The organism is Thermococcus pacificus (assembly GCF_002214485.1).
In the GTDB taxonomy this organism is placed as follows: Archaea; Methanobacteriota_B; Thermococci; order Thermococcales; family Thermococcaceae; genus Thermococcus; species Thermococcus pacificus.
In genome coordinates this window covers 1487701-1599524 of sequence record NZ_CP015102.1, presented here as the reverse complement: position 1 = coordinate 1599524, position 111824 = coordinate 1487701, and the positions used below count along the sequence as shown (strand labels likewise).

Below are 111824 nucleotides of genomic sequence, written 5' to 3'. Positions count from 1 at the left end.
TCGAGCGGGATGACATACTCGTCCTCGGCAACGGAGAGTATCTCGGCCAGAGTCCTCTCGAAGTCCTGCTTCTCGGGCACCTCAAGGAGGTAAATTAGCCCGCCGTCGGCGAAGCGCACGTAGGCCGGCCTTATCCTCGCCCCCGTGATTTTGCCCCCCTCCAGTATCAGGGCCTCTTTGAGGTTCTGGAGCTTTCCGCGCATCATGACGTCAACGATCAGCCTCGGAAGGCCGCCCTTCGGCTCCTTCAGGTAGCTGAACTCCAGGTAGCCCTTCTCCTCAGAGAGTGAAGCGACAACTGGGGTATCGACTATCATGGGGGTGCCCTTGAGCTTGTCCCCCTCACGCGCCTTTACGGTCTTTACCACGTCGGATTTATAGAAGGTCTTGGCTATCGCCGCTATCCTTCCGCCGAGGAGCCTGTCGAGGGCGTGGAGGTACTCGAGGTATTCAAACAGGACTATGAGGTCTTCCCTGTCGTTGACCCACCAGAAGCTTTCCCTTATACTCTTCGCCCCGCGCTTCATGAGGATCGAAAATATCTCCTCACCGCCCCACCCCCTCGACGGGAGGGAGAACCCGTTTAAAACGCCGCCTTCCTCGAGCTTCTCCCTCCAATCAACCCACTGCTCGTCGAGGAAGTCGAGGAACTCCAGTGCGGCGTTGAGCAGCTGCTCCCCGTGCCTCTCGTAGAGCTCCCTTGTCGTTGAAGTCACGTAAGTTGGTGGCGTGATTATGGCGCTGCTTATCGTCCCGTCCATCAGCACCAGGTCCGCTCCGAGTTCGAGCATCATCGCGCCCATTCTCTTCTCGAGGATGTCCATGTGAATTCTAACCCTCTCGTCAACGCTCTTGTAGGGGAAGACCATGCCGATGTCGTTCCAGTAGTATAGCCTCTCCCCGATGGCTGAAGCTGAAACGGCGTATATTATGGCCCCGCTGAGGCGCTTCATCATCCTGCTGCCGTCGATCGCGTAGATACTAGCCTCCTTCGGCTCGGGAAGGGGCCTCCACTCAAAGTGCCTCCCAACGGCATCCCTGAGTCTCTCAACGTCCCGCAGGCTCTTCAGGAGAAACTCCCTAATCTCCCTGACGTGAACGTCGCTAATACGCTCCAAGGCTCTCGACCTCCACCCTGCTCTTTCCGCCGACGTTCTCCACCCTTATCACGTAATCCGCCGCGTCTTTGAGTTCCTCGTCGTGCGAGACTATGATAACCTGCGGTATCTTCCTGAGCTGGCTTGAGATTATCTCCACGAGCTTCTTCCTCCTTTCTTCGTCTAAGAAAGGCGTCGGCTCGTCCAGGATGAGAAGCTCAAGGTTCCCCACCTTGTAGAGCGAGAGAGCTAAGCGGAACGCCAATCCGAGCGCTATTCTCTCGCCGCCGCTCAGGAACTCTAGGCCAACCTCGTTGCCCGCGTAGAGCACCTTCAGCTCTATCCTCTCCTTCCCGTACTTCTTCTCCCGCTTGAGTTTTATCCCCTGGTACTTGCCCTCTGTCATCTCGGAGAAGGTCTCCCCTGCCAATTTCTGGACCTCCTCCAGTCCCCGAAGCTCTTCCTCCGCCTTGAGCCTCGCTACTTTCTCCTTGAAGGCTGTCATATCCGCTATGGCCTTCTCGACGGTCTCTATCTCCTTCTCCGCGTCCTCGATCTCCTTCCTCTTGGCCCTAAGCTCATCCAGGAGCTTCATGACTTCATTCCTCAGTTCTTCGGCACCCTTAAGCTCCGCTTTGGCTTTCTCAAGCTCCCTCGCGCTCTCTATGTACCTCTTTTCAGCTTCCCTGTAAGCTTCTTCGGAGAACTCCCTTGAACGCTTCTCTATTTCCGCCTTCAGTCCTTTTAACTCTCCTTCCAGCTCTCCGAGGGTCTTGATACTCTCATCGCGTCTTTTCTCGAGGAGGGTGAGCTTCTTCCTGGCCCTCTCGAGCTGTGCGGGAACGCCCTTTAGAGACAGATACTCGCGGTAGGCCGGTTCGAGTTCCTTTAAACGGCCCTCGACTTCATCAAAGGAGTCAAAGCCTTCGCCCCCCAACTTTTCTGTAATCTTCCCCTTTTCTACCTCAATCTCAGCGAGCCGTGTTTCTATCCTCTCAAGCTCTTTCCTGGCATTCTCAAGCTCCTCAAGCTCCTCCCGTAGGTGCCTCAGCTCCTTCTTTATCTCTATGAGCCTTGCCTTGGTATTTTCAAACTCCTCCGCGGCTTTCTCAAGCTCCTCCAGGTCGTACTTGGAAAGCTTCTCCTCGACTTCCCTCAGTAGATCAGCCGTCTTCTTCAGCCTTATGAGCTTTGGCTCCTTCCGAATAGTCTCTTTAAGCTCGGGCTCCCTCTCCCTGAGCGTTTCTAACTTCTTCTCCAGCCCCTTCAGCTTCTTCTCGATGGAGGCTATCTCAGCGTCGTATTCCCTCTTTATCTCTTCCTCATCGTGCTCCTCAATGGGCCTCTTACACAGCGGGCAGACCTTTGCCCCCTCGAGCTTCGAAAGGTTCTCGATGAGGCTCTCCTTCAGCCCGGTGAGGCTTGCCATCTCCTCCCTTGTCCTCGCCACCTCCTCGCGGAGCTTCTCCAGCTCTTCCTTGGCTTTCTCAATGCTCTTTAGCCCTTCCTCGATTTCCTCAGGAGTGGTTCCGGCTTTCTCAAGCTCACTCCTGTACCTCTCCGCCTCGGCCTTCAACTGGAGGGCGCGCTGGTGGAGGGAGTTCTTCCGCTTCAGCTCCTCGTAGGTTTCCCTGAGGGCAGTCTCCTCCTTCTCCAGCTCTGCTATCTTAGAAGAGACCTCGTTTATCCTGGAGGTTTTCTCCTCGAGCGTCTTTTTCTTCTCCGCTAAACGCGCCGTGGAGAGTTCAAGCTTCGCAAGCTCGTCCTTGAGCGAGAGGAGCGACTTCAGTTTGAGGTACTCCTTCTCCAGCGGCTCGAGCTCCTTTAGGCGGGAGAACTTCTCCTCAAGCTCCTCTATCTCCCTCTCCACCTCGAAGATCTGGCCCTCGTAGTCCTCTATCCTATCCTTCTCGGCCCTTATCCTCTGTTCAACGATGGCCTTCCTCTTCTCCAGCCCTTCAAGCTCTTCCTTCAGGGCCTTGAGCCGGGAGTATTCTTTCTCCGCTTCCTCGAACTCTCCTTCGAGCTTCCTCGCCCTCTCCCTGAGCTCACTTATCCTCCTCAGCGTCTCGGAGAAGCGCTTCTCAGCATCGCGGAGGCTCTCCTCAACCTCGGCCTTCCTTTCGACGAGCTTCCTGAGGTAGTCTCTCTTCCTCCTGAGCTCCCTTATCACCTCGGCGGCGTTCTTCTCGGCGTTCTCGTAGTCCTCTATGCCGAGAACCTTTCTCAGGACCTTTTCCATGATCTCGCGGTTCGTGATTATACCCTCTATCTCGCCCTGCCGTATGTAGAGGGCGTTGGTGAAGACCTGTATTGGGTAGACGTTCCGCTCCACCCAGCGGGCTATGTCCGAGCTCTTCTCCGCTATCAGGGCGCCATCTTCAAGCAGCTCGCTCTTCTTGGTGTCTCTGGTTATCCTGTATGTCTTCCCATCGTGTTCGAACTCTAAAGCAAGCACTATGCCCCCCTTCGCGTTAACGCGCGTGTTGGCCTGGAGGTAGCCCCTGGGGAAGCTAGGGTGCCCCATATAGAGGGCCGCGAAGATTGCTTCGAGGATCGAGCTTTTTCCAGCGCCGTTCTGGCCTATCAGCAGGTTTATGCCGTCGCTGAACTCAACCTCGCTCTTCTCGTGTGCCCTGAAGTTTTTGATTTTAATCCGCCTTATCCTCACGGCTTACCCCTCCCCAGCCAGGCGTCGAGGCTCGATGGGTTTTTGGGTTTGGAGACGGGCTTATTTTGGGGTTTTTTCTCTTCTTTCTCGGGCTTCTTTGTCTCTGATGGTTTCTTTTCCTTCGGCGCTTTTTCCGGGACTTTGGCCTTCTTGGGCGCCTTTTCCCCGGGTTCCGCTTTCTTCTCCGGGGTCTTCTTCGGAACCATGGCCTTTTGAGGAATCCCCTTCTCGTACCTTTCCATCAACCAGGAAACGAACTCTGTGAGCCCCTCCGAGAACTCCTTAGGTTCAACGCGGAGATGCAGAAGAAGCTCCCTCTCCCACTCCGTGAACAGTTCCTCCTCGCTCAGCCGCTCCTTCGAGAGAACCGCCTCCCCAACGACCCTGCTCCTGAAGGTGTAATACCTCACTCCCGAATCCTTGAGCAGGTCGTTGAACTCCGCCAGGGCAATCCCGCCCTTAACAGTCCCTTCGAGCGTTATCACGGCTATCGCGTCCTTCGGGATGAGATTCGCGACCTCTTCAACCTTCCTCCTCAGCTCGGACTTGCTCTCGCCCTTGACCCTGACCGAATAGAACGGCCTCGCGTCGACCCCTACAAACTCAGGAACAAAGTCCTCAACGATGTAGAAGCCCTTCGGCCCCTCGCGGTTCTCGATTACCTTTGGCTTTTTATCTCTGGTGGAGTAGCGGATTATGTGGCTCGCCTCTCTAACCTCAGTTCTCTCTAAGGAGCCGGGATACGCTAAAGGCCCGCTCAGACCTGTCTGCGAAGGCTCGGCTATCCTCCTGACGTGGATGTGCCCGAGGGCGTAGTAGGAAAAGCCATCCGGCAGCTCGCTCAGCCTTAAATCAAAGGCATCCTGGTAGGGCGTGTCCTTAGCTAGGTAGTCAATCGCCTGGTGGAGCATCAGAATACCCTTCTTCCCCTTGAAGAGTGCCTTGAGGACGTTGATTGCCCCGTCGTTCCTTATGAGCTGCCAGCGGGTGTGGTGCCTCAGCCCATGTATCTCAAGGTCACCGACCTTTCCCCACACCAAATAGCGGTTTTCGGAGAGCTTTTTACTCTCCTGGAACTCGCCCTTCCTAGGCTCCCTCTTGAGGCCGACGGTGTGAATCAGCCCGAGGTGCTCAAGGAGGTCGAAGACGGAAGTTTCCCTTATCGTCTTGTCGTGGTTGCCCTCTATCGCGAAGACGGGGATGCCCTTCCTTCTCGGCAGTTCGAGGACCTCAACGGCATCGCGTATCGTCCTCGGGGACGGCCTGCTCACGTGGAAGAGGTCTCCTGCTATGAGTATGAAGTCAACGTCGGCCTTCACGGCCTTCTCTATGGATTCGCGGAAGGCCTTGAGGTAGTCGTCGTAGCGGAAGGGCTGGTTGAACTGCTCCCTGCCGAGGTGGACGTCGGCTATATGGGCGAACTTCATAGCGACACCTCACAGCGGGAGGGCGTTGATGGCCTCCTCTTCCGTCACGTTCTCTTCCTCGTCCTTCCCCTCAAGCCACTCTGCGACTATATCTATGTCCCCGCCGCCGTAGTGGCCCTTCATGTCCCTCTCGAAGCTGTATATCTTCACCATTGCTGGAATCGTTATCGCGTAGCCGACTATCACCGCCTCACCGACTCCGAGGGAAGCTATGTCACTCAGCAGGTCCTCGCTTATCTGCTCGCTCGCCTGCTGGACATAGCGCTGGTCGTTAGGCTCGACGAGCTTGAGGATGATCTTTGTGTTCGTCTGGCTCAGAATGTCGTCGTCGAGCTTCTTCGGCCGCTGGGAGACTATACCGAGGCCGACTCCGAACTTCCTTCCTTCCCTCGCTATCTTGCCGAGCCAGAGCGTCGCCGGGTTCTTCTCGCCCCTCGGCGCGAATATGTGCGCCTCCTCGACGATGACCAGCAGGGGCTTCCTGACAGCCGGGTAGTTCTCGATTATCTCCCTTGCGGTGGGCCTGTCGTTCGTTCTGAGGGCTTTTATGTACTCGATGCGGTTCTTGAGGATCCCGCGCAGGACAAAGCTCGCCAAAGTTATCATCTGCTCCTCTTCCATGCCGCTCAGATCGATGACGTTCACCATCCCCGGCCTTATCTCGCTGAGAACGTTAACCGGGCTTATGAACTCGCCGAAGTTGGCGCGAAGCTCGCTTAAATAATCCTTCAGCCTTATCAGGGAGTCGAGGTCCTTCGCCTGTATCTTCCTCGGCGTCTCGATGCCCTTCTCGTCGTAGTAGTAGATGATTTTGTCGTCGGTATTCTCGTAAACGCGTATCCATTCCTCTATCTTGTCCTCCATTGCGTGGATGAAGTCCATTCCGCCAACGACGCGCCCGTTCCTGCGCATCTCCTCTCTAACCGTCCTGTAGACCAGCCCGAGGAAGCGCCTCTGCAGACTGGCGTTCTCCGCTATGCCGAGGAGCGTGGCGAACTCGCTGAGCCTTATCCTCCCCGGATCTATCGTGGCCTTTATCGGGTTCACTCTTGCTCCAGGCCAGCTCAAATGCCGGTATTCCCCGTGCGGGTCGAGGATAACGACGGTGGCGTTGATGTTGCTCACCAGCTCCTTCGTTAGAACCGCTATGGTGTTGGACTTTCCGGCACCCGTGACTGCCAAAACCGCGAAGTGCCTCGAAACGAGCCTGTTGGCGTCGAGGTTGACCTCAACCTTCTCCCTCGCTATGAGCCTCCCGAGCCTTATGTGCCCCTGCGAGAAAATCCTCTCCAGGTCTTCATCCCTTGCGAGGTAGACCTTTTCGCCGGGCTTTATCGGGACGCGGTTGGGGGCTGGTTTGGGGAGAAAATCTCCATCTGCAGTCCTCAACACCCCTAAAACTTTAGCCGTCGCGAGTATCTCCTCACTCTTATCCAGAACGCCCTTCGAGAAAACGTTCACGGTCTTCTCGACGTAGTCATAGCTTCCTCTACCGGCGTCCATCAGCCAGTTGACGTTCCGTATTGACTTCAAAAGTGCTAAAACCTCGTCGCCATCCCTGTTTCTCGCTATCAGGAACTCTCCGAAGCGGGGAAGCTCGTTCCTCGGGTTCACTATGAACGTGAAGTGGTCGGTGGTCGATTCACCGAACACGATTCCAACGGGGCTATCACGCTCCATATTACCACCTTTAGTTGATTTCTCCCGGCGGAACAAAAACCTTTCGCCCGAAACCGCAACCCCTAAAAGCCATTCGGCGGAAGTTCTTCCATGGAGAACGCCGGAAGAATCCTCCTCGTCACCGGCAGGCTGGCCGAGCCGCTCGTCAGGAAGTACGGTAAAGGGTGCGACGTCTTCGTTACACCGGTTAGCGTCGCGGCCTTCCTTACGCCAGAGCTCATCGCCCGCTACCTGAAAAAGGCAGGAATCAAGAGCGAGGACTACGGCCTGGTTTTAATCCCAGGCCTCATCCGCGGTTCCGCCCAAATCATTGAAGATGAGCTCGGAATCCCTGCCTTCAAAGGGCCGAGGAACGCTATGGATTTGCCCCAGGTCCTCAAGGCCCTGAGCGAAGGTTTCAGGCTGAGCAGGGAAAAGCCCGCCGAGGACCTCTTCTCCGTTGACGCGCTCAAGAAGGTTGAGGACATAAGGAACAAAACGCGGAACAGGCGTTACATCGAGGATGTCCTGAAGAAGTCGTGGAACATCCTCATAGGGGACCTCCCGGCGGGGAGGGACTTTCCTGCTAGGATTCTTGGTGAAGTTGTTGATGCCCCAAGGCTCGGCGTGGAGAAGACGGTCGAGAAGGCCCTCTACTACCTCCGTGAGGGGGCTGATATAATCGACATCGGCATGGTTGCCGGAGAGACTAACCTTGACTTCATCGAGGAAATACCGGAAATCCGAGAGCAACTCAAAGATAACGGCTTCGACGTTCCCATAAGCTTCGACTCGCTCAACACTGCTGAGATTGAGAAAGCCTTAGACTACGCCGACCTCTTCTTAAGTGTCGATGAGGGCAACCTTGAGGCACTCGTGACTGAAAAGCCCGTTGTCCTGATCCCGACGAACCAGAAAGAGGGCTTCTTTCCGACAAAACCGAGCGAGCGCGTCGAATTCCTCGAAAGGCTAAAAGAGAGGGCTTTTGATTTAGGTTACAAAACGGTCATCCCCGATCTCATCCTTGAGCACGTGCCTCACCTGGCGCGTTCTATCACAGCATTCCAGCTCTACCGCGAGAGGAATCCGGATGACGTTCTGCTCGCGGGTGTCGGGAACGTGGTTGAACTCTACGACGCGGACAGCGTTGGAATGAACGCTCTCCTCGCTGGAATCGCGAAAGAACTTTCCATAAGCCTGCTCCTCACGACTGAAGTCAGCGCGAAGGCAAAGGGCTCGGTGAGGGAGCTTAGGCGGGCGGTGGATATGAACCTCTTCGATATGCCAAAAGACCTCGGCTTTGACCTTTTGCTCCTCAAGGAGAAGAGAGCAAGCGAGTGGAGGTTCGAGCCAGCCGAGAAAATCATCGAGGCCGGGGAAAGGCCCGTTCAGCTTGAGCCGGTTTACTTCCGGGTCTGGGTTGAAAACGGAAAAATCTGGGTCAATGCACACCGCGGGACCGAGGCGGTGCTCACCATAACCGGAGATGAGCCCAACGCGATAATAGACACGATTTTGGAGCACTTCGAGATAAGCCCAAGGCATGCCTTCTACCTCGGGAGGGAGCTTGAGAGGGCGAAGACTGCCTTGAAGTTAAGGCGGAGCTACGTCCAGGAGGTCGAGCTGTTCGGGGAGTTCTACGTGGGGCAGACCCTTTAGTGTATGCGAATGCGTGTATACACTTTTTCCGCTCTTCACCTATACCTTCAGATATGCCTTCAGAAAGCACTGGGAAGGTGAAGATATAGCAGACGCATGGGAAGCCCGGTGCTGAGCGGTTTTACTCTTCCTCCAGGTACGGAATCCTCGGCTTCCGGAACTGTTCGTCCAGCTCCTCTCTTCTGCCCTTAACCTTTCTGTAGAGCGCCTCCACATCCTCTTTTCCAGGGTACTTGCCCCTGAGAACCGTCAGGATACCCTCAAGGAAGCCCAGTATTGAGACCTCTATGAACTCCTTCCCTTTCTTGCTTTCCAAGCCTTCGTTCAGCCTCACGAACGACTCGAGCCTCGCCAGGAGTGCTTCCTCCTCAAGCTCTTCGAGCAATTTCTTGACCTCTTCAACTTCCGGAGCCTCAACGGCCATTTTGTCACCACCTCCTTCGTTAGAGTTTGAGTCCGAAAAACCTGACCGCGTTTCTCTCCGTTGTCTTTTCAATTTCCTCAAATTCCAGCCCCTTAATCTCTGCTATCCTCCTAACCGCGTACTCAACGTTCCAGGGGTAGTTCTTCTCACCCTTATACGGACTCATGTATGGTGAATCCGTCTCCACAACGATGCTTTCAAGCGGAAGAACCTCGGCTGCCTCCCTAACTTCTGGAATGAAGTCTATCCCCGTGTTTATGCCAATTATATGTCCGTTCTCCGCTATCTCAAGGGCTAACTCCTTAGGCCCGCTGTAGGAGTGGAAGTAGGCTCTAACTCCCGCTCTCTGAATGGCTTCAAAGACCTCCCGTTCGGCATCGCGCGCGTGGAGAACGACAGGGAGGTCGAGCTCGACCGCAATGCCTAGAAAGTGGTGGAAAATCTCCCTCTGGTTCCTCCTTTCCTCCTCGGTCTTCGCGTAGTAGAAGTCCAGCCCAATCTCTCCGAGGGCGACTATCTCGCCGGCGTGCTCACGGATAAAGGCTTCAACCTTCCCGACCTTCTCCCAGTTGCCCCTCCTTGCTTCGTTCGGCGCGTAGCCGAGGGTTGGCTGGATGAAGCCGAAGTAAGGCCTCAGAATCTCCCAGCTCTTCCAGACGTGGAATTTCCGGTATTCCGTGATGGAATCGACGACAGCTTTAAGGCGCTTCCTGCTCTCCTCTACGATTTCCGGTGCTTTCCCCTTGAACATCTCAACGTGGGCGTGGGCGTCTATCATAGTGGCCAGTTTGGACGATGATAGAAAAGCTTTTCCGTTGTTTTTCGTAACAACTATTGGGGATGTAACATGGAAAACAACACCGGTGCCACCCAGGCGCTGGAGGAAATTGTTGAGGCCCTCCGGAACAAGTCCCCCAAGGAGCTCCTGAGCTACGCGATATTCAACGAGGAGGATGAAGCCGAATATTACGCGGAGCTTGCTCGTAGGGTTAGTATGGTGAGCGTGAAAGTCCTGTTCTTGAAGATGAGCGAGGAAAGCAACAACCACCGCGAATGGCTGTACCACCTCTTCAAGAAGCTTTACCCGAACGAGGAGCCCGTGAAGGTGGAGGCTCCTCCCGTTGAGGTTGCCCCCTTTCTGCAGGAGTTCGAGACGGTTGATGACTACGTCTCGGCCCTCGAGTACTGCATGGAGAGCGAGCTCTTCGCGAAGAAAACCTACGAGATCCTAGCAAAGGTGGCGGAAGATGAGGACACCCGTGCTCTGGCCCTCCACCTCGCCACGATGGAGGAGGAGCACTACCATGAGATACGCAGGCTGTACGAGCTGATAACCCTAATGAAGGAGAGGGATATCAACCCCCCGCACCTGGACCCCGGGGGATATCTCTTCACGGACGACACCAAGGCCAAGTACTTCCTCCTCGACATGCTCGACAGTAACAGGGTTCTGAAGGCCCTCGTGAGGGAGAACCCGGAGCAGTTCATGAAGCTCTTTGAGGGGAAGGATGCCTCGGCGGTCTGGGTCACCAAGACCGGCGCAGAGAACTCTATCCCCCCGAGTGGAGTCCCGACCCTCAGGAAGGACCTGTTCAGGTTCTTTGAGAAAGCATCCCGCGACGGAAAGCAGGGCATCGTTTTCATCCAGAACTTTGGCTACCTGGTCTTGGAGCTCGGCTTCAAGGACGCTATAGACTTTGCCCTGTACCTCAAGGACAGTGCTCTCCATTATAATGGCTACGTCGTCATGACGGCCGTCCCAACGGCCTTTGAAAAGAAGGAGTGGTCGCTTCTGACCTCGGAGTTCGTGGAGATATCGTGATTAGAGCTTCCTTGTCTCCCAGATTACCCTTCCATCTTTCCGCACAACCTTTAGAATGCGGTGGTAGGGTATCTGGGCGTCGCCGACGAAGAAGTAGCCGTGTCCGAGCTCTATCACCTCAACTGGAATCCTCTTGACGTCCCCGTAAGCTCCCCTGTGCTCAATGACGACATAGTAATCGCCCTCATTCTCCCGTGGGTCATACTTGATTTTTGCTAGGACTTCCTTGACGAAGCCTTTCCTCATCAGAGCCACCCCAATATCTCTCTGAGGTTTCTCTTCCAGTCGTCTATGTACCTTCCGTGGCCTGGGAGGCCAAAGTCCACCTCAAACTCCAAAAGTTTCTCAAGACTCTCCCTCAGCTCCCAGCCGTTCCCTGTCGGAAGGTCGGTTCTCCCGACGGTGCCTCTGAAGAGCGTATCGCCGGTGAACATGAGCCTCGTCTCCCCATCGTCCAGATAAAGACACGAGCTTCCGGCTGTGTGACCCGGCGTGTGGACCAACTCAAGCTCCAGCGAGCCGATTCTGAGCCTGTCTCCATCTTTGAGCTTTAAATCCACCTTCTGCGGCTCAAACTTTCGCCCGTAGGAGTAGGCGAGGATAACGTAGTCATTGCCTTTCTCCAGCGTTTTTGCGGTTACCTCGTGGGCGGCGAAGAGGACTTCGATGCCTTTTCCTTCAAGCCACTCCCTCAGCGGCCGGTTTCCCCCGACGTGGTCGAAGTGCTCGTGGGTGTTGAAGATGATTGCCTTCTTTATTCCGTTAAGGTAACCCTCTCTCTCCCAGATTCCAGTGTGTACGTGCCAATTTACCCCTGTGCCGGTGTCGATTATTAGTGTCTCCTTGCCATCTCGCACGAGGTAGACATTGGAGTCCCACGCGATTCCGCGAAGCATTACAGTATGAGGAGGAACCTCAACAGGCACTAACTCTCGCGGGAACTCCTCAATCTGGCTTATCCTCACGATTTCACCTCCTAAAAGGGCTCGAGGGAGGACCGCCTCTTCATCTCGGGGGAGCAGTCCCGTCAGGAGGGATGAATCTCTTCATCGCCCAGGAAATCTAAAAGCCCGGAACGGGCTTTATTTTCCGAATACGGCCTTTTGATGGGAGTGAGACTCATCGCCTCACTCATCGATTCATCGCCTCAATTCCGATTAACTCTCTCAAACATGCCTTAAAAAGGTTTTATCCCCTAAAATTTTCAAACAGGTTAAAATTCATCGCCTCACATAACTCAGTGAATCATAAGAAAAACTCAAGTCATTACCAAAACCATCCCCAAAATCCTAAACTAATTTTTTATTCCAAACACTAATATTACTCGTGAAGTGAGGTTCAATGTCGCGTAGAATAATAGTCTGGTATGAGTATGCGGAGGGCACAGTAAAACTTGCACTCCAAGAACATGCACTAGCCTTGAACAAAAACGGATATGAACTGATAATTCCCGTAAACTCAAAGACAATACTTGAAGGACTGAATGATAACATTGAGAAAAAGCTCGAAGAATTCTACCTCGAGGGACACGGCGAGATAGTACTAATTGTATCCCCCCAAGGAGACATGATAGGCTACATGTTCTTAGAGGAAGAACTCCAACAATTAACCCAGAGAGTATCAGCGTCACATAGTTTCAAAAAGCCTCTTCAAGATGTTCTATCAGTCACAGAGGATGTGGAGAATCCTCTCCCAGCTTTGTGAGCCCCTCTTTTTTCTTTTTACCATTTACCAAAGGAATCACAGGTGGAAAAATACTAAAGAGAGACTTGTTGAAGATTTGCTACCGAAAGACAGGTCTGAAAATCATCGGTGTCCATTAAACTGTGCAAATAAAGATTTTGTTACACCGTGACAAAATCTCTATTTTTAAACCCTTCGGACAAACATGCGATTAAAAGTTATGGAAAACATGATTTTAGTGACATAAATTGTAAAAAATGGAGATAATAATGACAAGTTTAACTTTGTTACATTACGGTATCTTTTTAGTTTAAAAAGTTTAAAAGCAAGTGGGGATCTTACCCAAGAACCTCTATCATAAGAAGTGGGTGCATTCTACGTAAGATAGCAGAGTGGCCCCGTCGTGCACGGTTATTTTCATAGCGGTTCCTTCAGGAGCATTGATACTAATTTAGTATGGTAATGATGCATTTAAAAGGTCTTTTAATAGTCTAAAGAATAATATGGCCTAAACCGAGCGTGCTAAGGACTGTTAAAGTTATCCGGGCTTCGCTTCTTTTCTTCCCCTTTATCAATTTTTATGCCCCTAAATCTATCCCTTTAGAAGTTGGAAACACATCACCCCAAACTGGTAAGTTCGCCGTTCGCGTATTTAAACATGCTCCCTCGGGCTTTATTCGGGTACCACTGCGATTAAATATGAGTTTTTAGCAATTCTTAATCGGTGGGAGCATATGTAGTTTCGAGAGAGGTTTTAGATAGATACGTAAGAGCACTGGTTAATTCCGGATATTCGAGTTCATCAATAACGAAGAGACTTCAGGTTATTGAAATGGTCTTGAGAAACTTTGGAATGCCGGAATCATTGATTGATGTACTCAAACGCCCTAAAAGGGAAGCAAATATTGCAAGAAGGATAGAACAGGAGGGGAATACACCATCTTTAGATATTGAAGACGCAAGAGAGTTCTTTAAGAGGCTTGAGATGCCCTTTCAGCTTGGAGAGTTAAATGAAACACAGTACATCAAAGCTGTAGCATTTGCATTGCTCTTATTCGCCACTGGAAGACGTGTGAGTGAAATAGTCCAAGTGAGAGCACAAGATATTGACTTTAAAACTCATACAATCCGAATACTGGTATCACAAACAAAAGAAGGAAAAATTCAAAAAATAACCTCTGGTGAAAGGATAGTTTTCGTGACAAAGGAAACAGAAGCAGTTCTCAGATTCTATTTAGAAATCAACAAAAAAGAAATAGAGGGGCAGGACGGCTATTTATTTATGACTCCCGGAAAACGAAGCCTGAAAGACACTTGCTTTTAGGCTTTTAACGGAAAAAAGATGGTTAAGAATCTTTTAGATGCATATCATCGTACACATCCATCTAATACATCACCATGGCAAGATTTTTATTTTCTTGGGATTCTACTCAGGTCTATTTCGGAAAGAACCTCTAAAAAATTGTTCATGAACTCCAGAAACTCGGATTCAGGAGGTCTTGTGAGAACCAATTCAAGTTCGTTTTCCACAAGCTCAGGTGCAATATTGAACCTGCCACTCTGAATAGATTTCAGATTTGTCCGGAGGTTTTCGCTAGTCCTTTCAGGACTGAACCTCATGCTAAACTTTATCTTTTCAACGGCATCATCAATAACGTCCGAGTAATCATAACCAGCCTTGTAAAGCATAAAAACGTCGTAGAAATCCCTCAACTTTTGAATCCTTCGTGTTAAAATAGCTCTAATCTTCTCGGCCAAAATTTCCTCAGGAGAATACGCTGTGACTGGAAGCGTTGAGTACTTCTCAAGCTCCTCAAAGAAGTATGCCTTCTCTTCATTTTCAAGTTTAACCCCTTCAAGAAGCGTTCTAGCTTGCACTCTCCTTTCTTCGAACAGTACTGGCTCGAAAAAGTTGACCTCAATCTTCACGACTTCACCCATTGGCATAAACAGGTGGAAAAATACTATCTTCCTGTTCTCGTTCCCCTCAAAGTGGACGAAGTTTCGATCGTAGGATTCTCCTTCAAAAGGCCTGAAGTTCAGGCCAAACCCTTTGGCAATGTACTCAAGCTTTTCCGAGAGCCATCTCACTTCAGAGCTTATCAACTTTCTCCTTTCCGAGCGGGAGAGCTTGTCCCGTAGTGGGAACGTGAAGTCGAGGTCAACACTGAAGCGATAATAGCCCAGATAGCATTTAACCAGACATGTTCCGCCCTTGAACAAGTACCGCTCGTGGAACCTCTCTTCTCCGTAGAGTTCTCGTAAGATTGCGTGCAGGAGGGCGTCTCTTCTCACAAGTAGCGGTTTTTCAATGCCAGTCTTCCTGATTAGGAAGCCAGTGAATTCATCACTTGGAAACAATGGCCTCAACCTCCCTTTGAACTGATTTTGGGTAGGCTTTAGAATATTCTATTAGTTTTTCTTTTCTGGCCTTTGCAAAGTATTCCCGTACAACGGCATCTGCATTAAGGCGTTTGTTGTACCGTTTTAGATAAATGAAGTCTAGCAGGGTTTTTTCTAGGTCTGAATACTGAATTTCCCTGCGTTTAACTACTCCAAAGCCTAGGAGAGATCCCTTCAGCTTGACAAACTGGACCCTCTCGCCGAGAATTGTAACCGGTTTTGGCCTGGTTATCACCGGTGTTATCAGGAAAATCCGGGAGTAGTACTCGTAGGTTGCTCCGTTCAACTTCAAAGCCGTGTACAGGCCGAAGTACCACTTCAGTGTCAGCTTATTCATGGCCTTTGAGATTAAAGTCAGTGGATCTGGAGTCTTCCCGAACTTGTATTCTTCCAGTGTTTTTACATAATAAACCCCGCGCAGGATTCTAATGAGATAGCCCCTGCTTATGTAATAATTCACAATGTACTCAAGGCTCTCTCCAAATCTTCTGCAGATTTCCTCCAGCTCGTCCCTAGTGATTACCTTTCCCCCATACCTCGAAAGAATGAACTGGGTTATGAGCTTCATGCTCGGAGTTATCAACTAATCCTTAAAAAAGTTAAGGGTTAATTTATAACAAGAAAAAGGAGAGACGTGTCATGTGAACTTGAAACTCTAGTCTCCACTTCTTCTCGAAGGGTGAGAGAATATCAGATATGAAAAAGTTAGGTTTTAACTCTCCGAAGACTTCATCGGTTAATATCGCCATCTCGGGAACTTTAACAAAAACTATTTTAGCATTTGATTGAATGTTACTGTGGGGTGAAACCTTTTGGTGAGTCCACTCCTTATGCTTTACACCAAACGCAAGGAGGATATTGAGAAAGCGCTTGAATGGCTCAGATCTTCTGAAGTATGCTTTGACGATGGGAGTTTCGCCTCAATACGGAGAGGCCCCATGATCACTACGGTTATCTATTATCTTCAGCATCACCTGGGTTACAAGGATGGAGTTTCACTAGAGGAATTGAAAGCCTTCCTCTACTGTATGCTGCTATCTGAAATCAACAAATGGGAGAAAACCGTCAAAGCGATAGCTTGGTGCCCCATTGAGCAGACTCTTGAGGAAATTAGTGGGCATGTCATAAAAGTACATAATGGGAAATTTATCGTGGATCCTGAAAAAGTAGTTGGAAATAGCGGAATTCCTCCATATTGGCGCGCACTCGAACCGGTAGTGCTCTCAGCTAAAAAAATTTGTAATGACATTTTGAACCCTCCAAATGAACGAATTGAGAAACTTTTATCCCAGCCTCCCCAGTCACTTCAAAAGGATCCAGAAATGGAAGAGTATCTCTCCAGAATAAGATATGAGATAAATCATGAAACTCCAAGCCGCTTGGAGAAAAATAGGAAGGATCAACCCTCGTTTGAAAACAAACCCATGCCCAAGGTCTGGTCCCGACAAAATGACCTTAAGAAGTTTGTTAAGCCCGAGGGAATTACTGCCCAAGAAGTACTACGTGAGTACTCCGATCCCGATATTTTACGGGATATTGAGAAAGCTTACGAAATAGCCTGGCAGAAGGAGAAACTTCTGTACGGAGAAGGATACATAAAGTTCTTGGTCAGCATGGCGGAATATTACTTGGAAGAACACTCGATGAGACTCCGATCAGAGCTCGCTAGACTTTTGGATGAAATTTTTGGTTCGAACACTAGGAAAAAAGCCGCAGAATACTACATCAAAGCTGCTCGTATTGCAACCGAAATTTCTCTGATTTACTTCCCCAAACTGAATTATCCTGAAGAAGCAGAGAAATACCTCAAATTAGCTGTGGATCTTGAAGAAAAGGCTATTGAGCTTGGGTTTACCCCCGAATACCATTCAATAACACTAAACAATCTTGGAACGCACTATTATGAGACCAACCGTCCCAGAGAAGCCCTCAGGGTTCTCAAAAAGGCCCTCAAATACGCAAGCACTCCCGACGAAAAGGGATTAATCCTCCATAACCTTGCTCTGACCTATGCGGATTTAGGAATGAAAACAGAGGCTGTGGAGAGCATGGTAAAGTCAATATGCATCCATTACGCTGCCCAGCACGATTTTGGGGATGTTTCCCTGTACGACGATGGAATCAACAGGATAATTGAAATGACCGGGGATCCTAATACTGACATCCAAGCTCTGAGAATTGCACTAGATTTCATTGGAGGGAACCTGAATGCAACTGAAGCGGTAGAGTACCTCCAGAGAATTAACACCAGTAAATGGCCTCTTTCCAAAGCGCTTCTTCGTGCATTGACTGATGGGGATGTTTCCCTGCCAGATAGCGTTTCAGAATGTAAGAAACTTTTGGAGAATGTAACTAAAGCCAGAGAACACACAGCAAGACGTTCGATGGGGGTGAAGGATTAACTTGCTCATCCTGTGGATGAGAACGCCAAATTGGGGATGGAAATGCCTCATAGTCCAAACAAAGTTGGAAGAAAACTCTCAGAGTGCGAAAATACTTCCTGCATAATGGACGTCCTCTTTGAAGAGGACCTCATCAACGCCGAGCAATCCAAACTCCTTTACAGCAAACCAAAACTCATTGATCGCGTTCAGTTGAGTAAAGTTAGGGGGATGCTACTCGGAGTTCCCATCGGAGATGCCCTCGGTTCGCCGTTTGAGGGAAGGCCACCCAGTGAAGAAAATTTCAGGATGATAAACGACTACCTGCCGGAAGCGCACATCACGGATGACACCCAGCTGACTTTCTGGACCCTCGAGGTGTTCTCGGAGAGGGGATGGTTCGACCCCAAGGCCCTGGCAGACAGGTTCAGCTCTGAATGGATAATTGGAATCGGGGGCAGTGTTAGAAGGTTCATCCGAAACTACAAGGATCTCGGAAAACCATGGTATCTCTCAGGCGTTGAGAGTGCGGGAAACGGCGCTTTAATGAGACTCTCCCCCGTTGTGATACCCCATCTGCTAAACCCCACCAGAGAACTGTGGAGCGATGCAGTAATTACCATCTATCTAACCCACAACGATAGGCTGGCGATTTCGTCCTCGGTAGCGTTCACCAATATTCTCTGGGAGTTGTTCATGAAGGATAAACCCCCTGAACCGGAATGGTGGGTTGAAGAGTACGTAAGTGTGGCCAGGGAAGTTGAGGGCGATTTCTCCCGATACAGCCCGAGGTTCGGAAAATTCAAATCCTACTCTGGGCCGGCTTGGGAGTTTGTTGAGAAGACCTTGGAAAAAGCTCTCTCCAGTGGATGGAGCCTTCTTGACTTGAACACCGCCGTTGGCTCGGGTGCATATCTCCTCGAGACCGTGCCTATGGTTCTCTACACGATGATGCTCTATGCTGATGACCCGACGAAAGCAATTACTATGGCCGTTTCCAGCAGTAAAGACAGCGATACTGTCGGGGCGATAGTTGGCTATCTGGTTGGGGCCCTTCACGGGGTTAAAGCGTTTCCTGAGCATTTACTTGCCCCGGTACTTAATGGGAACCTCATGCCACGCACCTTTGTAGACTTGGTCGTTAAAGTAGAGACTTTCCTCATGAACCCGGCAAAGGGAAACGTTTTGAATGGCCATATCTGGAGGTGAAAGTCGTGAATATGGGTAATGAGCCTGATTTGGAGTCTAGACTTAAGGGCGGGCTCTGGGGAGTCGTTGTGGGAGACGCCTTTGGCTTTCCGTTCCAGTTCTGGAGCAGAGAACGGATGAGAGAGGAATACCCCAACCCTGAGGATATTCCAATGCTCGATGGGCTTTGGAGCGATGACTCATCTCTAACTCTGGCGACCGCCCACGCGCTAAAAGACGGTTACAGTCTAGAAAGAATTGCCCAGAATTTCATCAGCTGGTACTATGATGGGGAGTTCACTCCAAGGGGGCACGCTTTCGATGAGGGCATCACGACGTCACGCGCGATAGAACGCTTGGCCAAAGGGGTCTTCCCATTGAACGCCGGCGGGAGGGGTGAACGGGACAACGGCAACGGCTCACTGATGAGGATCCTTCCGGTCGCTTACTACGCATACTTCAAGATGAAGAACCTCGAGGAGCGACTTCAGATGATCCATGAAGTTTCAATGTTGACTCATGCCCATCCTCGCTCCCTCGTGGGTTGCGGCATTTATTCGATGGTGGTCTGGAACATTCTAAGCGGGCTTGACAAGTTTGATGCGTATTCAGAGGCAGTTGAACTTGCCCGGGAAGTTTATTCAATGGAACCCTTCTCGCGGGAGCTTGAGCACTATGAACGAGTACTAAGCGGAAAGATTCACAAGTTTGCTGAATCGGAAATTCGCGGGAGTGGTTACGTTGTTCACACACTCGAAGCGGCTCTCTGGGCCTTTTTGAGAAACAACAGTTTTGAGGATGCTATTAGGGAGGTTGTGTCACTGGCGGAGGACACCGACACGACAGGCGCAGTGGTTGGAGGCCTGGCAGGAACGTATTATGGCTTTGAGGCCATTCCTGGAGAGTGGCTTGGAAAGATAGAGGCCAGAGAACTAATTGAGGAGATAATCAATGATTTTGTGTTTTCCCTTATTGAAGCGAGGAGGTGAGCAGTATGGGGGTTACCGCGTTCATAGTTGTGGGGAACAGGCCAGGCTTTACACCCGGAATACCCAATCCGGGTTACCTGCTGTTGCTCTACGAAAACGATAGACCTGCATGGGAGCTTATCCCACTTTACCCCGAGTTGCGGAAGGATCTAGGAAATTCTAAGATATTGATACCCTCAATAGAGAACATGCTTGAGGATGCCCTGCTCATGATCGGAATCTACGTTGTTAAAGATGAAGAGCTAATAGAGAAGGCAAGAAGGATTTTCAGAGATTCTTTGGAGAGGAGGATTGAAATCTATGCCTTTGACAGGAGAGAAGTTGAGGATTTAAGGAGTATTGCCCGGAGGAAACTTCAGAGATACGATATTGGCCTCATTATCGCACCCGGGGAAGACAGCACGATACTCGGACAGCTTGAAGTCCTAAGGGAATACGGGGATCTTTGGTATCAAGTTAACCTTCCTGACAAAAAGCTCTCCAATACTCCTGGATTTTTTGACGAAATCCCGCTTCAGGAACATAGTGACTCCCCCCGCTGGGAATACACAGAAGCCTTCTGGAAAATCCTTAATAAATTAGAAGAGAAGAGCATTGATAAGAAGAAATTTAGGAGGGGTATTGAGGATTTTAACAGTTACAGAGAAAGATTTAGAAAGATGAGTGACGATGAGATCTACTCCACGCTTGTCCAGGTGGTCTTCTACTCTGGAATGAATGCTAAAACTGTCTCAAAAAAGATGCCCACCATCTTAAAGTACCTTGGAGACTTCAGAAAGGTCGCAGAGTACACAGAGGAAGACATTAGGAGAATTATGGACGATAGAGACATGATCAAGAATCTCAAAAAAATACAAGCGTGTATTCATAATGCCAAAGAGTTCCAAAGGATAGTCGAGTCCCATGGTTCGTTTGTGAACTACCTTGAATCCTTTGAGGTCGATCCAACTAACTACCGGGACATTAAAACAAAACTAGTTCCGGAGTTAATGAAGAGATTCAAGGGTATTGGTAAGGTTACAGTTTATCACTTCCTCATGGACTTGGGCTTTGGAGTTATGAAACCCGACAGGACGATACTGAGATTATTCCACAGGCTCGGCTGGCTCCCTACTTCGGACCCAACTGCAGAAAACATCGAAAGAACAATCAAAATCTGCTCGGAGATATCTAGTGAAACGGGATTCTGGATACGGGCAGTTGACATAACCCTTGTGGCTTTTTGTCAGGAGGGAGGCAACCAAGGGCTGGGTATCCCCGCAGGGATATGCACGAGGAATCCCAAGTGTCTGGAGTGTCCTCTAAGAGAGCGCTGTGTACTCCATAAATAATGATTTCTCTGGATTTCGGGTTTTATCCCCCCCTCCCCCTCTGAATTTACAAAAAGAGAGGGAACTTAGTTAGTACTTACTCCTCTACAATCAACCTGACGATAGCTCTTCTGTGGTCGTTTATCTCAACTCCATTTCCAGTAGTTTTCAGGAGTTTTATGTCCACGAGTCTCCTAACGGTCTCATCAATCTCAACGCTCTCTCCGTTCAGGATCGCCATGAGGACCTCAATGGAGTCTTCATCAAGCATCGGTTCAATTCTATCGCGAATTGTAAGTAGTAGCGCGCCATCTCTGAATATGTGGAGGGTTTTCGGGCGCATTCTTTTCCACTTCTCGTCGGTTAGCTTTCTGGTCGCCGCAAGATACGCGTATTCATCCGGGGCCTTCATCTCCCCAACGTTAACCTCAAAGTCCTCGTCAAGCAGTCTCGCCCTCCCCCTGTGTGGTGGATGGCGCTTCAAAAGCCACATCCCCTTGCCGGGATAGTGCGAGTAAGCGAATAGGTACCGCCCATTGCTCATCAGAACGTTTAACGTCCCGTAATCACTGAGCTCGTCCAGGAGGTCTAAAAGTTTTAGAAACAACTCGCGGATTGTTGGAGTCCCCTCGAGATTCTCCATTATGTAGCAGAACGCGGCTTCAGAATCGGTGGTTCCAAGGGGCTGGAGTCTCGTGGGCAGTTCCTCCACGCCATTAAGAACACCGTTGTGTGCAAAGATCCACTCGTCGTACTGGCCAACGCTGTAGACCCTCCTCACGAAGGGGTGAGTGTTCACGTAATTTATTTCGCTTGTGGCGTACCTAACGTGGCTTACCAGGATATGGCTTTTCACGTTAAGCCGGGGGAGTGAAGGTGCAATCCTGCTCCTGCAAGCGGGAATAGGTTGTTTTATGAGTGATGCCGCTCTTTTTCCATTGGTGGCAGTCACGTACCATCCAATGCCCCAGCCGTCCGGGTTGTACTCGCCTTTCCTCACGAAACCCTTCCAGGTGAAGCTGATGCCGACCCTTTTGTTCGCGTTAACACTAAAGAGCTCACACATTCACCAACGCCTCCTGTTCTCCATACTCCAATTGCTGTCTCTTCTCACCGAGTATCTCTCCCATAAGGTTCCTAAATTCTTCCAAGAACTTCTCCCACTCTCCCTCATCAAGAAAGTTTGATCCTAGGTCCAAACTCTTAATAAGGAGGGGTACCTTCTTTTCTGTCCCCTTAGTTTTGATGTTGAAGTGCCATTTCCTGTTAATCACGCTGGAAATGGACGGATAGAGCAGGACGACGGCATCTGCATTCCAGTGAGATGCATAAGCGTACATCTGGTACAAGTCAGACTGAGAAACCCCCAGCTTTTGGTCTTCTTTATCGAGAAGCTTGTACTTGGTGTCGATTATTATTTTCATCCCATCCGTCGTCTGTATTGTGATGTCGGGGATCAGCCAGAACTTACCCTCGGCAAGTAGGTTTCCAATGTGGTGTTGTGTTTTGATAATGCTTCCCTCGAACTCCTTGGGTAATGCTTCATACTCGCTGTTTGTTATCAGTCCGGCTACAAAACTCTCGAACACCTTCTCCATAGGCACTAAGAACGTGAAAGTCTCTATTCTTCCTGTTTGAAGTCGAAGTGTTGTTCCTGAGATGAACATCCTCGCAATCTCCACCAGCGGTTTGAAGACGGCGTTGAGCCTGTTAAAGTGAATCCGGTACGTTTCATAAACGCTTACCGGAACCAACGGAACACCATCGAGGATTTCCATGGCACTCCTTAATCTCAGGTAATTCTCGTGGGACTGCGTGAGGCGGGCCATTAGGTAGGCTCCGTACTTGAGGGTTCTGTTCAGTAGGCTATCCATTGTCCTGTCGTTGTACCTGACGGGGATAACGTGCCTCCTGTGCCACCTCGATGCATAGGCCCCAAAGTCTATCTGCCCCTTAACATGATTTAACTCCTCCTCAACACGTCTGTAAGTGTAATGTCTGTGGTAGCGCAGTGTTTCAAGGAGCTTCTGGGAATAAATTGAGATAAGGATCTCGAGGAACGGGGCTTTCTCCGAAAGAACTCCCGCTACTTCGGAGGGCTTTACTGGGATCTCCCCGCCTACAGCAAGCATTTTCAGCAGGTTTCCCATTATGAGTGTCTTGTGGGACTCAAGGTCATCATAGGAGCTCGTTCTCAGCAATTTCGGGAAAATCTGGAGGGTTAGATCATCGATCTGAACCACTCCAACGAAGTTCCTGGGCTTGATGGTCTTTCGGCCAATTTCGAGGAACTTGATTTCCTCGTTAAGCTTTTCGAGCTTGCTGAGCTGGTTTTCAAGGAGGACCAGAGTTTTTGAGTCCTCATCGAACTCTGCCTTTTTCCCGGTAGTGTAGTTGATCGGGGTAAACTCAAAGAGGTCAACTACCGTCACTTTCACTCACGCTCGGCCTCGATGAGTGCCTTTAGCGCCTCGAGGAAGCTATCGTCTGTGAATTCGTCCTCGCTCTTCAGCTCAATTCCATCCTCAGAGCTCCTGATGAAAGAATTCTCGGAATTCTTTGACTTTAGCACTCTCTCGAGTTTTTCAGGAGAATCATAGAAGTACTCTTGGAGCAGCGGTAGTATCTCGTGGAACCAGATCATCTTCAGCTCTTTCAGGAACTCTTCTCTGCTGTTGAGGTGATCATTGAGCCGGAAGTAGTAACTGTGCCCGATCTGGTGGTCTCTATCGTATTCCCTTTTGATCCTTTTGTTCAGGGCTTTCAGGGCACTCACCGCAATACCTGCCAGAGGTTTCACCTCTTCGCTAGCGTTGTCTATTATGTGTTCATTGAGGACAGTGTAGTCCGGCATCATTTCAATGAAACCGAACCTTCTCCTGAGGGCAACGTCCATCAGGGCAATGCTCCGGTCAGAGGTGTTCATGGTCCCTATGATGTGGAGGTTGGGTGGGACTCCAAAGCGCTTCTTTGAATAGGGTAGGGTTGTCACCGTTTCGTTGTCCATGAACAACCGCTTGTCGGTCTCGAGAAGGGTTATCAGTTCACCGAATATCTTTGGGATATCGCCGCGGTTTATCTCGTCGATTATCAAGTAGAACTTCGGCATGCCCTCGGCTTCATTCTTTATCTTCCTCTTTATCCGCTCTATTTCGTCCTTGCTTAAACTTGGAAGTCCAGTGTTTTCCGTCCATTCTTTCTCGACTCCAGCCCAGGCTAAAAGGGCATTGTAGGCGTTTCTGGAAATCCTCTTGAACACTCCCTCCTCAACCTTGAACAGGAGTTCCTTCTTGCCAGTTTCGGGATCCTCGTACGTTTCAGGTTTTATCCCCTCCACAAAATCCTCATACGAGAAGGCTGGATGGAAGGTAACGAATTCGAAGGCTCTGAACTCTCTTTTTGTGCCTTCATCCAAGACACCGAGAGGTTTGAGGGTATCAAATCCGATCTTTGAGGCTATCCACTGCGCCTCTTCATGGGACAACGGGAATAATGTGCCCCTGAGCATCGTCCTTACGGCGGGTGAATCGCTTATTGGTTCCTCTCTTTTCATTTCTTCGTACGTCGGGCCGTTCACAAGTTTGATAATTTTGAATTTGGCTCCTTCCTCTGTCTTCCCGGTGCATCTCGCGATGGCGGTGATTCTCTTGTAAGGATGCGTTAGATAAACAAAAGCTATGTCTCCTTCTTCCACGTCCTCGAAAGCGTGGCGGAGTTTACCGGAAAATACCTCCTCAAGACCTTCCTTAATCTGGCTGGGGTCGTACTTTGCGGTACTCATAACGAGGAGGTAATATTTGATGTCTTCCCTTAGAGAGGAATCTTTTCCAAGGCGATGGATCCCATTAGGCACTTTGTGCCTGATGTATTTGCTCGCCAACCATGTTTTTCCGGTTCCCGGCGGACCGTAGAGGATGAGCTGGCCCTTTCTCGATAAGATACTATCGATTTTCTCTTCGATTTTTTTCATCATATTATCACCACTATCCAAACCCTCTAAAATCCGAACTAGGCCTGATGAACCCCTTACAAGATACTTGGGGGTAGGAGTGAATACCCCACCAACCTTCTCCAGCGGAACTGGGGGCTTAAACTCCTGGAAATCCTCGAGTTCAGTCACGTAAAGCTCTCTAGCTTTTCCCCATCTCTCCTGGGCAAACTTCTTGAACTTTTCGTCCCAGTTAACGTACTCCTTGAGTCGAGCAAGTGCTTCCTCCTTAGGTACCTTCCGGAATCCCTCTTTTACACGGGATTTTCCAATGAAGGTCTTTTTGTAGGGCTCCGGTCCGCTGTCAGTAATGTAATGATAGACAACATCCCCAGGTTTTATTTGGTATTTATTGGGGGTTATCAAGATCTTGCCAACGTACCCCTCCTCTGGAGGTCCAGAAATCTCGACCCAGTGTTGAACAGAGGAAATTTCAGAGTCTGCACGAGAGAGATAAAATGCGAGTTCAAGCATATCACTAATACCAATTTCATTCTTTATTTTCCACAGTGCCCCCAATATGACAAGGTACGTGCTGACGTTTGATCTGCTCCCAAAGAAAATATCCACGCCTATTTCTTGTCTTACAGGATACCCAAAAACCTGTCTGTTGGCAGGGATGAAAATGCTTGGATTCACAATGCATAACCAGCTACTGATCGTAGATAGCTTTGTGTGGGGTTTTTTCATTATGGACTCCAAACGTGGCCGTAGAGAAGTTACCTGTTCAAACTCGTTAATGGCGTTCCCGATGGCAAGAAGTTCTCTGAAGTCTTGTCTGTTAAGGAATTTGAGGGCACCCTCCTCACCAGCATTAACACTCCCCCAGACCCACAAAACAGTCTTACCAAATGCCCTGTTTATTTCTGAGATTGTTTTGTCTATCTCTCTGTAGTCTTCCTTTGTTATCTCTTTGTTGGAGAGGATTGTTTTTCTGACCTTTTCTATTTTCTCGTTGATTTCTTCTTTGATTGAGTTCCAGTCGTCTTGGTACTTCTCTTTGAGAGCAAGTACAATACCCTTCAGTTTCTTTTCTAAGACCTCATCTTCCCTCAGCACCATTGGCAAAACCTCCCTTAACGCTGGCAGAAACGTCTTGTAGAATTCCAGCATTGAAGTAACCAACCACTCTACTATTTCTTCCTCAGTATCGGCGGGGGATTCATACGTCTTATTTGCTGTAAACCAGGTAAATACTACTTTATCCTCCCGTACTACAGGGGCACCAACTCTTTTCCCAAGTTCATCTAAATCCACATATTCTACGAGCAGATCTGCAAGTTTTTTGTTTAACTCCCTCTGCTCCCTCGGGAATTCTAAGTGAAGCCCTACCATAAACTGAGCGCCTTCCTCCTCAGGCCGTGCCAGCCATTCAAAATGGACTAGTTTTGAACTCACGTTGAGTTCGGGAGGGAGTTTAAGTTGATAGTAAATAGTGTGACCCTTTTTGGAGAAATATCCTAACTGGTTTCTTGAAACGTTAAACCCTTCTTCAGAAGCCCGTTTGATAAACCCCTCACCGGCCTTGCTAAGGATCCTAATTCCAAGTTCCCATTCTTCCCTGCCGATGTTAAATCCGAGTCGTTTGAGGTAGTTTTTGGCCTCTATGGTCGTGAACTCATTTATTGAAATGTCAACACCGGCCACTTTGGCAGCCTTAAGCACTACATATTTGACTGGATATTTCTTTCCCTCCACTACAAGGAATGTGTTTTGTGCTTGGTGTTTTGGAGGTACCCCTTCACGATTTATTTCATCAATCGCTTTCAGCACGTGCTCTCTTGTTATCCCATCAGGAGGAATCGGCATAGCTTACACCTCAAAACTTTCTCCATCCTTCAGGAGAACGACTTTTTCACTCCATCTCTCTTCAAACCAATATGGGCTTTCCGTGTGCACTGGGATTAAAACGTCCGGGTCAATATCATTGATGACCTCTTCCAGCTCTTCCTTAGAGATGTGACCAGACGCATGGAGCCCCTTCTCAAAGGTGGGCTTTCCGTCGGCATCAACGCTGAACCCGTGAACCTCGAAACGGAAGTACTGGAGCCAGTTCCAGAGCCTCAGAAAGCTGAAGGTCTGCTCCTCCGTAAAAGCCTCGCTCGAGGAGTAGATGTAAACCCCTCCATCGGGCATTACATCCAGAAGGTGCGGCATGTCGTAGAACGAGAAGCAGAGGATGTAGTTTTCCTGTTCCCTACGAAGCTCTTCGGGTGTTATCCCGATCTCGGGGTAGTTTATGAAAACCCATTCCTCCCACTTCTCAACCTTTGCCTTGGAGTTCCTGTAAACTCTCAGACCTTTTAGGTGGTTCTGCCCGTCTATCAAGCCCAGAGCGTGGAGGAAGTATGCGTCCTTCGTGGTCACTACCAGCTGCCTGCCAGTTTCCTCGGCAATCCTCTTGAAGCTCTCTAGCCGCTCGAAGTTTCTAGCCGAGAAATCGGCCACTACAAGCCCTTTGGCATCATCCACGATGGCTTTTGCATTCTGATAAACTTCTTCTTCCGAAACGTTCACGTCATCTCCTCTTCCGGCCCTCGTGCCCTCGGTTATCAGAACCTGAGCGCTTTTCGCAGCCCTGATGAACTCCTTTGTTTTATCCGCGTTCTTTCCATGAAGACGGAAGTCTCCGGTGTACGCAACGCTAATGTCTCCCTCAACGATGTAAGCGATGGCGCCGAAGATTGAATGATCCACAGGATAAGCGCGGATTTCAAAACCGAGATCTTGGTCCTCAACTAGGGAAACGTTACTCCCCCGTATGTAGTTCACCCTGTTGGGGTTTTCTGCCAGTTCAACATTGGCCCTCCATGTGAGGAATGACATCCCCTCCTCCGGGAGCTTTTCGGTTAGAAAAATGTCTCTGCTGGCATAGTACTTTAGCTTCCTGTTGGCTTCGAGAACATAGGGGTTCGAGTCGCTGGGCTTCCTTAGAGCATAGTAAGACAACTCCATCCCCATGTGACTCCCCCGGCTTGTGTCCCTCAAAGCCTTGAGGATTATCATTGTGGTTGGAGAGCCAACGATCGGGACTTTCTCATCAAGGAACGCGATGTTTCCAACGTGATCAAGGTGGGCATGACTTATCAGAACTGCGCTGACAGACACCTTTGGGGATTGCCGGACCTCTTCCAAGATATCAGCCGGAATAAGGTCTCTCCGGTAAACGTTGAGCCTTGGTATCAGGCCGAGTCTCCAGAGGTCGTGTATTCCGCGGGAGGGCCTCTCGCTTATGAACTCTTCATAATAACGGGCATATTTTGCGAAGTTCATGCCAAAGTCCAAAAAGATGCCATTGTTGTCTTCTTCCAAGTGGATTTTTGAACCTCCAATGGTGGTGGCCCCATCATAGACGGTTATTTTCATGGCGGTTCCCTCGCCTGCGAGAAATAATCTAAAAAACAAAAGGGTCAAATCCCCTTTTCTAACATCGTTACGAGCTTCATCGGGGCGGATCTAAGATACATTGGAGTGGGTCTGAAGACTCCTTTTAGGATCTTCAGTGGGATTGGTGGGCTGAATCTCTGGAAATTCTCCAGTTCGACTATGTAAAATGTCTCATAGTCACCCCACCGGTTCTTCGCGAATTCTTCCCACCGGCTGTCCCAGTTCTCGCCTATTATTGACTGTACATAATCTAGCATTCCATCAAGGTCGTATTGTACCGCAGGTTCTTTGACCGTGGATTTCCCTATGAAGCTTCGTCTCACAGGCTCTGGGCCCTTTGAGGTTATGTAGTGGTAAACAATATCTCCTTTGGAAACCTTCTCCATGTTCTTCCAGTATCCCTTATCCGCGGGGGATACGAGAATCTTCCCGATGTAATCAATTGTGGGAGGTCCAGAAGTTTCGATCCAGTATTTAGCCAGGCTTCCCATTGGGCAACACCCTTGGTAATAACAACTAGAAGGTATTTAAATTTTGTCAGCTCTAGGAGAAATCTGCATAACATTGATTTTGAATTTCACGGCATACTATGGGGATACGAAGAGGAGGTGCTTTAACACTAGAAGATGAGTCTTGTCAGGCTATGCCACGTGAGCTTTTCCATAGATGAGCTCGATTAGCGATTATGGGAATTGTATTCCACAAAAATTACACACTTTAACCTTAAAAGCATAGGTATCGATTCAACAAAGTGGGCGATGACTCTACAAATGATAAATGAGAAGTCAATAAAAGTATGTATTTACAACCTGGTACTTAAATTTAAGTAGGTAAAATCTCACCGATAAGGAATCTCTTCATCGCCCTCTCAAATTATTCGGAGGGGTTTATAAACTCAACCGCGAAGAGTGATTAGGTGACCCAAATGAAGACCGAACGCGCGAAGGAGATACTCCTTCAGCTTTTGAGAATACCCTCCCCCTCTGGCAGAGAAGACAGGATAATGCTCCACATCATGGAGTTCCTCCACAGGCTCGATTACGACGTCCACATCGAGAGCGACGGCGAGATAATCGATCTAGTTGTAAACCCCGATGCCGACCTCTTCTACGAGGTTCACGTCGATACAATTCCAATCCGTGCAGAACCCTTCGTCAGGGGCAACATAATCTACGGAACCGGCTCGAGCGACATAAAGGGCGGCGCTGCCGCGATACTCCTTATGATGGAGAGCCTGAAGAAGGAAGGAAAAGACCTCAACGTTGGCGTTGTTTTCGTCAGCGACGAGGAGCTTGGGGGAAGAGGAAGTGCACTCTTCATGGAGCGTTACAGGCCAAAGATGGCCGTCGTTCTGGAGCCGACCGACTTAGAGGTTCATATCGCCCACGCGGGCAACATCGAGGCCTACTTCGAGGTCGACGGAAAAGAGGCCCACGGCGCCTGCCCTGAAAGCGGAGTAAACGCGATCGAGGAAACTTACAAGATGCTCGAGGAGATGAAGAAGCTCGAACCCTTCAAGCAGAAGGGCAAGTACTTCGACCCGCACATTGGAATACAGGAGCTCGTCTGCGAGAACCCCGTATATCTTATCCCGGCGCTCTGCAAAGGCCGTCTGGAGGCGCGCCTTCTCCCGGACCAGGAGGTGGAGGACATACTCGACCTTCTCGACCCCATCCTTGACGAGTACACGCTGAAGTACGAGTACACAGAGATATGGGACGGCTACGAGCTTGATGAGAGTGAGGAAATAGTCCAGCTTGCCAAAAAGGCGATGGAGAAGACGGAGGTAGACGAGTTCGGGGGAATGAGGAGCTGGACGGACGCGATAAACTTCATGTACAACGGGACGAAAACCATAGTCTTCGGCCCCGGCAACCTAGATATCTCTCACACGAAGAACGAGCACATAGACGTGAGGGACGTCGTTACCGCGAGCGAGTTCCTGAAGGTCCTCAACGACATCTACGGCGGCGGGTGAGAAAACTCACGATTCGCCGGCCTTTTCTCCCTCCTCTCCGTCCTTCTCTTTCCCCTCCACCCAGAACCTTCTCGTCCGTATAAACTCTCTCTCGCGCTCCATGAGGGCAACCAGAAGGGCATCTCCCCTGTACTGTGCCAGAAGCCTCGCGGCAGTATCCGGCCCGGTCCCGTAGCTTGCTAAAGCCAAAACCGCCTCGAAACCGTAGGAATCCACAAGGTCAGCTGCCTTGAGCAGCTTCCTGTAGACCCGCTCTTCCTTTCTCTCAAGCGGCTTTCCATGGCGCACTTTTTCCAAAACGGGCAGGAAATCTTCCGCATCAATGGGGTGAGCAACTGCCAGCATTTTGGAGCCACAGCGCGGGCACTCCCTATCCCTTATGCTCCTCAGCCTTGAAACCTTCGTCTTCGAGTGCCAGCCGCAGTTGGTGCAGACCAGGACCACCTCGTGGTCAAGCAGTCTGTTCCTAAACAGCTCAAGGATTTCGTCCCGCTCGAGCACGCCGGTGAGCAGGAACTCCCCGCCGACGGTCATGTTGAGCCTCGCCAGCGTCGAGGGTTCCCTTCTAAGCTCACTCTTTACCCTCATCGTGCCCCTCTTGAGCATCTCGAGGACGAGTTTTCCTTTGCTTACGTCCACCTTGTCGTGGTAGAGCTCGTTCAGCGTCTCCCTCTCGATAATGGTCCCCTCGAAGAGCCTCTCCACACGCCTTATCTTAGCATCTCTCCTCAATGCCCCAAAGCGCTTCGCGACGTTCAACATACGCCAGCGGTAGGCGTGAGAATCTCTCAGCGCCCTTGCCACGATGAACTCCAGGCTCTCTGGCTCCTGATAGAGATAACCCTTCACCTCCTCCGGGTTCAGCTGGAAGGGCGTTTTAAACACTACTGCGTGGGCCTGCGCGCGAACCGAGAAAACCCTCCCGTAGCGCAGGATTAAAAACGAGTGCACGAGCCTCCCAAGGGCTTCGTTCGCCCTGTTGCCAAAGTCCGCGTGGATTACCAGTGCTTTAGGCGTGCTCTCAACTACGATGTCCCTATCAGTTGAGAACGGCTCGCCCTTTATCTCCTCGAAGGCTCGTTTCAGCTCCTCCTCCCTGAACTCGACGCCCTCCAAAAGCTCCTTTGCCTTCCTGAAGTCAAAGGCCAGCTCCCTCTTCAGCCTGCCGACGGCGAGGGCGACCCCAAACGGTACGGGAATCATCTCCCCCTCCCAGCTCGGTATCGCACTCTCCATGCTCCTGCTCTCGCGGACCTTCAAAAGCCTCGCCTCATCGTCTATCGTGAGCACTATCCAGCTCCGCCCGTTCATGACGAACTCCATGCCCTCCTCCAAATCCATCACGAAGCTCTCGTCAAGCCTCCCGATGATGTGCCCGCCCCCAGCGTCGAAGACCCTCCAGGAGACCTCGTCCGGAATCGTTGAGAGGTTCTCGTAGTAGTACTGGAACGCTCCCCTCCTAAGGTAGAGCAGTCCCGTTTCCTCGTCGTAGCCCACCAGCCTCGCGTCCTCTAAGACCCTCAGAACGTCGAGGTAGTCCTCCCAGCTCAAATCCCTGTAAACGTATGCCCTCCTCGCTATCTCGTAGGGTCTCTCGCGCGGCAACCGCTTGTACTCTATGAGCAGTCCCACGATGAAGTGAGCGAGAACGTCAAGGCCGCCCATCGGCTCAACAGCCTCAAAGCGGCCCTCAAGGGCGTGCTTCGCTATGACTAAACTCTGAAGGTAGTCCTCGACGTTGGAGGTTATCACATAGGCCTCACTGACCTCCCCAATCCGGTGCTTCGCCCTCCCCGCGCGCTGAACCAACCGGTTCACCTGGCGCGGGCTCATGTACTGGATAACGACGTCAACGTCTCCAATGTCTATGCCGAGCTCCATCGATGAGGTACAGATTAAAGCCCGGATTTTCCCCTCTTTAAGGGCCCTCTCGGCCGCTATTCTCGCCTCCTTGGAAAGAGAGCCGTGGTGAACCTCAACAGGCTTCCCCCAGGCCTTAAGCCTGTGGGCTAAAATCTCGGCAAACTGCCTAGTGTTCGTGAATATGAGGGCTTTTCCATGCTTTTCCACAATCTCCCAGAGGAGCCTCAGACGCGCCGCTATCTCCGGCGAGAGGCTCAGCTTTCTTGCAAGCTCCTCATCCTCCTCGCTCGGCGACGGGTAGAGGACGTGGAAGCGGTAGTTCTTCTTCCAGGGCGGCTTTACTATGACGTCAGCTTTCAGCCACTCCCTTACTTCCTCTTCGTTGCCGACCGTTGCCGTCATTCCAATCCTCTTGAACTCTGCTATCTCAGCCAGCCTCTCAAGGTTGAGGAGAAGCTGGGCACCGCGTTTGTTGTCCACCAGCTCGGCTATTTCATCAACTATAACGAACTTAACATTCTCAAGGTGCTTCCTGAGTGATTTGACCGTCAGGATGACACCGAGGGTTTCGGGGGTTATGATGAGCATCTGAGGTGGGCTCTTCGTCTGCTTGGCCTTTCTGTACGCTGAAGTGTCGCCGTGCCTCACCTCGACGCTTATCCCGAGCTTCCGCCCCCACCACTCGAGCCTGTCAAGCAAATCCCTGTTCAAAGCCTTGAGCGGGGCAATGTAGAGGGCGGAAATCGGCTTAAGGCCCCTCTCAAGGATTTCGTTGAACACCGGAAGGACAGCGGCCTCCGTTTTGCCGGAACCGGTGGGGGCTATTATCAGAACGCTTTTTTCCGAGCTAACCTCTTTAAAAGCGTCCTGCTGGAGTCTGTTGAGCCTTCCGAAGCGCTCTTTAATGGCCTTCTTGAGGAGGAGGTGCATAATGTGAGCTTTATTGGTGAGTTTATAACCCTAACCGCTAAGCTTATAAACCAACCTATCGCCCGATATGTCGGTGATAAAGATGAATGCCACGAAGAACGCAGAGTATGATCTGGCCTACGCAAAAAAGGCGATGCTCGTGGTAGTCATCCTCCCGCTCCTCGTCATGTACACGGAAGCGATGCTCACACCGGCACTGCCGACGATCCAGAAGGAATTTGCCATAAACCCCAACGACGTAAGCTGGGTTCTTACCATCTACCTCCTCGTCGGAACGGTCAGCGTCGCCCTCTTCGGAAAGCTCGGCGACATGTACGGCAAGAAGAAGATGTTTCTGGTTGCGCTGGGATTCTACACGCTCGGCGTCATCCTCAACGGCTTCGCACCGAGCTTCCAGTGGCTCCTCGTGACGAGGGGAATACAAGGCTTTGGCATGGCCATCTTCCCGCTCGCTTTCTCCCTGGTTAGGGAGGAGTTCCCGCCGAAGATGGTGCCCCAGGTCCAGGGAATGATAAGCGCGATGTTTGCGGTGGGTATGGTCATAGCCCTACCGCTTGGAGCTTGGGTCACGCAGAACTGGGGCTGGCGCTGGACGTACCACTCGGCGGCGCCCTTCGCGGTGCTCATGTTCTTCATCGCCTGGAAGGTGCTCCGGGAGAGCCGCTACATTAACCCTGGAAAGGTTGACTGGGTAGGGGCACTGCTCCTGGCCTTTACTGTCGTCCCGGCGCTCGTCGGCGTTACGAGGGCACCTAATGTGGGATGGACGGCCAGGGAAACGCTTGTCCTCTTCGTTGTGGCCGTAGTCAGCGCCGTCCTCCTCGTCCTCTGGGAGAAGAGGGCCGAGAACCCGCTGATACCAATTGAAATAATCTCCGCAAGGAACCCAGCGATAGTCAACATCGGGATAATGTTCGCGGCCTTTGGCATCTCCATGATGAGCCAGGCAAACACCTACATCTTCCAGATGCCAGCTCCTTACGGTTTCGGGAAGACTATACTCCAGAGCGGCCTCCTAATGACGCCAATGGCACTCGTTATGCTCATCGTTGCCCCAATAGCCGGAAAGCTCCTGCCGAAGGTGGGCGCGAAGCCAATCGCCCTGACCGGGGCCCTCACAGCAAGCATCGGCCTGGGAATTCTGTCGAAGTACGCCCCCCAGCTACCGCCTGACCACCTCTGGGCGTTCGTTGGACTCATAACGCTCGTCGGGACGGGGATAACCCTCATGAACATCTCGCTCATCAACGTGCTGGTCTTCAGCGTCCCGCCGAGGGCCATGGGAGTAGCAACTGGAGCGAACAGCCTCTTCAGGAACTTCGGTTCCACGTGGGGGCCAGCCATCGCCGGCACCATCATGAGCACATACTATACGGTGTTCCACCCGCCAGGGGCCCCGGAGTGGGTTAAGATAAAGATCCCGACCACAAAGGCCTACGAGGTGCTCTTCGGGACCTCAGCGGCCATCTTCCTGCTCCTGGCCCTGCTGATTTTGGCCATCAGAGAGGTCATGAAGGGCGGAAGGATCCACGAAGTGGAAAACGAGGGGGAGAAAGAGGTAGTTGTGGAGTAGATGCAAGACCCCACTTATCCCTCAAAAGGCAGTGTCATGCTGTAACCTTTTCTTTTTCCAAGATCTCCCCTTTGGTTTCTGTTGTCCTAAATCCAGCGGTAGAGCGTTCCTTGGAAGGCTTTAGTAACTTCATGTTACTATCTGACAGCGAGTTACACGATTTGGAATAAGTTGTAACGAAATTTTTAGGGATTTTGAGCAGAGGGCGAAGGGGAGTTAAAACACCATCAAGCCTATGGAAATTGGGGCATTTTTGGATTAGGGGGTTTAACCCCCGTTTTAACTGGTTTGAGCTTCTCTTCTCCCTCTGGAAGTCTCGTGCACATAAAAATCCCTCCAAGAAAAGATCCTTACGGGTGGCGTTGCTCTCTGAATCCAGCCTTCTGGTGGTGGGAAATCCAGCTGTTTCTGAGTTTTTCTGAGACTCCTCTGAGAAAAAGCTTATAAGATTCGAGGGTTCTTATTGTCTTGTAGGGCGAATGGAGGAAAAAGCCGCCCTGTTGCAATAAGACTCTAAGAGAATTGAAAGAGAGATACTCAATCCCACCCTGAGCTTTACGCTTTCGTTGCAATAAGACTCTAAGAGAATTGAAAGATGTTCGATGGAATGGTCAGGCAGGCGGCGTGTGGCTGTTGCAATAAGACTCTAAGAGAATTGAAAGGGAGGGGCCTGGTACCTCTTGATTGGTGCAGTCACGGTTGCAATAAGACTCTAAGAGAATTGAAACATGAGGGCGGCCATGATGCCCCCGAGTGTGCTGTTCGTTGCAATAAGATTCTAAGGGGATTGAAACTAAAACGCCTTGAGATAAAGCTCCTTTATCTCCTCCGGCGTCGGCTCCACGGGGTTGAAGGCAATTAACCCGTCGCGGTAGGCTTTCTCCGCCATCTCGTCGAGCTTTGCCATAAAGGTCTCCTCGTCCACAAGGTCCCTCAGCCTTGGGACTCCGAGCATCTCGTTAAGCTCCCTGACAACCTCAATGAGGTCCTTGGCGGTCTTGAAGCCGAGCTCCCTCGCTATCTCGGCGTAGCGCTTCCGCGCGTACTCGCTTCTCTCGGCGTTGAACTCCATCACATAGGGGATGAATATTGCGTTCAGGAGACCGTGCGGCCCTATCCATGCCGCCTTGTGGCTCATAGCGTGGGCTAAACCTAGGCGCGCGTTAAGGAACGCTATTCCCGCCATCGTGGCCGCGTAGTGGACTCTGGCCCTCGCTTCCTCGTCGCCTTTGACCGAGAGCGGGAGCCACTTGTAGACGGCCTTTATCGCCTGGATTGCCATCGCGTCGCTGAAGGGGTTTGCAGCCTTCGTCGTGTAGGCCTCTATCCCGTGGACGAGAACATCAAGGCCTGAGTTCCTGGCAACCTCCCTCGGCATCGTTCTCGGAAGTCTGGGGTCGAGGATAGCCACTTCCGGCGTTATCTCCGGCGTCACGATGTTGTATTTGACGTCTCCCCTCTTCAGCACACTCGCCGCCGAAACTTCACTTCCAGCGCCGCTCGTCGAGGGTATCGCGATTAGCGGTGTCCTGAGTTTGGGAACAGGTTTGGGCTTTGAAAAGCGGTCTATGAAAGCAATCTCCTCAAACTTCACCTCGGGAGCATCGTAGAAGACCTTTAAAGCTTTAGCCGTGTCGATGACGCTCCCACCGCCGAGGGCCACCAGTAAATCCGGCTGGAACTCCTCCCTCAACTTGGGGAGCAGCTCTTCAACCGTCTCGACACTCGGCTCTGCGGGGAGGCCTGTAATCGATAAGACCTCCGCGCCGGCTTCCCTCACGTAGTCCTCAGCCTCGCTCAGGAAGCCGTGTCTCTTCATCGAGTTTGAGGCGAGTATGAGAACGCGCTCGTAGCCTCTGGCCTCTTCTGAGAGAGCCTTCAAACTCCCCTCCCCTTCGATAATCCGGGTTTTCAGCCAAAACATTGGGTACCACCGAGATAACGTTGCATGTGAGAGCTTTTAACGTTCGCGGAGGATTGGGACAAGGGCCAGGAACATCAGTGATGAAGCGAGGGCAAAGTCGGCGGTAAAGCCCAGCGCTTCGACCACAAATCCACTTATCAGGTTACCGATTATGGCTCCCAGAGAGCTGACGAGGTTGTAGGCACCTATTAGGGAGCCCTTCTTTTTCGGTGGCGCCCTGCGGGAGATTATTGAGGACGTCGAGACGCTTATGTAAGACCAGGTGTAGCCGGCTATGACGTAAGAGATAAATGCCAGAACGAAGAAAACGCTCGCCCTCACAAAAGTCGAGACCGCCAGCAGAAGGAACGCGACTCCCCTCAGGCCCAGCCCCTTCTTAAGCGCCCCGTAGCCACCCGTCTTCCTGAGTCTCAGCCCAACGCGGGTGTACATGTAGGCCGAAACTGCGGAGTTCGCAATGCTCATGATGTAAAGCTCCGTCGCGCCCAGTCCCCTGCTTTTCAGGAGAACCGGAAACTGGGTGAAGTACAGCATGGCCCCAATCCAGAAGAGAATTGTGGAAATGTAGAGCCTTCCAAAGCCCTCCGTGGAGAACCTTGGGAGGTGTGTTATCATGTTCGGCAGGTACCTGAACTTTTCGACGACGTAGCCGGTGTATATTCCAAGAACCCGCCTGTCAATGTGGAGGGGAACCTCCCGTATGGTTTTGAGCCCCCAGGGGAAGGATAACAGTCCGATGAGGCCCAGAACCACGAATATATCCCTCAAACTGAGGAACCTGGCCATCACCAGGCCGAGGACCATGCCCGCGACCCATGCCCAGCCGCCTATCTCGTTGAACCTTCCTATGGCGTAGTCCCAGTCTTCCAGGCGGAACGCCTTGGTTATTATGAGGATTGGTAGAGGTATCGTCGCCGCGATGAAGAATGTGTAGATCGCGTTTACCGCCATAACCTGGTGGACGCTCTTTGCGAGGGCGAAAAGGATGGAAGCTACCGCGGTGCCCAAAAACCCCGTCAGGAGAAAAACCTTCCTCCTGTTGAGTTTGTCGCTCAACTTACCCCAGAAGAGACCGCCCAGCATCGATGCGGTGCTGCCTATCGCGTTCACAGCACCAACATCCGTCGGGCCGCCGCCGAGGTTCATCGTGAGGAGCGGGATTAGAGGAGCGGCACCGCCGGTTGAGACTTTAAAGGGAATGAACGAATAGAACCACTTTCCAGGGTCCGGCCGGTGTTTCATCTGCCGCCCCTTTTCCAGGGTTTTAAGGGTTGTCCGTTTTCTCTTCTGTGGGCGGCCCTTCAAACCTTTTCACCCCGGGCGGGGAGGAAGAGGGGTTTAAAAAGTTTGAGGTTAAAAAAGAGGGGAGGACGTTCAGTCTTCGTCATCCCAGTCCTCGTCCCATTCTTCCTCTTCGTCCCAATCTCCGTTATCCCATTCCTCTTCTTCGTCCCACTCCTCTTCCTCATCCCAGTCCTCGTATGCCTCCTCAACGGCGTCGAGGGGCTCGAACTCTTCCTCTTCTTCCTCAACCTTCCTGGGCTGGACCTTCTTCTTGGGCGGGTAGTACATACCGACCACCTCCCCTGTGAGGGGCGTTCATTGAGCGTATAATGGGTTTAAAAACTTTTCTGCTCAAATTCGCGGCAATAACTCGGTTTCCTAACGATTTTAGGGGCTGAGACAAATGTTAGGCACGAATAACGGCCATACCTGGGAGAAAGATTTATATACCCTTGAGGAACTCCACTTGGCTTCCCTCAAAAAATGAAGGGAGTAAATTTAGTAGCACAAAAGAAAAGTGCCGCATAAGAGTGTTTGGGCGAAAACAAGTAATTTGGTGGCCGGAAATGGAGGCTGAAAAGAACTCCGATGATGACGGCGGCCCCCTCGTAAGGGCCCCTCTCCTCGAGGAGGCCCTGGGGTTGAGGGAATCTACATAGACTACGAAGGAAGAAACCCAACGGGAACCCACAAGGACAGAATTGCCAGAGCCCACGTGGAAAAAGCCCTTGAGGAAGGCTATTCTGCCATCACCGTGGGCACCTGCGGAAACTACGGCGTTTCCATTGCTTACTACGCACGGCTCTACGGTCTGAAGGCTTTCGTTTTTGTGCCGGCTGGCTACACCTTAGAAAGGACCGGCGAGATGAAAGCCCTCGGCGCGGAGGTGATCCCCTGGCCGGGGACGTACGAGGAGGTTGTTGCGGAGAGCAGACGCTTTGCCCTTGCAAACGGTATCTACGACGCAAATCCCAGAAGTCATCCGGAAGTGGACTATGCCGGATATTCCTCGATAGCAGAGGCGATACTGCGCGAAGTGGAGCCGGATGCGGTGTTCGTCCCGGTTGGGAACGGCACCACTCTGGCAGGAATCTGGCACGGCTTCCGCGGGAAGGCTAAGCCGAGGATGGTGGGCGTCACAACAGCCTTTGGCAACCAGCTCCTCTGGGAGTTCTACGGCGACCCAAGGAGGGAGATAGCGGAGACGCCAGTCAACGAGCCCCTTGTCTCTGAGATATCCTTCGACCTCGATGAGGCAATGAGGGCCGTAAAAGAGTCCAATGGCTACGTCTTCGGCTTCGCAGATGATACTGCCCTGAGATGCGCCGAGCTGCTTCGCGTTACGACGGGCCTTTCGGTTTTGCCGGCCTCGGCCTTAACGGTTGCCGGTCTGATCAAGTTCGTTAGGAAGTTTGGAGTTAGGGAAGGAAACTTCGTGCTGGTGTTAACCGGAGGTGTCCACGGTGGAGAAGGCTTTGGTGCTTACGGAGGGGCGCTATCTTACTACGGATGGAAAAACGGCGCACGGGCTCGTGCGGTACTCGGGAAAATATAAGATAGCCGGCCTGATAGATTCAACTTTAGCGGGAAGGGACGCGGGAGAGGTGCTCGACGGTATAAAGAGGGGCATCCCCATATACGGAACAATCGAGGAGGCCCTCAAGGAGAACCCGGATGCAAAGTGGCTTATCATTGGCGTCGCCACACCAGGCGGTGTTCTTCCCCCGAGCTACAAGAGGATAGTTGCGAAAGCAATAAAAGCGGGCCTTGGAGTTATCAGTGGTCTTCACCACTTCCTCAGCGACGACCCCTACCTGAAGCGCCTCGCAAGGCAGAGCGGAGTCGAGATAATCGACGTCAGGAAGATATTCTACAACTACCGCGTTCCCTTTACCGGGAAGATAGAGGACGTCAAGGCCACCAAAGTAGCGGTTCTTGGAACAGATGCGGCCATAGGAAAGAGGACCACCGCGATAATGCTCCACGAGGCGTTTAAGGCCCTCGGCCTGAAGAGCGAGTTCATAGCGATGGGGCAAACGGGATGGATGCAGGGATTCAAGTACTGCATAGTCATGGACTCCATCATCAACGACTTCATTGCTGGTGCGATAGAAGACGTCTTCTACCGTGCCTGGGCAGAGGAGAGGCCGGACGTTATAGTTACACACGGCGAGGGCTCGCTCCTCCACCCGGCCTTTCCGGGCGGTTTCGAGCTGATAGGCGTTGCCAGGCCCGACTTCATCGTCCTCCAGCATGCGCCGGGAAGATTGACCTTCGACGACTTCCCCCAGTACAGGATTCCACCGCTTGAGAACTACATAAGGATGATCCTCTCAGGGAAGCCGCCGATAGCTATCACTATAAACACCCAGAACCTCACGAGGGAGGAAGCCCTCGAATGGGCAGAGCGGATAGAGAGCGAGACCGGGATCATGACGCGCGTCCCGTTCTATCAGGGAGTCTAGGATATAGCCAGGCTGATATATAGCAAAGCGAAAGAGCCCGCAGGGGTGAGAGCGGGTGAGTCTGCCGGAGCTGAAGTGCTTTGATTACATCCTCATAGAGAGGCCAAGGGTCTCCGCAAGGCGCATCTCAGCGAGGTACGTCCTCGGAATCGACGGTGAAGAGCTGGATTTCACTCTGATCCACCGCTACCACGAGAAAATCCCAAAGGTCGAAGCTTTTGCCAAGCTGGTCAGCATAATCCCCGCCATAAACTACGGCCTCTTCACTCCCGAGATACGCTTTGGCTTCTCCCTCGACCCGAGGGACCTCAAGTTCTTCCGCGACATGATGGAGGTAACCGCCCGCGACATCTTCGTCAACAGGATAGCCCAGAGGACAGGCTTCGTGAAGGAAGAGTACATCCCGAAGGAAGTAACTCCTGAGATGGCCGAGCCGATGGCTAAGCTTTTGCCCGAAAGCGTTGAGGAGGAACCAATAGACTTCGAGCCAGACCACTCCAAGTGTGCCGTCATGCTGAGCGGTGGCAAGGAGAGCCTCCTCACCTATGGGATTATGAAGGAGCTCGGTTGCGAGGTCTATCCTTTCTTTTACAACGAGTCCGGCGGCCACTGGAAGGTGGCAATCCCCGCCTACCGCTGGTTCGAGAGGAACGAGCCGAGAACCAAGAGGGTCTGGAGCAACGCGGACAGGCTCTACACCTTCATAGAAAAAACATGAAAATCCTTCAAAACGTGGGCAAACCAAGGGCCGAGGTCTATCCCATAAGGCTGTTCTTCTTCGCGGGCTACTCCTTCACCTTCCTCCCGCTGATGCACAAGTATAACATCGGAAACGTGCTCTTCGGCAACGAATACGACGACCCGAGGGGGTTAACCTACGAGTACAATGGAATCCGCCACTATTACGCCATCTACGACCAGAGCCAGGACTTCGAGAGGTACATGACGCGCTGGTTCGCGGAGAGGGGTCTCGGGATAAGGCAGTGGTCGGTTGTCAGACCTATAACCGGCCTCATCGTGGAGCGCGTGCTTCACAGCCGTTACCCGGAGCTCTTCAAACTCCAGAGGAGCTGTCACTCCGTCCACAGAGAGGGAGACGACTACGTCCCCTGCGGGAAGTGCTTCAAGTGCAATGGAATTCTAACTTTTCTCCTCGCGAACGGCATAGATCCAACTTTGATAAAATACAAACCCGAGCACGTTGAAGGCCTTGCCCGGCGCATAAACGAAGGAAAAACCCGGCTGGACAGGGAGGAGCTTGAGCACTCACTCTACCTCATAAAGCAGAGAAATCCCGAGTTCCCGCTCGAAGGAAAGCCCCACTGGCACGTTGAAATGCTCCACTTCGACGGCAGGAACTCAAGCTTTGATGCCATCCCCAAAGAGTTCCGCGAGAAGCTCTACAGACTGCTGGAACCCTATACGAAAGGCTACGCCTACTTGAAGGGTGACCACTGGGTTAGAATTTCCCGCGAGGAGGCGATAAGCGGTGTTCTCAAAGAAGAAAAGACCCCCTGAACTGCCGCCGCTTGAAAAGACTGCCGGGGACTTCACCATCCTCGACGGTGAGGACTACCTTGACGAGATATTCGAGAACGACATGAAGATAAGCCGCTCTTTCTCCCGCTTCCAGCTTGGTGACGAGGAGTACGAGGAGAACTACGGGAAGGTCATCAAAAGCCTCCTTTCAACGGGCGAACACAAGTTCTTCGTCGCAACAGACCCCTACGGGCGCTACCTCGGCCACGTGTGGGTCTGCCTGAAGATCGACACGGCGGACTTCGTCCCCTCGGCCTACATATACGGCATCGAGACCCTCTTTCCGGGGATGGGCATAGGGAGTGCCCTCTTAAAGAAAGCCGAGGAATGGGCAAAGAGGGTGGGCGCCAGGAAAATCTCCCTTAGGGTTGACGTTAACAACCCCGCGAGGAAGTGGTACGCCGAAAAGGGCTACTCCGAGAGGGCGGTTATTATGGAGAAGCCTCTTTAACGTCCGGTTTCAAACTTTCTGTTTTGGAAACCTTTTTCTTTGGTATCCTTCATGACACTGCCGATGATAGTGAGGGGCAGGATAATCCTGAAGGGGCACTCCGTGCCGTTTGAGGTTTCAAAAACCGGGAAAGGCCTATCTCTGAGGATAGAACTGCCGAAAAAGCCACTCGAGTACTCCGTGGACTGCCCGTGTCTTGAGCCGCTGGAGCTCCTCGGCCTTTTCTTGCCTGCCCTTGAGGAGGAGCTGGGTGAGGTGGAGGGCGTTTTCGTTGAGGAAGTGGTAGGGGAGGGAGTCGGGGGAAAACTCACGGAGAGGCTCCGGAAATTATTTAATCCGCAGGAACGATAAAATGATGGTGGTAAGATGGGAACCTCCGCCAAGAAAGTCCAGCTCATGATAACCTACCCCCACCTGAGAAAGTTCTTCAAGAAGGCCCCGAGCCTGGAGGAAGTTAGGAAGGCCCTTTCTAACATCGAGGGAGGAGCTGAGTGAGGATGTGGTCAAGGAGAGGGAAGAGGAATGGAGGTAGCGTTCTTTGACACGAGCGCACTTGTGAAGAAGTATCATGTTGAGCAGGGAACCGCTCTCGTTGACGAGCTAATGAGGTAGTATGTTGTGGCAATCTTCGAGCTTGCTATAGTAGAGCTTACTTCCGCCCTGAACCGGCGATATTTGAGCGGGTATATAACCCGTTCAAAGCTCGAATGGGTTCTCGAAAGATTCTACCTGGACTTGGAGAACTACGTTATCGTCCCTTAACGAGCGATACTCTGAGTTTGGCTACAACACTTGTTCTCAGACACGGCCTTAAAACCTTCGATTCTCTTCAACTCGCCTCTGCATTGAAAATAAAAGACGACCTGAGCCTCTTTGTAACGTTTGACGATAGGTTGAAAAAAGTGGCAGAGAAAGAAAACCTCAAGGTTGCTCCTTGAACAGCCTCTTCAAATTCCTCTCAAACGGCGGCCACACGACGCCCTGATCCGTGATTATTCCGGTTAGGTACTTGTGCGGCGTGACGTCGAACGCTGGATTGTAGACGTCCACATCGGGAGCGATCTTACAGCCGCCACAGGTGAGGACTTCCTCCGGCTTGCGCTCTTCTATGGGTATCTCCTTCCCGCTCTTGAGGCTCATGTCTATCGTTGAAAGCGGTGCTACTGTGAAGAACGGTATCCCGTGCTCTTTCGCGAGCACTGCCAAACTGTAGGTTCCTATCTTGTTGGCGAAGTCGCCGTTCGCTACAATCCTGTCGGCGCCGACTATTATGGCATCGACCTTGCCCTGCTGCATGACAAAGCCGGCCATGTTGTCGGTTATCAGCTTGAGGGGAATGCCGTCGTAGTGGTACTCCCAGGCGCTCAACCGGGCACCCTGGAGGACGGGCCTCGTCTCATCCACCCACAGGAGCTTAAGTGTCCCATCGCGGTGCATAACCCTCAACACGGCCCCAACGGTTCCAAGCTGAACGGTCGCCAAGCTTCCGGCGTTGCAGTGGGTTAGAACGTTCCCCTCCGGCAGAACCTCCGCCCCATAGTGGCCCATCCTGAGGTTGGCCTCAACGTCCTCGTCGGCTATCTTTTGCGCTTCATTAACGATGAGCCTCTTTATCTCGTCGAGAGGACTCTCAAGGTTCTCCTCTACAAGCTTCTTAATCCTATTGAGCGCCCAGAAGAGGTTCACAGCGGTCGGCCTCGTGTTCTTGAGTCTTTCATAGGCCGAATAAAAGCCGTCCATGAACTCTTCCTTGGTCTTGGCTTTGGTTGTATCGGCGTAGAGTGCGAGACCGAAGGCCGCCGAGGCGCCGATGGCGGGCGCACCGCGGACCTTCATCGTGACTATCGCCTCTGCAACCTGGTCAACGGTCGTCAGCTCTATCGTCCTGAACTCCCTTGGCAAGAGAGTCTGGTCGATCATGATGACCTTTCCTTTCTCGTAGCGAACGCTCCTCGGGAGCCTCGTGAGTTCCTCTGGCTCGTACCTCAGCTCCATGGTACCACCCCAAAGGGTTTAAGGGAAGAACTTAAAGCTCCTTCGGTGAGCCAAATGGTGCTGAGGATATTCGTGACCGGCCCCGCAGGTGTCGGGAAGACAACCCTCGTCGAGAGGGTAGCCAAAGAAGTTGACCGCTGGGGCTACATCGTCGGCGGAATGATAACGCAGGAAGTGCGCAGGGGCGGGAGGCGCGTCGGGTTCAAGATAATCACCCTCGACACAGGTGAAGAGGGGACTCTTGCTAGCATCAGGGGAACCTCCCACCTGCCCGGAGTTCCCTTCGGGAAGTACGTCGTCCACGTCGATGAGATTGAACGCGTCGCCGTTCCCGCCATAAAACGCGCTTTGGTCGAGGCCGACCTCATTGTCATCGACGAAATCGGCCCAATGGAATACAAGAGCGACGAGTTTGCCAGGGTTGTTGGGGAAGTCCTGAAGTCGGAGAAGCCCCTTCTGGCAGTCGTCCACAGAAAGATGGTAGACAAGTTCCGGCCACTGGGAGAGATTCACGCGTTAAGCTTTGAGAACAGAAACGCGGAGTTCGGAATAATCCTCGATAGAATTATGAAAGAGCTGAAGGGAATCAGAGGTTGAGTGAATCCTTGCAGCTCTCGCATATCCACTTTTCTCCTCCCTCGATGTAAACCTTGTAGAGAGGTCCGTACTGCCCGCAGATCTCGCAGATGCCGTAGACCTCGGTCTCCCCCTCGCTTTCCTCCTCTTCCTCGTGGTTGTACGTGTTAAGCGCTGCCAGCAGATCAGCCGCAGTCACGAATCCGACGGGCTTTCCTAGTCTGGTAACGAGGAGCCTCCTAATGCCCTTATCCATCATCTTGTCGATGGCGTCCTGAACCTCGTAGTCATCCTCGATGGTTATCGGGTTTTTGGTCATGACTTCCTCTACTTTGACGGTCTTGGGGTCCCTTCCCCTGGCCACAACCTTGTCGAGGATGTCTCTGTCTGTTATTATTCCAACAATCTCGTCGTCTTTAACGACGACCGCACTGCCCACCTTGTTTCGTGAGAGAATCCTGGCAACCCTGTGAACTGTATCGTCCGGCTTGACGATCACTGCCTTCCTTTTAACCACTTGACCCACGGCTATTCTCGGTGCCATTTTACCACCTCGCCAACGAGGGTTGGGAAAGAAACTTAAAAACCTTTCTTCATCCCCGGCGCTTCAAAATGTACGAAACAAGGAGAAACGTTAAGATGAAGGCCACAACGGCCAGACCTGCTGACATAATGGTCGGATGGGCCCATACGATTGGATGGGACGAGGCTGAACTCAGCGTTTCACTGGTGGACTGGAAGATTGCAGAGGTACTCGTGTTGGTTGCCGTTGGAACGATGGCTCTCTCTGGAGTCGACATTATGGTAATGTTGCCCGCAGAAGAAGACACCTCCTCGGGCGAGCCGCCACTCATTGGGGCCAAGATCCCCCTCGCGGCCGCGTAAACTCCCGCCGCAACCAGACCGGCCAGTCCAAGGCTTATGACGTGCAGCTTCTCAAAGCCCATAATGGTTTTCTTCTTGACTTTGGCCATGCTTTTCCGGGGAATCAGAAGAATGGGCTTGTTTGACGCCCTGTAGAGCTTGACCTCTTGGAGCCTTTTCCCGTACTTCTTGCCTGCCACCTCAACGAGCCCCACGTTGAGCATCCTGTCTATATGGTACGAAACGGTAGAAATCGGCAGGTTCAGTTCCCGGGAGATCTCGCTTATCGAGAGCGCGCGCTCCTCTATGAGATGGAGTATAGCTATTGCCTTGTCGTTCACTAGAATCTGGGCGAGTTCTTTCGCCCTCTCGTCGTGTATATCTATTGTTTCGTAGTCCAAGCGCGCCACCTAAGAAGGATACGCCTGGCGTGTATTAAAGCTTTTCACAGCTTCAACCCAACTTGAAGCGTCCAGAAGGGCGAAGGAAAAGGAAAGGGATTTAATCAATTCACGGCTTCTCGAGAACGATCTCGATGGTCGAGGTGTTGGCGGTCCTGCCATCGGCAGTCGGAAGCTCCTCGGTGCCGATCTTGATCTCCTTGACCCTGACCTCTGGGAGGAACCTGTTCCTGACGATCTCGGCGACGTCAACGGCCCTGCTGATAGCCCTACCGCGAGCCTTCACGGTGACCTCCTTGGCACCCTCGTTGAACTGGGTTATAACGGCCAGGACGTAGTTCATAACCGGCTTCTTTCCGATGTAGACAACGTGCTCCTCAGCCATTTCTGGCACCTCCGGAAGTTTTGTCGTTAGGCTATCGCCGGGATAGGGTTAAATACTTTTCGGTTTCTCTGTTCCTCTGATGGAGGCTCCAGAATCGGGAGGGAGCAGTTTAACATTTAAACGTTAAAGAAAAGGTTTAATATCTAAAATATTGACAGGATAATGGTGATAAAAATGGCCGTTCATCCGATTGACTACCGCTACGGAAGCGAAGAGATGCGCCGCATATGGGACGAGGAGAACAAACTCCAGAAGCTTCTCGACGTTGAGGCGGCTTTAGCGAGAGCCCACGCAAAGCTCGGTAACATCCCGGAGGAGAGCGCCCGCGTCATCTCCGAGAGGGCTAACACGGAGTGGGTCAAACTTGAGCGTGTCAAGGAGATAGAGGCCGAGATACACCACGACATAATGGCAGTCGTCAAAGCTTTAAGCGAGGTCTGTGGCGAGCACGGGAAGTACGTCCACCTCGGCGCCACCTCAAACGACATAATAGACACCGCCAACGCACTCCTCATAAAGGAGAGCCTTGAAATAGTCGAGAGGGACTTGAAAGAACTCCGCTCCGTTCTGAAAAAACTCGCAAAGGAGCACAAGTACACCGTCTGCATTGGCAGAACCCACGGACAGCACGCCGTTCCGACCACTTATGGAATGAAGTTCGCAATATGGCTCGACGAGGTTCAGAGGCACATCGACAGGCTCAACGAACTCAAGGAGAGAGTTCTCGTAGGCCAGATGAGTGGCGCAGTCGGAACTATGGCGAGCTTCGGGGAGAAGGGACTCGAGATACAAAGACTGGTCATGGAAGACCTCGGACTCAAGCCAGCGAGGATAAGCAACCAGATAATCCAGAGGGACGTTTACGCAGAGCTGATGGCCTTCCTGGCCCTCGTCGCTTCCACCCTCGACAAGATCGCCCTCGAAATTAGAAACCTCCAGAGAACTGAAATCCTGGAGGTCAGTGAGCCCTTTGGTGAGAAGCAGGTAGGCTCCTCAACGATGCCCCACAAGAGGAACCCCATAAGGAGCGAGAAGGTGAGTGGCCTTGCCAGAGTCCTCTATTCCAACGTGATCCCCGCTTTGCTGAACAACCCGCTCTGGCATGAGAGGGACTTGACCAATTCCTCTGTTGAGAGAGTTATCCTTCCTGAGAGCTTCGTTCTCATTGACGAGATGCTGAAGAACACCATAAAGGTTCTTAGCGGCCTTGAGTTCTTCCCCGAGAACATAGAGCGCAACCTTTACATGACGAACAACCTGATAATGGCCGAACCACTGATGCTCAAGCTCGCTGAGAAGGGCATGGGGAGGCAGGAGGCGCATGAACTCGTGAGGAGATTAGCTATGAAGGCCTTCCGCGAGGGGAGGGACCTCCTCGAGGTCGTAAAGGAGAGCGAGGAAGTTAGGAAGTTCCTCAGCGATGATGATATAGCCTCCCTAAAGCCTGAGAACTACATTGGGCTGGCGCCGCAGATAGTGGATAGTGTAATTGCTTTCATAGAGGGGAAAGAGCGCGAAGAAGATAGTTAAGGGCTTTAATATCTTTTTCTAGCCTTTTCCTTCTCTTTTACTCATTCTACATTCATGTGCGGATCGACTCTCAGAATTTTCAATGATTTTTGACTTCTTGAGATTTTGATGGAATTACTTTTAATGAATCTATTTCTACACATCTTAATAAGCCGCTGTCAATACAACTTCTGAACATTAACTATATTATATGGATTTGGATATGTTAAAATCACTACTGATAATATTAGCATTTTCTATTTTTCAACTGTTTTTGATAGTAATATTCGTACAATGCATATAATTATTCGGATGAAGAACCCCGTTCAGGGTGTCCAAAATAAGGAACACTTGAACTTTTCAGGATACTGGCTTTTGAACTGTGAGAGCCGGCATCTTTATCGCAAAATTGGGTTACAATTAAAGGTGGTCATGATGTGGTTGGTGTGTGCCGATAAGATGTCTAACGAGTACCTCAAGACAAAACTATGTGTGAATGCTGAGATTGCACGTTAATGTATTCCCTCGGCTCCAGTGTGTTAATACTTCCTGGATCCTCTACCGACTGGCCGAGTCAGCGGCATTTTACTAGACCCCTTTACTAGTTCCCTGTCTGTGACCTATACCAGAGACTAACTCTCAACATCACAAACTGAGTTAATCTTTTTATATTCCAGTCATCGGCAGCGATTTATAATATCTTCCCTTCACACGGGAGATGTTGCCCACCTGCACTGTTTTGGCGTTGACACAAAGACACGAGGGTTCACCTCAAGCTAATGGGACACTGATTTACCACCTGCTGGCTCTTTGCAAGTGTGGTCTTCTAAGTCATGACAAGAGGTTGCGGCTTAGATAGTCAGAATTACTGCAATCAGCTTTCGAGCTTGCGTTCACCTCCTCCCGATTTAATGTACTTTTATGTTCGCGAGAATTAGATATAATGTGCCTTATATCTAATTCTTACGTACAAAGTTGCTCATTTAACTGGGGCGCCCCCTGAAATACGCATATTGCAAGTATGCAAAAACTATATGTAAGCGTAATTAATCCCCGCGGCTATCCGCCTCGGAAGATGTGCCACATTGGCTCTCCTCATACTGCCCTCTTTCTTGACTAGGATTTCAGCACGCAGCCTTTGGCGATCTCGTGCTCACATGCCCTGTGTGAGCAGGGTCATGAAGCGTCGCCTGCTGGTGCTTGCATGCACTGATTCATAGAACTGTCCACTCGGCAGGAGGGTGCTTCTCTCTATGGGGGTCCAGTAACTGGAGTTTTCTGTGACTTTCAGGGCTTTCCCCAGAGGCTCTGGCATACAACCCCTGCAGCCCCCCACACCCACCCAAATAACACCTTTAGTTGTAATTCATTTTTGGTCTGTGTGATCGGGATCGGGTCTATGAGTGGATTGTCTGTTCTCCTCGACATCCTCTGATGGTCCGCTTTAAAGGCCACTAGGTGCCTGTTTGTGCACATTTTGACAAAAATTTATTTCCTGGAATAGTAGGTTTTTTGAATTTTTTACCTATTTAAAGAGTATTTTTGTTTTCAATTATATTTCTGAAGTTATATTAAAAACTAAAATTTTAACGTTTAAAATTTTAATTCATGGTTATATTTTAACGTTTTATATCTTTATCTGAATAACTTTTTAAAAGAGTTACAATTCACTCAAAAATTCGAGAGATACAATCCGACATGGAATTAGGGGAACCTAAAAATCGATTGCGGGCCACAACGGCTTCACTCGTCCAAAGAACAACTATCGGCGCATAATTCTGAGATTCAAGTACTCATTTCCCGTCGTTTGTGGTCTCCTTGAGAACCTCGTTGCCCTGCGGGAGGATCACGAGCTCCCTGCCTTCGACGATCATTTGGGCCACTTTCTTTCTGGCGGAGCTGAGGGCCCTCCATACGGTGCCGCGTGAGACTCCCATCCTCTTTGCCGCCTCTTCCTGGGTTAAACCCTCGTAATCGACAAGTCTAAGGGCCTCAAACTCCTCGTACGTCATGAAGATGGGTGGCTTCGGCTGTCCGAGGGGCGGCAGTGCTGGATAGAAATGCCTAACCTGAGGAATGAAGCCTATCATCCTCATCTTCCTTTTTCTGCCCCTTCCGCGGCCCCAGCCCTGTCCCATTCCCCTTGGCATGGCTATCGGATACCCTACGGTGGCCTTTTTATAGGTTTTCCTTCCCCCTTGCCTTCACGAATCCGCCCAGTAACGGTTATAACCCTTCCACTCCAAGTTGACTTGGTGAGAAAGATGGCGTTTAGAATCTCCGAGAGAAAGATAGGCTGGCACAAGGACTTTGACAGCTCACACTTTCTTGCCCTGCCCTACGAGAGCAAGTGCCTCAGGATCCACGGCCACACCTACAACGTTGACGTGGAGATATGGGGCGACCTGAACGAAAACGGCATGATATTCGACTTCAACCACCTCAGCAACCTCGTGAAGCTCCTCGACCACAGGATCCTTGTGAGTGAGAACTGGGTGGCGGAGAGCGGGGGCGGAAGGCTCGTCATCGAGAAGAACGGGAAGAGGATAGAACTCCCTGAAAACGAGGCGGTAGTTCTCAACAAGCCAAACGTTACAGCTGAATACATAGCCGAGTGGTTCGCGGAGAAGATAGCCGAGAAAGCAGGGGACAACGTAAGAAAGATAAGGGTTAAGGTATGGGAGGACCCGAGGAGCTATGCTGAAGTAGCCCTGGAAAGGTCTTAACAGCCCTGAGCGTCCTTTTTGAACTTATGCCCTATCTCTCCACAACTTTCGCGGAGGGAGTCTAGTTTCTCCCCGACTGTCTCTGAGAGCTTTCTGAAGTACTCTTCGGTGAAGTCTTCACTGGCTTCTTTGGTCAGTCTGTAAACAACGGTCAGATACGACAGCGCGGTTTCGCAGTCTTCTCTTTCCTCAATTTTTGCTGCCATGTCCACAAGGTAACCTATGAAGTTGTGGAGGAGGAGCTTCCACTCACTCTCGAAGCCCTTTTCGTTGAGCCACCCATTTAGGGTTAGGAACACCTTGATTGTGGGTTTGACGACGGAATACTCCCCATAGCGGCGGTAGCGGATTAGAAGGTACTGGAGGAGCGAGAGCAAGATCTGTCCAACGGCGTCCTTGCCTACAGTTTTTTCCGCGAACCTCTCGAATTCTGGGAGGCCCCTTTTTCCACTTCCCAGGAAGGCAAATAAAAGGTTGGGATATGGAGGTGAGTATTGTCCGAATTCAACTTCCCCCAACTCTTCAAGCTCGGGGAGTATTGCCATTATTGCCTCTTTAACTCTCATTAAACCACCCAAAGCGTTAAAGGGGGACTGTTTTATTAGTTTTGAGGTGGGACTATGGAGTTCAAGCCGGGTAAAGTCTTCCTGATGAGGGCCCCTGAAGGTGTTGACCTGCTTGAGTTTGTGAACAGTTTTGCCGAAAAGAATGGGATAAACACGGCAATTGTCAAGGGCATTGGCTCGCTTAGGAACCCTGTCGTCGGTTATTACTCTGAGGAGACCAAATCCTACAAGAAAATAGAGCTCGTTGGAACGTTCGAACTGCTAACCCTACTCGGAAACATAAGCATTAAGGACGGCAAGCCCTTCGCACACCTCCACGTTACCCTCGGGAACGCAAACGGCGACGTCTTCGGTGGACACCTCATAAAGGGAGCGGTATTTGTGGCGGAGGTCTTTATCCAGGAGCTTCTTGGAGAACCCCTGGAGCGGAAAAAACAGGAAAATGGGCTGGTGCTGTGGGACTCTGAGGGAATCTGAAGCTATTGGTCGGGCTTGATCTTTAGAAGTATAGCATAGTGCCAGACCGTTATTGCAATAGCTCCAATGAACTCAGGGATGGCGACCCCTTTGAAGGTCCTCATCGCCCAGATGGTGAGAATCCAAGCCAGGACGAAGAGAGCCACCGTAAAGTAGAGCATTTCCCTTTCTCCGGCGAGACCCATTCCTACACCCGCTATAAGCAGCCCAAGGCTCGCCGTCAGAAAGAAGCCCCAGCTGACGTAGTAGTGCGGCGAAGTTCCCTCCGGGAAGATGCCTATCAGGGCCAGGAAAACGAAGCCCGCTATAAAGACCCATATCCCAATCTTTTCTACTTTGTTTCTGGCCTTTTCAAGCAGTCCCGCCGCGTAGTAAATGGCTAGAACGGCCGTAAGGACCAGTGGGACGTTGAGGAGCCAGTTGTGCTGGAGGCCAACCTTTCCGAGGTCGCTTATCGCGTTGTCGGTAAGCCTCCACCAAGAGCGGTTGACGTATATCGCGGTTAGTATTCCTGAGTAGGCAATCAAAGGTGCAATTAGCCCCGCCCAGAACTGGGATCGTCTCATGGGCATCACCAATTAAAAGTTGGAAGGGAGTATTAAAACCTTCACTTCTCGTAGAAGATCTCGTAGTGCTGGACGTACTTTTCCTTTTCGATGAGGAAGTCGTCGTCCTCGGGGTAGTATTTGGCCAGCTCGGGGTTCTCGCCAGCGAACTTCTTGATTGACTCCCACGAGTCCCATATGGTCACCAGGAGGAAGTGGGTCTCCTTTTCCTCGTCCCGCCTTGTGAAGTAGAGCTTTAGAAGGCCATCAACGGAGCTGTAGTCGGGAACGGCCCTCTCTATCAAAAAGCGCTCGTATGCGTCGCCCTTCTCCCTCGGCACCCTCCCGTGCCAGAGCCTCATAATCGCCATGGTATCACCTCAGAAGGTTTTGTCACAGATTATAATAAGGTTGCCCTTCAGGACTGTTGCGGGAAATGAATCCCTCACAGGTAGTGACTTAGCACGAATATTACAAAGCCGATGACGATTATCCCAAGCACAAGCACTATTGCCGTCTCAAGCTTTGAATAATCATTTACTTCTCTAGCTTCGTGCTTGTAGCGCTCGGTCTTTTCCTTTGCCAGCATCTCAGAACGCTTTATTGTAGTTTGATCAGGAATCACACCACGAACCATATCACGGCACCCGTTCGTTCTTACCCTTCAAGGTATTTTAAGGTTTCACCCCTACGAAAGTGGGGACTTTTGCTTCTTCCTTGGTGGACACTCGGAGGAGCTTTACGGCGCCTTCCAGTCCTCTATGCTCATCACCATGAAGTAGCCTGGCTTTGGCCCACCGGTGGAGAAGAAAATATCTGGCTCACCGATGTTTTCAAGCTCTTTCACCATTCTTTCAAGGTCTTCGCGCTTCGTCAGGTCTGCAACGATGTAGTTAACTTCCACATCGCTCTTGGCCTTATCGTCTCCCTCTCCTTCCTCAGTTTCTCCTCGCTCCGCGAGATGAGTATTACATCGGCTCCGGCCTTTGCCAGAACCCTTCTGGTCAGGGAGAATGGGGCGTTGTAGTGCACGCCACTATGGCGCGTGTAGATCTGATTTAAAGGGTTGTGATGGGAGAGCTTACCAGCCGCCCCTGCCTCTACCGTGGCCTCTTCCCATTCCACCGCCGGCTCCTCTTCCGCGGCCCATTCCACCACCTTCGGGACCCATGACCGGGCCTGAAAGCTCTCCGCGGAGGAAGGCCTCAACGGCCTCGCGGACGGTCATGTTTGCCGGCGCGGAGACCATCCTTATCCCGGCCGCCTGGAGGACGCCGTAGGAGTTGGGGCCGAACTGGCCTGCTATGACAACATCTGCGCCCTGATCGATGGCGAACTGGGCCGCTGTAACTCCGGCGCCCCTTGGTTGGGAGTAGCCGGGGTTGGGGAGCACCTGGACGTTCACTATCTCCCCGTTCTCGACATCGACTATCGTGAAGGTTGGGGTCCTCCCGAACGCTGGGTTCACCCTATCGTCGAGACCCCCATTAACGGTTGAAACGATTATCCTCATCATAACCACCTCCGCTGAAATTAGGAAAACCGAACTTAAAAAAGTTTGCATAAGCTCAGAATGGTCTGAACCAGGTTCTCGGGCGCGGCCGGATGAGCTCCCTGATTATGAGGAGCACCAGCAGGCCGAGGGCGTACGGGAGAGCCACCAGGAAAAGCTTGATCAGGAAGTAGAGTATACCTACGAGTATCAGCAGCTCAATGATTCCGTAGGCCCCTCCGAGCGGGTAGAACCCGCGTCCCCTTCCGTAACCTCTTCCCATTCCCCGTGGCATGGCTTTTCCTCCTTTATAATTCATGCTCCAAAATAAAAGGGCAAGAAGCCAGAGGGGGCTTCACCACCAGCCGAAGAACCTGGCGAGCCAGGCCCTCCTGCTTGGCTGGCCGGTCCACGGGCAGTAGCCGAGCCTCGCTCCCCAGCCTCTGCCACCTCTGCCCCATCCACGGCCCCAGCCGCGGCCTCTTCCACCTCTTCCGCGGCCTCTGGGGCCGTAGCCATAGGCCGGGTATGGCGGGTAAGCCGGCGCAGTTGGATACGGGCCGTACGCTGGAGCTGGAGTCGTTGGGGTTGATGGGACAACGGGTGCGGCCGGTGTTGGCGCCGTGAACTGTCCAACGCTTCCGCTGGTGACGGCCTTTATGGCTTCCTCAACAGGCGTTCCGGGTGCAACCTGGTAGAGCCTTATGCCCGCGGCCTGTATGGCTCCAAGGGCGTTCGGGCCGACCTGTGGTGCCACTATAGCCTCAACTCCCTCGTTGATGAGTGTCTGAACCGCCATCGGGCCGGCTCCACCGCCGGCCATGGCCGCTCCGTTCTGGATGACCTTCTCGCTGATTACGTTTCCATTCTCGTCAACGTCCGCTATGTAAAACGCAGGAGCGCGCGCGAACACGGGCGCAACCGTGTCGTTAAGTCCCCCACCGTTGGTTGGGATTGCGATCCTCATACCAACCACCTCCGTTTTCTCATTCATTATTTTGTGCATATGCACAAGATTTAAAGTTTTCGGTTCACCTAACAATCTTGAGGGGACGCGGGGCTACTCCCTGCTCTTCAGCCGTCTCATATAGAACTTCTTCCCGTTGTATTCGAGCTCTATGAGCTTTCCTTCCCTTAAAAGCCTCTCAACAACGCTCCAGTCGGCGTTGGCTTTTCGGAGAAACTCATCAACGGCGTCTTCCCTCATCGGGTGAACCGAGGTGATGCTCAATAAATCATTCTCAACGTTGCCGGTGAAGGCGAAGGCGTTGCCTTCATAGCCTATCAGGTACTCAACGCGGTCTTCTCCAAGCTTCTCGACAAAGGTCTGGAAGGCATGGTTTATCACATCTTCCCCAGCAGGTTTAACCCACCCCTCGGCCGGGGGCCTTGTCGGGATCGCTATATAAGCAACATCGGGCTTAAGTTCAGCTAAGAATTCCGCTATTTCCTCAAACTCGTTGCCGTAGTCTATACCATCAATCAGCATTGTTTCGGTGACCACTTTCCCCCTGAAGGTCTTCCTGAACTCAAGCATTCCCTCGAGGATTCTCTCAAGGCTCAGGCTCTTGTGGGGTCTGTCGATTCTCCGCCATAGGTTCTCGCTGACGGCATCGACCTTGAGGGAAACAAAGTCGAACTTGAGGAGGTCTTCCCTCACGTCCTCGCGCCAGATCAGGGAGGAGTTGGTGAGTATCGCGAGCGGAATTCCGAGCGTTTTCAACAGCTCGGCCTCCCTTCCGAGGTTTGCGTCAAGCGTCGGTTCACCATCGGGGACGAAGGTTATGTAATCTATCCTCTCGCCCCGTTCTCTGGCCTCTTCGACTTTCTTTCTGACCTCCTTAAATATTAGCTCAGGCTCGTAAAAGGGCCTCCTCTCAAGTTCCATCCTTATGGTCTTTCCAATCTGGCAGTAGACGCAGGCGAAGGAGCAGACCTTATCGGGAATGTTGTTTACCCCAAGGCTCTTCCCGAGCCTTCTCGAAGGAACTGGCCCAAAGGCTATCATACCACCACCGGGATTAGGTTAACCTAAAAGCGTATAAACGTTTCCTGCCCCAAAGGTGATAAGGGACAAAGCCTATCGAGAGGTGGGGATGGTAATGCCCAAGGTGGAGCCCTTCGAGAAGCACCGCGACCGCTATGAGAACTGGTTTGAGAGGCACCGCTATGCTTACCTCTCGGAGCTTGAAGCCGTCAGGACGCTTTTGCCAAAGGAGGGAAAAGGAGCCGAGATAGGCGTGGGGACTGGTCGCTTTGCGGCACCGCTCGGAATAAAGCTTGGAGTCGAGCCCTCCAAAGCGATGGCAGAGATAGCGAGGAAGCGAGGCATAGAGGTCATTGAAGGCGTTGCGGAAAACCTTCCTTTTACCGATGAGAGCCTTGACTACCTTCTGATGGTCACGACGATTTGCTTCGTTGACGACCCCGAAAAGGCCCTGCGCGAGGCCTACCGCGTGCTGAAACCGAGTGGGGCCCTAATAATAGGCTTCGTTGATAGAAACAGCCTGATAGGAAGATACTACGAAGAGCACAGGGGGGAGAGCGTCTTTTACAGGGACGCGAGGTTCTTTTCTACGGAAGAACTCCTCGAACTGCTCAAAAAGGTTGGATTTAGAAAGTTTGAGATCGTTCAGACTCTCTTCCACAGGCTTGACGAGATAAAAGAAGTAGAACCCGCTAAGCCCGGCTACGGTGAGGGGAGCTTTGTGGTTATAAAGGCCGTGAAGTGATGGTTATGCTGCTCTCAAGGATAAAGAAAGAGGCCCTGAAACTGGCCGAGGGACTTGAGCTGGTGGATTTCGGCTTCGCACTGCCCTACACGTGGGTTTTGGCTGAAGGCCCAGAAGGAAAAGCCTTGGGAGTTGCGATGACCCTTCCAGAGGAAGTGCAGAGATACAGGAACTCGATAAGCGAGCCTTCCCTCAAAGCGTTCATCGAGAGGGCCGACAGCCTGAACGCCATCGAGCGCACTTTGGGATTGGCAGCAATCAACGCGGTCTCGCAGTACCACATAGACCTTAGCAACGCCGAGTGGGTTGACGTGCTTGAGCTTCTGTCGGAAGATGCTGGCAGAGTGGCTTTGATAGGCAACATGCCACCGCTCGCAAAGAAACTGCGCGAGAGGGACTTTGAAGTCTTCGTCTTCGAGAGGAACGCCAAGCTCTGGGACAGGGACACCTACAGCGATGCCCTTGAGTACCACCTCCTTCCCGAGATGGACGCCGTTATAGCGAGCGCGAGCTGTCTTGTTAACGGCACAATAGACATGCTCCTCGAGAGGGCTAAGAGGGCGAGGCTCTTCGTGCTGACGGGCCCGACGGGCCAGCTTTTGCCAGAGTTTTTGAAGGGCACTGGGGTAACGCACCTCGCCGCTATGAAGGTGGTTGATATCGAAAAGGCCCTTTTGGGCTTGAAGCTAGGCTCCTTCAGGGGATTTGAAGAGGGGAACAGGAAGTATGTTGTGGAGGTCTAACAGCCGGCTCGGCGCGAAGAAACCTGCCAGTTCTTTCCGCGTATTTCCTCCACTCATCGCCGAACCTCTCCTCCAACGCCTGTTCCTCTTCGCCTATGAAGACAAGAACGGATAATCAATAGACGATTGGGAGAGCGAGCATAAAGCCACCGACTACGAGCGAGAAGCCGGGAAGGATTAGGAAGCCCCAGATCGAGTATATCGGGTGTCTGACCATTGAGTAGCACCCCGTGGTCAGGAGTTCGCCCCTCGCGTGGGCCCTTGAAACTTCCAGGTAGCAGAGAAGCCACAGGACTACGCCGATTGCCATCAGGAAGATACCCGGCTTAACAAGCTGAATAGAAGTCGCGTTAAATCGGCCGTTTAAATAAAAAGCGGCCGCCGCGTACGGGGCGGAGAGAACAGCTACCTTTGGCACAATTCCCCAGAACTTCATGGGCGGCACCTTTGGGATGGGAAGTTTCCCCTCTAGCGCGGGTCAAATAAAGTGAAGTGGATGGTCACTCCTCGACGATCGGCTTTTCGATGGCTCTCTTCTTCTCCTGCACCTGCTCCCACAGCTCGTCGAAGTTCTCAACAATCCTCTGGAGGGCGAGCTTTAGGTCCCTAGTTCTGGTAAAGAAAGCCACCTTGTTGGTTTTGTCCCTTATTCTGAGAAAGTTCGGGCCCATCCTGAACGCCGCAAGGACGTCAACGTCGAGGAGCTGGCTGACAACGGCTTTGAACTTCCGCGGGTTGCCGTGGCCCTCGTCATGTTCCTCTTCGAAGTCCTTAGCTTTATTCGGCCTCTTTTCCAGGAGTTTAACGCTACCGTCTTCGCAGACTTCATAAATCGCGAAGAACTCCGAGTCGCCGTAGTGGGCATCTATGAGGTGTTCATCGTCCTCCATTCCAAACGCGACCTTCAGGCACCTCATGTTACCACCGTTTTGAGCGTATGCACAAAGCTTAAAAGCTTTTAGGTTAGCCTAATTCCGGAGGTGAGAGCTTGCAGATAGCCGTGAGCGGTGGAAAGGGAGGAACTGGAAAGTCAACTGTTGCTGTAAACCTTGCAATTGCGCTCAAACAGCTTGGAACGGAGCTTACTTTTGCTGACCTCGACGTCGAGGCTCCAAACGACCACCTTCTCCTCGGGGTTGAACTCGCTAACGAGGAGCCGGTGGTGCAGTTCATGCCGCGCTTTGACTACTCGAAGTGCACCAAGTGCAGGAAGTGCGCCGAGGTCTGCGAGGAGCACGCCATAATCACCTTGAAGGACGGGACACCGTTCCTCATGCCAAACCTCTGTTCAGGCTGCCGCGCGTGCGAGATAGTCTGCCCGGTGCCGGGGGCGATACTCGAAGGTCAGAGGCTCATCGGCCACACATACATCACACCGACCCCCTACGGGTTCACCCTCGTCACCGGAAAGCTGAGGGAAGGGGAGGAGCGCTCGATGCCTCTGGTTGTAGCCGCCAAGAAGAAGGCACTGGAAGTGAGGAAGGGGCTCCTCTTCATCGATACTGCTGCAGGGACCGGAAACACCGTTTCGAAGGCCGTCGAGTTCTCTGACCTGCTCATAGCGGTCACCGAGCCCACTCCCCTCGGAATCCACGACACCGAGCTCATCCTCGAGCTTGGAAAGCTAATGGAGATGCCCACGTGGGTGGTCATCAACAGGGCCGACCTCGGCGAGAAGGAGAAGGTCTACGAGTTAGCCAAAAAGTACGGTGCTGAAGTGGTCGCGGAGATACCCTACAGCGAGAACATCGTGAAGAGCTACGTCGAGGGGAAGCCGATAGTCCTGACGAACTATCCCGAGGCGGAAATCTTTGAAGGGCTCGCTGAGAGGGTTCTCAAGTTCATCGGGGGTGGTGAGTGATGCAGATAGCAATAGCGAGCGGTAAGGGCGGCGTTGGAAAGAGCACGATAACGGCCTCGCTCCTCTACTTCCTCAAGGACGAGTATAAACTCATCGCGGTCGATGCCGACGCGGAAGCGCCAAACCTCGGTCTACTCCTCGGGGTCATCGAGTGGGAGGAGGAGCGGGAGCACATAGGTGCGAAGGTTGCCAGGATAAACACCGAGAGCTGCATAAGGTGCGGCATCTGTATGGAGCGCTGCCCCTACGACAGCATCTACATCGACGATGAGGGCAACTACGTGGTTAACGAGCTAACCTGCGAGGGCTGCAACGTCTGCGGCCTGGTCTGCCCTGTCCCGGGAACCATAGCCCTCGAAGAGGTGCGCTCGGGCGTCGTGAGGAAAGCCACCACCAAGTACGGCTTCCCGATAATCTCCGCCCAGCTCGACGTTGGCAGGCCGGAGAGTGGGAAGCTAGTCACGGAGGAGAAGGAGTGGGCAAAGAAGATAATGGAGGAGCTCAACCTGGAGCACATGGTCGTTGACTCCGCCGCTGGAATCGGCTGTCAGGTGATAGCAAGCCTTGGAGGAGCAGACGTCGCGATACTAATAGCAGAGCCCACTCCAGCATCGCTGAGCGACGTTCAGAGGGCTTATAAAGTCGTCCAGCACTTCAGGGAGCCGGCCTATCTCATAATCAACAAGGCAGACATCAACCCAGGCTTTACAAAGCTGAGAGAGTGGGCTGAGGCAGAGGGTATCCCGATACTCGGCGAGGTGCCCTACGATAGGGCCATTCCAGAGAGCATGGTGATGCTGAAGCCGGTGGTCGAGGCGTTCCCCGAGTCAAAGGCGGCCAAAGCTCTCAGGGAGATAGCCGAGAGGATAAAAGGGGAGATAATCGGCTGACTTTCTCCTCCCTTCTCTAACCCAAACCTTAAAAGCTCCCTCTCCAAGTGGTTCCGGTGGTGTGAAATGGCGGAGACGAACGAACAGCTTGAGAGGCTCGCTTACGAGTACCAGCTCCTGCAGGCCCAGGCCCAGCTCCTGGCCCAAAACCTTGAGCTCCTCACCCTCGGAAGGAACGAGTTCCAGGCTGTTAAGGAGACGCTCGAGGAACTCAAGAAGGTCGAGGACGAGAAGCCGGAGATTCTCGTGCCGATCGGCGCGGGCTCGTTCCTTAAGGGGGTCATAGTTGACAAGGAAAACGCCATCGTCAGCGTTGGGGCAGGCTATGCCGTCGAGAAGAGCCTCGACGATGCCATAGCATACATCGACGCCAGGATTAGAGAGTACGAAGAGGCGATCGCCAAAACCCAGGACGGTCTTAAGAAACTGGAGGCCCAGCTCGGGGAGCTCGCCCAGAAAGCTCAGGAGCTCCAGCAGAGGCAGGCGATGGGCTTCAGCGTGAAGAATTGATCCCCTTCTCTCATGCCTATTTTTGTGGGCTGGAGCCCGAGTAACCGAGGAGAACTTTTTAAAACTCGTCTTCCACCCGCAACCCTCGACCACTGCAAACGCTTCCTCTTCGGTGGCCCTGTCACCTGCTGGAGCAGTTTCACCCCTATATATCCAGGGCTTAAACAGCGCTTGCCCGCGACAAAAAGGATTGTCTCCGGCTACCGATCCCCCTGAAGTGTCTTCTAACAGTGCACTGTCGATTCAGATAAGCAACAGCACGGAAGAGAGAATAAAAGAATAAAAGAAACTAGTTTCCAACTTCACTCCTGCTGAGAATGGGTCCTAGCGTACCACTCCACCGTCTTCTTGAGTCCCTCTTCCAGCGGCCACTCGGGTTCGAAGCCAAGCTTCCGGATCTCGCTTATGTCCGCGAGGCTGTGCCTTATGTCGCCGGGTCTCGGCTTATCGAAGATTATCGAGGTGCTGGCGCCGGTTATCTCGATTACCTTGGTCGCCAGCTCCAGGATGCTCGTCTGCTTACCCGTTGCCACGTTGAAAACCCTGCCGTTGGCCTTCCTGCTCTCTGCGGCGAGAATGTTTGCCTTAACGACGTCCTTGACGTAGATGAAATCGCGCGTCTGCTTCCCGTCGCCGAAGATGACAAGGGGCTCCCCAGCCAGGGCCCGGTTTATGAAGATGCTTATAACTCCAGCGTACTGATTGGCACTCTGTCTTGGCCCGAAGACGTTGAAGTAGCGGAGGGCCACAACGGGTAAACCGTAGAGCTCGTGGAAGACCCTGAGGTACTCCTCAGCAGTGGCCTTGGTCACACCGTAGGGCGAGAGAGGCCTCGGTCTCTCCGTTTCTTTAAGTGGTAGGTTTGGGTTGTCCCCATAAACTGCCGCAGAAGAGGCAAATATCAGCTTCCCGTGGCCCTCAAGAAGGGCTTTGAGGATGTTGAGCGTCCCTACGACATTGACCTCCTCGGTAAAGATCGGATCGCGAACGCTCTCGACGACGCTTACCTGTGCAGCCTCGTGGAAGACGTAGTCCGCGTTGCTTATCAGCTCGGCTATCGCCTCGTAGTCCCTTATGTCCGCCTTTACCAGCTTCGCCCCGGGCGGGACGTTCTCCTCCTTTCCGGTGTAGAGGCTGTCGATTATGATTACATCGTTGTCCCTGACCAGCTCCCAGGCTATATGGGAGCCTATGAAGCCCGCACCGCCCGTGACAACCACCAGCTTGTTCCTCATGTTCCCCCTCCACCTTTGGTTTTTGTCACGGGTTTTAACCTTTTGCCGGTCTGTGGGAGTCTTATTGACAGATTTTTGTTTAATTCGAAACCGTTATAAGCCCCCTCTTGACTTAAACATGGGTAAGGAGCCATGCCGAGCTACATTGTTGTTGGCGGTCAATGGGGAGACGAGGGCAAGGGCTCAGTCATAGCGTACCTTGCCCTGAAGGACAAACCGGACGTTATAGCGCGCGGCGGCGTCGGAACGAACGCAGGGCACAGCGTTTTTATAGACGGCAGGAAGTACGCGGTGAGGCAGCTTCCAACGGGCTTCATGCAGACGAAGGCGCGGCTTTTAGTTGGTGCCGGCGTTCTAGTCGACCCCGAAGTGTTTTTCCACGAACTTGAGCATCTGCAGGAGTTCAAAGTTGCCGAGAGGGTCGGCATTGACTACCGCTGTGCGATAATCGAGGAGAAGCACAAACAGCTTGACAGGACGAACGGCCACCTCCACGAAAAGATAGGAACGACCGGCAGCGGTTGCGGGCCGGCGAACGCGGACAGGGTAATGAGAAGGGCAAAACTTGCCAAAGACATCCCGGAGCTTGAACCCTACCTTACAGACGTTGCCGCTGAGGTCAACGACGCCCTGGATGAGGGTAAGCTCGTTCTCGTTGAGGGAACCCAGGGCTTCGGGCTGAGCCTCTACTACGGGACCTACCCCTACGTGACATCAAAGGACACAACGGCCTCAGCCATCGCGAGCGACGTTGGAATCGGGCCTACGAGGGTGGACGATGTTATCGTCGTCTTCAAGAGCTTTCCGACTAGGGTTGGAGCTGGCCCGTTCCCGACGGAGATGAGCGAAGAAGAGGCTGAAAGGATGGGTCTCATTGAGTATGGTACAGTGACCGGAAGGAGGCGCCGCGTTGGTTGGTTTGACTTCGAGTTTGCCCGCTATTCTGCCAGAATCAACGGCGCTACTATGCTCGCTTTGACAATGCTCGACAAGTACGACAAAGGGGCTTTCGGCGTCACTGACTACGATAAGCTCCCAAAGAAGGCAAAGGAGTTCGTGGAAGAAATAGAAGAAAGGACAGGAGTTCCAGTTGCATTAATAAAGACCGGACCAGAGCTGGAGCACATAATAGATAGAAGGGAGAACATCTAAGCTCCAGAGTGCTCCAGCAACCACTCAATTATTTTCTTATGTAAGGCCTTCCCCCACTCGGGGTCCTCAAATATCTCGTGGTAAGCTCCTGGGAACTCCTTTAGCTCTTTGTCTTCTACCTTGAGCTCCTCGAAGAGCCTCCTTGAGCCTTCTGGGGGAGTGATAACATCCCCAGTCCCAACGAGGAGCAGAACCGGGACTTTTATTCTCTCTGCCTCTCTGTGGGCCTTCTCCATGTTCTCGAAGATACTCCTCCCAAGCTTCGACGAGATTCTGTCGTGGACAAGCGGGTCTTCCACGTAGGCCTTAACGGCCTCTGGGTTCCTTGAGAGGAGTTCGGGCTTTATGCCGTTAGAGAGCGTCAGGCCTGGAGCAACCCTCCCGAGGAACTTCGCCAGAGCCACCATGAAGCCCGGCGTTTCAGGGCTCTTGGCGAGGGCGGGCGAAGAAGCTACTACACCCCTGATTTTGTCGGGCCTCGTCTCGGCGTACCTTACAACCGTCAAACCGCCGAGGCTGTGGCCGAAGAGAAAGGGGTTTTCACCTAATTCTGCAATTATGGAATCGATTATTTCCATAGCCTCCTCGACGCTCGTGTGCCCCCTCTTGCCCGGGCTTTTCCCGTGTCCGGGCCAGTCAAAAGTGTAGACAGCGAAGCCGGCTTCGTTCAGCATCCCTATCAGCTTTCCATATCTTCCGCTGTGCTCCCCAAGACCGTGGACGAGCACAACCCAACCCCTTTCAGGGGTTCCAAACTTGGCCTTGTAGACCTCCACGACAATCCCCTGGCCATAGAATAAATGAGAAGAGGATTTAACGTTTTCTCAATGGAAAGGGGGAGATGAGTCATTGAGAAAACGGGCTCTCCTTTATCTCCCTGTTGATGAACTCCACCATCTTCCTGACATCTTCCTCAATGGTCTCGGGCTCTGGCTTCATCTGGATGTAGAGGACGTTGGTCTTTGGGGTCAGTGCCACGTGCTTGATATTTCGGGGCGTTGACATGCTTTCAATGAGCGATTTGAGCTTTTCCATGTCCCTCCTCTTCTCAAAGAGGGCCTCGTATTTCTTCCCGGATATCTCTATCTCCTCCCTCTGCAGGAGGTCGGCGTTCTCGATGTCGGGCTTGAGCCGATAGTAACCCTTCTGGATGAGATGGGCTTCCCTCTTTATCTGGGCAAATGGCTTGAAAACAAAGTAGAGCTTGTCGTGCCTGCTGGTGAGCAGTGATATCGGAAAGTAGAGGAGGCTATGCCTCGGGAGGAGAGTGAGTGTGTACTCGAGCTTTCTCAGGTTGTCGCGGTTTATCTTGTACTCCGCTCTGAATCCGATGTAACCGCCAAGCCAGGTGTAAATCTCGTCCTCCGGCTTTACCACGTCCTTTACTGACCTTATGTAGTGCTGCATCAGGAGGAGGTTGAGCTTCCTGCCCCTGAAGTACTGAAGCGTTGCGATTCCAGCCAAGAAGATTATAATTGCCATCAGCAACTGATTGTCCATCTCAATCATCCTCCGGATAGTACCTCTGGAAGCTCTTCGCGTCAAGTATTTCAACCTTTCCCAAATCCGAGAGAACTGCAACCGCGTCCCTCACTATCTTGGCCCGGACAGGCCAGGTGAGTGCATCCATAAAAGGCCCGTGGGTCCCCCTGGAGAGGTCGAGGTAAAGTCTTACTCCATCCTCATCCTCAACGATCGAGACGACCATACCCAGATCCACTATGTTCTCCTCCGTTACAGGATCTTTTACGTTCCTCAGCCGTTTGATTGCCTCTTCCTCAATCCCCAACTATCATTCCCCCAAGCCTCTTAAGCCACTCCATGCCCCGGGGCTCCTCCGCGAACATGGGGATTTTGAGTACTTCTACCCCACGGAACTCTCCCTTTATCTGCTCCAGCACCTTCTTCTGGGCATCGAGCTTCACCTTCAGCTCGGGGATTTCTCCGGACACGTTGATAACCTTGTTCACAACGATGAGCCTGAACGGAACCCTGAATTTCTTCAGTGTATCCCTTGCCCTGATGGTCTCGTACAGGGGCAGTGCCTCGGGGTTCATCACCGCAACGACGCTCGTCTTCTCGGGGTCAGTTATAACGCCATCGACGAACTGGACCTCTGAGCGGTATTTTTTGAGCTCGTTCATTACCTCATCCCTGCTCTCCTCCGTGGGCAGCTCAGCCTCTTCCTCACCCGCCTTGAACTTTAACGGCCCCTGGATGTTGGCTATGGCGGCGCGCTTCTCCAATATTTTCCTCCTGACGTCTATGAGTTTGTCCGCCCAGATAAGGGATATCTTGGGGAGCGCCAGAACGCGGAGTGTGAGGCCGGTGGGCGGGGTGTCGAAGACTATCACATCCCACTCGTCCCCTTTCATTAGGATGTCCCTTATGGCTTCAAGCGTGGCGTACTCCTCTATCCCCGGTGAGTACCTCAGAACCTCGAAGTACTTATCGAGGTTTATGACGGTCAGATAGCGGTAGGTGTGCTTTAGGTTTTTCTCCAGGTGTTCAAGGTAGCCCTTGATGAGCTTCTCCATGTCGAGCTCACTCGCGTAGAGGTTCTCGGCAAGCTTCTTCGGCCTGTCACCCAGCTTAGTCATGAAGACGTCGCCGAGGTTGTGAGCCGGATCAAGTGAGACGATGAGCGTTTTGTACCTCTTTTCAGCCAGCGCAACGGCTATGGAAGCGGAAGTCGTGGTCTTTCCCACGCCGCCTTTCCCTATGACGAACAGGACGCGGTAGTCCTTCTTGGGCAGAAGGTATTCCCTCATATCCACCACCTCACGTTATGTCGAAGAGCCCCGCGAGCTCTCCGAGGATGTCGTCCATATCCTCAGCTCTCCTCTGCATCACGTACAGCTCCCTCGCCATATGGGGAAGCAACCTCATGGTGAGGGTTGTCGGCGGGCTCGGAAGCCCGACGAAGGACCCCATTAGGAGGAGCGCGAAGACGTTCTCAAGCTCCCTCAGCTCGAATTCTACGTACTCGGTTGACTGCTCCCGAAACGACTGTTCAATGCCCTTCAGGAAGTCCTGGATGCTCTCTAAGATTCTCCTGGGCATCCTACACCCTCCAGAAATTTCAGAACCGATTAAAAAAGAGAAATTAAAATCAGGCCGCGCTCGCGGCGTACTCCTCTTCGGGCCTCTTCCACGCGACCCAGAAGTCCCATGCCAGGAGGAAGTTCAGGAGCAGGCTTACCACTAGGGCACCCTTGACCGCTATTAGGTACCTCCCGACCATCGGGACGTAGATGATGTACCATATCATTGCGGCGGTCACTGTAATCCAGAGGAAGATCGCCGGTATGAGGACGGCCCAGCTCCATGAGCCTGCCCTCTGTACCTTGGCGACCCAAAGAGCCCCTGTCATAAGGGCTATGCTGGCAAGCATCTGGTTCATGGCGCTGAAGGCAGGCCAGATGACCTTGTAGCTGGCCCCCCATGCGAGGTAGGTTCCGAGACCGGCGATTATTATCGAGGCGACCCACTTGTTGGTTATAAACTTCACGGCCCCCTTGCTCGTGTCTGCGACCATTCCGAAGAGCTCCTGCCAGGCAAACCTTCCGAGCCTCGTTGCGGTGTCGAGGGAGGTCAGGGTGAAGGCTGAGACCCAGAGGGTCGCGAAGGTCTTTCCGAAGGTCTCACTTACGCCGTAAAACTCGCTGACAGCCTTAGCGTAGCTTCCAATGAAGGCTCCAAGGCCGCCCTTCTCAATGTAATGGAGTCCCCACTGGTCTGGCTGGAGACCGGTGAGCTGGACGCCGTAGACGGCTATGGAGGTTATGACTACGGTCGCGAGGAAGCCCTCTGTGAACATTCCGCCGTAGCCCACGAGGAGGCCGTGGATCTCGTTGTCGAGCTGTTTTGAAGTTGTTCCGGAACCGACCAGGGAGTGGAAGCCGCTCAGGGAACCGCATGCTATTATGAGCGGTATCGTAGGCCAGAACGGTGATGCTACCGCTTTCGACCCCTCGCTGGTTACCCCCGTGACGACGTGGGCGCTCCAAGTGGTGTATGCGGGTGCCGTAAAGTTCTTGGCTAGGAGTGTGAGGGCGATGCCTCCGAAGAGAAGACCGAACCAGAGGATGTAGGCGTTCAGGTAGTCCCTGGGCTGGAGGAGTACCCAGACCGGAAGGGAGGCCGCTATGATGATATACACCATGAGGATTATGTTCCAGTAGTGATACGCGGTGGTGTAAGCGGCGGAAGTTGCGTCGGTCTGTCCATTAACAAAGACCAGCGGATACTTGAGGCCAAGCCAAACTGCTATCGCCAGAAGGATGAGGCCTACCAGGGTCGCAAGTTTGAACTCCATCTTCATCTTGTAGAGTAGCCAGCCGAGTATAACGGCCACCACGAGGAAGAGCAGCGTTGCCGTTGCCGCTTCTGGAGTGGTTGTCAGCAGCTTTGCCGTGACCGCAACGAAAGCGGCCACAACCAGCAGGAGAGTAAACCATACGTAAAGCTCGAAGGCTACACCAGTCCTCCTGCTCATTAGCTTTCCTGCAATCCACTGGACAGACTTACCATCGTAGCGAACCGATGACATCAGCGCTAGATAGTCATGGACGGCACCAATGAAGACGTTTCCGAACCAGACCCATATGAGTCCCGGAAGCCATCCCCATGCCATTGCGATTGCAGGGCCGGTTATCGGGCCCGCGCCTGCTATTGATGCGAAGTTGTGGCCGTAGAGGACGAGCGGGTGTGCCGGAACGTAGTCGACTCCGTCGTAGAGCCTGTGGGCAGGTGTTGGTCTGTTGGGGTCGGCCTTAACGACCTTGTTCTGAAGGCCCTTGCCGTAAGTAAAGTACATACCTAAATAAATGACAGCCGCTAGCAAAATAACTACCGAGGAGTTCATTTTTGCACCTCCATTTAGGTTCTGCACACTAACGTACACTTTAGATATTTAAATGCCTTTCGGCGATAGGCCGAAGCTTTTTCGTTTTTAAACTAAAGGTTGGAAACTCCGCCGTCCTCCGGCGAAAAGCATCTTTTTGGGTGCATAGTTAAAAGAAAGAAGGTGGTATAAGGTTCGTTTTCAGCCCAGCTCCATTAGTGCCTGTCCGGTGTCGACGGTGTCGCCTTCCTTCACGAGAATCTTCTTGACCACGCCATCTTTCGGCGCTGGAATCTCGTTCTCCATCTTCATTGCTTCTAAGACGAGTAATCCCTGTCCCGTTTTAACACTATCGCCTTCCTTAACGAGTATTCTCAGGATTTTGCCCGGCATTGGGGCTGTCACAACACCCTCCCCGGCTGGGGCTGGAGTCGGTGCCGCTGGCACCACAGGAGCAACCGGGGCCGGTGCTGGAGTTGGAGCTGCAGTCGGAACACTCGGAACAGAAACCAGCGCCGTGCCAGTGGATGGGGCCGTTGTGGGAGCCTGAGCCGAACTCGCTATCTGGGGCAGGTACTTCAGCGCGCTTAGGTCAACTCCCTCAACCCCCACCTCGAACTCGACGCCGTTTACGTAGAGCTTGAACGTCTGAGCGCTGGGCGACATTGAGGGAGTCTTTATTCCTCTTTTTCTCCTCTCAAAGAACTCCTTAGCAATCTGCGGGAAGAGGCAGTAGGTCAGAACGTCCTCCTCCTTCTCAAGGTAGCCGAGTTTCTCAAGCTCTTCCCTGCACGTCTCCAGCATGGGTTCAAGGAGCTCACCGGGCCTAACTGTTATCGGCTCGTCATCACCAAGGACGCGCTTCCTTAGCTCCGGGTTTACCTCTGCTGGCGGCCTCCCGTAGAGGCCCTTGATGTAGTTCTTGACCTCTTCAGTTATGCGCTCGTACCTGCCGAAGAGGACGTTGAGGACCGCCTGGGTGCCCACAATCTGGCTTGTTGGAGTGACCAGCGGCGGCCAGCCGAGGTCTTCCCTCACGCGCGGTATCTCCTCCAAAACCTCCTGGAGCCTGTCTAAGGCCTTCATCTCCTTTAACTGGCTTATCAGGTTGGAGTACATCCCACCGGGAACCTGGTACTTGAGGACGTAGGGGTTGACCATGAGGGCCTCTTTGTGGAGTAATCCAGAGTACTTCTCGTCCAAGAGCTTTTTGAGGTAGCGTGAGACCTCGTGAATCAACTCTCGGTCGAGATGAGAGCCAACGGCCTCAGGAAGTGCGTGCCATATCGTCTGTATGCCCGGCTGGGCCGTTCCAAAGGCGAGCGGGCTTATGGCAGTGTCTATGAAATCTGCCCCCGCTTCCACAGCCTTGAGGTAGGTCGCGACGGCCATTCCAGTTGTGGAGTGAGTGTGGACGTTGACCGGAACTCCATAGGTCTCCTTTATCTCGCTGACAAGCTCGTAGGCCTTCCGAGGCGTCAGAAGGCCCGCCATGTCCTTTATAGTTATGACGTCGACGTCGAGGGCAAGAAGCTCCTCGACCTTCTTCATGTAGTACTCGAGCGTGAAAACCTTCCCTGTCGTGTAGGCTATTGCGCCCTGAACCTCCGCTCCCACTTCCTTGGCCTTTCGTATAGCAACCTCCATATTCCGGACGTCGTTGAGGGCATCAAAAACCCTGAATATGTCTATCCCGTTCTTATGGGCCAGTTCCACAAAGCGCCCAACCACGTCGTCGGGGTAGTGCTTATAACCGACGACGTTCTGGCCTCTCAGCAGCATCTGGAGCTTGGTCTTTTTTATGTGCTCTCTGAGGAGCCTAAGCCTCTCCCAGGGATCCTCGTTGAGGTAGCGGATGCAGACGTCGAAAGTCGCCCCTCCCCAGACTTCCATGGAGTAGAATCCGATTCTGTCCATCTTCTCGGCTATGGCTAACATATCCTCCGTTTGCAGGCGCGTCGCTATGAGCGACTGGTGAGCGTCCCTGAAGGTTGTGTCAATAATTTCAACCCTCGCCATTTTTCCCACCTCTATCCAGGGCTAAGCCTGCGGGTTTAAAAGTCTAACGACGTTTGAGGAAAAAACATTCGTCTATAGTCGAAAACAACCCCAATGGATAACCCCGGTAAAATGGAAAACAGGGATTAAAGAAGCCCCTCTGCCTTCGCCGCCTCCTCAGGGTCCTCGTTCCTGTGTACGACCTTGAGGAGGGCCTTTATGAAGGGCTCCGGGTTCTCGCGCTGGAAGATGTTTCTGCCGACGACGGCCCCAGCGCCTCCGGCCTCTATGACCTCCCAGACGAGCTTGAGGAAGTCAACCGGGTTGTCGGTCTTCGCCCCGCCGCTGAGTAGGACGGGAACTCCGGCGGCGGCTTCGACCACCTTGGCGAAGGTCTCCTTAGAGCCCGTCCAGTAGGTCTTTATCATGTCTGCACCGCTCTCAACGGCGGCCCTTGCTCCGTACATGACGACGCGGTAATCCTCCTTTTTACCATAGCGCTCGTTGATGTAGGGGCCGCGCGGGTAGGCGAACTGGACAACAGGGAAGCCCAGATCATGGGCGTAGCTCGCTATCTCCGCGAACTGGCGCATCATGACGTCCTCCTGGGGTGAACCCCAGTAGACGGTTGCCGCTATCGCGTCGGCGCCGAGCTTCACCGCGTCTTCAACAAAACCCAGCTGGCTCTGGAGGAGCTGGTCATCCTTCGGCCTGAGCTCCGTCTTGCTGGTGAGCTTTATCATGAGCCCCGTGTCGGGCTTGAGCTCGTCAACGGCCAGCCTGGCAACTCCAGGAAGCATCATAACGCCGTCTATGCCGGCTCTGACGACCTTCCTCATGATTATCCTCGGGTCAACGTGCTCCCAGTGCTCCTCGAAGTCGGTCGGCCCGTGCTCGAAGCCGTGGTCCATCGCAAATATTAAGGCCCTCCCGTCCCTGCGGAAGAACCTCTTCATCCTCCTCCTAATGCCAACGCTCTGGTATGCGTCCATACTAATCACCGGGAGTGATATATCCCGAGAGGATTTAAGGTTTTTCCTCACCGTGGAACTGTTCCCACCAGAACTCTATGCTGCCAAAGATGTCCACACTTTGATCCTCACTCTTCCAGCTGTCGGTGAACTCCCACGTGAGACCATCCCCAAAGTCATCTTCTTCAGGTACGTAGTGGTCCCAATAGATTATCTCATCCACGATATCCATGATAAGCCCGAGAACGGCATCGCTAAGCTCCTTTACGTCATAACTGCTAGGTCTTCCGTGGGCTATGACTCCCATCTCCAACTTTAGGGTGGCAGTTATAATTTCTTTGCCGTTATGGATTTCGAGGCTATGAACCTTTATCCCACGACCCCGTATAACGTCCGTTAGAAGATCCTCTGTCCAGAACTCCGAAGGTTCCTCACGTAGCTTTTCTATCCCTACCGCAGCGTAGAGAGGTCTGGCATTTTCCACTGCCGACATCTTCAGGTAAGCCACAAAGTTTACTGCGATCGTTGAACCTCTCTTTGAGCCCGTGAAGATTATTCCCTTTCCCGTGTCGTCATCATAGACGAAACCGTCTGGTCTAGAGTGCAGCGCCACGTTACCACCTATGTTAGTTTAGCAGAATCAGTTTAAATCCCTTCTGGATATATCAAAAGGGTGATGGATATCAAATGGAAAATCATCCATCTCAATGAGGTTGACTCGACCAACGAGTACGCCAAGCGCATCGCGGCAGATTCTCCCGAGGGAACCGTGGTCGTTGCGAAGCGCCAGACCGCTGGAAAAGGAAGGAAAGGGCGCTCCTGGGCCTCTCCAGAGGGTGGCCTCTGGCTCAGCGTCGTTTTCAAGCCCCCCCGGCTCGACCCGAGGTTTGTCTTCGTCGGCGCCCTGGCGGTCGTCGACACGCTGGTCGACTTTGGAATCGCCTCAGGGATCAAGTGGCCCAACGACGTCTGGGCGGGCGAGAGGAAAATAGCTGGCATTCTGACGGAGGGAAAGGGAAACGAGTACACCATCATGGGGATAGGCATTAACGTGAACAATCCCATTCCGGAGGAACTGAGGGAAAGCGCTACCTCGATGTTCCAGCTTTTGGGGAGGGAGGTTCCGCTGGAGAAAGTCCTTGAGAGACTCCTCTTCCACCTCAGCGGCTGGTACAGGGTTTTCTTGGAGAGGCCGGACTTACTGATGGCCAAGGTGCGTGAGAAAACCTTCATCCTCGGCAGAACCGTCAGGGTTATTCGGGATGGGAGAGAGCTTATCGGGCGGGCAATGGACGTTCTTGATGATGGCTCATTACTGCTGGATGCTGCCGGACAGCTAAAGAGAATCCTGTACGGCGATGTTTCGTTAAGGTTAGTTTAAGTTTTTTGTCAATCCTTCATAATCTTACCCAGAAAATTAATATAGTTACGGTTTTCACCATTTTATCGCTGTCGCTTAAATTCCTAGGGGGTGTGCTCAATGGGGCTCTTGAGAAAATACCTGGACTATCCGGTTCTGTGGAAGATACTCTGGGGCCTTATCCTCGGTGCCATCGTTGGTCTAGCCCTTGGAAAGGCAGGTTACGCCGATGCAGTTAAGGTGTACATCAAACCCTTTGGTGACCTCTTTGTCCGCCTGTTGAAGATGTTAGTGATGCCGATAGTGCTGGCCTCTCTCGTCGTCGGTGCGGCGAGCATAAGCCCGGCAAGGCTCGGAAGGGTCGGCGTGAAGATAGTGCTCTACTACCTCCTCACGTCGGCCTTCGCCGTGTTCTTCGGCCTGCTGATGGGCAACCTCTTCAGGGTCGGCACGGGCATAAGCCTCGGCACCGGAGAGGGGAAGGCTATAGAGGCAACCCGGCCATCGCTCGTGACGACACTGCTCAACATAGTGCCAACGAACCCCTTTGCATCCCTCTCAAACGGCGAGGTTCTCCCTGTTATCTTCTTCGCCATAATCCTGGGCATAGCGCTGACCTACCTGATAAACAGGGATGACGAGAGGGTCAGAACAGCCGGAACCACTCTCCTCAGGGCGTTTGATGGACTCGCCGAGGCCATGTACCTCATCGTCGCGGGTGTAATGCAGTACGCTCCCATAGGTGTCTTCGCCCTTATAGCCTACGTCATGGCTGAGCAAGGAACCAAGGTCGTTGGCCCGCTGGCAAAGGTCGTGGTTGCGGTTTACATCGGCCTCATCCTCCAGATAGTCCTCGTCTACTTCGTCCTGCTCAAAGTGTTCGGCATCGACCCGCTCAAGTTCCTAAAGAAGGCCAAGGATGCGATGCTCACCGCTTTCGTCACAAGGAGTTCAAGCGGAGCCCTGCCCGTTACGATGCGCGTTGCGGAAGAGATGGGTATTGACAGGGGAATCTTCTCCTTCACCCTGCCGCTCGGTGCGACGATAAACATGGACGGAACGGCACTCTACCAGGGTGTCACAGTCCTCTTTGTGGCAAACGCCATAGGCTACCCGCTCACGCTCGGCCAGCAGCTTACGGTTGTCCTCACAGCGGTTCTCGCTTCAATAGGGACCGCCGGCGTCCCCGGTGCCGGAGCCATAATGCTCGCGATGGTTCTCCAGAGCGTCGGTCTCGACCTCACCGCGGGAAGTCCGGTGGCTCTAGCGTATGCCATGATACTCGGAATCGACGCCATCCTCGACATGGGCAGGACCATGGTCAACGTCACTGGCGACCTGACCGGAACGACGATAGTTGCAAAGACCGAGGGCGAACTCGACGAGTCCGCGTGGAAGGACTGAGCTTCCATTTTCAGGCCTTTTCTCTCCAGTTTTTGCTTCCCCTTCTTCCCTTTCCCTTTGGGATAAAGTTAAATACTCCACCGTGGCGCTAATTACCGGCACAGATAGAATGGAGGTAGTGTATAATGAAAAAAGTCCTTGCGGCCATATTCGCCGCGATTCTCCTGACGTCCTTCGTTGGGCCGGGTTTCGTCTCGGCCGGGGACGAGGTTCAGGTTTACAAGCAGGGCTTCACCCTCAAGATAGCCCTTATGCCCAACGGCAGCGCCAACATAACCATGACCAGTGTCCTGCTTGGCCCGAAGGAAGCTATTGACAAGCAGAGGGAGACTATACTCAACGAGACTCAGAACGGCAACATGACGATCGAAGAGGCCATAAAGAAGTTCGAGCAGGAGCAGCTGGCCAGGTACATCCAGGGTCTCACCCAGGCGGGCGTCAAACTGGTGAACGAGAGCATGAAGTCATACGGCATAGAAGAGGGCAACAACATAACCCTTGTCTTCAACGCGATAGCCCTGGACTACGCCAAGTACTATTCCTACGATCATCACTGGGAGGTCTGGGTTGATCCAACGAGGGGCTACGCCTCCATGATGGTTCCCGACACGGGCTTTCCCTTTGGTATAGAGTCAAACAACACCTTCATCGTCGTCCTCCCGCCTAACGCCACGCTACTCAGTTACCCAAAGCCCTTCGTCAAGCAGTACAACCAGAGCCGCTTCGTGGTCGGGTCGAGTGTAGAGGGGAACACCGTCGTCGTGCGCTCCCACATATACATAGAGCCCTGGCTGACCCCGGACGGCTACAAAACACTCTTTGGAGATTACAATGACTACTACATCCGCTATGAGACCCCCTACGAGGGAGTCGAACACTACGATAAGAGTGTAACCAACGAGTACGTTACCCTCAACATCTACTCCAACGGCACCGTGAGGCTCCACATGAAGGACGAGTACGTTGAGCCTCTCAGGGACGTTATCACCAGGAAGGCAGAGATAGTCTCCTACGGCGTCAAGAACGTGACGGAGTACATACTGAGGACCTACTCCCTGGCCCTTGGATACCAGGGTGCCATAGTGGACGGTGGCAAGGTCACCATTCTCGGACTCAACGAGACCACCGCGCCCCTAGTCATCGACGCCGAGTACACCCTCAGAAACTTCACCAAGTACGAGAACGGCTCCTACGTCTACACCTTCGACCCCACCCTCGGAATGGCTAACGGCCTGACCTCCAGGGTCGAGTACGAGGTGAACAACACCCTATACCTGACGCTCAACCTCTCTGAGGGAGGCGATTTCCTGGAGATACCCTCCAACATAAGCCGCGAGGTGAAGGGCAACCGCTTCACAATGACCGTGGTCAGGAACGGCAACATCCTCAGGATAACCTCGAACGTTTACCTACGCTACGGGGCCCAGCCGGAGGACGTGAAGGAGCTCCTGGCCAACTACACCAGTGCCACCGTCAGATACACCCTGCCGGCTGAGGGAACCGGGGGCGGAATGAGCAGCACCCAGAAGGTTATAGCAACTGTCGTCGCGGCCCTGCTCATAGTAGGGGCCATAGCCTTCTGGAAGAGGCGCTGAGCTTTTCCTTTTTGTTCCCTTTTCGATATCCATTTAAATGATGTCCACCAACTATTCTGAGGTGATGAAAGTGACGAGGAAGCTCTACTACGAGGACGCCTACCTGAAGGAGGCCAAAGCAAAGGTTCTGGAAGTCAGGGAGAATGCCCTCCTGCTCGACCAGACGATTTTCTACCCGACCGGCGGTGGCCAGCCCCACGACAAGGGGACGATAAACGGGGTCGAAGTCCTTGACGTCTACAAGGACGATGCCGGAAACGTCTGGCACGTCGTTGCCGAGCCTGAGAGGTTCAAGGTTGGGGATGAAGTCGAGCTCAAAATCGACTGGGACTACAGGTACAGGTTGATGAGGATCCACAGCGCGATGCACCTGCTGGAGCACGTCCTCAACGAAGTCCTTCCGGGGGAGTGGGAGCTTTACGGCAGTGGAATGAGCGCCGAGAAGGGCCGCTACGACATAGTCTATCCCGAGAACGTCAACCAGTACAAGGAACAGATAATCGAGACCTTCAACCGCTACGTCGACGAGGGCGGCGAGATGAAGATATGGTGGGAAGGGGAGACGCGCTACACCCAGATAAGGGACTTCGAGGTCATTCCCTGCGGCGGGACCCACGTGAGGGACATAAAGGAGATAGGGCACCTGAAGAAGCTCAAGCGCTCCAGCCTCGGAAAAGGGAAACAGAGGATTGAGATATGGCTTGAGTGAGCCCTTTTATTCGTTCCCCTTTATTGGGACACTCACCGTCCACCCGTACTCCCCTGGAAAGATGGACTTGACGACCCTCAAAGTGAACCCCTCTCCATTGAACTCGCTTTTGAGGACACGGGTGGCGTGCTCCCGCAGCTCTTTTATCGTGGTCTCATTTACCAGATCCCTGTTGACGATGTAAATGGCAACCCTTTCGCTGCTCCCAATGTGAGGCCTAACCATGTGGCCGAATATCTTCTCCCTTTCCTTGGGGTCGTTTTCATACCTGAGAAGAACTTTATCAAAGCCGACTATAACCCTGAAAGGAGGATTTCCGGTCTTCTGGAGAAGTTCCTCGTAGTATCTCTTCCGTACGGCTGGCTCTTTGCTCATGTCTATCTTCCCGATGACGTTTCCGGTATCGATGATGCCGCCCATCTTGATGACCGGTGAGTGGTCTATTGGGGAAGTCTTCAACCCAGAGAGTTCCAAGTGGACCCTGAAAACGTGAAGCTGGTCGAGTTCATCTATTATAACAGCGCCTCCTTTTCTCTCCGTCTCCCTGAGCAGTTCCAGGAGGAGAATGTGGACAGGTTCATCCGAGTGATACTCAATGATGACGTCTTCCCCCCTCACCAAGCGTGACAGAAATTCTTCCAATGTTATAGTTCGATTATCGCACATCGATTCTCACCATAACAATATAGCCAAAGCTGGATAAAAGCTTTTCTAGAAGACTATTCCCAGGGTTAGGGCCTTTCGAACACGTAGAAGTACCGTTCAAGGCTTTTATGGACGCGTTGGTAGTACCTCGCGAGGAGCTTAAATCCTATTCTTTCGGCTTCGGTTCTACCGTCGAAGTCGGCCGGAAACGCTATCGCCAGCCTTCCTCCCGGTTTAAGCACGTTGTACATGCTCTCCAAGGCTTTCCTGTAGAGCTCGTCTCTCTTCCTTCCCGCGAGGGTCGCCGAAGTGCCGTAGGGTGGATCCGTCGCTATCGCCTCGAACCTCTTGTTGGGAAACAGCTCCTCCAGCTTCGTTGCATCTCCGAGCTTCAGCTCGTAGTCTTTGATGCCGTAGTGCCTGAGGTTCATCTCAGCCCCTTCAACCATCTCGGGCTTTATGTCAACGCCATAGACCTTCAGGCCGATTAGGCCGGCCTCCATCAGAATCCCGCCGGCGCCCATGAAGGGGTCAAGGATTTCCCTCTTCGCTTTGGTGAGGTTCACCAGGGCCCTGGAAACCCTCGGGTGGAGTGAGATGGGTCTGAAGAAGGGCCTGTGGTGGGCCTTCCTTTTTTCAAAGTCCTTGGGGTCGAAGAACTTCAGCCTTATTCCGGCGTAGAGCCTCTCGCCGCAGTAGACTCTCACGAGCGTGTCCGGCTTTGAGAGGTTCACTTTAAACCCCTGCGCGTGTATAACTGCTCCGAGCTTCCTCGGCAGGTCCAAAACGTTAAAGCGGCAGTTGGCCATTGTCTCGGTGTCAACCTTGAAGGTTCCTTTGATCGGCCACTCGACTTCTCCCGCCTTCTCGAGGAGTTCTTCGATGGAATCCGCCTCAACGATCAGTTCCCCATACTCGTGTGCTAGGCCGAGTCTGTTGAGGTAGTGGAAGGATTTTTCATCCGCGTCTATCTTCAGAAACAGGTAGTCCTGACCAACTATCTCTCCGCCGGCCAGCTCCAGCATGGCCCTAACTTCGTCCCTTGCCATCTCCGGGAGGTTTCCGAGTATCTCGAGGTAGAGCATGGTTTCAGCTTTTCAGCGAGGTTTTTAAGCCTTGCCCGGTGGGCATTTCTACCCAGAAAGGTTAATATATGTTCAGGCGTAAGTGTTAGTGGTGATTTCTGTGGAGATAACGGACAAAGAGGTTTTTGAGATAGCAAGAAACGCGGAGATTAGGGCCAAGGAGGCCTATGAAAAGCTTGCCTCCGCGGTTAAGAGTGACATCATAAGGGATGAACTGCTCTTCTTGGCAAGGGAGGAAGACAAACACAGGGAAATAATTGAAAAAATGGCTGAGCGCTTCCAGAGCGGTGAGGGTGAGCCGAAGAAGGTGGAGATAGACGTTATGGCTGAGTTCAAGATCATAGCGGAGAAGATGGCGGAGGCCATCAAAAAGCCCGACCTCAACCTTGACGAGGTATACGAGATAGCCATGGAGGCGGAGCTCGTCAGCGAGAAGCTCTACAACGAACTGGCGAAGTACGCCGCCACCGAGAAGACGAAGGTTCTTCTCAACATGCTCGCCGACATGGAGAGGAACCACTACAACATCCTCAAAAAGCAGTACGACTACATAACCCGCTATCCCGAGATCTACAAGGAGGAGTTCTACGACCAGCTCATGAAGGACATAAACTTCAACTTCTGACGGCTTTCTTACCTTCCTTTGTATTTTGGATTATCCGGATTTTTAGGTGTTTACTGTTGCCCCTATAAGTTGTTTGCTGTGAACTTTAGAACACCGAAAGACTAATAAATGGCTACAACGTAACTTTAAGTGCAAAACCCCGTTGGGGGGGGCGATGCCCAGGAAGGTGTTGGCCCTGTTCCTGCTGGGAGTTTTGTTCTTTGCAGGAGTGGCCGTAGCACTGAACGGAAAAGAGCCAGAGGCAATAACTAGGGATCCTCTTGTCCATGACGAGAACACCTACGCGCCCACGGAAGATGGAAGCCTCTACTGCTGGATAAGCGGGTACGCAAGCCAGAGCCAGCCCGGTTACCTCTACAACATATACGGTAACGCTGGTTCGACTGGAGTCTGCGATCTGTGGACCAAGAAGTTCAGTCCGTCCACCGCAACCCCCACCGGCCGGATACGCCTGGGACTCTGCCCAGGTGGCCGCCACCGGCTGGTGCCCCTTCTGGCCCAAGACCATCTACGCCGAGATAACCTGGGTTCCGGGAATTACCTATACAAGCACGGCTGAAGAAAGTTGAGTGAATCGGAATCGGGGGGAATCATATGGAGAGGGTTTCTAAGCTCTTCGTTCTTCTCTTTTTTGTTCTTTTGGTTCTAAGCCCGCCCGTCTCGGCAACGCCCTACTGGTTCAAGGAAGGAATATACGCCAAGTACGTCGCCAGAGGCTGGCTATCAATCGACCTGAACACCTCTACTGGGAACGTGACCTACTACTGTCCTAGGGTGGAGTTCACGTGGCGCGTCCTCAACGTTTCCGGCGATATAGGCCGGGTATCACTCCTTCTCCTCGGGTTCAATTGCACCCGGGAGGCTTACTCCACCCTCAGCCTGGAGGAGGCGACGACCCTTCTCCGGAAGTACCAGGAGCGTTACAACTTCACGGGCGGGGGTTGCCTTGAGGTGCCCGTAGCGGGGGGCAACGTTACCGTGTGCGAGGAGAGTTACTCTGAACAGACGGCACAGGGCTCCTTTGGCCTGATGATCACGGACGGGAAGGGCAGGCTGTTCAACAAGTCCTACGTACCGGAGAACTTCAGCAGGGCAGGGGTTGTTGAAATCGATCTGACCACGGGAGAAATCCACGTGAACGGAACCCCTGTTGGGGGAAACTTCCTCTGGGCCGAGAACCCGGCCAACGTGACAGGACTTGAGATACTTCCCGGGCTGAAAATCGAGACGGTCAAGATGATAAACTCGACCGCGATGACATACTACGGAGACTTCAACGCCCCGGTTTACATGACCCACACGAACATGCTGAACCTGAAATGGGTTGTTGGAAAGGACGTTATCCTCTACGATGGCTCAAGCGGCCTGGCGATAGCCCTCTACACGCCCTTCAGCCCGCTGTGGAAGGCCCTTGGCGTGAGCAGTGCCATGATTCAGGACACCGAGTTTGCCAGGGAGCATGCGAAGGAGATAAAGGAAGGCAACAAGATGCCTCCCTTTGGCCTCGTACTGGCCGAGACCAACATAGACTTCACGAAGCCTGCTGAGCTTCCCGACGAGGGGCCCTCAAAGACCGCCATAGCGGCGGCGGTTGGAGTGGCAGCAATCCTCGTAGCTCTCGTCCTCTGGAGGTGGGGGCGTTGAAGGAAGTCCTCCGCTGGGAGCTCCGCTCCCCCTTAAACCTTGCCATGACCTCCGGGGGTGCGGTTCTGATAGGGCTGGTCATGAAGCGGTACTACATGACCTGGAGTGCGAGCTCTCACGGGGGGCCGTACGGGGTTGACATACTGGGTTCCATCTTTCGCGACGCGTTCACCGGTGACGTCTACCTCCTCCTGGCCCTCCTCGTGCCCTTCCTCGTCACACTGGCGGTGAGGCTTGAAAGAGACGAGGGGGTCGCGCTTTCCGTCTACTCCCTCCCGGTTTCAAGGGTCAGAATCCTCCTCGCCAAGTTCTTGGCGGCTTTCCTTGTGCTCTTCATCTTCGTCTTCTCGGTGCACCTGCTGCTCTTCTACCTCCACTTCGCGGACACCCCCAAAGCCGTTATCGGGGTGCTGAAAGTTCAAGCCATACCAATGGCTTTCTTCTACCTCTCGGCCCTTCTCTTTATGGTTTCAGTTGCGGCCGTTGTTGCAATAGCCTCACCCAACACCTACGTTTCAATCTTCGGCGGCTTCGTGCTCCTCTACCTCCCCGAGTTCCTAGGCGCCGGGTGGTTCTGGCTCCTGAAGTGGAGGGACGCACTGGGCAACTACAAGTGGGCCACGATATCCCTGAGCATGGACCCGGTCTTTGGCTGGGAGTTCATCAAAGCATCACTCCTCCCCGCCCTCGTCCTCACGGCTCTCTACCTCCTCGTCGGCAACTGGAGGGACGTGAGATGAGACTCTTTCGGGTTCTCCTCCTCACCCTGATGCTGGTCTCGCTCCTGAGCCTGGGCCTGCAGTCGGGCCTCGAACCCAGCGACGTCCACTACCACAACGCGTTCGTGGCCGGGAGGGAGGCGACGGCGGTTTACATCTCCTCAACATCCTCAGCAAAGCTCTACGCCGTTGGCATCGGGGAATTCAGGGTGAGGGACGTTCAGACCGATGAGGTGATATTCTCTGGAAGGGTTAACGGCAACGGGGCCTTCGCGGTGGTGTTCCCCCACCCCGGCTTCTACGAGTTCAGCGGAAACTCCAGCCAGGGCATTACGATAACGATAACGCCCGTCGACGTCGGCTTTCCCGGGAAACAGAAGACGATGCACCTGTGGATAGCTGTCCTCTTCGGCGGGCTGCTGGCCGTAACGCTCCTCGGGGGTGGCAGGAGATGACCGTAATCCGGGCGGAAAACCTGCACAAGTACTTTGGCCCTATAAAGGCCCTCCAGGGGGTGACCGTTGAAATTCCGGAGGGCTTAACGCTCATCCTCGGCCCGAACGGCGGGGGGAAGAGCACGTTCATGAAGGTTGCCCTCGGGCTCTACAGGCCGACGAAGGGTAGCGTGAGGCTCCTGGGAAAAGACCCCTGGAAAAGTCCCGAGGCAAGGAAGGGCGTCGGCGTCGCCTTCGACCCCGGGAGGTTCCCCAAGCTGACGACCGGGCGGGAGTGGCTGGAGTTCATAGCGCGGGGCAGGGGGGCCAGTGCGGGGGACGTCGAGAAGGCCGCCGGGCTGTTCGGCATCGAGGACGCCCTCGACAGGAGGATAGAGGGCTACTCCTCGGGAATGCTAAAGAGGCTGAGCCTCGCCCAGGCATTCGTTGGAGAGCCTGATGTCATCTTCCTCGATGAGCCCCTTGCCAACGTGGACTTTGAGAGCGTCGCTGAAATAGTCGGCGTCATTGGGAAGTGGAAGGGTTGGGGAAAGAGCTTCGTGATCATAAGCCACCTATGGGAGCCCTTCGAGAACCTGGCCGACTACGGCGTGGTCATCAGCGGCGGGAAGGTCTACCTAGAGGGTCCGTTTGTCGACATAAGGGATGACGTGGAGGCCATGTTCCGGCCGCCGTCGGTTGCCACTGAGTAAAGCCCTCTGTTTTTTACCCTCCAAACTCTCCGTTGAGTGCCACCCATGCCACTTATATCAGGAAGGCCAGAGTTGCATACTCTCTTGGCCCTTAATCGTCCGTCTTTCACCTTCTTGCCATGAAGAAAGTCTGAGCGGGCTTTACGCCCAGAGGAGGTCAGAAGTAGTACAAAAACGCCTTTTCTCATGGTCTCACAGTCGAATTTGCTCTTATGACTCTACCCGTGGATGTATAAAAGGGTTTGTGGGCAGATTTGAGGGGCGGTTATTCCTTTTTCAGCACCACAAACTCCTTGTAGTCCATGACCTTGGTGAAGCCCTTTCTCATATAGTATGAATAAGCCTCAAGGTTGGGGAAGGTTATCACGTAGGCCTCCTTACCTAACTCCTTCAGCCTCTCCACCGCGAACTCAAGGAGCCTTGAACCGTAGCCTTTACCCCTGTAAGCTGGATCCACCATGAAGAACTCGATGAGGCCGGTCTTCTCGTTTTTTATCTCCTCAGGTACCCACCAGACGTCCTTGCCTTTAAGGTTGTAGACTAGCGCGACGGTTCCGATTATTCGTCCATTTTCCCTCAGGACGTAGAGCTCGTCAAACTCCTCACCGAGTCTGAACTCCAGAAAGGGCTCGTAGACCCTTTTGAAGCCTTCGAAGTCGTCCGTTGAGGGTTTTTTCTCCACCCATTCGAGTGCAGGGTAAGCCCCACCGGTACCTTGGTAAACTCGAAAGACGAACCGTACAAGCTCGTTCTTTAGCTCAAGCGGCCTTTGCACACGCTCAATATCCATCGAACGCTCACCGAAGGTTATATATTACCCACCGGATAAATACTATTCGGTGAACATTATGAACGAGCTTGAGGCTTTGGCCCTTGCCCTTGAAGTTGAAAAGGCCGAGCTTAAGTTCTACATTAAGCTTGCGAAAAAGGCCAAGGACGAGAGGGCGAAGAAGATGTTCCTTTTCCTCGCTGGGGAAGAGGCGGAGCACTGGGACATCTTTGAGGAGAAATTCGTTGAGGCGCTGGTCGAGAAGTGTGAACTCCCTGTGGTGGACAAGGAGCTCCTGGAAAAGCTGGTTGTTCAGGTTTATGAAGAGAACCTAAGCGAGGTTGACGCGGTTAAGATCGGTATGGAGCAGGAAAAGCTGACCTGGGAGTTCTACGAGAAGGCCGCAAAAGAAGCCCAACACGAGAGCGTCAGAAGAACTTTTGAGGAGCTGGCTAAGGTGGAGAAGGCCCACTACGAGCTGCTGAAGGCACAGTACGATGCCGTCATGAAGACAGGCATCTGGATGGACTACCAGGACTCCAGCCTGGAGGTGGACTGAATGCTTGCCAAATACCCCTTTGAGCTCCCGAAGGATAGGCCCCTGACCAAGACTGAGATAGCACAGGCCCTCCGCTGGGCGATTGAGGCGGAGCTCGATGCGATAAACATCTACGAGCAGCTTGCCGCTGGAATTGAAGACGAGAGGATAAAGCACATTTTCCTCGATGTGGCCAACGAGGAGAAGGAGCACTTTGGCGAGTTCCTCGCGGCCCTCTTCGAGGTCGATGAAGAACTGGCGAAATACATGAAGAAAGGGTTCGAGGAAGTCGAAGAAGAGACGGGGATAAAGGTCGAGCTGTGAGCTTTGGGCTTTTGGTCTTCTCTCACTTCTATTTGGATTTTCATCGTCCTCGGGAACGCCTCTGTTCTCTTGACATAATGCTGGCCAACCAGTATTCCTATTTTGCCGCCAAGAGCTCTTGCTTTTGTCGGACCCTTCTTTTGGCTCTCGGAGAAAAATAGAAAATTACTGCCCTCATTTCCAGAGATAGGGCAGTATGCTGTACCCTGTCCAGAGCAGGGGGCCCAAATTGAGCAGAAAGTGGGGTAGGAATGTAAACACCATCTGACCCGAGCGGCGCCACACAGGGATGTGGAGGAACCCTGAAATAGCTGTTGCGAGGACAAAAAGAGCTCCAAAGACCGTGTCGGGCCTGGCCACCTGGAGGAACTTCGTCCAGAACATCGCGTGTATCATTCCCACGAAGGCCGCAAACAGCAGCAGTCCCACTATCCGGTAGCCAATGCGCCTCTCCCTTGGGTATAGGTCCCACGAGTCAAAGATGTAGAGCCAGAGTATCTGCTCGGAGGATGCGTTCGCGGGTGCCCAGAGGAGGGCTGTGAGCACAACTCCGGGGAGCCAGGGATTTTCCACCTTAATCGGGGACATGTAGGCGAAGGCGAGGGCGATGATGATAACGGCCACGTTGATGTAGAACCACACGGGCGGCTTCTCAGGCATGGGGGTGCGGTAGCCTATAACCCCCCGGCGGAGCTTTACGAGGCCCCAGGCGAGCCCGTAGTAGATTAACATTGGGATGAGCGCGCCCTTTTTATCGTACAGCCAGCCCGCCAGAGGAGGGAGTGAAAGCGTAATCACAACCGACAGAATTAGGTCGAGACGCCCGGGCTTCCATGTGGTGGGGTCGTAGGTCTTTCTTCCTTCGGACACAATGCATCCCTCCAATCTGGACAGAAACTCTGAAAAGGTTTTTATAAAAACTTCCCGCCATCCGGTGCGGAATAAAATAGATGATCCAGATTAAATGGGAGAAGCCCAACCAACTCATCCCGCTTCAGGAATGGACGGCACTTTTCAATGCCTCAACGAACTCTTTTGCTCCCTCTTCAATTTCGTCCCGCTTCATTATAGTTTCAGCGATGACCTCACCGCCGTAGAGCTCCCTCATCTGTTCGAGGATTTTGCCCTTCCTCCCAGCGCAGGTGGCAAAAAAGGCCGCTTTCTTTATTTTCTCCCTGTTTTTGAGGAGGTAAGTCCTTATGGCCGGTGTAACCCTGCCGTTCCACACCGGGCTGCCAACGACCACGAGGTCGTACTCGGCGGGGTCTTTCTCGAACGCTATTTCCGTCGTTTTACCTCTGGTCGCGTCGTAGCCGGCCCTGAGAAAGCCTAGTATGCCCTTCCGGTTCTTCCTGTCAATGACCTCGTCAAGGTCCGCCCCCAGAGCTTCGGCAATCCTCCGGGCGGCCTCCCTCGTGTGCCCGTCCCTCGAGTAGTAGACCACCAGGGCCTTCACTTACCGCGCCTCCTCTCCAGAATATCGGAGAGAAGCTCCCCGTCAACGCCGACATTCTCGGTCTCGTTCTCGTGGATTATCACGCTGACGTGGTGGACGCCGTAAACTTCCCTAACAACCTCGGTGAGTCTCTTAACAAGCTCCCTCTTCGTCTCCTTATCAGCCTTTGGGCCCTCAACTATAATGGTCGGCATCGGACCACCCCCACGGCTACAGTTCCGGCTTATACCAGCCGGTTATACTTCCTTGCCTTTTTACGTACTTATACCTTTCCACTTGGTTTCCGTTCGAAGAACTGGCTAATAATGCTTTAAGTTTGGGAAAGGATATAAACGTTGATGAAGTATATAATGAAATAGCAGACATTGGGGGGTGATGGCATGGTAGGGTTTGATGAACCGCTCCCGTACGTCGGGATAACGCCGCTTCAGATTATCACGGCGGTTGTAGTCCTCGTCGTTGGTTGGATCGTGGCAAAGATAGTCGTTACTTCCTTCAAGCGCGGGCTGAAGAAGACAAAGCTTCCAGACCTCGTCGTGGAGTTCCTTGGGAGGTTCCTCAGCGCGCTCCTCTACGTTGCAGTGATACTGCTCGCGGTCAGGGCGCTTGGGATTGAAGTTGGCTCGGTTGTGATGGGCCTGTCGGCGGTGATAGGCCTCATCCTGGGCTTTGGCATGCAGGACACGCTCACCAACCTGGCAGCTGGCGTGTGGATTGCAGCTCTAAGGCCAATAGACATGGGCGAAGTCGTTGAAGTGGCGGGAAAAACCGGCAAGGTCAACGGCGTCGGCATAATGAGCACCGAGCTCTTAACACCGGACAACGTGCTGATTACGATACCGAACAAGCTCGTCTGGGGGAACGTCATAACCAACTACACCAGGATGCCGACCAGGAGGGTGGACGTTGACGTTGGTGTTGCCTACGGCACAGACCTCGACAGGGCGATAAAGCTGGCAATGGACCTCATGAAGAACCACCCCAAGGTTCTCAAGGATCCGGAGCCGAGCGTTGTTATAACGGCTTTGGCTGACTCGTCAATCAATCTGCAGTTGAGGGCATGGGTAAAGACCGAAGACTACTGGGCGGTCAAGGGCGACCTCACGAAGGGCATATACGAGCTCTACACGAAGGAAGGCATCGAGATTCCGTTCCCGCAGATGGACGTCCACATCAAGGAAATGCCAAAGTGAACTTTTCAATTTTCATTTTTGTTTCTTCGAGCTGGAGAAGTTTTTAAAGGGCATTCCTTTAATCCTTTGAAACAAAAGTCTCTGGGGGAAAGAAGTTGAATCGGAGAGCTTCAATAGTGCTGATAATAATCCTCCTGATGTCCTCGGGCTTAGTTAGCTCAAACACTCCTCAGAATCAAAGCTATAGAATCCTGTTTGTCTGTAGCGACCTGGAAGACGTTACTCTGGCCAATTCCTTCGGTAATAACGGTGATATCCTCTACCTTGGCAAAGACCTCCCGGATGACCGCTCTCCCCTTTCCGATATTCTTTATCTCTCCAAATACGATGAAATCTGGATTCCTGACCTCAACGTCCAGTGGACGGAGGGGGGAAGACTGAGCGAAGGAGAGATAGGGGCATTAACGGAGTACGTTCAGAGTGGTGGCGTTCTGGTTATTGGCCTCAACACCTACACTCAGAGCTGGAGCAGAAAGCTAGATGCCCTTCTTGGTGTCAGAGTATTGCGCCTGGAAAGTCCTATCGAGGACGGGGAAGACTTGGACATAGTGTTTAATGAAAGGGTGTATCCGTACAATGATACCTACCAGGCGGTGATCATCAGACCGGAAGGAGCGAAGGTCATCGCGAGGTATAGGAATGGCAACCCCGCTATAACTCTGAACTCGTATGGCTCGGGGGTTGCAGTTTTGATGACGTTCAACCCGGTAAAGGCCTACGTCGAGGGGAATCCCTCTTTTGTGGATCTATATCGGGAAGTTTCCAGCGAAGCTTTGAAGGAGAGAAAAAACCCACCCACAATCAGCAATACAAAAAAGACTCTTATTCTCCTGAAGAGGGTTATCCTGCACCCAATTACTCTGGGATTGCTTGTTTTTATTCTCCTCGAAATCCTTGCTTATCTCGGCTTAATGCCCCTGGGACTTACGGTTTTCTTCGCGGCTCCATTTATTCCATTCTGGGGCATCATTAAGCGGAGAAAGAGGTGTACCAGCGTTCTTGAAATCATCTCGATGATGAGGGGTGTTACCCTTTCTGAGCTTTCAAATGAGATGGGGGAGAAAGTCCGGCGCCTAAAGTTCTGCATAGCCATCCTCAAGCTAAAGAGGAAGATTAGCATACTTGACATCTCCCGTCTTGGTGGTAGAGATTACCTGATAACGCTCCATGGACTTGAATCGGAGGGTGTTGCAGCGTGGGCAGTGGAGATGTACCCCCGCTTGATGGAGAGAATTGCCCTTCATCCAGGAGTTACAATCCTCGACCTTGCTCGTTCCTCGAACATGCCGCCCTATGAAGTTCTACAGCTCCTCAGGGAAATGTCAAGGTATGGTGTCGTTGAGATAAGAAAAATGCCCTTTGACTACGAAGTTTATTCCACTCGTGCCTTGTTGAGGTGGTTTGAAGTATGAGAAGAAAAGTTCTTTCGTACCTCTCGGCGTTTATAATCTCCGCGTATGTTGTCTATTTGGATTATTCTTTCCTCCAGTGGAGCAGTTGGAGGGCCGTTCTGTTCATTTTTGGACGTGCGGTTGATAGATACTCAGTCTATTCATTCGTTCGTTATCTGTTCTACCTTACGGGGGCTTTCATTATATTCCTCTACACTGCGTATTTCATATTCTATCTCTATTACCGGTCGAATGAAGGACTTATCAAACCGCCCCGCTTCTACCCCCGCGTGTCAATAGTAGTGCCCGCCCACAATGAAGCCCTTACCATAGAGCGGCTCATAGAGAGCATAGAGTATCAGGACTATCCCTACAACCTTGTGGAGGTTATAATCGTTGATGACGGGAGTGAGGACGGGACTGGCGAGATAGCGTCGAGGTATGGAGTGAAGGTAATCCGGCACGAGAAGAACCTCGGAAAGGCTCAATCTCTGGAAGACGGCATAAAATCCGCGAAGGGGGACGTTATAATAACGATGGACGCGGATTCATATTTTGGGAACGGGTATTCCCTGCGCAGAATAGTGGAGAGCCTCTATGAACGCTCCCTCGTAGGTATTTCAACAGGAGTTATACGAATAGAGCGGCGATTTGGAAACTGGATTGAAAAATTCCAGGAGATAGAGTTCCTCCATTCGTTTGAGTTAGGGAGAAGGATTCAAGGCTACCTGGGCTGGCTGCTGGTGATTCCCGGCGCATTCTCAGCGTTCAAGGGCTATTTCATAAAATCACTTCCGGCCATTCCAAAGGACACTCTGGCGGAGGATTTTGACCTCACGGTTATAGCATTTAGAGCAGGTCTTGACTCAAATTTTGAACCGGGTGCCGTGGTTTACACTGAGCCGGAGCAGAGCTGGAGGAGACTGTACAGGCAGAGGATACGCTGGTACTATGGCGGCCTTCAGGTTTTAAGGAAGCACGATGACCTTATCCTAAACCCAAAATATGGGGAGAAGGGTATTTTCATGTTCCTGCATTCAATTGTGCTGGAATACGTTCTGGCGGTTATCCAGATCACAGGAATAATTCTCCTGCCAGTTATCGTCCTTTTTAGACACTACCTGGGAATATCGATAACCGACATAAACCTGCCACCAGACATTATGGTGTTCCTGTTTCTCTTTGTATTCTTCATCCAGTATATACCAGGCGTCTTCATGAGTGGTACTCTTATGGTCATTGAGAGGGGTTCCAAGGAAGCTTTGAGAAACATCCCCACGATTTTCTTGTACTACCTCTTCTACAACCCCCTACTCTCTCTTGCAAAACTGGATGCCACGTTGAGGTTTCTCAGGGGGGTGGCTCAGGGATGGTAAAGGCCTCACACCTGTTCGTGCTTGTTGCAGTCGCCATCTTCACCCTTTCACCACTGGTTGCGGCCGTTACGGCAGTTTACATTCCCTCAGATCCGGGGGATATCCCGCTTTACCGCGCCATCTCAAATAGTACTGGAATTGTCCTCAGTAATGAACCAGATGGGGATCTAATAGTTGCACTTGACATCAATTATGCTTTTTTAAATGAGAGCAACAGAGACCTCCCGTCCAGTCTCATTCGGGACGCCAAAGATGGAAGAACCGTTATAGTTGGACTGAACACGTTGAGGGCAGTTGAAATGGGGAACCAGGGTATTTTAGAATTGGCTGGAATACATTTAAATTACACATCGGCCGGGATAATACCAGTCGAGCCCAACGATATCCTAAAGTTTAAGGAGTTCGGGTACGATTCCGACAGGTACGGGCTTGTAATTGTAAAGGCCAGGAAATCAAAGGTTCTCCTCGAATCGGATGGAATTCCAATAGTAACGGAGATTCCCCTTGGAAGGGGAAAGCTCGTGGTGGTGGGGATTAATCCATCGGCCTACTACCTAGACACCCTCAACCCCGCCGTGCCCGAATTCGTTGTTGCACTCATAAAGCACTATTCACACGCAGGCCCATCGAAGGCTATTTTGGTGGGTGGTGCCCTTGGAGCGCTTGCGCTGGCTGGATATGTGGCAACCTCAAACAATCCCCAGGTACAAAAGTTCCGGGAACTGGTTAAATCCCTCCCGATAATCGTCATTGGCCGCTTTCTTACACCCCCCGGGCAGGTTCTGCAGAACACCACGAGAAAGGGAATATACGGATACATAAAGGCGAGGGGTTATTCGACTCTTACAGATGTGACATCTACATTTGGCATATCGAGGACCAATGCAAGATGGCACCTGCGTGTCCTCACGAGGGCAAAGCTTCTCGAAGAAATCTCCGTGGGCAACACTATAATCTTCTACCCGGTTGGAAAGAGAGAAGAGGCGATTAAACTTTTCCTCCTGGAAAACGAGACGCGGAGAAGGATTTACGAGCTCCTCAAGGAAAGGCCGAGGGGAGTAAGTGAGCTTGCCCGTCTGCTTAACCTGAGCAAGTCCACGGTTCATCACAACTGCACTATAATGGAGAACTACGGCCTCGTAAGGAAACGGGAGGATGGAACCTATGAAGTTGTCGGGGGAGAGGAAAAACCTTCTGATACTGGCAGCCTATCTCACGGTGTTTCCCATAGTAACATTGCTGATTGGCTTCGCGGTGGGGAAGCCCCTCATAAGGATTGAGGCTTCAAACATACACTTACTCCTGGAGACCTTCGGGATAGAGAACCACCTCGTTGGGGGGCAGATTTATGTTCCCGCCGATAGGATGTCCTTTGAGATAACGTGGCAGTGCAGCGGAGCTTTCAGCATGACGCTTTACACGCTCATATACCTCCTCCTTCCAGGACTTAAGAAGAAACCAATGGAATGGCTGTTTGGGGTTTCAGCGATATACATCGCGAACATCCTTCGCGTGTTCTTCTCGATATATCTCTACTACGAATTCGGGGAGGGGGCATTCAATACGTTTCATTACACGGTCGGTCCCATCCTCCTGTTCCTGCTCGTAGTTATTCTCATAGCCCATGTATTTTTGCTGGGCCTGAGGTCTTCAACAAAACCCAGCAAATTTTGAGGATTTTTCCATTTTTTTGGGAAATACTTATAAGGCCAACCTAACATGAGTCGTTCGAAGATCTGACTAAAGATAATTTAAAGTCAAACATAGTGGATATAACTAGGAACGATCTCCCAGGAGAGATCGTATGGAGGTGAGTGGGATGGAGGTAGTTACAAACTCATTTGGATTGAAGAGCAAGCCGATATTAGCACCAAAAGCGTTCGAGGCAATATACTCAATGTGGGGGAAGATAGTCGAGGGTTCACAGCTGGCTGTGCCGCACCTCGTTGGCAGGGCAAGGATCCTGAACGGAGTGGCTTCTCTGGTCGAGATGGACGTGGTTCTGCACACGGAAGAGAGGCCCCTTATCATCAGGGAGGGGAACGAGGTAAGCTTCATCGTTCCCGTTGAACCAAGGGAAGGCCCAGAAGGGATATATCTTAAACTTCAAAATGCTCTGGAGGAACAGCTATGAAAAGAAAAAACACCACTGTGGAGATAGCTGCCCCCAAGGAAGCAGTTGAAGCGGTTCTCAACGACGCTCCATCATTCATAACCAATTGGCCCTACGTGGTAAGAGTGAGCATGAAGGACGGCCTGAAGGCAGAGATAATGCTCCCCAGGTTCATCTTCAAGTTCAGGGACGTTTATCGCTTTGAATACCACTCGGACTACAACAGCCACATATACGACGGAACAGGTGAGAAGGGGCACATATCCCTCGTGGTCACGCTGAAAGAATGGCGGAAGAACACAAGCGCAGTCCTCGAGCTCTCCTACAAGGGAAAAGGTGAGTTCTGGCTCGGGAAGACCCTCCAGGACTTCGTCGAGAAGATAGGGTCAGTACTCAAGGAAATGGCCGAGAACCGGCCGGTTCAGGAGCAGGTTCAAGTTCCAGCGGGTACCAAAGAGAGCATAGCGGTAAACGTGGACTTTGCAGACCCAATGAGCGTCGCGAGCTTCCTCTCCAGGTCAAGAATGGTTCAGAGCGGGCTCCACATCATCGGCGAAAAGGGCCTCTTCGACATCATAAGTGAACTCAGGGCCACGATACCGGACAGAATCCTTTACATTTCCGGAATAACCAGCGACGGAAGCAGTTCCTTTAAGGTTCTCCTTGACGGGAGCAGAATACTGGCGATAGAGCACAGGACTTCAGAAGGCGTGGAGGTCGTGAAGGTGGAAAACGATGAGGACGCGAGAAGGGCCCTTGAGATAGCGTCCGGGATAAAGGGAGCTTATATGGTGAACGTGTGGGTCCCGATAGGAGGTGTTTGAATGATAAGGAACATGAACAGCTATCCCCTGTATGATGATGGTGAACACAGGGTCTACTGGCTTGGCATAGAGGAAGCCGAGGACGAGAAGGGGATTCTCACCAATCAGTATCTGGTAGTCGATGGTAACGAAGCCGCTCTGATCGAGCCCGGAGGCTTTTTCGTCTTCTCCAGGGTTCTTAAAAACGTCTCATCGATAGTCCCGCCGACCCGGATAAAGTACCTCATGTACTCCCACCAGGATCCGGACGTCATAGCAGGTCTAAATCTCTGGTTCGAGTACGCCCCGCTGGCGAAGTTCGTCATCTCAGAACTCTGGGTTCGTTTCCTCCCGCACCTTGCAGTTCTCAGCGCGGGGAGGACGATAGGTATTCCGGACAAGGGTTCGAGTTTCAATCTCGGAAACTCAACGATAAAGGCCGTTCCAAGCCACTACCTCCACAGTCCGGGGAACTTCTCATTCTACGACGAGAAGAGCGGGATACTGTTCAGTGCAGACATAGGTGCGGCGGCTTTTCCCGAGGGCGAGTGGTATCTCTTTGTGGAAGACTTCGATGAGCATGCCAAATACATGGAGGGCTTTCACAAGCGCTATATGAGCTCCACAAAGGCACTGAGGGCGTGGGCGAGGCATGTGAGAAAGCTAAACCCGAAGGTCATAGCACCCCAGCATGGGGCCATCTTCAGTGACGAGAACGTCGGGAAGTTCCTCGACTGGCTGGAAAGCCTTGAGGTCGGGATAGACGTTTTCGAGGAGAAGTTCTACGGGGATTGACTGTGTCCCCCCATGTAATTTTCCTTTCAAGCGGTTCGACAGATTTGAGGACAAACTGGACAATTTTGGGGATAAAAGATTATAAGGGTAACCTAACATAGGTCGTTCGAAGGTCTGACTAAAGATTATTTAAAGTCAAAACTGTCTATTGATTATGGAGGTGAGAGACATGGTTGGTGTTGAGAGAGTGAAGGTTGCAGTTCCCTTAATCGCGCTCATGCTCATCCTTATGGGGTTGGGTAACGTTAGCGGTGCCCAGATGAGTGGCAATGTACTCCACGTGTGGAGCTATGACATGAAGAGTCACTACGTTGAAATACACAAAGGTAACAAACAACTAGGAAACGGCGACGTCTTTGCAGTTGAGCAAACTGTCTTCGTCACTAACTACTCTGGAAGTGCTTACGTCGCCCTACTTGAGGTTCAGGGTACCAGCAATAATAACAATGATAATACTTACTCGATATATTGGTATGGAGAGAATGAGGTACTCCTAAAGACTCCAACTAACTCCACCACCATTCCTCTGGACATGAGCAAACCCCACAGGTATAGAATAGAGATGACCACGACAAGTGTCAGGTTCGTAATTGATTCCACTACGACGGTAGAATTTCCAGCGAACGTAAAAAAGGTTCAGCGGGTGAACTCTGGAGCATGGGATGACAACTGCACTTACGACATGTACATAGACGACGTCAAGGAGTACTGGAACGGGCAGCTTGTTGCAAGTGAAGACTTCGAGAAAGACGAGGATGGAGATGACAACAACGATGACTACTATAAAGATGACCACACCATCAGCAGAAACGCCTACGAGGACAGCGGTGAAACAGTTACCGATAGCACCCAGGTTCCCGAATTCCCGTTCCTTAAGCCCCTCTTCGACTACCTCTCCTCGGTAATCGGGTGAAAGAGGTGAGGGCATGGTTGAAATCAGAAGCGCTAGAACCCGCGAGGCCCTCTTCATACTCTCCGTTTTCTTCCTATCCCTCTTCGTGTTAAGGGGGTTCCTCTCTTCGGGCTATCCCCCCTCATGGGGAGGCGACGCCTACGGCCACCTCTTCAAGATATGGAAGCTTATGCAAGGTTACTCCCCATGGATTGAGGACTGGTACGGCGGTTATCCCTTCTTGAGGTTTTATCCGCCCCTCTCATACTTTATCGGTGCTCTCCTTGGTAAAATAGCTTCATCCGCGGTAACGGGCTATAAACTGACCGTTCTACTGGCAATCCTAGTTGGTGCCATATCCACTAGGATTCTCCTCAAGGAGCTCGGCTTCTCCGATGCGTCTTCATACCTATCTGGAATCGTCTACGCCTTATCAGTCTACCACCTGAGGGTTCTCTCGCCGGAGGGGAACTTTCCAAGGTTCTTTGCAATCAACCTTGCTCCCCTTTTCATCCTGGCATTACTTTACATAACCCGCAAAAACTGGAGATATGCCGTGCTCTCAGGCCTCTTTCTGGCCGCTGTGGGATTAGCTCACCACACCCTTTTCGTGAGCTTTGGGTTGATGGTGCTGTTTCTTCTCCCCTACGTCTGGATAACTAGGAGGAACGGCGTTAGGGACATCGCCCTTAACCTGCTCATAGCCGGCGTTACAGCCCTTTTGATTTCATCTTTCTGGGTTCTCCCGTTTTTGCTGGAGAAGAGCAACGCACACTTCCTAAAGGAGAACAGCATTGAGTACCTTTTCAAGTTTCAGAGCGTTAGGCTGAGAGAGTTACTGTTCCACACATCTTCCTGGTCATTCTACCAGGGACTGGCCTTCTATATGGGAATCGTTGGGATTGTAGTTCTCCTAGCGAAAGGGGAGAAGTCAGAAAGGACCCTTGGAGCAGGCCTTCTTGGGGCTTCCCTAACGGCCATCTTGCTCTCGCTTGGCTACTACGGCCCAACTCCCTTCCTCAACAGGCTTCCCCTCCTCGACATGATACCCCCTTACAGGTGGCTCGATAGTCTCTCACTCGCTGGAGCAACCGGCGTCGGCGCCCTCTTTGAAGTTCTCAGCGGACTTATCCCTCAAAAAATCGGAAGCGGTGCAAAAAGAAAGGCAGCTGCTGGAATTCTCCTCGCGTTTCTCGTTGTTCTCTCCCTTTCGGACATCAGACTTCAGGTTAACTCATTAAAGGCCGAGGACTTTCCAGGGGATTACCTGGCCGTTCTGAATTACGTCGGGAACGACAACTCAACCGGCTGGAGGTTTTATCAGCCGGGCCTCGGGATGACCCAAGGGTCAAGAGTATCCTGGACGCCGGCCCTCGCGGAAAAGCCCTCTTTAGACGGGTGGTACAGGCAGGGCGATCCCGCTTATCCCCAGCACTCTTACCTGAACTACGCCATTGAAAAAGACCCCGGGTTCGCCAGGAAAGCCCTCAGGGCATACTCCATGAAGTATATTATAACGGACGAAAACTACAGGGGTTACGCGGATATAATAAGGAACCTCAGAAGCTTTGGCTTTGAGGAGATATACTCCTCCGGCCCCTTCCACCTCTATCGCTGGAGCAACTTCACTTTCCTCCAGCCCAAGACGGGGATTCTAGTTATCGGAAACTGGCCCTTTGACCTTGGCGTTTCCTATGAACGGGGTGAATACGTGGACGATTACACGGACGGGCTGAATGAGTACTCCCTAGTTATCCTCAACGGGTACAAATACCGGGATCCTCTGGTTTGGCCCAAGCTGGAAGATTACGTCAAAAACGGCGGAACGCTCGTGCTCAACACTTTTCCAAGTCCTGACGCAGAGGCTACGCGCTTTGGCGTGAAATCTGTGATAGTCAGGGTCTTCGGACGGGCGAACTTTACATCATCTATCTACAACGTCTCGGCGTTCTCGAACTTTACTTACGAAGGCCAGCCCTGGACGGCAACTGCATACTACGGCGATATGACCCCTCTGATAAAGCTTGAAAACTACACCGTGCTCGGATATAAGAACTATGGAAAGGGGCGTGTTTACTTCGTTGGACTTAACCTGCCTTACCATGCAACCTACACTGACAACGGCTATGAAAAAGGTATTCTGGAAGGATTACTGGCTGGCTACATCAAACCGCCAAAGGTTTCCTATCATGTCATTGATATGGGAGACGGGTATATTAGGCTGGAGTTTAACCTCTCACGTGCTTCCACAGTCGTTGTGAGCGAGAACTATTACCCCCACTGGAAGGGCTACGTTGACGGAAATAAAGTTGAGATAAAGAAAAACACGGAGTTCGGCCTGATGGAAGTTGCTCTTCCAGCGGGAAGTCACGTTCTTGAGCTGAAATTCAAGGATCCCCTCTCCTTCCTCAGGTGCCTGGGCCTTATCTCTCTTGCTCTGGCAATTCTCCTCCTGGCGTTGAGCACTGGAAGAGCATCGCACAGAACTTGGGGAAGGGACAAATAGACTAAGGAAATCTTTTGACGTCCGGAGTTAAAGCAAAATTAGAAGTATGAAGGCTCACGGCCCGACGTTCATCATCTGGCTGTACATGGCCCAGTCGAGGAGTAGCTCATACTCGGCCTTGAGGTTGTAGTAGTGGCCCCACTCCATGTCGCTGAGGTAGCGCATGAGCCTCTTCTTCTCCTCGGTGTCCACCATCTTTTCAAGCTCGGCGTAGAACTTTGCCGCTATCTCCTCTGCCTTCATGGCCCAGCGGATTAAGTCTATTATGTCCTCCACGCCGTGAAGCTGTCTGGCAACTGGCTGGAGCTCAGGTCCTATGTGCTCATTGGGGAAGACGATTTCCTTCCCCGGGAACATGTTGGCGTAGATTTTCCTCAAAAGCTCCTCGTGCTTCTTTTCCTCTCCGGCGAGCCACTCTATCTTGTTCTTGAGCTCCTGGATGTCTATCCTCTCCGCAAGGCTCTCATAAAACTTTCTCGAACCTATCTCGGCCTTTATGGCCATTCCCAACAGTTCTTCAAGCGAGAAGTCCCTAATCCTTTCGAGGGGAAGCCCCTCTTCAAGTTCCGGCGGAACCATCTTTATCACCCCATTCTTCGAGCAAAAGCCCAATTTCGTTATACACTTCAATCCTCTTAAACCCTTCCTTCCTCAGAACATCAACGATGTCTCTCAGAATCCTCCGCTGGACGTTCACCGCTATGCTCTGGCAGAAGTGGCACTCCGGCGTCGAGCGCGCCAGCAGTAGGAAGGCTTGAACTTTATCCCCCTCGACCGTCAGGCCATAGAGGAGCCCCTCATCCACGATGTTGAGCTCGGTCTCGGGGTCCTTCACAGAGCGCAGAACCTCGACAACGCGCCTAACTTCGGGCGGAAGGTCCTCCCTGGGACCTTTCTTGGGCCTTTTGGCGGGTTTTTTGAAGATGCCCAAAAGTCCCATCTCAGGCCCGCTCCGGGCTTATGTCCTCTATGGTATATCCTTTCTTATTCTCGAAGACACCAACAGGGTTGTTCTTGAGGTCGTAGACGTAGACGTTCTGGAACTTCACGAGGGCGAAGCGCTCCATTATGTCGCCAATTATCTTGGAGTATGCTATCGCGCTCTCACCCGTTATGTTGTACTCGGCGTGGCTCTCAAATTTGAGCCAGACCTTCAGGGTGTCATCTGAGACCTCAAGGCCGGCTATAACACCAGAATCCAGAATGTCGCCCCCTGTAACTGGGTCCGTTATCTTGGCGAGCTCCTCAAGAACCGGTTTGTAGTGCTCGGGCCACTCGCGGTCTGGCATGTAAACCTTCATTTTTCTCACCACTCTTTCCTACGGGTGTACGGTTATAAGTCTTCCTGGGCATTTCTGTAGAACCGGTCCCTTGCGATAAAATGAAGCCTGACAAGAGCTGAGATCCACAGAAACATTGAGAGGATGTAGATGCTGAGAACGTAGGGATTTCCCCGCCCCCACGCGTTCAGGAGAACGAAGATGGCGAAGAGCCAAGCTGCAGCCTTCGAAGTCCGGGATATTCCGGGTGGGGTGTGAATGTAGAACGCGACTGCGTTTATCAGGAGAATTATTGACACGGCAGAGAACGACTCAGCAATGGCGATATAGTCTCCACTCTGGAGCACAAGAGAAGCGATTACCACACCCACCTGGAGCAACATTTCCAGGTTTGCCCTGACAAGCCCGCTCTCAGAGAGAGCGTAGCTTATAAGAACTGGCCCGAGAATGACTGCCCATACAATCACGCTGGAATCCGCCATGGCAACAGCGGGGATGAATCCCATGGCTGTCAGAAGGCCCCCGAGGAGAACCAGCCATGAGAGTCTCTTCTTACCCGTTCTGAACTTCTCAACAACTCTAGCAAGGTTCCACGTCAGAAATATTCCCAGAAGCACCAGCATTCCACCGGCGGCCATTGTCGTAAAATAGATGTTCATCTCAGACATCACCGATCGATCTTTAGAGTTCAACAATGAACCTAACGTGCAGGATTGTAATAAACTTTCCTATGATTAAACGCACCAGATGGGCTGTGCCTGCACAAGAAAAGTATAGAATGGGAGTTGGGGCGCGAAGTCACTCGAGGGTGACTTCGTTCTCCCAGAGGCCGTGGATGTTACAGTAGCTCAGGGCATAGAGCTTGCCCTTCTTCTCTGTCCTGAAGAAGAAGGCCGCCCTCGGCTCGGTGAGCGGGTCGCTGTGGTTTGTAAAGGCCACCCTGCCGACCATTATGGGGAAGTTCTCCCCCTCGGGGTGGAAGTAGAGCTCGATCCAAGCGATGTGGTGCTCCGGGGTGTTCGGGTGGGGTATCTCCTTGCCGACGCTGACCTCGACCTTGACGAGGTTTCCTTCCTTCTCGTACTCTATAACGGGAACGTGCTTCTCTCCCTTCCAGTCTCCACTCTTTATGGTTCCGCTAAGCATCTCGACCACCTCACTCTATCTTCTCAAACATATCCTTTGGCGCGCCGCAGAGCGGGCAGACCCAGTCGTCCGGAAGGTCTTCAAACTTGGTCCCGGGCTCAACCCCCGTGTCGGGGTCGCCCTCATCCTCGTCGTAGATGTATCCACAGACTATACACTTCCACTTCGCCATTTTCTTTCACCATCCTAATGTTATTAGGTCGTCCTTATAAGGTTTGCGGTTCAAACTTGTAGAATCAAAAAACGAAAGGTTCATTCGAAGACCACGAACTTATCCCTAGGGGCTCCGCAGACGGGGCAGTACTCAGGAACCTCGTCGACCGCGGTGTAGCCGCAGACCGGGCAGATGTAGACCCTCTTTATCTCGATGTCCTCACCGCTCTCGGCCTTCTCCTTAGCCTTCTTGTAGAGCTCCGCGTGTATCTTCTCGGCCTCGAGGGCATAGTGCGTCGTTCTCACGGCATCCTTCTCGCCCTGAAACTCGGCGGTGTTCTTGTAGACAGGATACATCTCCTCGACCTCGAAGGTCTCACCGTCTATTCCCGCCTGAAGGTTTTCGGGGGTCTTATCCAGGTTTCCGAGGGCTATGAAGTGGTTCTTCGCGTGGACGAACTCTGCATGGGCGATAGCCCTGAAGAGCTTGGCTATGTTCGGGTATCCTTCCCTCTCGGCCTGCTCTGCGAAAATCAAATACTTCATGTGGGCCATACTTTCGCCTGCGAAGGCGTCCTCCAAAAACTTCCGGGTCATTTTCCTCTTCACTACCATACCGTATCACCAAAGAACATCATTGCACTGATATATTCACCGCTTAGAGTATATAACAGTTTTCCAAACCAAAGGTTTGGAGAACTTCTCACTTCAGTCAATAGGTAATCCCTCTCTGATAGCATTTTCGAGCCTGAAAGCCCTCCTGACGTTGCCCAGAACCACGGCGCCGACGGCCTTCCCATCTTCGTAGAATACCTTAGTCTCCTCATCGAGCCACTTCCCCTCTCCCTGGGTTCTGCCTATCAGGGCGATGTTCATGTCGGCGAACTTGAAGACCGTCGAGCGGAAGTTGAAGTCGTAGCGGTCCTCAACACCCCTCAGAAGGTTCGCCAGCACCTTAGCATGCTCCGTCGCGGCCTTCGCCGTTCCGCATATTATTCCATTGTACTCAGCGCAGTCGCCTATGGCGTAGACGTCCTCTGCAGAAGTTCTGAAGCGGTCGTCTATTAGAATTCCCCGTCCCGCGTGTATCCCGCTCCTGACGGCGAGCTCTTTGTTGGGGACTATCCCAAAGGCGCAGACCTTGAGCCTGCCGGGGATATGTCCCCTGTCCGTGTTGAGGCCGTTCTCACTGGCGCTCAGGACGTTCGTTTCAAGGTGGAATTCAACGCCAATCCCCTCAAGTTCCTCCCTTATCCTCTCGCTGAGCTCCTCATCGAGCCTGAGGAGGTTCCTCTTTCTGTGGACGAGCTTAACCTTATAGCCTGCCTTTGCAACGTTGCCCGCAAGTTCGAGGGCTATGAAGCCACCGCCGAGGATTACCATCTCGCCCTCTTCCTCAAGTTTCTCCTTTATCCTCCTCGCATCGCCGAAGGTTCTCAGGGTGAGCATATGCTCCTTTCCTTGAAAAGCTGGTTCCCTTGCCCTCGCCCCCGTCGCCAGAACCAGGGCGTCGTAGGGGAACGCGCCCTTTGAAGTTACGAGAACCCTCTTTGCCCGGTCTATGAGGACAGCACTGGTTCCAAGGTGCAGATCAATTCCCCTCTTCTCGTACCAGTCAGAGGGAAGGGGGAAGAGCTTCTCCTCGGGCAGAAAACCTGCTATGTAGTGGCTCAGCATCGGCTTGGAATAGTGCGGTAGCTCCTCCCTCTCGATTACCGCGACCTCAAACTCCCCGGACAGGTTTTTAGCAAGCTCAACTCCTCCGGGCCCGTTGCCAACGATAACGACCTTCATAGGTATCGATAGGAATTAGGGAGATGACGTTAAAAAAGAATCTCAAACCTAAGGTTTTCTACTGGCACTCAGCAATTCCCTAACCCTCCTCTCAAACTCAGCGAAGTTCGGGACGCCTATGAACTCCACGCGGTTGTTTATCAGTATCGTTGGCGTGCCCATTATGTTGTGCTCTATGGCCTTTCTCCTGCCCTCCGGCGTCGCGACGCTCAGCTCTCTCGCGACGACGCCCTCGTACTTCCTCTCAAGTTCCTGGGCCATCGCCCACGCTATCGGGCAGTAAGGACAGCCGGGGGAAGTTATGACCTCTATGACGACCTTTGGTTCCCTGGGTTTGACCTCAATCATTCCCGCCTTTTTCATCAGTTCGAGCATCTTCTTGCGCCGTATCATTTCCAGCTCGTCCATGCCCCTCACCCCCATACGGAGATGATAGGGCCGGGTTTAAAAGAAATTAGGTGAAAAAACTTTCAAAATCCTGGTTTTCACTTGCGCTATTACACGCCCCTGCCCCTGAAGTTGTGTGCTATCCTGGCCCTCCGCTCGCAGGAGAAGAAGAGAGCTATCGCCACCACAATACCCAACCCAAAGAAGTTGCTTGTCCCTATGAATGATGCAGGGGCCGCGACCTTGTGTGGGAGCTTTCAGAGCCACAACCATCCGTGGGCTACGGCGAAGATGAGGTACCTCTGAATGGTCAACGGTATCTAAAGGAAGAGAAGAGCAGGGAGGAGATAATAGGAAAGAAAAGCGTCTGGATCTTCCGGTGAAATTCAGAATATCGCTTTTCCACTTCCTTTCTCGAAGATGTGGATTTTTTTCATATCAAAGACTATGTCCACTTCCTCGCCCTCACTGACCTTCGACTCCGCAGGGAACTTACCCACGAGGGCAACGTCCCCAACCCTCAGGTGAACAACCTTCTCCCCACCGAGGTTCTCCATAATCTCAACCAACGCCCTGACCATGTTCTCCCCAGGAATCTTGACCTGCGCGAAGAACGCATCGTACACGTCCTCCGGGCGGATTCCGAAGATCACTTCCTTCCCAATCAAGCCGGCCTCCTCGAGGACTTCAACCTGATCAGGCAGGAGTTTAAGTTGGAACTCCCCAAAGTCCGCGAAGCCTTCCTCTGTAATGCTCGCGCTCATGAAGTTCATTGGCGGGCTTCCAATGAAGCCGGCCACGAAGGTATTAGCCGGCCTGTCGTAAACCTCTTCCGGCGTTCCAACCTGCTGAAGCTGCCCCTGGTTGATTACTGCTATCCTATCGCCCATTGTCATTGCTTCAACCTGATCGTGAGTCACGTAAATCGTTGTCACGCCAAGCTGCTTCTGGAGTCTCTTCAATTCCGCACGCATTTTAACCCTCAACTTAGCGTCCAGGTTACTCAACGGCTCGTCCATGAGGAAGACTTTGGGCCGCCTGACTATAGCCCTCCCCAAAGCCACACGCTGCCTTTGACCTCCACTGAGCTCTCTGGGTTTTCTGTTCAGGAGTTCACTCAACCCAAGCATTTCCGCAACTTCTCTAACACGCTGGTCAATCTCACTCTTCGGAACTTTCCTGAGTTTTAGTGGGAAGGCTATGTTGTCGTAAACCGTCATGTGCGGGTAGAGAGCATAGCTCTGGAAGACCATGGCAATGTCTCTATCTTTGGGTGGCACGAAGACTCCTTTTTCTGGGTCGGCGACTAGTTTGTCGCCGATGTAGATTTGCCCCTTGCTGGGTTCTTCTAGACCCGCTATCATCCTAAGCGTGGTTGTTTTACCACACCCACTCGGGCCCAAGAGAATCATGAATTCCCCATCCTTAATGTCAAGGTTCATGTCCTTAACAGCCTCAAACCCCCCAAATATCTTCCACACGTTCTCCAGCCTAACCCCAGCCATCACACTCACCCCTGAACATCTTCACTGCGATGAGATTTCTTCGGATAGAGCACGACACCGACTGCCTCGTACTCCTCAAGTATGGAGAACGGTCCTCCGATGAGGGCTTTCCTCTCCCCGGTGTCCAGAACGAAGTTGTTTATTATCTTGGTGTTCGTGAAGTCCACAACCTTCCCATTGAAAACCTCTCCGGAGGTCGTGTGAACTTCTGCGTCCACGTCAAAACCCCCTGTGAGGAACTTCTCAATTGCCTGAATGGCGTGGTAGAACACTGCGAACCTCATCTCTCCGTTTCCATTCAACGCGAAACCCACGGGCTTTGATTCTTCGAGGATGTCCCTGAGATAAATGTAATAGGAGAATATTATCTCCGGGAAATTGGACTTGAAGCCGGAGGGCAGCTCTTCCTCAACGTTGAAGACTAGACTGGGAGAGACCAGAACCTCAGTGGTGTCCCTCATGGCGATTATGTGCCCTATCTTGTCGGTCAGTCTTATGAAGACGTTTCCCCCCGCGGCCAGGCCCGGCTCCCCGTTCGTGTAGATGGAGACTGTGATCCCCTTCTCCAGAAGCTCTCTGAGCCCGTCCTCGACCTTTGGGAGGAAGCTCTTCGGAGCGAGCAGTGTGAACTCGAACTTTGCCTTCTTCATCATAGTTTCCAGGCTCAGGAGGACTTCCTCGGGGGATGAGAACCGCCATATCACGTGCTTCTGTTCCTCGACGCCCATGCTCTCTGCAAACTTCTTGATATCGTCTATCAGCTCCTTTAGCGACCTGCTGTAGCGGTGGAATGCCACTTCAGGCTCAACCGCCACGAACGTCCTGGCCTTGCCCTCCAGCTCCTCAACGAAGCCCCTCTCTTTGAGGGAAGTTAAGACGTCGTAAGTTCTGTTGTATGGAATCTGACCCCTCTGGGAAATACCCCTAGCGGTTAGGGGGCCGTATGTGAGGAGGGTTATATAGGCAAGGGCTTCGTACTTTGTGAACCCAAACTTCTTGAGCTGTTCCAGCAGGCTCTCCACATTACCTCACCTTTACCAGTGTTCCCTCCGCACTGACTACCTTTGAGGCGACTTCTACCCCGGACCTTATAGCCTCTTCCATGTCGTGGCCCCGTGAGAGCTTTGCCAGCACCGTCCCCAGAAGCGAGTCCCCTGCCCCGGTCGGGTCAACCAGCTCCGCCTTTTCTGCCGGCACCCTGATGTACCTGCCCTCCTCTGTGAGTGCTATGACGCCCTTCGAGCCCATGCTCAGGATGACGTTTTTGGCTCCCATTTCCTTGAAGCGCCGCAGAATGTCTATTGGATCCTCGATTCCTAGGAGCTCCTTGGCATCATCCAGGGAAGGCTTGACTAAGTCTGCCAGTGAAATGGCCTCAAGCAGGGCCTTCTCGTCCGCCTCCCACTTTTTCCATATCCACCTTCTGTAGTTGGGATCAACAGAGATTAAAGCACCGTTCTCTTTGGCGGACTTCAGCGCCTCCAGTATCATTTCCTTGGCCGGGGAGAGGGAGAGGGCGAAGGCCGAGGTGTGCACAATCCTCGCGTCCTTCCATTTCTCCTCCAGCTGTTCCTTTTTTATGAACCTGTCCGCCCCCCTGTAGATTATCGGGATTGGGGTCTCCCTCTCTGCCTTTATTAGCACGAGGGTTGTGTTGTGATCGACAACCGAGAGCGCCGGCTTGAAGTCTAATTCCTTGAGCTCCTTCTTTATATGGGCCCCAAGGAAGTCATCCCCTACCGTGCCTATAAATGAGGACTTTGCCCCTGCTTGCCGGGAATAAAAGGAAACGTTGAGGCAGGAGCCTCCAGTGTGCATGCTAATCCTCCCGTCTATAATCTTCAGATCCACCAGCACTTCCCCGATTGATAGCACGTCCAGCATGTCTTCCTCCCTCACAGCCCCTCGTAGAGGTTCCGCATTTCTCGGGCGACACTATCCCATGAGTACTTCTCGGTGACCTTTCTGTAGGCTCTCTCGGCGAAGACCTTCCTGAGCTCTTCGTCCTCAAGCAGGAAAGCTATTTTCTTACCCATCTCCTTTGAGTCCTTCGGATCAACGAGGAAGCCGTCGTAGCCGTCCTGGAGAACCTCCGCCGGGCCTCCGAACTTCGTGGCGACGATGGGGGTCTTGCACGCCATGGCCTCTAGCATGACTATCCCGAAGGGCTCGTAGGGTGAAGGCAGAACGAAGACGTCCGCAGCTGAGTAGTACTTAGGAACCATGCTGACTGGCTCTATTGCGGGGATTATTTTGACATACCCCGTAACTCCGAGGTTCTCAATGAGGCTTAGGAGCTTGTTCATCTCCTTTTCTTCTTCCTTCGCCCCGGTACCGGTGCTTATGAGCACGAGGAAGTCCCCCTGGTAGTACTCCCTTACGTAGGGGACGCTCTTTATCAGCAGGTCGAGGCCCTTCCTGGGATCGAGCCGTGCGAGGGCAAAAACCAGGGGGACTTCGGGGAGGCCGAGCTCCCTCTTCAGCTCTTTCTTGTTGCCCATGGGCCTGTAGAAGGTTGTGTCCACGCCGATGGGGATGACGTGTATCTTGCCCTCGTCGATCTCGTAGAGGCTCGCGATGTCCCTCTTTTCGATCTCCGTTGTAGCGACTATTGCGTCGCTCGTCTCGTAAATCTTCTTCTCGAGATCTATCCTTTCCCTATAGGGCTCGAAGTCGCCGAGGGCCTTTGCCTTCAGGATTCCCAGCGAGTGGGAGGTGTGAACCATCTTAACCCCGTGCCGCTCCTTGAGCTCCATCCCCACGAAGCCGCCGTCCCAGTAGTGGGTGTGAACAATATCATAGCCCTCTTTCTCGAAGTACTCGGAAACCTTGTCCGTGAACTCTGGCAGGTAAGGCATGAGCTTCTCCTTGGGGATAAAACCCTCGGGCCCGCACTCTATCCTGATAACTCTGACTTTCTCGTTTATGTACTCTATCTCCTTCCTTCCGCCCCTCTGCCTCGTGAATATGTCAACCTTCACTCCCAAAGCCCCTAAGTGTCTGCTCAGCTCCTTAACGTAGACGCACTGGCCGCCCGTATCGGGCTCGCCGAGCTTCCCGAGCGGGTCACCATGGGGAGTTACCATAGCAACTTTCATCCTCCATCACCCCTTAACTCCTGTTGTGGCAATACCTTTGATGTAGTACCTCTGGCCGATGAGGAACAGTATCACTGACGGCAGGGAAACGAGTATAGTCGCCGCCGTGAGGAGGTTATATTGGGCGATAAACTGCTCCTGGAATATGGTCAGACCGAGCTGGACGTTCCTCATCTCCGGAGACTTGACGATGATCAGCCACTTGAAGAGGGAGTTCCACTCCGCTATGAAGGTGAACATGAAGAGCGTCAGCACCGCTGGAGTCGCCAGGGGGAGCATGATCTGCCACAGTATTCTGAACCTCGATGCCCCGTCAACTATTGCTGCTTCTTCTATGTCCTTCGGGATCGTGAGGAAGAACTGTCTGAAGAGGAAGACCCCGAAGCCGTTGAAGAACCACGGGATCGCGAGGCCTTTGTAAGAGTCTATCCACCCAAACTTCGCAAGCATGACGTAGAGTGGGACTATAATGATCTGCTCGGAAATCAGCATTGAGGCTATTGCGACGTTGAATATGAGGTCCCTCCCCCTGAACTCCATCCTGGCGAGGGCGTAGCCGGCCATGGCGGAGGTGACTATCTGGCCGAGGGTGACCGTTATCGCCACTATAAAGCTGTTTAAGAATTTTCTCGGGAACTCTGCCTGCTCCCATGCTATTTTGTAGTTTTCCCACCTCCAGACTTCCGGGAGGACAGTTCCACGTGCTATTTCCACAGGGGTCTTCAGAGACGTGAAGAACGTCCAGAGAATTGGAACCAGGATTATCCCGACGAAGACCCAGAGGACTGCATGGGTTAGCAGGCTTTTTATCGAGATTTTTGTACGTATCCTAACCCTGTACATCTTTCTCACCTCTCAGTATATCGCCTCCTCCCCGAAGGCCTTTCTCTGAAGGTACTGGACTGCTATCACGAGGAACAGCAGGATGACAGCCACCGTGGCGCCCTCCGAGAACCTGAACCTCTCAAAGCTCAGGACGTAGATGTAATACGCTAGGGTGGTCGTTGACATCAGGGGGCCCCCGCCGGTCATCGTGTAGATCTGGTCGAAGTCCCTGAAGGAGAATATCGTGAGCATAACCAGGACCAGCACGTGGGTTGGTTTGAGGAGCGGGAGGGTTATATGGAGGAACTTCCGGAAGGACGTTGCTCCGTCAACCTCAGCAGCCTCGTAGTACTCCTCAGGTATTGTCTGCAGGCCAGCGAGGTAAATGACCATGAAGTAGCCAACCCTGGCCCAAACCGTGGCTATTATCACCGCCAGCATCGCGTAGGATGTGCTCTTCAGCCAGTCCAAGGTTGAGAACCCTAGGGCCTCGAGGACGCGGTTAACGAGACCGTAGTCCGAGTTGAACATCCACACCCAGATAATACCTGTCGCAACGAAGGAAATGGCGGTCGGGGAGAAAATGGATGTTCTATACAAGCTTTTGAGCCGTATTTTGGTGTTTAATAGAACGGCTGCTATAAGAGAGAGAACCATTGTCGTGGGAACCACGCCGAGGATATATACGAAAGTGTTTTTCAAGACCTGTCTGAACTCCTCGCGCTGGAGGATCATCCTGTAGTTGTTGAGGAAAACGAACTCTTTTGCACCAAGCCCCCTCCAATCGAAGAAGCTTATATAAAAGAGGTTCAGTATGGGGTATATGATGAACATGATGAGAATTACAAGTGCAGGAGCCAAGAAGCCGTAGGCCTCCAGTGTATATTTCATTTTTCTCCGAGAGGGCAGTGAAACCATTCCCCACACCTCCCTAAACTAAAAGAAAGAGAGAAAAATGTCAGGACTTAAACAGGGGTTCAACTTCCGCTTGGGCCTCCTTGAGGGCAGTAGCAGGATCCTTCTTCTGAAGCAGGGCTGCCTCAATGGCCTCTCCGATGGCTGCGGACATGTCCGGGTACTGCGGAACTGGAGGCCTGGCCTTACCGTACTGCAGGTTCTCAACGTATATCTTTATGAAGGGGTTCTCCTCCATGAACTCCTTGTACTCTGGGTCTTCGAGAGCGCTCTTACAGACAGGGAGGTAGCCCGTCTTGAGTGCCCACGTAACCTGGAACTCGGGGCTCATGACGAACTTGGCAAACTCCCATGCAGCCTGCTCCCTTTCGGGCGTCGTCTTGAAGATGAAGAGGTTCTCACCGCCAATGTTGGTGGCTATCCTCTTGTCGTAGGGCATCAGCATAACTCCAGTCTTTTCGAGCCATCCCTGATCCTTGAGGACGGGGTAGTTCCAGGGCCCGTTTATGGTCATGGCAACCCTGCCGGCGAAGAAGTCGTCGAGCTTGTAGCCCGCGTTGGGCTCGCTGAGCTTCGCAACCTTGTCCTTGTAGACGAGGTCAACCCAGTACTGGAGGGCCTTTACGCCGGCGTCACTAGCGAAGGTTGGCTTGCTCTGATCCTCGGAGAGAAGCTCACCACCGGCCGACCAGAGGAAGACCTCCCATGTCCAGACCGTCCACTCGAGCCTTCCGAAGGGAACCATGAACCCATACTGGTCGATCTCACCGTCGCCATCCTTATCCTTCGTGAGCTTCTTGGCAAGCCCCCTGAACTCATCCCAGGTCAGGGCCTTGCCCATGTAAGCCTCGGGGTCGAGCCCGGCCTCCTTGAAGAGCTCCTTGTTGTAGTAGATGGCCAGGTTGTTGGTATCGAAGGGGGCGGTGTATATCTTGCCCTTGTAGGTTCCAAGCTCCCAGAGCCCCGCGTAGATGTCGTCCTTGTTAAAGGAAGGGTCGTTCTTTATGAAGTCCTCAACCGGGGCGAGAACTCCGGCCTCTGCAAAGAATCCAGTCTGGGCCGGATTTAGCCAGACGAGATCCGGTGGGGTGCCCGCCTGAGCGGCGGCCATGATCTTGGGAACCGCCTTGTCCTGAGCGCCATAGTTAACGACTTTTACCTTGATGTTGGGGTGCTCAGCCTCGAACTTCTTGACGAGGTCTTCCAGAACCTTCTGGTTATCTGGGGATTCAATGCCGTGCCAGAACTCCAACTCAATTACTTTTCCGGTTTCAGTGCTTCCAGACTGACTTGCGGTTGCAGTGGAGGTCTTTTCTCCGGATATGCATCCGCTTGCTACGACTCCCAAAATAAAAACCCCTAACAACAAAATCCCGAAGAGAGGTTTTTTCTGCATTGGTCATCACCATATTGTACTTCTAGTACACTATAGTTGGTTCACGATATATAAGTTTTTTCAGTACAAAAGAGCACCTTTGGGCACCCCGGGGTAATATAAGGTTTTAACGAGAGCACCCATAACGGCAGTTCCTCAAAAAATGAAAACCGTGGGAAGTCTTCACATGTACTCCTACACGCCCGTGCCCCTGAAGTTGTGCACTGTGCTCTTGGTTGTGGTCAGCCGTAGAACCGAGTAGCCCACGCCTTCCCGCCCGACGCCGCTGAAGGTATAGTAGCCTACCCGTGCCCCGAGTACTCGTTGATGAAGACGCGCTCCCGGGCTCACAGAGTTGTTAGGGAAATTTATGGAACCAACAATGTTGGCGATACTTAGTCCAAAGAAATATAAGAACGTCAATAGGGGAAATGTTAATAGTGGCTTTCTACTCTCAGAGCTTGAACCTATCCAAAATTTTGGAGGTGAAAGCAGTGATAGGATGGATAGGCCTTGGCCACATAGGCAGGGCCATGGCGGAGAGGCTGTCGGAGGAGTATGAACTTATAGTGTGGAATAGAACTCTGGAGAAGGCAAAGGGATTCAGGAACGTCGCCAAAAGTCCAGAAGAAGTAGTCGAAAAAGCCGACATCGTGTTCCTTTCCCTCTACGACAGCAATGCAGTTGAAGAGGTTTCAAAGAGAATCCTAAGCAAGGACATCAAGGGGAAGATCATCGTTGATACTACCACAAACCACCACAGGAAGGTCCTTAGGTTCCACGAGCTCTACAAAAGTGCAGGAGCACACTATCTTGAGAGCCCAGTAATTGGAAGCGTCATACCAGCAAGAAACGGCCAGTTGACTATTCTCGTAAGTGGAGAAAAAGAGGCCTATGAAAAGGCCTTGCCATATCTGGAGAAACTCGGGAAGAAGATATTCTATTTTGAAGAGCCAGGAAAAGCTACAAAACTCAAACTCATCAACAACTTCGTCCTCGGGGCCTTCATGGCGGCTCTTGCGGAGGCAATAGCTCTAGGCGAAAAGGCGGGTATACCAAGGGAAGAACTCGTAGAAGTCCTCGAAAACGGTGCTGGAAACTCAGTAGTCCTGAAGGCAAAAAAGGAGAAGATACTCAGCGAAGACTATTCAACGCACTTCTCGATTAAAAACCTTGTAAAAGACCTTTCCTATGCCTATGATCTAGCCTTAGATGCAAACAAAACTGTCCCTCTGAATGCAGTTGTTAGGGAGCTTTACAGGGTCGCCTTTGAAAAAGGCCTTGAAGAGCTTGACTTCTCAGCTATTTACAAGATAATTCGGGAGTTTTCATTATAAAAGGATAGGAAGTCTTTTTTTTATTAATTTCTTTTGTTTTGTGAGGGCTTTTGATACACCCTCTCATCATGGGTGTAGCCTTCAGAAGGCCCTGCCCCCAAGGCCGCTGATGATTCTCGAAGGAGCAATAAAGCATGAGGACACGTACATCGTAAAAGGGAATGGTCTTGAGAGGGTGACCTGAGCTTTTCTCTCCTTTGCATTTTCAAGCCGGGCAATAATAAAAAGAAACGGGTCATCAAAGCTCCTCAATAACAGACCTGACGTCTTCGAGCGCGTCTTTGATTATTTCAACCACGTCCTCAGCCGTGTTTATAGATATGTAGACTTCCCCGTCCTTCTCGTAGAGGAGAACCGGGCACGGGGCAAAGGAGCCAATCTCGTACTCGACACTGGTCATCTCGTAGAACTTCTTCGGGTTGCAGACGTAGAGGATTCTATAAGGCTCCATTTCAATACCGAGCTTGGCCTTCACAACGTCGCTCGGCGTAAACTCAAGCACGACCTTGTAGCCTTTCTCCTCAAGCTTCGCCTTAAACTTCTCCTCGGCCTCCTTGAGGCCCATATCGAGTTTCCTCCTGTACCTGAACATTTTTACCATCCCCTTAAAGCTGTGAGAGTGATTCAAAGAGCTTGCTCCAGAGTTTGAGTGGGGTCACCTCGGTGAGCATCAGCATGCCGAGTACTATGAGGGCGAGCCCGAGAGCCAGTTCCCACCTGGAGCTTTTTCCGCCGAGCGAGACCCCGCGGGAGAGCAGTTTCCTGTTTATCCACTCGCCCAGGTCTTTGGACATAGTGATGAGGTAAACTGTAAGGCCCATCCCGAGGCCGTAGGTGCCCATGACGACCACGCCCTTGAGGATCTCCCCGGTTAGGGCCGCCGTAATGACAGCGAAGCCGACGTAGGGCGCTATACAGCCGAGCCACGTCGCCCCCAACGCGGAGCCAAGGGCGAAGTCGTAGGCGATGCCCTTCTTTGAGACTATTCCCTCGGCCGGAGAGAAGCTTAGGAGCCTCTCGAGCCTTGCCCTCAGGTCAGCACTTACAAAGCTCGCCCCAATGAGTATGAAGCCAACCCCGCCGATGATGTAAAGCGCCCCCTGTATTTGGGAAGCATAGCTCCCTAGACTGCCAACCAGCGCACCGAGGAGGGCAAAGGAAGCCACCATGCCAGCTATTACGGCCTCTACCTTCCTCCTCGCGAAGGTGAGCGAGAGCGCCCCCGCTATAACCGGCAGCACGCAGGGAGAGAAGACGCTCAGCACCCCGGCGGAGAAAATGGGGAGAAGAACCGCGAGGCTCAGCCTTGTGCCCGAAGATTCCTCCCCGGATGCTCCTTCTTTTGCGGTTTCCGTCTGAGTACTGTTGGTGGTTGAGTTCTGAAGCTCATCCCCAATTGCCGTTTTTATAAAGAACTCCAAACCATCTGGATTCAGGGCGCCAACGGCAACTCCCTTGAGGACCTTCTCGCCGTTCTCGACCTTGAAGAGAACCATCGTTGGCGTCCCCGGGACGCCGACGTTTATCTTCTCCCCTGGATTCTTCGGCGTGTAATAGCCCGAATTCTCGGGCTGGATTACGAGAACCTTCCCCCTAACAACGTACTGCAGAGTAGTGAGCCCTCTCCCTTTATAGACGTCAATAGCCACCAGGTTGATGCCGCTCAGAACTTCCTTGGCCTTCTGCGTTGGAAAAACGTTCTCCTTCATATAGCGACAGGCCGGACAGCTCTCGGAGTGGTAGAAAATGAAGAAGTATTCCCCCTCATGGGCGGATATGAGAGCGTTAAGTTCCTCCTCGCTCGAAACGTCGTGGAATTCAAGCCTCCCGTAGGAGATCTCACCGGAAGAGACGAACCCCGTGAAAATTAGCGATAGCATGAATATTAAGAGCGCTCTCCTCACCCCGTTCACCCGAAATAGCTCAATAACGCCGTTAAAAAGGCTTTTCTTGAAGGATTTTTCATTAAAATGTCATTGGAACGTAGCCTTTTTCCAAATACTCTGCAATTATTTTGCCCACGTATTCGACTTTGGCGTGCTTTTCAAGGGAAACCTCGAACCCTTCGAGCTCTGCAATTCTCTTACAGGCTATCGGGAGCTTTCCAAGCTCCTTAAGCTTCTCGATCCATGGGAGAAAACGTTCATCCCCCTCCGCCACGGCCTTCTCGATGGGGCCGAAGAGTATCACCTCAACGTCTTCCACCCACTTGTATTTGAGGGCGTTTGTAGACCACATAAAACCAACGAGGGCTTTGTCATCGCTGCTGGAGATTATCACAAGGGCCTTCACCATTTTCATCCCTCCAGGGCCTCTATGAACTCATCTAAGCTCTTGACGGATATCTCCCT

Annotated in this window: 124 protein-coding genes and 1 CRISPR repeat array (2 of these 125 only partly in view); of the genes, 51 read left to right on the top strand and 73 right to left on the bottom strand. The window is 52.4% G+C overall.

Features of this window, described 5'->3' with window-relative positions; all coding sequences use genetic code 11:
- The 4 genes in view from A3L08_RS08775 to A3L08_RS08760 are tightly spaced (at most 9 nt apart) and all read right to left on the bottom strand, a layout consistent with a single transcriptional unit that may run on beyond the window.
- Positions 1-1118 carry the 5' portion of a DNA double-strand break repair nuclease NurA gene (locus tag A3L08_RS08775; RefSeq protein WP_088854648.1) on the bottom strand. Its footprint begins 133 nt before the window's first position, so the window shows 1118 of its 1251 coding nt (coding positions 1-1118); it begins with the start codon at positions 1116-1118; its stop codon lies off the left edge, out of view.
- The gene (gene rad50 / locus A3L08_RS08770) at positions 1105-3768 is read right to left on the bottom strand and encodes a DNA double-strand break repair ATPase Rad50 (protein ID WP_088854647.1); all 2664 of its coding nucleotides are present in this window, start codon (positions 3766-3768) and stop codon (positions 1105-1107) included. Before rad50 ends, A3L08_RS08775 begins: the two co-directional genes overlap by 14 nt.
- The gene (locus tag A3L08_RS08765; protein ID WP_088854646.1) at positions 3765-5195 is read right to left on the bottom strand and encodes a metallophosphoesterase family protein; all 1431 of its coding nucleotides are present in this window, start codon (positions 5193-5195) and stop codon (positions 3765-3767) included. Before A3L08_RS08765 ends, rad50 begins: the two co-directional genes overlap by 4 nt.
- 9 nt (positions 5196-5204) lie before the next feature.
- Entirely contained in the window at positions 5205-6875 is a 1671-nt protein-coding gene (locus tag A3L08_RS08760) for an ATP-binding protein (protein WP_088854645.1), read from the bottom strand.
- 90 nt (positions 6876-6965) lie between these two features.
- Between A3L08_RS08760 and A3L08_RS08755 the strand changes: the two genes are divergently transcribed.
- Complete coding sequence (locus tag A3L08_RS08755; RefSeq protein ID WP_088854644.1) at positions 6966-8513, top strand: dihydropteroate synthase-like protein; 1548 nt, start codon at positions 6966-6968, stop codon at positions 8511-8513.
- A gap of 121 nt (positions 8514-8634) precedes the next feature.
- On the opposite strand, the gene A3L08_RS08750 is transcribed toward A3L08_RS08755, so the two are convergent.
- On the bottom strand, positions 8635-8937 hold the full coding sequence (locus tag A3L08_RS08750) for a DUF3216 domain-containing protein (protein WP_088854643.1): 303 nt from the start codon (positions 8935-8937) through the stop codon (positions 8635-8637).
- 19 nt (positions 8938-8956) lie between these two features.
- Positions 8957-9715 carry a YchF/TatD family DNA exonuclease gene (locus A3L08_RS08745; RefSeq protein ID WP_088854642.1) on the bottom strand — a complete coding sequence of 253 codons (759 nt, stop codon included), beginning with the start codon at positions 9713-9715 and terminating at the stop codon, positions 8957-8959.
- A gap of 69 nt (positions 9716-9784) precedes the next feature.
- On the opposite strand from A3L08_RS08745, the gene A3L08_RS08740 reads away from it, so the two are divergent.
- Positions 9785-10759, top strand: coding sequence for a DUF835 domain-containing protein (locus A3L08_RS08740; protein ID WP_088854641.1), 975 nt, complete (start codon positions 9785-9787; stop codon positions 10757-10759).
- Here the strand turns inward: A3L08_RS08740 and A3L08_RS08735 are convergent, their stop codons facing one another.
- Both A3L08_RS08735 and A3L08_RS08730 read right to left on the bottom strand, forming a co-directional pair.
- Positions 10760-11005, bottom strand: coding sequence for a DUF504 domain-containing protein (locus tag A3L08_RS08735; RefSeq protein WP_088854640.1), 246 nt, complete (start codon positions 11003-11005; stop codon positions 10760-10762).
- Positions 11005-11724, bottom strand: a complete 720-nt coding sequence (locus A3L08_RS08730; protein ID WP_088854639.1) for an MBL fold metallo-hydrolase — start codon at positions 11722-11724, stop codon at positions 11005-11007. The genes A3L08_RS08735 and A3L08_RS08730 overlap by 1 nt, the downstream gene beginning before the upstream one ends.
- A 376-nt stretch (positions 11725-12100) precedes the next feature.
- On the opposite strand from A3L08_RS08730, the gene A3L08_RS08725 reads away from it, so the two are divergent.
- Together A3L08_RS08725 and A3L08_RS08720 are read left to right on the top strand one after the other, a co-directional pair.
- The gene (locus A3L08_RS08725; RefSeq protein ID WP_088854638.1) at positions 12101-12463 is read left to right on the top strand and encodes a hypothetical protein; all 363 of its coding nucleotides are present in this window, start codon (positions 12101-12103) and stop codon (positions 12461-12463) included.
- A 703-nt stretch (positions 12464-13166) separates the two neighbouring features.
- Positions 13167-13766: a tyrosine-type recombinase/integrase gene (locus A3L08_RS08720; protein WP_157721611.1), complete on the top strand. Its 600-nt coding sequence runs from the start codon at positions 13167-13169 to the stop codon at positions 13764-13766.
- Positions 13767-13852: 86 nt separating this feature from the next.
- Here A3L08_RS08720 and A3L08_RS08715 read toward each other — a convergent pair whose 3' ends face one another.
- The gene (locus A3L08_RS08715) at positions 13853-14803 is read right to left on the bottom strand and encodes a nucleotidyl transferase AbiEii/AbiGii toxin family protein (RefSeq protein ID WP_157721610.1); all 951 of its coding nucleotides are present in this window, start codon (positions 14801-14803) and stop codon (positions 13853-13855) included.
- Positions 14790-15413, bottom strand: a complete 624-nt coding sequence (locus A3L08_RS08710) for a type IV toxin-antitoxin system AbiEi family antitoxin domain-containing protein (RefSeq protein WP_088854635.1) — start codon at positions 15411-15413, stop codon at positions 14790-14792. Before A3L08_RS08710 ends, A3L08_RS08715 begins: the two co-directional genes overlap by 14 nt.
- Before the next feature lie 244 nt (positions 15414-15657).
- Here A3L08_RS08710 and A3L08_RS10200 point away from each other — a divergent pair, with 244 nt between their 5' ends.
- The 4 genes from A3L08_RS10200 to A3L08_RS08690 all read left to right on the top strand — a co-directional run bounded on the left by A3L08_RS10200 (position 15658) and on the right by A3L08_RS08690 (position 20734).
- Entirely contained in the window at positions 15658-17247 is a 1590-nt protein-coding gene (locus tag A3L08_RS10200; RefSeq protein ID WP_232461723.1) for a tetratricopeptide repeat protein, read from the top strand.
- Between the two features lie 105 nt (positions 17248-17352).
- A complete protein-coding gene (locus A3L08_RS08700) occupies positions 17353-18435 on the top strand; it encodes an ADP-ribosylglycohydrolase family protein (protein WP_157721609.1) in 1083 nt (360 codons plus the stop codon).
- Entirely contained in the window at positions 18432-19403 is a 972-nt protein-coding gene (locus tag A3L08_RS08695; protein ID WP_232461722.1) for an ADP-ribosylglycohydrolase family protein, read from the top strand. The genes A3L08_RS08700 and A3L08_RS08695 overlap by 4 nt, the downstream gene beginning before the upstream one ends.
- Before the next feature lie 5 nt (positions 19404-19408).
- Complete coding sequence (locus tag A3L08_RS08690; RefSeq protein WP_088854632.1) at positions 19409-20734, top strand: DNA-3-methyladenine glycosylase I; 1326 nt, start codon at positions 19409-19411, stop codon at positions 20732-20734.
- A gap of 76 nt (positions 20735-20810) precedes the next feature.
- Here the strand turns inward: A3L08_RS08690 and A3L08_RS08685 are convergent, their stop codons facing one another.
- Genes A3L08_RS08685 through A3L08_RS08665 form a run of 5 tightly spaced genes read right to left on the bottom strand, consistent with a single transcriptional unit; the run spans position 20811 to position 28579 of the window.
- Positions 20811-21779, bottom strand: coding sequence for a class II glutamine amidotransferase (locus A3L08_RS08685; protein WP_088854631.1), 969 nt, complete (start codon positions 21777-21779; stop codon positions 20811-20813).
- On the bottom strand, positions 21772-23145 hold the full coding sequence (locus A3L08_RS08680) for an McrC family protein (RefSeq protein ID WP_157721608.1): 1374 nt from the start codon (positions 23143-23145) through the stop codon (positions 21772-21774). The genes A3L08_RS08685 and A3L08_RS08680 overlap by 8 nt, the downstream gene beginning before the upstream one ends.
- A 2-nt stretch (positions 23146-23147) precedes the next feature.
- The gene (locus A3L08_RS08675) at positions 23148-26510 is read right to left on the bottom strand and encodes an McrB family protein (protein WP_198362114.1); all 3363 of its coding nucleotides are present in this window, start codon (positions 26508-26510) and stop codon (positions 23148-23150) included.
- A 3-nt stretch (positions 26511-26513) separates the two neighbouring features.
- Complete coding sequence (locus A3L08_RS08670) at positions 26514-28067, bottom strand: ribonuclease J (protein WP_088854629.1); 1554 nt, start codon at positions 28065-28067, stop codon at positions 26514-26516.
- 44 nt (positions 28068-28111) lie between these two features.
- Positions 28112-28579 carry an EVE domain-containing protein gene (locus A3L08_RS08665; protein ID WP_088854628.1) on the bottom strand — a complete coding sequence of 156 codons (468 nt, stop codon included), beginning with the start codon at positions 28577-28579 and terminating at the stop codon, positions 28112-28114.
- Between the two features lie 434 nt (positions 28580-29013).
- On the opposite strand from A3L08_RS08665, the gene A3L08_RS08660 reads away from it, so the two are divergent.
- Positions 29014-30066 carry a M20/M25/M40 family metallo-hydrolase gene (locus A3L08_RS08660; RefSeq protein WP_088854627.1) on the top strand — a complete coding sequence of 351 codons (1053 nt, stop codon included), beginning with the start codon at positions 29014-29016 and terminating at the stop codon, positions 30064-30066.
- Between the two features lie 6 nt (positions 30067-30072).
- Here A3L08_RS08660 and A3L08_RS08655 read toward each other — a convergent pair whose 3' ends face one another.
- The gene (locus A3L08_RS08655; RefSeq protein ID WP_088854626.1) at positions 30073-32859 is read right to left on the bottom strand and encodes a DEAD/DEAH box helicase; all 2787 of its coding nucleotides are present in this window, start codon (positions 32857-32859) and stop codon (positions 30073-30075) included.
- An 82-nt stretch (positions 32860-32941) separates the two neighbouring features.
- On the opposite strand from A3L08_RS08655, the gene A3L08_RS08650 reads away from it, so the two are divergent.
- Positions 32942-34432 (top strand): MFS transporter, encoded by a 1491-nt coding sequence (locus tag A3L08_RS08650; RefSeq protein ID WP_088854625.1) that lies wholly within the window; start codon positions 32942-32944, stop codon positions 34430-34432.
- A 499-nt stretch (positions 34433-34931) separates the two neighbouring features.
- A CRISPR array of direct repeats spans positions 34932-35225; the repeat unit is 29 nt; unit sequence GTTGCAATAAGACTCTAAGAGAATTGAAA.
- Here the strand turns inward: A3L08_RS08650 and A3L08_RS08645 are convergent.
- From A3L08_RS08645 to A3L08_RS08635, 3 genes are all read right to left on the bottom strand, one after another.
- Entirely contained in the window at positions 35226-36356 is a 1131-nt protein-coding gene (locus A3L08_RS08645) for an iron-containing alcohol dehydrogenase (protein WP_088854624.1), read from the bottom strand.
- Between the two features lie 36 nt (positions 36357-36392).
- Complete coding sequence (locus A3L08_RS08640) at positions 36393-37598, bottom strand: MFS transporter (RefSeq protein WP_232461721.1); 1206 nt, start codon at positions 37596-37598, stop codon at positions 36393-36395.
- Positions 37599-37730: 132 nt separating this feature from the next.
- On the bottom strand, positions 37731-37928 hold the full coding sequence (locus tag A3L08_RS08635; protein ID WP_088854622.1) for a hypothetical protein: 198 nt from the start codon (positions 37926-37928) through the stop codon (positions 37731-37733).
- Positions 37929-38289: 361 nt separating this feature from the next.
- Here A3L08_RS08635 and A3L08_RS08630 point away from each other — a divergent pair, with 361 nt between their 5' ends.
- The 8 genes from A3L08_RS08630 (at position 38290) to A3L08_RS10320 (ending at position 43033) form a co-directional block, all read left to right on the top strand.
- A complete protein-coding gene (locus A3L08_RS08630; protein WP_335755224.1) occupies positions 38290-39195 on the top strand; it encodes a pyridoxal-phosphate dependent enzyme in 906 nt (301 codons plus the stop codon).
- Positions 39104-40105, top strand: coding sequence for a DUF1611 domain-containing protein (locus tag A3L08_RS08625; protein WP_088854621.1), 1002 nt, complete (start codon positions 39104-39106; stop codon positions 40103-40105). The genes A3L08_RS08630 and A3L08_RS08625 overlap by 92 nt, the downstream gene beginning before the upstream one ends.
- A 55-nt stretch (positions 40106-40160) precedes the next feature.
- On the top strand, positions 40161-40823 hold the full coding sequence (locus A3L08_RS10195) for a hypothetical protein (protein ID WP_232461720.1): 663 nt from the start codon (positions 40161-40163) through the stop codon (positions 40821-40823).
- 14 nt (positions 40824-40837) lie between these two features.
- On the top strand, positions 40838-41623 hold the full coding sequence (locus tag A3L08_RS10190) for a hypothetical protein (RefSeq protein ID WP_232461719.1): 786 nt from the start codon (positions 40838-40840) through the stop codon (positions 41621-41623).
- Positions 41595-42095 (top strand): GNAT family N-acetyltransferase, encoded by a 501-nt coding sequence (locus A3L08_RS08615; RefSeq protein ID WP_198362113.1) that lies wholly within the window; start codon positions 41595-41597, stop codon positions 42093-42095. Before A3L08_RS10190 ends, A3L08_RS08615 begins: the two co-directional genes overlap by 29 nt.
- 51 nt (positions 42096-42146) lie before the next feature.
- Entirely contained in the window at positions 42147-42446 is a 300-nt protein-coding gene (locus A3L08_RS08610) for a hypothetical protein (RefSeq protein ID WP_335755210.1), read from the top strand.
- 15 nt (positions 42447-42461) lie between these two features.
- A complete protein-coding gene (locus tag A3L08_RS10225; protein WP_257789346.1) occupies positions 42462-42590 on the top strand; it encodes a hypothetical protein in 129 nt (42 codons plus the stop codon).
- A 212-nt stretch (positions 42591-42802) separates the two neighbouring features.
- Entirely contained in the window at positions 42803-43033 is a 231-nt protein-coding gene (locus A3L08_RS10320) for a type II toxin-antitoxin system VapC family toxin (RefSeq protein WP_088854620.1), read from the top strand.
- Here the strand turns inward: A3L08_RS10320 and mtnA are convergent.
- A complete protein-coding gene (mtnA, locus tag A3L08_RS08600; protein WP_088854619.1) occupies positions 43017-44090 on the bottom strand; it encodes an S-methyl-5-thioribose-1-phosphate isomerase in 1074 nt (357 codons plus the stop codon). The genes A3L08_RS10320 and mtnA overlap by 17 nt on opposite strands.
- Before the next feature lie 54 nt (positions 44091-44144).
- On the opposite strand from mtnA, the gene A3L08_RS08595 reads away from it, so the two are divergent.
- Positions 44145-44687, top strand: a complete 543-nt coding sequence (locus A3L08_RS08595; RefSeq protein ID WP_088854618.1) for an NTPase — start codon at positions 44145-44147, stop codon at positions 44685-44687.
- Here the strand turns inward: A3L08_RS08595 and A3L08_RS08590 are convergent.
- From A3L08_RS08590 to albA, 3 genes are all read right to left on the bottom strand, one after another.
- Positions 44677-45210: a CBS domain-containing protein gene (locus A3L08_RS08590; RefSeq protein WP_088854617.1), complete on the bottom strand. Its 534-nt coding sequence runs from the start codon at positions 45208-45210 to the stop codon at positions 44677-44679. The genes A3L08_RS08595 and A3L08_RS08590 overlap by 11 nt on opposite strands.
- Positions 45211-45259: 49 nt before the next feature.
- Positions 45260-45931 carry an ArsR/SmtB family transcription factor gene (locus A3L08_RS08585; protein ID WP_088854616.1) on the bottom strand — a complete coding sequence of 224 codons (672 nt, stop codon included), beginning with the start codon at positions 45929-45931 and terminating at the stop codon, positions 45260-45262.
- A 109-nt stretch (positions 45932-46040) separates the two neighbouring features.
- Positions 46041-46316 (bottom strand): DNA-binding protein Alba, encoded by a 276-nt coding sequence (gene albA, locus A3L08_RS08580; protein WP_010477671.1) that lies wholly within the window; start codon positions 46314-46316, stop codon positions 46041-46043.
- A 174-nt stretch (positions 46317-46490) separates the two neighbouring features.
- Between albA and purB the strand changes: the two genes are divergently transcribed.
- Entirely contained in the window at positions 46491-47846 is a 1356-nt protein-coding gene (gene purB, locus A3L08_RS08575; RefSeq protein WP_088854615.1) for an adenylosuccinate lyase, read from the top strand.
- Between the two features lie 1772 nt (positions 47847-49618).
- On the opposite strand, the gene A3L08_RS08570 is transcribed toward purB, so the two are convergent.
- Complete coding sequence (locus tag A3L08_RS08570) at positions 49619-49975, bottom strand: DUF134 domain-containing protein (RefSeq protein ID WP_088854614.1); 357 nt, start codon at positions 49973-49975, stop codon at positions 49619-49621.
- A 114-nt stretch (positions 49976-50089) separates the two neighbouring features.
- Between A3L08_RS08570 and A3L08_RS08565 the strand changes: the two genes are divergently transcribed.
- Positions 50090-50551, top strand: a complete 462-nt coding sequence (locus A3L08_RS08565) for a 6-pyruvoyl trahydropterin synthase family protein (protein ID WP_088854613.1) — start codon at positions 50090-50092, stop codon at positions 50549-50551.
- Here the strand turns inward: A3L08_RS08565 and A3L08_RS08560 are convergent.
- Positions 50548-51117 (bottom strand): hypothetical protein, encoded by a 570-nt coding sequence (locus A3L08_RS08560; RefSeq protein ID WP_088854612.1) that lies wholly within the window; start codon positions 51115-51117, stop codon positions 50548-50550. The two genes, A3L08_RS08565 and A3L08_RS08560, sit on opposite strands and share 4 nt — an antisense overlap.
- Before the next feature lie 54 nt (positions 51118-51171).
- Between A3L08_RS08560 and A3L08_RS08555 the strand changes: the two genes are divergently transcribed.
- The gene (locus A3L08_RS08555; protein WP_088854611.1) at positions 51172-51594 is read left to right on the top strand and encodes a PPC domain-containing DNA-binding protein; all 423 of its coding nucleotides are present in this window, start codon (positions 51172-51174) and stop codon (positions 51592-51594) included.
- A gap of 2 nt (positions 51595-51596) precedes the next feature.
- Here A3L08_RS08555 and A3L08_RS08550 read toward each other — a convergent pair whose 3' ends face one another.
- The 9 genes from A3L08_RS08550 to A3L08_RS08520 all read right to left on the bottom strand — a co-directional run bounded on the left by A3L08_RS08550 (position 51597) and on the right by A3L08_RS08520 (position 55639).
- Positions 51597-52160, bottom strand: a complete 564-nt coding sequence (locus tag A3L08_RS08550; protein WP_088854610.1) for a DUF998 domain-containing protein — start codon at positions 52158-52160, stop codon at positions 51597-51599.
- Between the two features lie 41 nt (positions 52161-52201).
- Complete coding sequence (locus A3L08_RS08545; protein WP_088854609.1) at positions 52202-52510, bottom strand: antibiotic biosynthesis monooxygenase; 309 nt, start codon at positions 52508-52510, stop codon at positions 52202-52204.
- A gap of 74 nt (positions 52511-52584) precedes the next feature.
- Positions 52585-52776 carry a hypothetical protein gene (locus A3L08_RS08540; protein ID WP_088854608.1) on the bottom strand — a complete coding sequence of 64 codons (192 nt, stop codon included), beginning with the start codon at positions 52774-52776 and terminating at the stop codon, positions 52585-52587.
- Positions 52777-52878: 102 nt separating this feature from the next.
- Entirely contained in the window at positions 52879-53043 is a 165-nt protein-coding gene (locus A3L08_RS10315; RefSeq protein WP_232461718.1) for a hypothetical protein, read from the bottom strand.
- The gene (locus tag A3L08_RS10310; RefSeq protein ID WP_232461717.1) at positions 53013-53171 is read right to left on the bottom strand and encodes a hypothetical protein; all 159 of its coding nucleotides are present in this window, start codon (positions 53169-53171) and stop codon (positions 53013-53015) included. The genes A3L08_RS10315 and A3L08_RS10310 overlap by 31 nt, the downstream gene beginning before the upstream one ends.
- A gap of 49 nt (positions 53172-53220) precedes the next feature.
- The gene (locus A3L08_RS08535) at positions 53221-53652 is read right to left on the bottom strand and encodes a NifB/NifX family molybdenum-iron cluster-binding protein (protein WP_088854607.1); all 432 of its coding nucleotides are present in this window, start codon (positions 53650-53652) and stop codon (positions 53221-53223) included.
- Between the two features lie 55 nt (positions 53653-53707).
- The gene (locus A3L08_RS08530; RefSeq protein WP_088854606.1) at positions 53708-53926 is read right to left on the bottom strand and encodes a hypothetical protein; all 219 of its coding nucleotides are present in this window, start codon (positions 53924-53926) and stop codon (positions 53708-53710) included.
- A 60-nt stretch (positions 53927-53986) separates the two neighbouring features.
- The gene (locus A3L08_RS08525) at positions 53987-54598 is read right to left on the bottom strand and encodes a NifB/NifX family molybdenum-iron cluster-binding protein (RefSeq protein WP_088854930.1); all 612 of its coding nucleotides are present in this window, start codon (positions 54596-54598) and stop codon (positions 53987-53989) included.
- 93 nt (positions 54599-54691) lie between these two features.
- Positions 54692-55639, bottom strand: a complete 948-nt coding sequence (locus A3L08_RS08520; RefSeq protein ID WP_088854605.1) for a radical SAM protein — start codon at positions 55637-55639, stop codon at positions 54692-54694.
- An 88-nt stretch (positions 55640-55727) separates the two neighbouring features.
- Here A3L08_RS08520 and A3L08_RS08515 point away from each other — a divergent pair, with 88 nt between their 5' ends.
- Together A3L08_RS08515 and A3L08_RS08510 are read left to right on the top strand one after the other, a co-directional pair.
- Positions 55728-56363 carry a class I SAM-dependent methyltransferase gene (locus A3L08_RS08515; RefSeq protein WP_232461716.1) on the top strand — a complete coding sequence of 212 codons (636 nt, stop codon included), beginning with the start codon at positions 55728-55730 and terminating at the stop codon, positions 56361-56363.
- Positions 56364-56368: 5 nt separating this feature from the next.
- Entirely contained in the window at positions 56369-57106 is a 738-nt protein-coding gene (locus A3L08_RS08510; protein ID WP_088854929.1) for a Rossmann-like domain-containing protein, read from the top strand.
- 115 nt (positions 57107-57221) lie between these two features.
- On the opposite strand, the gene A3L08_RS08505 is transcribed toward A3L08_RS08510, so the two are convergent.
- A complete protein-coding gene (locus A3L08_RS08505) occupies positions 57222-57542 on the bottom strand; it encodes an isoprenylcysteine carboxylmethyltransferase family protein (RefSeq protein ID WP_232461715.1) in 321 nt (106 codons plus the stop codon).
- 64 nt (positions 57543-57606) lie between these two features.
- Complete coding sequence (locus tag A3L08_RS08500; protein WP_088854603.1) at positions 57607-58023, bottom strand: NifB/NifX family molybdenum-iron cluster-binding protein; 417 nt, start codon at positions 58021-58023, stop codon at positions 57607-57609.
- 71 nt (positions 58024-58094) lie between these two features.
- Here A3L08_RS08500 and A3L08_RS08495 point away from each other — a divergent pair, with 71 nt between their 5' ends.
- The 3 genes from A3L08_RS08495 (at position 58095) to pfdA (ending at position 60367) form a co-directional block, all read left to right on the top strand.
- Positions 58095-58967, top strand: a complete 873-nt coding sequence (locus A3L08_RS08495) for a P-loop NTPase (RefSeq protein ID WP_088854602.1) — start codon at positions 58095-58097, stop codon at positions 58965-58967.
- A complete protein-coding gene (locus tag A3L08_RS08490; RefSeq protein ID WP_088854601.1) occupies positions 58967-59857 on the top strand; it encodes a nucleotide-binding protein in 891 nt (296 codons plus the stop codon). Before A3L08_RS08495 ends, A3L08_RS08490 begins: the two co-directional genes overlap by 1 nt.
- A gap of 66 nt (positions 59858-59923) precedes the next feature.
- Positions 59924-60367, top strand: coding sequence for a prefoldin subunit alpha (gene pfdA, locus A3L08_RS08485; RefSeq protein ID WP_088854600.1), 444 nt, complete (start codon positions 59924-59926; stop codon positions 60365-60367).
- A gap of 302 nt (positions 60368-60669) precedes the next feature.
- On the opposite strand, the gene A3L08_RS08480 is transcribed toward pfdA, so the two are convergent.
- A complete protein-coding gene (locus A3L08_RS08480; protein ID WP_088854599.1) occupies positions 60670-61602 on the bottom strand; it encodes an SDR family oxidoreductase in 933 nt (310 codons plus the stop codon).
- 132 nt (positions 61603-61734) lie between these two features.
- Between A3L08_RS08480 and A3L08_RS08475 the strand changes: the two genes are divergently transcribed.
- A complete protein-coding gene (locus tag A3L08_RS08475) occupies positions 61735-62754 on the top strand; it encodes an adenylosuccinate synthetase (protein ID WP_088854598.1) in 1020 nt (339 codons plus the stop codon).
- Here A3L08_RS08475 and A3L08_RS08470 read toward each other — a convergent pair.
- The 9 genes from A3L08_RS08470 to A3L08_RS08430 all read right to left on the bottom strand — a co-directional run bounded on the left by A3L08_RS08470 (position 62751) and on the right by A3L08_RS08430 (position 71182).
- The gene (locus A3L08_RS08470) at positions 62751-63530 is read right to left on the bottom strand and encodes an alpha/beta hydrolase (protein ID WP_198362112.1); all 780 of its coding nucleotides are present in this window, start codon (positions 63528-63530) and stop codon (positions 62751-62753) included. The genes A3L08_RS08475 and A3L08_RS08470 overlap by 4 nt on opposite strands.
- A gap of 70 nt (positions 63531-63600) precedes the next feature.
- On the bottom strand, positions 63601-64254 hold the full coding sequence (locus A3L08_RS08465; RefSeq protein ID WP_088854596.1) for a hypothetical protein: 654 nt from the start codon (positions 64252-64254) through the stop codon (positions 63601-63603).
- Position 64255: 1 nt separating this feature from the next.
- The gene (locus A3L08_RS08460; RefSeq protein ID WP_088854595.1) at positions 64256-64543 is read right to left on the bottom strand and encodes an iron-sulfur cluster assembly protein; all 288 of its coding nucleotides are present in this window, start codon (positions 64541-64543) and stop codon (positions 64256-64258) included.
- Entirely contained in the window at positions 64533-65525 is a 993-nt protein-coding gene (locus A3L08_RS08455; protein ID WP_088854594.1) for an ArsA family ATPase, read from the bottom strand. The genes A3L08_RS08460 and A3L08_RS08455 overlap by 11 nt, the downstream gene beginning before the upstream one ends.
- A gap of 10 nt (positions 65526-65535) precedes the next feature.
- Entirely contained in the window at positions 65536-65817 is a 282-nt protein-coding gene (locus A3L08_RS08450) for a hypothetical protein (RefSeq protein WP_198362111.1), read from the bottom strand.
- Between the two features lie 49 nt (positions 65818-65866).
- The gene (locus A3L08_RS08445; protein ID WP_088854593.1) at positions 65867-67621 is read right to left on the bottom strand and encodes a carbon starvation CstA family protein; all 1755 of its coding nucleotides are present in this window, start codon (positions 67619-67621) and stop codon (positions 65867-65869) included.
- Positions 67622-67801: 180 nt separating this feature from the next.
- Positions 67802-69619 (bottom strand): pyruvate/oxaloacetate carboxyltransferase, encoded by a 1818-nt coding sequence (locus tag A3L08_RS08440; RefSeq protein ID WP_088854592.1) that lies wholly within the window; start codon positions 69617-69619, stop codon positions 67802-67804.
- A 125-nt stretch (positions 69620-69744) separates the two neighbouring features.
- Positions 69745-70590, bottom strand: a complete 846-nt coding sequence (gene fba, locus A3L08_RS08435) for a class I fructose-bisphosphate aldolase (RefSeq protein WP_088854591.1) — start codon at positions 70588-70590, stop codon at positions 69745-69747.
- 34 nt (positions 70591-70624) lie between these two features.
- Positions 70625-71182 carry a hypothetical protein gene (locus A3L08_RS08430; protein WP_088854590.1) on the bottom strand — a complete coding sequence of 186 codons (558 nt, stop codon included), beginning with the start codon at positions 71180-71182 and terminating at the stop codon, positions 70625-70627.
- 63 nt (positions 71183-71245) lie between these two features.
- Here A3L08_RS08430 and A3L08_RS08425 point away from each other — a divergent pair, with 63 nt between their 5' ends.
- The 4 genes from A3L08_RS08425 to A3L08_RS08410 all read left to right on the top strand — a co-directional run bounded on the left by A3L08_RS08425 (position 71246) and on the right by A3L08_RS08410 (position 75637).
- A complete protein-coding gene (locus A3L08_RS08425) occupies positions 71246-71950 on the top strand; it encodes a biotin--[acetyl-CoA-carboxylase] ligase (RefSeq protein WP_198362110.1) in 705 nt (234 codons plus the stop codon).
- 99 nt (positions 71951-72049) lie between these two features.
- Positions 72050-73333 carry a dicarboxylate/amino acid:cation symporter gene (locus A3L08_RS08420; RefSeq protein WP_088854588.1) on the top strand — a complete coding sequence of 428 codons (1284 nt, stop codon included), beginning with the start codon at positions 72050-72052 and terminating at the stop codon, positions 73331-73333.
- A gap of 125 nt (positions 73334-73458) precedes the next feature.
- A complete protein-coding gene (locus tag A3L08_RS08415; protein ID WP_088854587.1) occupies positions 73459-74928 on the top strand; it encodes an exodeoxyribonuclease VII small subunit in 1470 nt (489 codons plus the stop codon).
- A gap of 70 nt (positions 74929-74998) precedes the next feature.
- A complete protein-coding gene (locus A3L08_RS08410) occupies positions 74999-75637 on the top strand; it encodes an alanyl-tRNA editing protein (protein ID WP_088854586.1) in 639 nt (212 codons plus the stop codon).
- A 6-nt stretch (positions 75638-75643) separates the two neighbouring features.
- Here A3L08_RS08410 and A3L08_RS08405 read toward each other — a convergent pair whose 3' ends face one another.
- Both A3L08_RS08405 and A3L08_RS08400 read right to left on the bottom strand, forming a co-directional pair.
- On the bottom strand, positions 75644-76303 hold the full coding sequence (locus A3L08_RS08405; protein ID WP_088854585.1) for a DUF257 family protein: 660 nt from the start codon (positions 76301-76303) through the stop codon (positions 75644-75646).
- Between the two features lie 65 nt (positions 76304-76368).
- A complete protein-coding gene (locus A3L08_RS08400; protein ID WP_088854584.1) occupies positions 76369-77367 on the bottom strand; it encodes a TIGR01177 family methyltransferase in 999 nt (332 codons plus the stop codon).
- A gap of 100 nt (positions 77368-77467) precedes the next feature.
- On the opposite strand from A3L08_RS08400, the gene A3L08_RS08395 reads away from it, so the two are divergent.
- From A3L08_RS08395 to A3L08_RS08370, 6 genes are all read left to right on the top strand, one after another.
- Complete coding sequence (locus tag A3L08_RS08395; protein WP_088854583.1) at positions 77468-77992, top strand: ferritin-like domain-containing protein; 525 nt, start codon at positions 77468-77470, stop codon at positions 77990-77992.
- A gap of 154 nt (positions 77993-78146) precedes the next feature.
- Positions 78147-78551, top strand: coding sequence for a hypothetical protein (locus tag A3L08_RS08390; RefSeq protein WP_088854582.1), 405 nt, complete (start codon positions 78147-78149; stop codon positions 78549-78551).
- 35 nt (positions 78552-78586) lie between these two features.
- The gene (locus tag A3L08_RS08385; protein WP_088854581.1) at positions 78587-79636 is read left to right on the top strand and encodes a hypothetical protein; all 1050 of its coding nucleotides are present in this window, start codon (positions 78587-78589) and stop codon (positions 79634-79636) included.
- On the top strand, positions 79633-80376 hold the full coding sequence (locus A3L08_RS08380) for an ABC transporter permease (RefSeq protein WP_088854580.1): 744 nt from the start codon (positions 79633-79635) through the stop codon (positions 80374-80376). The genes A3L08_RS08385 and A3L08_RS08380 overlap by 4 nt, the downstream gene beginning before the upstream one ends.
- Positions 80373-80810: a hypothetical protein gene (locus A3L08_RS08375; protein WP_088854579.1), complete on the top strand. Its 438-nt coding sequence runs from the start codon at positions 80373-80375 to the stop codon at positions 80808-80810. Before A3L08_RS08380 ends, A3L08_RS08375 begins: the two co-directional genes overlap by 4 nt.
- Entirely contained in the window at positions 80807-81502 is a 696-nt protein-coding gene (locus tag A3L08_RS08370) for an ABC transporter ATP-binding protein (RefSeq protein WP_088854578.1), read from the top strand. The genes A3L08_RS08375 and A3L08_RS08370 overlap by 4 nt, the downstream gene beginning before the upstream one ends.
- Positions 81503-81767: 265 nt before the next feature.
- On the opposite strand, the gene A3L08_RS08365 is transcribed toward A3L08_RS08370, so the two are convergent.
- A complete protein-coding gene (locus tag A3L08_RS08365; protein ID WP_088854577.1) occupies positions 81768-82292 on the bottom strand; it encodes a GNAT family N-acetyltransferase in 525 nt (174 codons plus the stop codon).
- A 58-nt stretch (positions 82293-82350) separates the two neighbouring features.
- Here A3L08_RS08365 and A3L08_RS08360 point away from each other — a divergent pair, with 58 nt between their 5' ends.
- The gene (locus tag A3L08_RS08360) at positions 82351-82830 is read left to right on the top strand and encodes a ferritin-like domain-containing protein (protein ID WP_088854576.1); all 480 of its coding nucleotides are present in this window, start codon (positions 82351-82353) and stop codon (positions 82828-82830) included.
- Positions 82831-83133, top strand: a complete 303-nt coding sequence (locus A3L08_RS08355) for a ferritin family protein (protein ID WP_088854575.1) — start codon at positions 82831-82833, stop codon at positions 83131-83133.
- A gap of 174 nt (positions 83134-83307) precedes the next feature.
- Here the strand turns inward: A3L08_RS08355 and A3L08_RS08350 are convergent, their stop codons facing one another.
- From A3L08_RS08350 to dmpI, 3 genes are all read right to left on the bottom strand, one after another.
- Complete coding sequence (locus A3L08_RS08350) at positions 83308-84003, bottom strand: hypothetical protein (protein WP_088854574.1); 696 nt, start codon at positions 84001-84003, stop codon at positions 83308-83310.
- Between the two features lie 124 nt (positions 84004-84127).
- A complete protein-coding gene (locus A3L08_RS08345; RefSeq protein ID WP_088854573.1) occupies positions 84128-84589 on the bottom strand; it encodes a flavodoxin family protein in 462 nt (153 codons plus the stop codon).
- Positions 84586-84783, bottom strand: coding sequence for a 4-oxalocrotonate tautomerase DmpI (gene dmpI, locus A3L08_RS08340; RefSeq protein WP_088854572.1), 198 nt, complete (start codon positions 84781-84783; stop codon positions 84586-84588). The genes A3L08_RS08345 and dmpI overlap by 4 nt, the downstream gene beginning before the upstream one ends.
- Before the next feature lie 186 nt (positions 84784-84969).
- Here dmpI and A3L08_RS08335 point away from each other — a divergent pair, with 186 nt between their 5' ends.
- The 10 genes from A3L08_RS08335 (at position 84970) to A3L08_RS08290 (ending at position 95658) form a co-directional block, all read left to right on the top strand.
- Positions 84970-85782, top strand: coding sequence for a mechanosensitive ion channel family protein (locus A3L08_RS08335; RefSeq protein ID WP_088854571.1), 813 nt, complete (start codon positions 84970-84972; stop codon positions 85780-85782).
- A 116-nt stretch (positions 85783-85898) separates the two neighbouring features.
- Positions 85899-87194, top strand: a complete 1296-nt coding sequence (locus tag A3L08_RS08330) for a beta-galactosidase trimerization domain-containing protein (protein WP_232461713.1) — start codon at positions 85899-85901, stop codon at positions 87192-87194.
- Complete coding sequence (locus A3L08_RS08325; RefSeq protein ID WP_088854570.1) at positions 87191-88549, top strand: glycosyltransferase; 1359 nt, start codon at positions 87191-87193, stop codon at positions 88547-88549. Before A3L08_RS08330 ends, A3L08_RS08325 begins: the two co-directional genes overlap by 4 nt.
- Complete coding sequence (locus A3L08_RS08320) at positions 88543-89829, top strand: helix-turn-helix domain-containing protein (RefSeq protein WP_088854569.1); 1287 nt, start codon at positions 88543-88545, stop codon at positions 89827-89829. The genes A3L08_RS08325 and A3L08_RS08320 overlap by 7 nt, the downstream gene beginning before the upstream one ends.
- On the top strand, positions 89714-90223 hold the full coding sequence (gene artF / locus A3L08_RS08315; protein ID WP_088854568.1) for an archaeosortase family protein ArtF: 510 nt from the start codon (positions 89714-89716) through the stop codon (positions 90221-90223). The genes A3L08_RS08320 and artF overlap by 116 nt, the downstream gene beginning before the upstream one ends.
- 145 nt (positions 90224-90368) lie before the next feature.
- Entirely contained in the window at positions 90369-90683 is a 315-nt protein-coding gene (locus A3L08_RS08310; protein ID WP_088854567.1) for a hypothetical protein, read from the top strand.
- Positions 90680-91486: a hypothetical protein gene (locus A3L08_RS08305; protein ID WP_088854566.1), complete on the top strand. Its 807-nt coding sequence runs from the start codon at positions 90680-90682 to the stop codon at positions 91484-91486. Before A3L08_RS08310 ends, A3L08_RS08305 begins: the two co-directional genes overlap by 4 nt.
- Complete coding sequence (locus A3L08_RS08300; RefSeq protein WP_088854565.1) at positions 91487-92260, top strand: oxygen-binding di-iron domain-containing protein; 774 nt, start codon at positions 91487-91489, stop codon at positions 92258-92260. It begins immediately after the preceding gene.
- A gap of 154 nt (positions 92261-92414) precedes the next feature.
- Positions 92415-93173, top strand: coding sequence for a hypothetical protein (locus tag A3L08_RS08295; protein WP_232461712.1), 759 nt, complete (start codon positions 92415-92417; stop codon positions 93171-93173).
- Positions 93174-93186: 13 nt separating this feature from the next.
- Positions 93187-95658 carry a 6-pyruvoyl-tetrahydropterin synthase-related protein gene (locus tag A3L08_RS08290; RefSeq protein ID WP_088854563.1) on the top strand — a complete coding sequence of 824 codons (2472 nt, stop codon included), beginning with the start codon at positions 93187-93189 and terminating at the stop codon, positions 95656-95658.
- Positions 95659-95712: 54 nt separating this feature from the next.
- Here A3L08_RS08290 and A3L08_RS08285 read toward each other — a convergent pair whose 3' ends face one another.
- The 16 genes from A3L08_RS08285 to A3L08_RS08205 all read right to left on the bottom strand — a co-directional run bounded on the left by A3L08_RS08285 (position 95713) and on the right by A3L08_RS08205 (position 108109).
- Positions 95713-96237 (bottom strand): ferritin family protein, encoded by a 525-nt coding sequence (locus A3L08_RS08285; protein ID WP_088854562.1) that lies wholly within the window; start codon positions 96235-96237, stop codon positions 95713-95715.
- Positions 96218-96598: an iron-sulfur cluster assembly protein gene (locus A3L08_RS08280; RefSeq protein ID WP_088854561.1), complete on the bottom strand. Its 381-nt coding sequence runs from the start codon at positions 96596-96598 to the stop codon at positions 96218-96220. Before A3L08_RS08280 ends, A3L08_RS08285 begins: the two co-directional genes overlap by 20 nt.
- 1 nt (position 96599) lies before the next feature.
- Complete coding sequence (locus A3L08_RS08275; RefSeq protein WP_088854560.1) at positions 96600-96959, bottom strand: iron-sulfur cluster assembly protein; 360 nt, start codon at positions 96957-96959, stop codon at positions 96600-96602.
- A 32-nt stretch (positions 96960-96991) separates the two neighbouring features.
- Positions 96992-97606, bottom strand: coding sequence for a hypothetical protein (locus A3L08_RS08270; protein ID WP_157721607.1), 615 nt, complete (start codon positions 97604-97606; stop codon positions 96992-96994).
- Between the two features lie 130 nt (positions 97607-97736).
- Positions 97737-98084: a class II SORL domain-containing protein gene (locus A3L08_RS08265; RefSeq protein WP_088854558.1), complete on the bottom strand. Its 348-nt coding sequence runs from the start codon at positions 98082-98084 to the stop codon at positions 97737-97739.
- Positions 98085-98094: 10 nt separating this feature from the next.
- The gene (gene rd / locus A3L08_RS08260) at positions 98095-98256 is read right to left on the bottom strand and encodes a rubredoxin (protein ID WP_088854557.1); all 162 of its coding nucleotides are present in this window, start codon (positions 98254-98256) and stop codon (positions 98095-98097) included.
- Positions 98257-98336: 80 nt separating this feature from the next.
- Positions 98337-98852: a rubrerythrin family protein gene (locus A3L08_RS08255; protein ID WP_088854556.1), complete on the bottom strand. Its 516-nt coding sequence runs from the start codon at positions 98850-98852 to the stop codon at positions 98337-98339.
- Positions 98853-98945: 93 nt separating this feature from the next.
- Entirely contained in the window at positions 98946-100031 is a 1086-nt protein-coding gene (locus A3L08_RS08250; protein ID WP_088854555.1) for an NAD(P)/FAD-dependent oxidoreductase, read from the bottom strand.
- Between the two features lie 48 nt (positions 100032-100079).
- Positions 100080-100439, bottom strand: coding sequence for a thioredoxin family protein (locus A3L08_RS08245; RefSeq protein WP_088854554.1), 360 nt, complete (start codon positions 100437-100439; stop codon positions 100080-100082).
- Between the two features lie 365 nt (positions 100440-100804).
- Positions 100805-101923: an ABC transporter ATP-binding protein gene (locus A3L08_RS08235; protein WP_088854552.1), complete on the bottom strand. Its 1119-nt coding sequence runs from the start codon at positions 101921-101923 to the stop codon at positions 100805-100807.
- A 5-nt stretch (positions 101924-101928) separates the two neighbouring features.
- A complete protein-coding gene (locus tag A3L08_RS08230) occupies positions 101929-102945 on the bottom strand; it encodes a TrmB family transcriptional regulator (RefSeq protein WP_088854551.1) in 1017 nt (338 codons plus the stop codon).
- 1 nt (position 102946) lies between these two features.
- Entirely contained in the window at positions 102947-103822 is an 876-nt protein-coding gene (locus A3L08_RS08225; protein WP_157721606.1) for a carbohydrate kinase family protein, read from the bottom strand.
- A complete protein-coding gene (locus tag A3L08_RS08220) occupies positions 103819-105021 on the bottom strand; it encodes a glycosyltransferase (RefSeq protein ID WP_088854549.1) in 1203 nt (400 codons plus the stop codon). Before A3L08_RS08220 ends, A3L08_RS08225 begins: the two co-directional genes overlap by 4 nt.
- A 6-nt stretch (positions 105022-105027) precedes the next feature.
- A complete protein-coding gene (locus A3L08_RS08215) occupies positions 105028-105864 on the bottom strand; it encodes a carbohydrate ABC transporter permease (RefSeq protein ID WP_088854548.1) in 837 nt (278 codons plus the stop codon).
- Between the two features lie 12 nt (positions 105865-105876).
- A complete protein-coding gene (locus A3L08_RS08210) occupies positions 105877-106764 on the bottom strand; it encodes a carbohydrate ABC transporter permease (RefSeq protein WP_088854547.1) in 888 nt (295 codons plus the stop codon).
- Between the two features lie 40 nt (positions 106765-106804).
- Positions 106805-108109 (bottom strand): ABC transporter substrate-binding protein, encoded by a 1305-nt coding sequence (locus tag A3L08_RS08205; RefSeq protein ID WP_232461711.1) that lies wholly within the window; start codon positions 108107-108109, stop codon positions 106805-106807.
- 521 nt (positions 108110-108630) lie between these two features.
- Here A3L08_RS08205 and A3L08_RS08200 point away from each other — a divergent pair.
- Positions 108631-109473, top strand: a complete 843-nt coding sequence (locus tag A3L08_RS08200; RefSeq protein WP_088854545.1) for an NAD(P)-dependent oxidoreductase — start codon at positions 108631-108633, stop codon at positions 109471-109473.
- 81 nt (positions 109474-109554) lie between these two features.
- Here the strand turns inward: A3L08_RS08200 and A3L08_RS10020 are convergent, their stop codons facing one another.
- The 5 genes in view from A3L08_RS10020 to A3L08_RS08180 are tightly spaced (at most 52 nt apart) and all read right to left on the bottom strand, a layout consistent with a single transcriptional unit that may run on beyond the window.
- A complete protein-coding gene (locus A3L08_RS10020) occupies positions 109555-109725 on the bottom strand; it encodes a hypothetical protein (protein ID WP_198362109.1) in 171 nt (56 codons plus the stop codon).
- Positions 109712-110074, bottom strand: a complete 363-nt coding sequence (locus A3L08_RS08195) for a DUF302 domain-containing protein (protein WP_232461710.1) — start codon at positions 110072-110074, stop codon at positions 109712-109714. The genes A3L08_RS10020 and A3L08_RS08195 overlap by 14 nt, the downstream gene beginning before the upstream one ends.
- A 4-nt stretch (positions 110075-110078) precedes the next feature.
- A complete protein-coding gene (locus tag A3L08_RS08190) occupies positions 110079-111386 on the bottom strand; it encodes a cytochrome c biogenesis protein CcdA (RefSeq protein ID WP_232461709.1) in 1308 nt (435 codons plus the stop codon).
- 52 nt (positions 111387-111438) lie between these two features.
- Complete coding sequence (locus A3L08_RS08185) at positions 111439-111774, bottom strand: hypothetical protein (RefSeq protein ID WP_232461708.1); 336 nt, start codon at positions 111772-111774, stop codon at positions 111439-111441.
- Positions 111771-111824, bottom strand: partial view of a hypothetical protein gene (locus A3L08_RS08180; protein ID WP_088854541.1) — the end only. It continues 153 nt past the right edge of the window; the window shows 54 of its 207 coding nt (coding positions 154-207); the start codon falls outside the window, past its right edge; it ends in the stop codon at positions 111771-111773. The genes A3L08_RS08185 and A3L08_RS08180 overlap by 4 nt, the downstream gene beginning before the upstream one ends.

Bases quoted from the DNA above. Each gene is read 5' to 3' on its own strand.
- A3L08_RS08745 (WP_088854642.1), bottom strand. From the start codon at position 9,715: ATGATAGACGCCCACGCCCACGTTGAGATGTTCAAGGGGAAAGCACCG.
- A3L08_RS08700 (WP_157721609.1), top strand. From the start codon at position 17,353: ATGGACGTCCTCTTTGAAGAGGACCTCATCAACGCCGAGCAATCCAAA.
- A3L08_RS08610 (WP_335755210.1), top strand. From the start codon at position 42,147: ATGACACTGCCGATGATAGTGAGGGGCAGGATAATCCTGAAGGGGCAC.
- A3L08_RS08210 (WP_088854547.1), bottom strand. From the start codon at position 106,764: ATGGTTTCACTGCCCTCTCGGAGAAAAATGAAATATACACTGGAGGCC.
- A3L08_RS08450 (WP_198362111.1), bottom strand. From the start codon at position 65,817: ATGCCCAGGAGAATCTTAGAGAGCATCCAGGACTTCCTGAAGGGCATT.
- A3L08_RS08760 (WP_088854645.1), bottom strand. From the start codon at position 6,875: ATGGAGCGTGATAGCCCCGTTGGAATCGTGTTCGGTGAATCGACCACC.
- A3L08_RS08565 (WP_088854613.1), top strand. From the start codon at position 50,090: ATGGCGTTTAGAATCTCCGAGAGAAAGATAGGCTGGCACAAGGACTTT.
- albA (WP_010477671.1), bottom strand. From the start codon at position 46,316: ATGGCTGAGGAGCACGTTGTCTACATCGGAAAGAAGCCGGTTATGAAC.
- A3L08_RS08320 (WP_088854569.1), top strand. From the start codon at position 88,543: ATGGTAAAGGCCTCACACCTGTTCGTGCTTGTTGCAGTCGCCATCTTC.
- A3L08_RS08665 (WP_088854628.1), bottom strand. From the start codon at position 28,579: ATGGGAAGCCTGGCTAAATACTGGATCGAAACTTCTGGACCTCCCACA.
- A3L08_RS08725 (WP_088854638.1), top strand. From the start codon at position 12,101: ATGTCGCGTAGAATAATAGTCTGGTATGAGTATGCGGAGGGCACAGTA.
- A3L08_RS08390 (WP_088854582.1), top strand. From the start codon at position 78,147: ATGCCCAGGAAGGTGTTGGCCCTGTTCCTGCTGGGAGTTTTGTTCTTT.
- A3L08_RS08500 (WP_088854603.1), bottom strand. From the start codon at position 58,023: ATGAGGTGCCTGAAGGTCGCGTTTGGAATGGAGGACGATGAACACCTC.
- A3L08_RS08750 (WP_088854643.1), bottom strand. From the start codon at position 8,937: ATGGCCGTTGAGGCTCCGGAAGTTGAAGAGGTCAAGAAATTGCTCGAA.
- A3L08_RS08545 (WP_088854609.1), bottom strand. From the start codon at position 52,510: ATGGCGATTATGAGGCTCTGGCACGGGAGGGTGCCGAGGGAGAAGGGC.
- A3L08_RS08560 (WP_088854612.1), bottom strand. From the start codon at position 51,117: ATGAGAGTTAAAGAGGCAATAATGGCAATACTCCCCGAGCTTGAAGAG.
- purB (WP_088854615.1), top strand. From the start codon at position 46,491: ATGGCCGTTCATCCGATTGACTACCGCTACGGAAGCGAAGAGATGCGC.
- A3L08_RS08510 (WP_088854929.1), top strand. From the start codon at position 56,369: ATGCTGCTCTCAAGGATAAAGAAAGAGGCCCTGAAACTGGCCGAGGGA.
- A3L08_RS08550 (WP_088854610.1), bottom strand. From the start codon at position 52,160: ATGAGACGATCCCAGTTCTGGGCGGGGCTAATTGCACCTTTGATTGCC.
- A3L08_RS08475 (WP_088854598.1), top strand. From the start codon at position 61,735: ATGCCGAGCTACATTGTTGTTGGCGGTCAATGGGGAGACGAGGGCAAG.
- A3L08_RS08215 (WP_088854548.1), bottom strand. From the start codon at position 105,864: ATGTACAGGGTTAGGATACGTACAAAAATCTCGATAAAAAGCCTGCTA.
- A3L08_RS08385 (WP_088854581.1), top strand. From the start codon at position 78,587: ATGGAGAGGGTTTCTAAGCTCTTCGTTCTTCTCTTTTTTGTTCTTTTG.
- rd (WP_088854557.1), bottom strand. From the start codon at position 98,256: ATGGCGAAGTGGAAGTGTATAGTCTGTGGATACATCTACGACGAGGAT.
- dmpI (WP_088854572.1), bottom strand. From the start codon at position 84,783: ATGCCGACCATTATAGTTGAGGGCCCAAAGGCTGATAAGGAGACGAAG.
- A3L08_RS08365 (WP_088854577.1), bottom strand. From the start codon at position 82,292: ATGGATATTGAGCGTGTGCAAAGGCCGCTTGAGCTAAAGAACGAGCTT.
- A3L08_RS08310 (WP_088854567.1), top strand. From the start codon at position 90,369: ATGGAGGTAGTTACAAACTCATTTGGATTGAAGAGCAAGCCGATATTA.
- A3L08_RS08685 (WP_088854631.1), bottom strand. From the start codon at position 21,779: ATGTGTGAGCTCTTTAGTGTTAACGCGAACAAAAGGGTCGGCATCAGC.
- A3L08_RS08735 (WP_088854640.1), bottom strand. From the start codon at position 11,005: ATGAGGAAAGGCTTCGTCAAGGAAGTCCTAGCAAAAATCAAGTATGAC.
- A3L08_RS10320 (WP_088854620.1), top strand. From the start codon at position 42,803: ATGGGTTCTCGAAAGATTCTACCTGGACTTGGAGAACTACGTTATCGT.
- A3L08_RS08375 (WP_088854579.1), top strand. From the start codon at position 80,373: ATGAGACTCTTTCGGGTTCTCCTCCTCACCCTGATGCTGGTCTCGCTC.
- A3L08_RS08305 (WP_088854566.1), top strand. From the start codon at position 90,680: ATGAAAAGAAAAAACACCACTGTGGAGATAGCTGCCCCCAAGGAAGCA.
- A3L08_RS08265 (WP_088854558.1), bottom strand. From the start codon at position 98,084: ATGCTTAGCGGAACCATAAAGAGTGGAGACTGGAAGGGAGAGAAGCAC.
- A3L08_RS08415 (WP_088854587.1), top strand. From the start codon at position 73,459: ATGAAAAAAGTCCTTGCGGCCATATTCGCCGCGATTCTCCTGACGTCC.
- pfdA (WP_088854600.1), top strand. From the start codon at position 59,924: ATGGCGGAGACGAACGAACAGCTTGAGAGGCTCGCTTACGAGTACCAG.
- A3L08_RS08295 (WP_232461712.1), top strand. From the start codon at position 92,415: ATGGAGGTGAGAGACATGGTTGGTGTTGAGAGAGTGAAGGTTGCAGTT.
- A3L08_RS08570 (WP_088854614.1), bottom strand. From the start codon at position 49,975: ATGCCAAGGGGAATGGGACAGGGCTGGGGCCGCGGAAGGGGCAGAAAA.
- A3L08_RS08405 (WP_088854585.1), bottom strand. From the start codon at position 76,303: ATGTGCGATAATCGAACTATAACATTGGAAGAATTTCTGTCACGCTTG.
- A3L08_RS08530 (WP_088854606.1), bottom strand. From the start codon at position 53,926: ATGCCACGGGGAATGGGAAGAGGTTACGGAAGGGGACGCGGGTTCTAC.
- A3L08_RS08220 (WP_088854549.1), bottom strand. From the start codon at position 105,021: ATGAAAGTTGCTATGGTAACTCCCCATGGTGACCCGCTCGGGAAGCTC.
- A3L08_RS08290 (WP_088854563.1), top strand. From the start codon at position 93,187: ATGGTTGAAATCAGAAGCGCTAGAACCCGCGAGGCCCTCTTCATACTC.
- A3L08_RS08505 (WP_232461715.1), bottom strand. From the start codon at position 57,542: ATGAAGTTCTGGGGAATTGTGCCAAAGGTAGCTGTTCTCTCCGCCCCG.
- A3L08_RS08440 (WP_088854592.1), bottom strand. From the start codon at position 69,619: ATGGCGAGGGTTGAAATTATTGACACAACCTTCAGGGACGCTCACCAG.
- A3L08_RS08755 (WP_088854644.1), top strand. From the start codon at position 6,966: ATGGAGAACGCCGGAAGAATCCTCCTCGTCACCGGCAGGCTGGCCGAG.
- A3L08_RS08660 (WP_088854627.1), top strand. From the start codon at position 29,014: ATGAAGACCGAACGCGCGAAGGAGATACTCCTTCAGCTTTTGAGAATA.
- A3L08_RS08455 (WP_088854594.1), bottom strand. From the start codon at position 65,525: ATGAGGGAATACCTTCTGCCCAAGAAGGACTACCGCGTCCTGTTCGTC.
- fba (WP_088854591.1), bottom strand. From the start codon at position 70,590: ATGGACGCATACCAGAGCGTTGGCATTAGGAGGAGGATGAAGAGGTTC.
- A3L08_RS08235 (WP_088854552.1), bottom strand. From the start codon at position 101,923: ATGGCTGGGGTTAGGCTGGAGAACGTGTGGAAGATATTTGGGGGGTTT.
- A3L08_RS08360 (WP_088854576.1), top strand. From the start codon at position 82,351: ATGAACGAGCTTGAGGCTTTGGCCCTTGCCCTTGAAGTTGAAAAGGCC.
- A3L08_RS08370 (WP_088854578.1), top strand. From the start codon at position 80,807: ATGACCGTAATCCGGGCGGAAAACCTGCACAAGTACTTTGGCCCTATA.
- A3L08_RS08275 (WP_088854560.1), bottom strand. From the start codon at position 96,959: ATGAAGGTTTACATGCCAGACCGCGAGTGGCCCGAGCACTACAAACCG.
- A3L08_RS08710 (WP_088854635.1), bottom strand. From the start codon at position 15,413: ATGAAGCTCATAACCCAGTTCATTCTTTCGAGGTATGGGGGAAAGGTA.
- A3L08_RS08540 (WP_088854608.1), bottom strand. From the start codon at position 52,776: ATGGTTCGTGGTGTGATTCCTGATCAAACTACAATAAAGCGTTCTGAG.
- A3L08_RS08645 (WP_088854624.1), bottom strand. From the start codon at position 36,356: ATGTTTTGGCTGAAAACCCGGATTATCGAAGGGGAGGGGAGTTTGAAG.
- A3L08_RS08675 (WP_198362114.1), bottom strand. From the start codon at position 26,510: ATGCCGATTCCTCCTGATGGGATAACAAGAGAGCACGTGCTGAAAGCG.
- A3L08_RS08445 (WP_088854593.1), bottom strand. From the start codon at position 67,621: ATGAACTCCTCGGTAGTTATTTTGCTAGCGGCTGTCATTTATTTAGGT.
- A3L08_RS08655 (WP_088854626.1), bottom strand. From the start codon at position 32,859: ATGCACCTCCTCCTCAAGAAGGCCATTAAAGAGCGCTTCGGAAGGCTC.
- A3L08_RS08270 (WP_157721607.1), bottom strand. From the start codon at position 97,606: ATGTCTGAGATGAACATCTATTTTACGACAATGGCCGCCGGTGGAATG.
- A3L08_RS08640 (WP_232461721.1), bottom strand. From the start codon at position 37,598: ATGAAACACCGGCCGGACCCTGGAAAGTGGTTCTATTCGTTCATTCCC.
- A3L08_RS08515 (WP_232461716.1), top strand. From the start codon at position 55,728: ATGGTAATGCCCAAGGTGGAGCCCTTCGAGAAGCACCGCGACCGCTAT.
- A3L08_RS08285 (WP_088854562.1), bottom strand. From the start codon at position 96,237: ATGGTTCCGCCGGAACTTGAAGAGGGGCTTCCCCTCGAAAGGATTAGG.
- A3L08_RS08520 (WP_088854605.1), bottom strand. From the start codon at position 55,639: ATGATAGCCTTTGGGCCAGTTCCTTCGAGAAGGCTCGGGAAGAGCCTT.
- A3L08_RS08635 (WP_088854622.1), bottom strand. From the start codon at position 37,928: ATGTACTACCCGCCCAAGAAGAAGGTCCAGCCCAGGAAGGTTGAGGAA.
- mtnA (WP_088854619.1), bottom strand. From the start codon at position 44,090: ATGGAGCTGAGGTACGAGCCAGAGGAACTCACGAGGCTCCCGAGGAGC.
- A3L08_RS08335 (WP_088854571.1), top strand. From the start codon at position 84,970: ATGGTAGGGTTTGATGAACCGCTCCCGTACGTCGGGATAACGCCGCTT.
- A3L08_RS08490 (WP_088854601.1), top strand. From the start codon at position 58,967: ATGCAGATAGCAATAGCGAGCGGTAAGGGCGGCGTTGGAAAGAGCACG.
- A3L08_RS08465 (WP_088854596.1), bottom strand. From the start codon at position 64,254: ATGGACAATCAGTTGCTGATGGCAATTATAATCTTCTTGGCTGGAATC.
- artF (WP_088854568.1), top strand. From the start codon at position 89,714: ATGAAGTTGTCGGGGGAGAGGAAAAACCTTCTGATACTGGCAGCCTAT.
- A3L08_RS08250 (WP_088854555.1), bottom strand. From the start codon at position 100,031: ATGAAGGTCGTTATCGTTGGCAACGGGCCCGGAGGAGTTGAGCTTGCT.
- A3L08_RS08400 (WP_088854584.1), bottom strand. From the start codon at position 77,367: ATGCTCTACCTCGAGATACTCGGAAACCTCCCGGAGATGGCAAGGGAC.
- A3L08_RS08525 (WP_088854930.1), bottom strand. From the start codon at position 54,598: ATGAGGATCGCAATCCCAACCAACGGTGGGGGACTTAACGACACGGTT.
- A3L08_RS08420 (WP_088854588.1), top strand. From the start codon at position 72,050: ATGGGGCTCTTGAGAAAATACCTGGACTATCCGGTTCTGTGGAAGATA.
- A3L08_RS08480 (WP_088854599.1), bottom strand. From the start codon at position 61,602: ATGAGGAACAAGCTGGTGGTTGTCACGGGCGGTGCGGGCTTCATAGGC.
- A3L08_RS08425 (WP_198362110.1), top strand. From the start codon at position 71,246: ATGGATATCAAATGGAAAATCATCCATCTCAATGAGGTTGACTCGACC.
- A3L08_RS08590 (WP_088854617.1), bottom strand. From the start codon at position 45,210: ATGGCACCGAGAATAGCCGTGGGTCAAGTGGTTAAAAGGAAGGCAGTG.
- A3L08_RS08300 (WP_088854565.1), top strand. From the start codon at position 91,487: ATGATAAGGAACATGAACAGCTATCCCCTGTATGATGATGGTGAACAC.
- A3L08_RS08555 (WP_088854611.1), top strand. From the start codon at position 51,172: ATGGAGTTCAAGCCGGGTAAAGTCTTCCTGATGAGGGCCCCTGAAGGT.
- A3L08_RS08185 (WP_232461708.1), bottom strand. From the start codon at position 111,774: ATGAAAATGGTGAAGGCCCTTGTGATAATCTCCAGCAGCGATGACAAA.
- A3L08_RS08670 (WP_088854629.1), bottom strand. From the start codon at position 28,067: ATGAAAATAACCGTCTATGATGGGGCCACCACCATTGGAGGTTCAAAA.
- A3L08_RS08690 (WP_088854632.1), top strand. From the start codon at position 19,409: ATGGGGGTTACCGCGTTCATAGTTGTGGGGAACAGGCCAGGCTTTACA.
- A3L08_RS08595 (WP_088854618.1), top strand. From the start codon at position 44,145: ATGGTGCTGAGGATATTCGTGACCGGCCCCGCAGGTGTCGGGAAGACA.
- A3L08_RS08280 (WP_088854561.1), bottom strand. From the start codon at position 96,598: ATGGGACTTTTGGGCATCTTCAAAAAACCCGCCAAAAGGCCCAAGAAA.
- A3L08_RS08765 (WP_088854646.1), bottom strand. From the start codon at position 5,195: ATGAAGTTCGCCCATATAGCCGACGTCCACCTCGGCAGGGAGCAGTTC.
- A3L08_RS08650 (WP_088854625.1), top strand. From the start codon at position 32,942: ATGAATGCCACGAAGAACGCAGAGTATGATCTGGCCTACGCAAAAAAG.
- A3L08_RS08740 (WP_088854641.1), top strand. From the start codon at position 9,785: ATGGAAAACAACACCGGTGCCACCCAGGCGCTGGAGGAAATTGTTGAG.
- A3L08_RS08535 (WP_088854607.1), bottom strand. From the start codon at position 53,652: ATGAGGATAATCGTTTCAACCGTTAATGGGGGTCTCGACGATAGGGTG.
- A3L08_RS08245 (WP_088854554.1), bottom strand. From the start codon at position 100,439: ATGGACGAGCTGGAAATGATACGGCGCAAGAAGATGCTCGAACTGATG.
- A3L08_RS08255 (WP_088854556.1), bottom strand. From the start codon at position 98,852: ATGGTAGTGAAGAGGAAAATGACCCGGAAGTTTTTGGAGGACGCCTTC.
- A3L08_RS10225 (WP_257789346.1), top strand. From the start codon at position 42,462: ATGGGAACCTCCGCCAAGAAAGTCCAGCTCATGATAACCTACCCCCAC.
- A3L08_RS08325 (WP_088854570.1), top strand. From the start codon at position 87,191: ATGAGAAGAAAAGTTCTTTCGTACCTCTCGGCGTTTATAATCTCCGCG.
- A3L08_RS08355 (WP_088854575.1), top strand. From the start codon at position 82,831: ATGCTTGCCAAATACCCCTTTGAGCTCCCGAAGGATAGGCCCCTGACC.
- A3L08_RS08195 (WP_232461710.1), bottom strand. From the start codon at position 110,074: ATGGTAAAAATGTTCAGGTACAGGAGGAAACTCGATATGGGCCTCAAG.